At 28.4% G+C, this 115,343-nt stretch carries 104 protein-coding genes, 1 other RNA gene, 2 pseudogenes and 1 riboswitch (2 of these 108 cut by a window edge); of the genes and pseudogenes, 75 read left to right on the plus strand and 32 right to left on the minus strand.

The features are described 5' to 3' along the window. The 4 genes and pseudogenes from OW763_RS16965 to OW763_RS05590 form a co-directional block, all read left to right on the plus strand. Positions 1-52 (plus strand): annotated as a pseudogene (locus tag OW763_RS16965) (DUF6718 family protein); its annotated part reaches 113 nt to the left of the window's first position; the annotation flags it as partial. Positions 53-1,176: 1,124 nt separating this feature from the next. Then, a complete protein-coding gene (locus tag OW763_RS05580; RefSeq protein WP_268040093.1) occupies positions 1,177-2,073 on the plus strand; it encodes a hypothetical protein in 897 nt (298 codons plus the stop codon). 214 nt (positions 2,074-2,287) lie between these two features. Further along, a complete protein-coding gene (locus tag OW763_RS05585; RefSeq protein ID WP_268040094.1) occupies positions 2,288-4,720 on the plus strand; it encodes a YwqG family protein in 2,433 nt (810 codons plus the stop codon). Positions 4,721-4,960: 240 nt separating this feature from the next. Continuing rightward, positions 4,961-6,664: an oleate hydratase gene (locus OW763_RS05590; protein ID WP_268040095.1), complete on the plus strand. Its 1,704-nt coding sequence runs from the start codon at positions 4,961-4,963 to the stop codon at positions 6,662-6,664. Positions 6,665-6,702: 38 nt separating this feature from the next. Here OW763_RS05590 and OW763_RS05595 read toward each other — a convergent pair whose 3' ends face one another. Further along, on the minus strand, positions 6,703-7,272 hold the full coding sequence (locus tag OW763_RS05595) for a TetR/AcrR family transcriptional regulator C-terminal domain-containing protein (RefSeq protein ID WP_268040096.1): 570 nt from the start codon (positions 7,270-7,272) through the stop codon (positions 6,703-6,705). 392 nt (positions 7,273-7,664) lie between these two features. On the opposite strand from OW763_RS05595, the gene acrC reads away from it, so the two are divergent. The 10 genes from acrC to OW763_RS05645 all read left to right on the plus strand — a co-directional run bounded on the left by acrC (position 7,665) and on the right by OW763_RS05645 (position 16,027). Then, on the plus strand, positions 7,665-8,810 hold the full coding sequence (acrC, locus tag OW763_RS05600) for an acryloyl-CoA reductase (RefSeq protein ID WP_268040638.1): 1,146 nt from the start codon (positions 7,665-7,667) through the stop codon (positions 8,808-8,810). Between the two features lie 18 nt (positions 8,811-8,828). After that, the gene (gene acrB, locus OW763_RS05605; RefSeq protein ID WP_268040097.1) at positions 8,829-9,632 is read left to right on the plus strand and encodes an acryloyl-CoA reductase electron transfer subunit gamma; all 804 of its coding nucleotides are present in this window, start codon (positions 8,829-8,831) and stop codon (positions 9,630-9,632) included. Positions 9,633-9,653: 21 nt separating this feature from the next. Continuing rightward, positions 9,654-10,760: an acryloyl-CoA reductase electron transfer subunit beta gene (acrA, locus tag OW763_RS05610; RefSeq protein ID WP_268040098.1), complete on the plus strand. Its 1,107-nt coding sequence runs from the start codon at positions 9,654-9,656 to the stop codon at positions 10,758-10,760. 264 nt (positions 10,761-11,024) lie between these two features. Continuing rightward, a complete protein-coding gene (gene brnQ / locus OW763_RS05615) occupies positions 11,025-12,374 on the plus strand; it encodes a branched-chain amino acid transport system II carrier protein (RefSeq protein WP_268040099.1) in 1,350 nt (449 codons plus the stop codon). Positions 12,375-12,468: 94 nt separating this feature from the next. After that, positions 12,469-12,861 (plus strand): beta-alanyl-CoA:ammonia lyase, encoded by a 393-nt coding sequence (locus tag OW763_RS05620; protein WP_336296880.1) that lies wholly within the window; start codon positions 12,469-12,471, stop codon positions 12,859-12,861. A 58-nt stretch (positions 12,862-12,919) separates the two neighbouring features. After that, entirely contained in the window at positions 12,920-13,297 is a 378-nt protein-coding gene (locus tag OW763_RS05625) for a hotdog fold domain-containing protein (protein ID WP_268040101.1), read from the plus strand. A 29-nt stretch (positions 13,298-13,326) separates the two neighbouring features. Further along, positions 13,327-14,508, plus strand: coding sequence for a CaiB/BaiF CoA transferase family protein (locus OW763_RS05630; protein WP_268040102.1), 1,182 nt, complete (start codon positions 13,327-13,329; stop codon positions 14,506-14,508). 72 nt (positions 14,509-14,580) lie between these two features. Next, the gene (locus OW763_RS05635) at positions 14,581-15,039 is read left to right on the plus strand and encodes a beta-alanyl-CoA:ammonia lyase (protein WP_268040103.1); all 459 of its coding nucleotides are present in this window, start codon (positions 14,581-14,583) and stop codon (positions 15,037-15,039) included. Between the two features lie 59 nt (positions 15,040-15,098). Then, on the plus strand, positions 15,099-15,476 hold the full coding sequence (locus OW763_RS05640; protein WP_268040104.1) for a hotdog fold domain-containing protein: 378 nt from the start codon (positions 15,099-15,101) through the stop codon (positions 15,474-15,476). 14 nt (positions 15,477-15,490) lie between these two features. Continuing rightward, a complete protein-coding gene (locus tag OW763_RS05645; RefSeq protein ID WP_268040105.1) occupies positions 15,491-16,027 on the plus strand; it encodes a nitroreductase family protein in 537 nt (178 codons plus the stop codon). A 166-nt stretch (positions 16,028-16,193) separates the two neighbouring features. On the opposite strand, the gene OW763_RS05650 is transcribed toward OW763_RS05645, so the two are convergent. Next, positions 16,194-17,072: a MerR family transcriptional regulator gene (locus OW763_RS05650; protein ID WP_268040106.1), complete on the minus strand. Its 879-nt coding sequence runs from the start codon at positions 17,070-17,072 to the stop codon at positions 16,194-16,196. Between the two features lie 384 nt (positions 17,073-17,456). On the opposite strand from OW763_RS05650, the gene OW763_RS05655 reads away from it, so the two are divergent. From OW763_RS05655 to OW763_RS05695, 9 genes are all read left to right on the plus strand, one after another. Next, positions 17,457-18,188, plus strand: coding sequence for a DUF4184 family protein (locus tag OW763_RS05655; protein WP_268040107.1), 732 nt, complete (start codon positions 17,457-17,459; stop codon positions 18,186-18,188). A gap of 122 nt (positions 18,189-18,310) precedes the next feature. Next, the gene (locus tag OW763_RS05660) at positions 18,311-19,237 is read left to right on the plus strand and encodes a ribonuclease Z (RefSeq protein WP_268040108.1); all 927 of its coding nucleotides are present in this window, start codon (positions 18,311-18,313) and stop codon (positions 19,235-19,237) included. Positions 19,238-19,634: 397 nt separating this feature from the next. After that, the gene (thpR, locus tag OW763_RS05665) at positions 19,635-20,156 is read left to right on the plus strand and encodes an RNA 2',3'-cyclic phosphodiesterase (RefSeq protein WP_268040109.1); all 522 of its coding nucleotides are present in this window, start codon (positions 19,635-19,637) and stop codon (positions 20,154-20,156) included. Positions 20,157-20,203: 47 nt separating this feature from the next. Continuing rightward, a complete protein-coding gene (gene arsD / locus OW763_RS05670; protein ID WP_268040110.1) occupies positions 20,204-20,590 on the plus strand; it encodes an arsenite efflux transporter metallochaperone ArsD in 387 nt (128 codons plus the stop codon). Between the two features lie 21 nt (positions 20,591-20,611). Next, positions 20,612-22,357: an arsenical pump-driving ATPase gene (arsA, locus tag OW763_RS05675; protein WP_268040111.1), complete on the plus strand. Its 1,746-nt coding sequence runs from the start codon at positions 20,612-20,614 to the stop codon at positions 22,355-22,357. Between the two features lie 122 nt (positions 22,358-22,479). Next, positions 22,480-22,695, plus strand: a complete 216-nt coding sequence (locus OW763_RS05680) for an aspartyl-phosphate phosphatase Spo0E family protein (protein ID WP_268040112.1) — start codon at positions 22,480-22,482, stop codon at positions 22,693-22,695. Positions 22,696-22,766: 71 nt separating this feature from the next. After that, the gene (locus tag OW763_RS05685; protein WP_268040113.1) at positions 22,767-23,723 is read left to right on the plus strand and encodes an MYG1 family protein; all 957 of its coding nucleotides are present in this window, start codon (positions 22,767-22,769) and stop codon (positions 23,721-23,723) included. A 239-nt stretch (positions 23,724-23,962) separates the two neighbouring features. Beyond that, positions 23,963-24,382, plus strand: a complete 420-nt coding sequence (locus tag OW763_RS05690) for a hypothetical protein (RefSeq protein WP_268040114.1) — start codon at positions 23,963-23,965, stop codon at positions 24,380-24,382. A 435-nt stretch (positions 24,383-24,817) separates the two neighbouring features. Next, positions 24,818-26,872 carry a HelD family protein gene (locus OW763_RS05695; RefSeq protein ID WP_268040115.1) on the plus strand — a complete coding sequence of 685 codons (2,055 nt, stop codon included), beginning with the start codon at positions 24,818-24,820 and terminating at the stop codon, positions 26,870-26,872. Between the two features lie 154 nt (positions 26,873-27,026). Here the strand turns inward: OW763_RS05695 and OW763_RS05700 are convergent, their stop codons facing one another. Together OW763_RS05700 and OW763_RS05705 are read right to left on the minus strand one after the other, a co-directional pair. Then, positions 27,027-27,503: a GerW family sporulation protein gene (locus tag OW763_RS05700; RefSeq protein WP_268040116.1), complete on the minus strand. Its 477-nt coding sequence runs from the start codon at positions 27,501-27,503 to the stop codon at positions 27,027-27,029. Positions 27,504-27,555: 52 nt separating this feature from the next. Continuing rightward, entirely contained in the window at positions 27,556-28,089 is a 534-nt protein-coding gene (locus OW763_RS05705; protein ID WP_268040117.1) for a DUF2953 domain-containing protein, read from the minus strand. Positions 28,090-28,382: 293 nt separating this feature from the next. On the opposite strand from OW763_RS05705, the gene OW763_RS05710 reads away from it, so the two are divergent. Together OW763_RS05710 and OW763_RS05715 are read left to right on the plus strand one after the other, a co-directional pair. Beyond that, complete coding sequence (locus OW763_RS05710; protein WP_268040118.1) at positions 28,383-28,562, plus strand: hypothetical protein; 180 nt, start codon at positions 28,383-28,385, stop codon at positions 28,560-28,562. A gap of 261 nt (positions 28,563-28,823) precedes the next feature. Beyond that, on the plus strand, positions 28,824-29,123 hold the full coding sequence (locus OW763_RS05715; protein ID WP_268040119.1) for a DUF1653 domain-containing protein: 300 nt from the start codon (positions 28,824-28,826) through the stop codon (positions 29,121-29,123). A 79-nt stretch (positions 29,124-29,202) separates the two neighbouring features. Here the strand turns inward: OW763_RS05715 and OW763_RS05720 are convergent, their stop codons facing one another. Then, on the minus strand, positions 29,203-29,541 hold the full coding sequence (locus tag OW763_RS05720; RefSeq protein ID WP_268040120.1) for a ribosomal protein L7/L12: 339 nt from the start codon (positions 29,539-29,541) through the stop codon (positions 29,203-29,205). A 422-nt stretch (positions 29,542-29,963) separates the two neighbouring features. Between OW763_RS05720 and OW763_RS05725 the strand changes: the two genes are divergently transcribed. From OW763_RS05725 to OW763_RS05755, 7 genes are all read left to right on the plus strand, one after another. Continuing rightward, positions 29,964-30,401: an NUDIX domain-containing protein gene (locus OW763_RS05725; RefSeq protein ID WP_268040121.1), complete on the plus strand. Its 438-nt coding sequence runs from the start codon at positions 29,964-29,966 to the stop codon at positions 30,399-30,401. Between the two features lie 50 nt (positions 30,402-30,451). Continuing rightward, the gene (locus OW763_RS05730; RefSeq protein ID WP_268040122.1) at positions 30,452-31,357 is read left to right on the plus strand and encodes a helix-turn-helix transcriptional regulator; all 906 of its coding nucleotides are present in this window, start codon (positions 30,452-30,454) and stop codon (positions 31,355-31,357) included. 93 nt (positions 31,358-31,450) lie between these two features. Then, positions 31,451-31,909, plus strand: coding sequence for a GyrI-like domain-containing protein (locus OW763_RS05735; RefSeq protein ID WP_268040123.1), 459 nt, complete (start codon positions 31,451-31,453; stop codon positions 31,907-31,909). A 131-nt stretch (positions 31,910-32,040) separates the two neighbouring features. Next, a riboswitch (TPP riboswitch) is annotated at positions 32,041-32,147 on the plus strand. 311 nt (positions 32,148-32,458) lie between these two features. Beyond that, positions 32,459-33,028 (plus strand): energy coupling factor transporter S component ThiW, encoded by a 570-nt coding sequence (gene thiW / locus OW763_RS05740; RefSeq protein ID WP_268040124.1) that lies wholly within the window; start codon positions 32,459-32,461, stop codon positions 33,026-33,028. Further along, entirely contained in the window at positions 33,006-33,809 is an 804-nt protein-coding gene (thiM, locus tag OW763_RS05745; protein WP_268040639.1) for a hydroxyethylthiazole kinase, read from the plus strand. Before thiW ends, thiM begins: the two co-directional genes overlap by 23 nt. Positions 33,810-33,956: 147 nt before the next feature. Further along, positions 33,957-35,996 carry a sigma-54 interaction domain-containing protein gene (locus OW763_RS05750; protein WP_268040125.1) on the plus strand — a complete coding sequence of 680 codons (2,040 nt, stop codon included), beginning with the start codon at positions 33,957-33,959 and terminating at the stop codon, positions 35,994-35,996. Positions 35,997-36,255: 259 nt separating this feature from the next. Further along, positions 36,256-37,251, plus strand: coding sequence for a D-cysteine desulfhydrase family protein (locus OW763_RS05755; RefSeq protein WP_268040126.1), 996 nt, complete (start codon positions 36,256-36,258; stop codon positions 37,249-37,251). A gap of 573 nt (positions 37,252-37,824) precedes the next feature. On the opposite strand, the gene OW763_RS05760 is transcribed toward OW763_RS05755, so the two are convergent. Beyond that, positions 37,825-38,232 (minus strand): hypothetical protein, encoded by a 408-nt coding sequence (locus tag OW763_RS05760; RefSeq protein WP_268040127.1) that lies wholly within the window; start codon positions 38,230-38,232, stop codon positions 37,825-37,827. Positions 38,233-38,382: 150 nt separating this feature from the next. Here OW763_RS05760 and OW763_RS05765 point away from each other — a divergent pair, with 150 nt between their 5' ends. Beyond that, positions 38,383-40,755: a P-loop NTPase fold protein gene (locus OW763_RS05765; RefSeq protein WP_268040128.1), complete on the plus strand. Its 2,373-nt coding sequence runs from the start codon at positions 38,383-38,385 to the stop codon at positions 40,753-40,755. A gap of 87 nt (positions 40,756-40,842) precedes the next feature. On the opposite strand, the gene OW763_RS05770 is transcribed toward OW763_RS05765, so the two are convergent. Then, entirely contained in the window at positions 40,843-41,778 is a 936-nt protein-coding gene (locus tag OW763_RS05770; protein ID WP_268040129.1) for a tyrosine recombinase XerC, read from the minus strand. 193 nt (positions 41,779-41,971) lie between these two features. Here OW763_RS05770 and OW763_RS05775 point away from each other — a divergent pair, with 193 nt between their 5' ends. The 3 genes from OW763_RS05775 to OW763_RS05785 all read left to right on the plus strand — a co-directional run bounded on the left by OW763_RS05775 (position 41,972) and on the right by OW763_RS05785 (position 44,220). Next, on the plus strand, positions 41,972-43,057 hold the full coding sequence (locus tag OW763_RS05775; RefSeq protein WP_268040130.1) for a PD-(D/E)XK nuclease family protein: 1,086 nt from the start codon (positions 41,972-41,974) through the stop codon (positions 43,055-43,057). A gap of 21 nt (positions 43,058-43,078) precedes the next feature. Further along, positions 43,079-43,762: a hypothetical protein gene (locus tag OW763_RS05780; RefSeq protein WP_268040131.1), complete on the plus strand. Its 684-nt coding sequence runs from the start codon at positions 43,079-43,081 to the stop codon at positions 43,760-43,762. An 89-nt stretch (positions 43,763-43,851) separates the two neighbouring features. Then, the gene (locus OW763_RS05785) at positions 43,852-44,220 is read left to right on the plus strand and encodes a hypothetical protein (RefSeq protein ID WP_268040132.1); all 369 of its coding nucleotides are present in this window, start codon (positions 43,852-43,854) and stop codon (positions 44,218-44,220) included. Positions 44,221-44,255: 35 nt separating this feature from the next. Here OW763_RS05785 and OW763_RS05790 read toward each other — a convergent pair whose 3' ends face one another. Beyond that, positions 44,256-44,489 carry a hypothetical protein gene (locus OW763_RS05790; protein WP_268040133.1) on the minus strand — a complete coding sequence of 78 codons (234 nt, stop codon included), beginning with the start codon at positions 44,487-44,489 and terminating at the stop codon, positions 44,256-44,258. Positions 44,490-44,671: 182 nt separating this feature from the next. Between OW763_RS05790 and OW763_RS05795 the strand changes: the two genes are divergently transcribed. The 5 genes from OW763_RS05795 to OW763_RS05815 all read left to right on the plus strand — a co-directional run bounded on the left by OW763_RS05795 (position 44,672) and on the right by OW763_RS05815 (position 49,246). Beyond that, positions 44,672-44,917 carry a hypothetical protein gene (locus OW763_RS05795; RefSeq protein WP_268040135.1) on the plus strand — a complete coding sequence of 82 codons (246 nt, stop codon included), beginning with the start codon at positions 44,672-44,674 and terminating at the stop codon, positions 44,915-44,917. 11 nt (positions 44,918-44,928) lie between these two features. Next, positions 44,929-45,387 (plus strand): hypothetical protein, encoded by a 459-nt coding sequence (locus OW763_RS05800; protein ID WP_268040136.1) that lies wholly within the window; start codon positions 44,929-44,931, stop codon positions 45,385-45,387. 109 nt (positions 45,388-45,496) lie between these two features. Then, complete coding sequence (locus tag OW763_RS05805; protein ID WP_268040137.1) at positions 45,497-45,946, plus strand: GreA/GreB family elongation factor; 450 nt, start codon at positions 45,497-45,499, stop codon at positions 45,944-45,946. Between the two features lie 36 nt (positions 45,947-45,982). Further along, positions 45,983-47,710, plus strand: a complete 1,728-nt coding sequence (locus tag OW763_RS05810) for a diguanylate cyclase (protein ID WP_268040138.1) — start codon at positions 45,983-45,985, stop codon at positions 47,708-47,710. Between the two features lie 78 nt (positions 47,711-47,788). After that, on the plus strand, positions 47,789-49,246 hold the full coding sequence (locus OW763_RS05815) for a catalase (protein ID WP_268040139.1): 1,458 nt from the start codon (positions 47,789-47,791) through the stop codon (positions 49,244-49,246). Positions 49,247-49,290: 44 nt separating this feature from the next. On the opposite strand, the gene OW763_RS05820 is transcribed toward OW763_RS05815, so the two are convergent. Further along, positions 49,291-49,959, minus strand: coding sequence for a hypothetical protein (locus OW763_RS05820; protein WP_268040140.1), 669 nt, complete (start codon positions 49,957-49,959; stop codon positions 49,291-49,293). 450 nt (positions 49,960-50,409) lie between these two features. On the opposite strand from OW763_RS05820, the gene glgB reads away from it, so the two are divergent. From glgB to OW763_RS05860, 8 genes are all read left to right on the plus strand, one after another. Further along, a complete protein-coding gene (gene glgB, locus OW763_RS05825; RefSeq protein WP_268040141.1) occupies positions 50,410-52,311 on the plus strand; it encodes a 1,4-alpha-glucan branching protein GlgB in 1,902 nt (633 codons plus the stop codon). A gap of 24 nt (positions 52,312-52,335) precedes the next feature. Continuing rightward, entirely contained in the window at positions 52,336-53,481 is a 1,146-nt protein-coding gene (locus OW763_RS05830; RefSeq protein WP_268040142.1) for a glucose-1-phosphate adenylyltransferase, read from the plus strand. Positions 53,482-53,508: 27 nt separating this feature from the next. Beyond that, positions 53,509-54,627, plus strand: a complete 1,119-nt coding sequence (gene glgD / locus OW763_RS05835; RefSeq protein ID WP_268040143.1) for a glucose-1-phosphate adenylyltransferase subunit GlgD — start codon at positions 53,509-53,511, stop codon at positions 54,625-54,627. Between the two features lie 24 nt (positions 54,628-54,651). Beyond that, a complete protein-coding gene (glgA, locus tag OW763_RS05840) occupies positions 54,652-56,082 on the plus strand; it encodes a glycogen synthase GlgA (protein ID WP_268040144.1) in 1,431 nt (476 codons plus the stop codon). A gap of 40 nt (positions 56,083-56,122) precedes the next feature. Next, complete coding sequence (locus OW763_RS05845) at positions 56,123-58,555, plus strand: glycogen/starch/alpha-glucan phosphorylase (protein WP_268040145.1); 2,433 nt, start codon at positions 56,123-56,125, stop codon at positions 58,553-58,555. Positions 58,556-58,585: 30 nt separating this feature from the next. Continuing rightward, positions 58,586-60,562 carry a glycoside hydrolase family 13 protein gene (locus OW763_RS05850; protein ID WP_268040146.1) on the plus strand — a complete coding sequence of 659 codons (1,977 nt, stop codon included), beginning with the start codon at positions 58,586-58,588 and terminating at the stop codon, positions 60,560-60,562. Between the two features lie 298 nt (positions 60,563-60,860). Further along, entirely contained in the window at positions 60,861-61,412 is a 552-nt protein-coding gene (locus OW763_RS05855; protein ID WP_268040147.1) for an ECF transporter S component, read from the plus strand. Positions 61,413-61,446: 34 nt separating this feature from the next. Then, positions 61,447-62,436 carry a biotin synthase BioB gene (locus OW763_RS05860; RefSeq protein ID WP_268040148.1) on the plus strand — a complete coding sequence of 330 codons (990 nt, stop codon included), beginning with the start codon at positions 61,447-61,449 and terminating at the stop codon, positions 62,434-62,436. 79 nt (positions 62,437-62,515) lie between these two features. Here OW763_RS05860 and OW763_RS05865 read toward each other — a convergent pair whose 3' ends face one another. Then, positions 62,516-63,247, minus strand: coding sequence for a VCBS repeat-containing protein (locus OW763_RS05865; RefSeq protein ID WP_268040149.1), 732 nt, complete (start codon positions 63,245-63,247; stop codon positions 62,516-62,518). 233 nt (positions 63,248-63,480) lie between these two features. Here OW763_RS05865 and OW763_RS05870 point away from each other — a divergent pair, with 233 nt between their 5' ends. Continuing rightward, on the plus strand, positions 63,481-64,881 hold the full coding sequence (locus tag OW763_RS05870) for a DUF2812 domain-containing protein (protein ID WP_268040150.1): 1,401 nt from the start codon (positions 63,481-63,483) through the stop codon (positions 64,879-64,881). A gap of 132 nt (positions 64,882-65,013) precedes the next feature. Here OW763_RS05870 and ssrS read toward each other — a convergent pair. Further along, positions 65,014-65,200, minus strand: a non-coding RNA gene (gene ssrS, locus OW763_RS05875) — 6S RNA. Positions 65,201-65,701: 501 nt separating this feature from the next. Between ssrS and OW763_RS05880 the strand changes: the two genes are divergently transcribed. The 4 genes from OW763_RS05880 (at position 65,702) to OW763_RS05895 (ending at position 71,770) form a co-directional block, all read left to right on the plus strand. After that, complete coding sequence (locus tag OW763_RS05880; RefSeq protein ID WP_268040151.1) at positions 65,702-66,598, plus strand: efflux RND transporter periplasmic adaptor subunit; 897 nt, start codon at positions 65,702-65,704, stop codon at positions 66,596-66,598. Then, positions 66,598-67,287 (plus strand): ABC transporter ATP-binding protein, encoded by a 690-nt coding sequence (locus tag OW763_RS05885; RefSeq protein ID WP_272507319.1) that lies wholly within the window; start codon positions 66,598-66,600, stop codon positions 67,285-67,287. The genes OW763_RS05880 and OW763_RS05885 overlap by 1 nt, the downstream gene beginning before the upstream one ends. Continuing rightward, positions 67,280-68,452, plus strand: a complete 1,173-nt coding sequence (locus tag OW763_RS05890; RefSeq protein ID WP_268040152.1) for an ABC transporter permease — start codon at positions 67,280-67,282, stop codon at positions 68,450-68,452. Before OW763_RS05885 ends, OW763_RS05890 begins: the two co-directional genes overlap by 8 nt. 81 nt (positions 68,453-68,533) lie before the next feature. Further along, positions 68,534-71,770 (plus strand): DEAD/DEAH box helicase, encoded by a 3,237-nt coding sequence (locus OW763_RS05895; protein ID WP_268040153.1) that lies wholly within the window; start codon positions 68,534-68,536, stop codon positions 71,768-71,770. A gap of 76 nt (positions 71,771-71,846) precedes the next feature. On the opposite strand, the gene OW763_RS05900 is transcribed toward OW763_RS05895, so the two are convergent. Further along, positions 71,847-73,091 carry a DEAD/DEAH box helicase gene (locus OW763_RS05900; RefSeq protein ID WP_268040154.1) on the minus strand — a complete coding sequence of 415 codons (1,245 nt, stop codon included), beginning with the start codon at positions 73,089-73,091 and terminating at the stop codon, positions 71,847-71,849. 293 nt (positions 73,092-73,384) lie between these two features. Here OW763_RS05900 and OW763_RS05905 point away from each other — a divergent pair, with 293 nt between their 5' ends. Both OW763_RS05905 and OW763_RS05910 read left to right on the plus strand, forming a co-directional pair. After that, positions 73,385-73,606 carry a YdbC family protein gene (locus OW763_RS05905; protein ID WP_268040155.1) on the plus strand — a complete coding sequence of 74 codons (222 nt, stop codon included), beginning with the start codon at positions 73,385-73,387 and terminating at the stop codon, positions 73,604-73,606. Between the two features lie 72 nt (positions 73,607-73,678). Continuing rightward, a complete protein-coding gene (locus tag OW763_RS05910) occupies positions 73,679-73,870 on the plus strand; it encodes a YwbE family protein (RefSeq protein WP_268040156.1) in 192 nt (63 codons plus the stop codon). A 67-nt stretch (positions 73,871-73,937) separates the two neighbouring features. Here OW763_RS05910 and OW763_RS05915 read toward each other — a convergent pair whose 3' ends face one another. After that, positions 73,938-74,870: a coiled-coil domain-containing protein gene (locus OW763_RS05915; RefSeq protein WP_268040157.1), complete on the minus strand. Its 933-nt coding sequence runs from the start codon at positions 74,868-74,870 to the stop codon at positions 73,938-73,940. Positions 74,871-75,179: 309 nt separating this feature from the next. On the opposite strand from OW763_RS05915, the gene xerA reads away from it, so the two are divergent. Further along, positions 75,180-76,139: a site-specific tyrosine recombinase/integron integrase gene (gene xerA / locus OW763_RS05920; protein ID WP_418921795.1), complete on the plus strand. Its 960-nt coding sequence runs from the start codon at positions 75,180-75,182 to the stop codon at positions 76,137-76,139. Positions 76,140-76,473: 334 nt separating this feature from the next. Here xerA and OW763_RS05925 read toward each other — a convergent pair whose 3' ends face one another. Beyond that, entirely contained in the window at positions 76,474-76,659 is a 186-nt protein-coding gene (locus OW763_RS05925) for an alpha/beta-type small acid-soluble spore protein (RefSeq protein WP_268040159.1), read from the minus strand. A gap of 282 nt (positions 76,660-76,941) precedes the next feature. Here OW763_RS05925 and OW763_RS05930 point away from each other — a divergent pair, with 282 nt between their 5' ends. From OW763_RS05930 to OW763_RS05955, 5 genes and pseudogenes are all read left to right on the plus strand, one after another. Further along, positions 76,942-77,991, plus strand: coding sequence for an undecaprenyldiphospho-muramoylpentapeptide beta-N-acetylglucosaminyltransferase (locus OW763_RS05930; RefSeq protein ID WP_418921796.1), 1,050 nt, complete (start codon positions 76,942-76,944; stop codon positions 77,989-77,991). Between the two features lie 153 nt (positions 77,992-78,144). Continuing rightward, positions 78,145-79,668: an MBL fold metallo-hydrolase RNA specificity domain-containing protein gene (locus OW763_RS05935; RefSeq protein ID WP_268040161.1), complete on the plus strand. Its 1,524-nt coding sequence runs from the start codon at positions 78,145-78,147 to the stop codon at positions 79,666-79,668. A 109-nt stretch (positions 79,669-79,777) separates the two neighbouring features. Beyond that, positions 79,778-79,888 (plus strand): annotated as a pseudogene (locus tag OW763_RS05940) (ATP-binding protein); the annotation flags it as partial. A gap of 1,061 nt (positions 79,889-80,949) precedes the next feature. Further along, positions 80,950-82,023 (plus strand): nucleoid-associated protein, encoded by a 1,074-nt coding sequence (locus tag OW763_RS05950; RefSeq protein WP_268040162.1) that lies wholly within the window; start codon positions 80,950-80,952, stop codon positions 82,021-82,023. Further along, complete coding sequence (locus tag OW763_RS05955) at positions 82,023-83,027, plus strand: GTP pyrophosphokinase (protein WP_268040163.1); 1,005 nt, start codon at positions 82,023-82,025, stop codon at positions 83,025-83,027. Before OW763_RS05950 ends, OW763_RS05955 begins: the two co-directional genes overlap by 1 nt. A 40-nt stretch (positions 83,028-83,067) precedes the next feature. Here the strand turns inward: OW763_RS05955 and OW763_RS05960 are convergent, their stop codons facing one another. The 4 genes from OW763_RS05960 to OW763_RS05975 all read right to left on the minus strand — a co-directional run bounded on the left by OW763_RS05960 (position 83,068) and on the right by OW763_RS05975 (position 86,188). Further along, complete coding sequence (locus OW763_RS05960) at positions 83,068-83,685, minus strand: hypothetical protein (RefSeq protein WP_268040164.1); 618 nt, start codon at positions 83,683-83,685, stop codon at positions 83,068-83,070. Between the two features lie 223 nt (positions 83,686-83,908). Continuing rightward, a complete protein-coding gene (locus OW763_RS05965; RefSeq protein WP_268040165.1) occupies positions 83,909-84,331 on the minus strand; it encodes a GTP pyrophosphokinase in 423 nt (140 codons plus the stop codon). A gap of 198 nt (positions 84,332-84,529) precedes the next feature. Next, entirely contained in the window at positions 84,530-85,513 is a 984-nt protein-coding gene (locus tag OW763_RS05970; RefSeq protein WP_268040166.1) for a GTP pyrophosphokinase, read from the minus strand. A gap of 480 nt (positions 85,514-85,993) precedes the next feature. After that, positions 85,994-86,188 carry a DUF4250 domain-containing protein gene (locus OW763_RS05975; protein ID WP_268040167.1) on the minus strand — a complete coding sequence of 65 codons (195 nt, stop codon included), beginning with the start codon at positions 86,186-86,188 and terminating at the stop codon, positions 85,994-85,996. Between the two features lie 140 nt (positions 86,189-86,328). On the opposite strand from OW763_RS05975, the gene OW763_RS05980 reads away from it, so the two are divergent. Beyond that, positions 86,329-86,478, plus strand: coding sequence for a hypothetical protein (locus tag OW763_RS05980; protein WP_268040168.1), 150 nt, complete (start codon positions 86,329-86,331; stop codon positions 86,476-86,478). A 352-nt stretch (positions 86,479-86,830) separates the two neighbouring features. Here OW763_RS05980 and OW763_RS05985 read toward each other — a convergent pair whose 3' ends face one another. Next, on the minus strand, positions 86,831-87,985 hold the full coding sequence (locus OW763_RS05985; protein ID WP_268040169.1) for a potassium channel family protein: 1,155 nt from the start codon (positions 87,983-87,985) through the stop codon (positions 86,831-86,833). 216 nt (positions 87,986-88,201) lie between these two features. Here OW763_RS05985 and OW763_RS05990 point away from each other — a divergent pair, with 216 nt between their 5' ends. Beyond that, entirely contained in the window at positions 88,202-88,795 is a 594-nt protein-coding gene (locus OW763_RS05990; protein WP_268040170.1) for a hypothetical protein, read from the plus strand. Between the two features lie 387 nt (positions 88,796-89,182). Here OW763_RS05990 and OW763_RS05995 read toward each other — a convergent pair whose 3' ends face one another. Next, on the minus strand, positions 89,183-89,830 hold the full coding sequence (locus OW763_RS05995) for an HD domain-containing protein (protein WP_268040171.1): 648 nt from the start codon (positions 89,828-89,830) through the stop codon (positions 89,183-89,185). Between the two features lie 253 nt (positions 89,831-90,083). Further along, a complete protein-coding gene (locus OW763_RS06000; protein WP_268040172.1) occupies positions 90,084-90,545 on the minus strand; it encodes a class I SAM-dependent methyltransferase in 462 nt (153 codons plus the stop codon). A 287-nt stretch (positions 90,546-90,832) separates the two neighbouring features. On the opposite strand from OW763_RS06000, the gene OW763_RS06005 reads away from it, so the two are divergent. Both OW763_RS06005 and OW763_RS06010 read left to right on the plus strand, forming a co-directional pair. Further along, positions 90,833-91,471, plus strand: coding sequence for a CAP domain-containing protein (locus OW763_RS06005; RefSeq protein ID WP_268040173.1), 639 nt, complete (start codon positions 90,833-90,835; stop codon positions 91,469-91,471). Positions 91,472-91,605: 134 nt separating this feature from the next. Further along, positions 91,606-92,115, plus strand: coding sequence for a DUF2179 domain-containing protein (locus tag OW763_RS06010; RefSeq protein WP_268040174.1), 510 nt, complete (start codon positions 91,606-91,608; stop codon positions 92,113-92,115). Positions 92,116-92,262: 147 nt separating this feature from the next. Here OW763_RS06010 and OW763_RS06015 read toward each other — a convergent pair whose 3' ends face one another. After that, a complete protein-coding gene (locus OW763_RS06015) occupies positions 92,263-92,853 on the minus strand; it encodes a DUF1836 domain-containing protein (RefSeq protein ID WP_268040175.1) in 591 nt (196 codons plus the stop codon). A 296-nt stretch (positions 92,854-93,149) separates the two neighbouring features. Here OW763_RS06015 and trhA point away from each other — a divergent pair, with 296 nt between their 5' ends. The 7 genes from trhA to OW763_RS06050 all read left to right on the plus strand — a co-directional run bounded on the left by trhA (position 93,150) and on the right by OW763_RS06050 (position 102,617). Continuing rightward, a complete protein-coding gene (gene trhA, locus OW763_RS06020; protein ID WP_268040176.1) occupies positions 93,150-93,800 on the plus strand; it encodes a PAQR family membrane homeostasis protein TrhA in 651 nt (216 codons plus the stop codon). 183 nt (positions 93,801-93,983) lie between these two features. Continuing rightward, the gene (gene miaB / locus OW763_RS06025; protein WP_268040177.1) at positions 93,984-95,303 is read left to right on the plus strand and encodes a tRNA (N6-isopentenyl adenosine(37)-C2)-methylthiotransferase MiaB; all 1,320 of its coding nucleotides are present in this window, start codon (positions 93,984-93,986) and stop codon (positions 95,301-95,303) included. Positions 95,304-95,354: 51 nt separating this feature from the next. Further along, complete coding sequence (mutS, locus tag OW763_RS06030) at positions 95,355-98,000, plus strand: DNA mismatch repair protein MutS (RefSeq protein ID WP_268040178.1); 2,646 nt, start codon at positions 95,355-95,357, stop codon at positions 97,998-98,000. A 29-nt stretch (positions 98,001-98,029) separates the two neighbouring features. Further along, entirely contained in the window at positions 98,030-99,946 is a 1,917-nt protein-coding gene (gene mutL / locus OW763_RS06035) for a DNA mismatch repair endonuclease MutL (RefSeq protein ID WP_268040179.1), read from the plus strand. A gap of 39 nt (positions 99,947-99,985) precedes the next feature. Then, entirely contained in the window at positions 99,986-100,924 is a 939-nt protein-coding gene (miaA, locus tag OW763_RS06040; protein ID WP_268040180.1) for a tRNA (adenosine(37)-N6)-dimethylallyltransferase MiaA, read from the plus strand. 78 nt (positions 100,925-101,002) lie between these two features. Next, positions 101,003-101,239, plus strand: a complete 237-nt coding sequence (gene hfq, locus OW763_RS06045) for an RNA chaperone Hfq (RefSeq protein ID WP_268040181.1) — start codon at positions 101,003-101,005, stop codon at positions 101,237-101,239. A 94-nt stretch (positions 101,240-101,333) separates the two neighbouring features. After that, positions 101,334-102,617: a methionine gamma-lyase family protein gene (locus OW763_RS06050; protein WP_268040182.1), complete on the plus strand. Its 1,284-nt coding sequence runs from the start codon at positions 101,334-101,336 to the stop codon at positions 102,615-102,617. Positions 102,618-102,658: 41 nt separating this feature from the next. Here the strand turns inward: OW763_RS06050 and lexA are convergent, their stop codons facing one another. Next, positions 102,659-103,267, minus strand: coding sequence for a transcriptional repressor LexA (lexA, locus tag OW763_RS06055; protein ID WP_268040183.1), 609 nt, complete (start codon positions 103,265-103,267; stop codon positions 102,659-102,661). A 155-nt stretch (positions 103,268-103,422) separates the two neighbouring features. On the opposite strand from lexA, the gene OW763_RS06060 reads away from it, so the two are divergent. Next, on the plus strand, positions 103,423-103,815 hold the full coding sequence (locus tag OW763_RS06060) for a hypothetical protein (protein WP_268040184.1): 393 nt from the start codon (positions 103,423-103,425) through the stop codon (positions 103,813-103,815). A 49-nt stretch (positions 103,816-103,864) separates the two neighbouring features. Here the strand turns inward: OW763_RS06060 and OW763_RS06065 are convergent, their stop codons facing one another. Then, positions 103,865-104,851, minus strand: coding sequence for a tyrosine recombinase XerC (locus OW763_RS06065; protein ID WP_268040185.1), 987 nt, complete (start codon positions 104,849-104,851; stop codon positions 103,865-103,867). Between the two features lie 135 nt (positions 104,852-104,986). Beyond that, positions 104,987-106,420: an adenylosuccinate lyase gene (purB, locus tag OW763_RS06070; RefSeq protein WP_268040186.1), complete on the minus strand. Its 1,434-nt coding sequence runs from the start codon at positions 106,418-106,420 to the stop codon at positions 104,987-104,989. A 184-nt stretch (positions 106,421-106,604) separates the two neighbouring features. On the opposite strand from purB, the gene OW763_RS06075 reads away from it, so the two are divergent. After that, a complete protein-coding gene (locus OW763_RS06075; protein WP_268040187.1) occupies positions 106,605-106,814 on the plus strand; it encodes a DUF378 domain-containing protein in 210 nt (69 codons plus the stop codon). Positions 106,815-106,845: 31 nt separating this feature from the next. Here OW763_RS06075 and OW763_RS06080 read toward each other — a convergent pair whose 3' ends face one another. From OW763_RS06080 to OW763_RS06110, 7 genes are all read right to left on the minus strand, one after another. Beyond that, positions 106,846-107,106 (minus strand): HPr family phosphocarrier protein, encoded by a 261-nt coding sequence (locus OW763_RS06080; protein ID WP_268040188.1) that lies wholly within the window; start codon positions 107,104-107,106, stop codon positions 106,846-106,848. Between the two features lie 111 nt (positions 107,107-107,217). Beyond that, positions 107,218-108,411, minus strand: a complete 1,194-nt coding sequence (locus OW763_RS06085; protein ID WP_268040189.1) for a pyridoxal phosphate-dependent aminotransferase — start codon at positions 108,409-108,411, stop codon at positions 107,218-107,220. Positions 108,412-108,613: 202 nt separating this feature from the next. Then, positions 108,614-110,134 (minus strand): ribonuclease Y, encoded by a 1,521-nt coding sequence (rny, locus tag OW763_RS06090; protein ID WP_418921797.1) that lies wholly within the window; start codon positions 110,132-110,134, stop codon positions 108,614-108,616. Between the two features lie 301 nt (positions 110,135-110,435). Next, positions 110,436-111,476, minus strand: a complete 1,041-nt coding sequence (gene recA / locus OW763_RS06095; protein WP_268040191.1) for a recombinase RecA — start codon at positions 111,474-111,476, stop codon at positions 110,436-110,438. A gap of 161 nt (positions 111,477-111,637) precedes the next feature. Further along, positions 111,638-112,180 carry a CDP-diacylglycerol--glycerol-3-phosphate 3-phosphatidyltransferase gene (pgsA, locus tag OW763_RS06100; RefSeq protein WP_268040192.1) on the minus strand — a complete coding sequence of 181 codons (543 nt, stop codon included), beginning with the start codon at positions 112,178-112,180 and terminating at the stop codon, positions 111,638-111,640. Then, positions 112,167-113,498: a 30S ribosomal protein S12 methylthiotransferase RimO gene (gene rimO, locus OW763_RS06105; RefSeq protein WP_268040193.1), complete on the minus strand. Its 1,332-nt coding sequence runs from the start codon at positions 113,496-113,498 to the stop codon at positions 112,167-112,169. Before rimO ends, pgsA begins: the two co-directional genes overlap by 14 nt. A gap of 91 nt (positions 113,499-113,589) precedes the next feature. Continuing rightward, positions 113,590-115,343: the 3' portion of a DNA translocase FtsK gene (locus OW763_RS06110; protein ID WP_268040194.1), read on the minus strand. The gene runs 580 nt beyond the window's last position; 1,754 of the gene's 2,334 nt are visible here — the last part of the coding sequence; its start codon lies off the right edge, out of view; its stop codon occupies positions 113,590-113,592.

The following is a 115,343-nucleotide window of genomic DNA, read 5'->3' on the forward strand; positions in this document are numbered from 1 at the left end:
TATATTAATTAATGATGAAGTTGAATTTATATCTAAAGTTATAAAAATGTAAAAAATAAAGCAATCCTATCTTTACTATATGTAGAGACGGGTTTTTTTCTTGAAAAACTGTTGTAAAAAATTAGGGTTTTAAGCTACACATTCAATAGGAGTCGGCACTAATTAAATGGTGTATACAATATATAGTACAAAATAGTAAAAATAGTATATGTTTCTTGATACGGGGTTAGTAAACAGGAAGAAAAGAAAATATCAATGATTTAAAGTCCTTGAGTGTTGGTCATGCGCTTGAGGGCTTTTTAAGTATAGGAACATATTTTTGTCTGGAGTTATAATGAAGAATATTTTCAGTTTTAAAGTTAACATTTACAAAGTTTGCAATAGAAATCTACGAATTTATCTTTGCGACCGTAGGTCGTGGGTATTATGGTAAAGTTACTTATAAATGAAAAAGCATTAAAATCTTTTATATCAACAGATGTAAATCTCTCAATAAAAGAAATACTTTTTCCATTCAAGTGAATGAAAAGGTTGGGTGAATATGCCTATTAATTACATATTTCGGGAAAATATTCTATGAATATATTGTGAAACGAACGAATGTTTGATATAGTTTAATCGTTATATTTTAATTTTATTAAATTTAACAGAAAACAAAAGGAGATTATATTGAGGACACTGGATTTCTTTATCAGATTGAATGGTTGGACATGTGATGATCACTTACACATTTTTCTTGCGGAAAAAGAGATTATAAATATGCAGTGTTTTTTGAGGATGGATATTCAAATATAGTGAATAGATATCCTTTGAAGAAGAAAGACAGCGTTTATATACATATGTTAAATTACTGACAGCTTACTTACAATACGGTATAGGATTGGATTTTATAATTACAAACGAAGGCATTCTTCATAGCTATACTTTCCTTTGGTTGTTAATGAATGATCCTAAGGCACATTATCTTTTTACAGCTTATCAGCTTGCAGCACGTGAGTGGAGATCTCTTACAGAAGATGAACCAGGTGATCACCATGAGATGATTAAGGAATGTTTAAAAGATTGTAAAGAAGTTGCTCACACGATGATTAACCTCTTATCATATAGTGGGGCTTATATGATGGAGATTTATTAAGAGAATTAAAAGGATGATATTTAAGAAAGAGGAGAATAGAAATGGATCAATTTGAAAAACAAATAAAAATTATAGTAGATTTAAAATCAGAAGAATCAATGAAAAATGCATTAGATGTGTATATAGAACTCTTTGAGTCTGGAAAAGTAGGGGAAGATAAACAAATTGGAGACATTGAATTTGTAAAAAAAGAAGGTAATGAGATTAAAACATTGTTGTTAAAGGACTGTCCAACTAAAGAAGAAGTCATAGAATATTATATGTTTGTTCGTTTGATAGATGATAAAGAAGATGCACAACAAGAGTTGGAAAAGATGAAGGATTATTATGGACATCCAATATATTTTAGTGAAGCTTTATTCTTTAGCAGTGCATGTAGCTATTTCAATTTAAAGGATAAAGTTGTAAGGGCTTGTGAAATGATTGCAAAATATTCAAAAAAAGAAAATGATACTTGGTCATTATGGGTGGATGATGAGTATCTTGCTGGAATAGATGCACTCTATTTTTTAGCAAAACAAGATCCAACCTATCTATATCTTATTGCTGAATATATTATAGCAGATTGGGATGATGAACATGCACAATTTGTTATTGAAGAATATTTCAAAAAGCTTTTTGAAATTTACGGAATGAGAAAAGAGTTTATAAAGGCTTTTGTGATTTCAGATAATTCTTATGCTAGAGGGAACATGTTTCCAAATTGGGGATATTTAAAAGAGTATTTTGAAAAGAATCCTGATGATTATCTTTATTTTAAAGAATTAATAATAAAGAAATATGTAAAGGAAGAATCCCTTATGACAGAATACGGGGAAAGTCGTATAAAAGAATTATATACGGATATTTTAGGTAATGATTATGATGAAGATTTACCAGAATACTGGAATAATGAATATGAATCTATTTGTAAGCAAATTGATGAGAAGAGAAATTAAAAAATAATAGCTAGGAGAGTGACAAAATAATGGAACAATTTAAAAAACATAAACAGATTATAGTTGATATGCTTTACTGTATTGCAAATACTTATCCAGAATATACGTACCTAATATGACAGCTGTAATAACGAAGCAGCAGATTTATATGAGCAAGTTAAACCATATTTAGATAAATATACTGATAAAAGTGAATAAGGAGAGATTTTATAGCATGAACAATATTAATATTCCTGAACGATTTATGAAGACTGTATTGAAGAATAGTGATTATGGGAATGAAAGTTATAGGGAACCCCTTAAAAATATACTGAGAATATTTATGAAAGATAGGGTAGGTTGTACGGAGAAATTCAAAAATTATAAAAAGAAAAATAGTGGATTTAGTTTGTGTGCAGCTTATATATTGTCAGAAGATAAGGAACTTGAAAAAGAATGTATAGAAAGCTTTGATTATTTTAGTGGGTATTTGAAGAATACATTTGTAAATGAAGTTGCAAAAGATTTTAAATACGAATCAGGTTTAAAAAAAGAAGATATAAAATTATTTACAGACTATATGAATGCTGTTTCTGATGAAAAACCACTTGAACAACTAAAAAGGAGATTTAAACGGGGATATGGTGGTCGTATAAGTAGAAAACAAGAGAGGTATTTATATTTTGATGACTCTAGTCATATTCATAATATAGTTCAAACTGGATTTTTATGTGCTAAGTGTGAGAATTCTGCAATTGCTGAAATGGGTATTAGATTCATGCAGTTTTTTACCAAACTGGCACCTTTGAAAACATTAAGTATATGCTCTAAATTGTATAGAGTAAAAAACGGCTGTAAATTTCTAAAAGGAAGATTTGATAAATTTATAGATAATCTAAATCGTATAAAAGTGCAAAAAACTTATATAACAGCTTGGATGCTGCTTTATGGACAAAGTCATTATATATGCCATAATGAAGGAAAAGTTATATATGAAGATGTTCTCAAAACGGTTGGTGAAGGGAATATAGAAGATGATGCTGTAAATAGTGAAGCACTAGAATATATTGATATAAGAAAGCAGATGGCCATACATAGAACTTTGGTAGAAAAATACGATAGAGAAACGTCTGTAAAGGCTATGGATGAAATGTTTCTGGATGAATATATCCGATTTATAAGAGTGAATATGATTCACTCTAAAGATCAACAGATCATAGAAAAAATGGTTGAATATATTAAAGGTGAACTAGATTTTGAAGAAATAGAAGAAAATGTGCATAAAAAATTCAAACCTGCATTGCAAAACTGTGAGATTGGTTACATTTGTGGTGTTGGGTGCAAAGAGTATGCTTTAAGAGGTTTAAAATTATTTGCTGAACTTTGCGATATAAATAATCTGAAAGGTTTTTATAATGAATTTAAATATGATGTAAAACCAGGTGTACTTCAGCGTAAAAAACCTGATAGAAATATTTATGATTTTACTGAATTATTGGAAGCTGTTGGCGTAGCGGAATCATTTATTTATGAATTTTTATGTTCTTATACAAAAGAAGATTTAGAAAAACCATCTAAACAGCCAAAGGATGAATTTGCCCAAAGATTATATCGATATGCTAAAGAAGAGAAAGATGTATTAGGAAATTTACTTTTAGCAGGGGATAGGGAAAAGATTTTTGCAATCTATCAAACAGGACTTTTAAGAAGTCAGCTTAAATCTTTAGTAAAAATGCTAGAAGATTCTTCTGTTTATGTAGTTAAAGCAGCATTAGATACAATCAAATGGCTCAAGGATGAAGAGATTAGTCCATTTAAAGAAAATATAGATATTGCTGAAAAAAAGTTTGATGAAATGATTATGAATACACCTGTAGGAATATTTAAAAGAAGTCTAAAAAAATATTCAAAGGAAGCAGTACATCTTCAATTATCTAAAGAAGCTGTACCTAGATGGTCTACTAAACTGGGAGGAAAACCTTATTTACCATTAGGAGAAGAACATCCCGAAGAAGGTATGTATTTATTGGCACAAATTAACTTTGAAGAAATACCTAAGCTACAAGGGTATCCAGAAAAGGGATTATTACAGTTTTATATTAAAGAAGAAACTTGTGAACATACTACTCGATATTTCAATGAAATCATAAGAGATGAAAGCAAACTTCAAGAGGATTTACCAGAAATATCTAATGATGATTGCTGGGATGTTTTATGGTCTGAATTAAAAGTAACTTACAAAAAAATTGATGATACGCCTTCAGTAGAGGATTATTTGTTAGATAAGGAAATTGAGGATATTTTGAATGAAATGTTTACAGACCACGATGAAAAGTATGAAATGACTTCTCAATATGAACAAGAACGGTTAGGTAATAAAATCGGTGGATATCCATATTTCCCTGATTGGGGAGATCCTAGAAAAATTGATGAGGATCGTTTATGCCCAGATGACACAGCTCGTTTAGAAAGAGGAGAAACGGTGCTAAATGAGTACGGAGAGGTAAGCTTTGCAAATGAATGGATATGTTTGCTTTCACTTTATAATGAGGAAGTTGAAGGACTTGGAAATATACAAGAGGATGGCAGTATCTATTTCTTCATCAGAAAAGCGGACCTTGAAAAGGGAGATTTTAGTGATATAAAGTATCATAGATTCTCCTATTAGATAGGGTAAACAATAAAAAACAGAAGAAGAGTAAAATAATGACACTACAACAAAAGTTAAAAGATACTTGGAAGAATAAAAAAGAAGATATCAATCTCAAGATTATATATGTCTTCACATTATCATGATTTTGTTACATCTTTGCACAATAGCTTATATTTGGTAATTTATTCCTTTTGAAAATATTTGTATTATATATATATATATATTAAATTTACTTAGTTAAAGGGGAGAATAATTATGGGAAGTTATCAAAATATCAACACTTTAAAACCTGAAGGAATAGAAAATAAAAAAGCATATTTAATTGGTGGGGGTATCGCTTCATTAGCTGCTGCTGAATACTTAATACGTGATGGTCATATGAATGGTAAAAACATTATTATTCTAGAAGAAACTGATATTTTAGGCGGTGCCATGGACGGTTGTGGAAATGCAGAAGATGGGTATGTTGCACGTGGTGGAAGAGAAATGGAAGAACATTATGAATGTACTTGGGACTTATTTGGAGGAGTACCATCATTAGAAGAACCAGGAAGAACTGTTTTAGATGAATTTAGAGAACTAAATATTGACGATCCTAACTATTCTAATTGCCGTGCTATTGCTAATCGTGGAGAAAAACTTGATTTTTCAAGTTTGGGACTAGGTGAAATTCATGTTAAGCAACTTACTAAGTTATTTCTTGCGACAGAAGATGCTTTAGGTGCAACTACTGTTGAACAATTCTTCGAGCCTACATTTTTTGAAACTAATATGTGGTTATATTGGAGAAGTATGTTTGCATTTGAAACTTGGCACAGTGTTGTAGAAATGAAACATTATATGCATCGTTTTATACATCTAATGCCAGGAATGAGCAAAATGTCTGGGCTAGTATTTACTAAATATAATCAATATGACTCAATGATTCTTCCATTAAAGAAATTGTTAGAATCAAAAGGCGTAGTATTTGACTTAAATACACAAGTAACTAATTTAGATATAGATATAACTGAAGGTAAAAAAACAGTTACAGGAATTCATTTAACTCGTAATGGTGAAAAAGAAGAGATTATAAAAACTACTAAAGATGATTTAGTATTCTTCACTAATGGATCTATGACAGAAAATTCTACACTTGGAAGTATGGAGAAAGCACCTGTGATAGATAGAAGTGAAGGAGGATGCTGGAGGTTATGGAAAAACATATCTAAAAAGGATGCTTCATTCGGAAGACCAGAAGTATTCTGTGGTAATATTGATAAAACTAAATGGGAATCATATACAATAACTTCAAAAGGTCCTAAAATGATTAAACTTATTGAAAAATTTGCAGGCAGGAAAATACTTCCACATAAAACTATAACAGGGGGAATAATAACAATTAAAGATTCAAATTGGGTGTTAAGTGTTACGGCTAATAGACATCTTCAATTTACTGATCAACCTGATGATGTGGTAGTATTATGGGCATATGCTTTGTTGCTTGATAAGGAAGGCAATTTCATTAAGAAGAAAATGGGTGACTGTACTGGTAAAGAATTATTACAAGAACTTTTATATCATCTAGGTATTGATGAGAAAGATATGCAAGAATATATTGATACATCAATTGTAATTCCTGCTATGATGCCTTATGTTACAAGTCAATTCATGCCTCGTGTTAAAGGGGATAGACCACAAGTAGTACCAGAAGGTAGTACAAACCTTGCATTTTTAGGTCAATTTGCAGAAATTGAAAATGATTGTGTGTTTACTGTTGAATATTCAATTCGTTCTGCTATGATGGCTGTGTATACTTTACTTGGACTTGAGAAAAACCCACCTGAAGTATATCCTAGTCAATATGATGTACGTGTTATTGCTAATGCAACTAAAACACTATATAGTGGAAGACCATTACCAGCTGAAGCAATTATTAAAAAGTTATTAAAAGATACAACTTTAGAGGGTTTAATATAAATATATAGTGTAGTTAAAACTGTAAAAGGGAAGTCATTTTAATTTGACTTCCCTTTTTTTTCATATTTTAATAATGCTCTATAAATATCTCCGCCTATTATCTTATCAAGGTTATCGATGATTTTTTTAGGATCTTCAGTCATGTTATTTCGTATCCAATCGCTTATTGTACCTACAAGTGCAATTTCATAAAATTTCACTACATGTTTTTTATCTTCTTCTGACACATTTAAATCTTTAGCTAGCTCATTTACAACTTCTAAAATAAGATTAAATATTTCATTATGTAAATGATTTTCTAAACAATCTCTATCAATGGAATTATAGGTATTCAATACTTCTTTCCTATTTTTAGATAAATATATAAGAATTGCCAAAAAACCTTTTTGCCATGTGTCGTAAGTCTTATTTTTACCAAGAACTTTTTTAAGTTCAGTTTTAAAAATCCATTCTAAAAGATCATAAATATCACGAAAATAATAGTATAATGTACGTCGAGTTAATCCACATTCATTAACAATATCGTTAACAGTAATTTTTGCTAATGGTATTGTCTGTAATTGCTTTTTTAGTGATTCAGCTAAAGCTTTTTTAGTAATTTCGGACATATTCTTCACCTCTTTATGTCAATAATAAACTTCAAATATTTTTTTGATGATTTAACTTTTATTTCAATATATGAATTAATTATACAATTTATATTTTTACAATTCAACTAAAGTAAGTTAAAGCAAATCACCTTCAATTTTGGTAGTTTCTTTTGTGTTCTTTTCCCCCTTTCTCTACAGTGGAGGGAGTCCCTAATCAAAAAATAACATATATGTATGATTAAAGCTCCAAAAAGCTATTGACCTTCCATCAACTGTATAAGGTAATATTTTATATGTCACATAATCAAAAGAACATTACAAAATAAATTTGAAGCATGAAAACGCATGCGTTAAATATGCTCTCAAGAAATGTTTATACTTTTATATTAAAAGAAAGGATGGAAGAACATATGGATTTTTCATTAACCAGAGAACAGGAAATGATTAAAAAATTGGCGCAACAGTTTGCTGAAAATGAATTAGAACCAGTTGCAGCAGATGTTGACCTTGAGCATGTTTTCCCAGAAAAAAATTTTAAAAAAATGGCAGCATTAGGTTTTACAGGAATTGGTATTCCTAGTCAGTACGGAGGTTCTGACGGTGGTGCATTGGAAAAGGTTATAGCTGTTTCAGAGTTTGCAAAGAAATGTATGTCTTCGGGCGCAATTTTATCAATCCATTTAATTGCACCTCAAGCTATCTATAAATATGGGAATGAAGAACAGAAACAAAAATATCTTCATATGCTTACAAAAGGCGGATCTCTAGGAGCATTTGCACTTACTGAGCCAAATGCTGGTTCTGACGCAGGTTCCGCAAAGACAACAGCTATTTTTGATCCTGAAACAAACGAGTATATATTAAATGGGACAAAGTGCTTTATCTCTGGAGGTAGCCGTGCAGATGTACTTATAATATTTGCACTTACACAGCCTAATAAAGGATTAAAGGGAATGTCCGCAATTATAGTTGAAAAAGGTACACCAGGTTTTAGTATTGGTAAAATTGAGACAAAAATGGGTCTTTCCGGTTCTGAAACGGCTGAACTTGTGTTTGAAGATTGCCGTGTTCCAGCTGCTAACCTTCTTGGAAAGGAAGGACAAGGCTTCAAAATTGCAATGCAAGCACTTGACGGAGCACGTGTCGGGGTAGGAGCTCAAGCTGTGGGAGTTGCAGAAGGTGCTTTAGACCTTTCTATTAAATATTCAAAAGAACGTATACAGTTTGGTAAGCCAATTGCAAGTTTACAGGGGATACAGTGGTATATTGCTGATATGGCAACAAAGACAATGGCTGCAAAAACTCTTGTACAGTATGCTGCATATCTTGAGGATGCTGGAAAACCTTTCACAGTAGAGGCTGCTATGTGTAAGCTTAATGCTTCTGAAAATGCACGGTTTGTTACAAATTTGGCACTCCAAATCCATGGAGGCTATGGATATATGAAGGATTATCCGTTGGAGCGTATGTATCGTGATGCTAAGATTACAGAAATTTATGAAGGTACTTCCGAAATTCATAAAGTAGTTATCTCCAGAGCAGTGATGAGTAAATAAAAAGGAGTGTAGAGAATAATGAGAATTTACGTTTGTATTAAACAGGTTCCAGATACTTCAGGGAAGGTTGCAGTAAATCTAGATGGTACTCTAAATCGTGCTTCTATGTCGGCTATTATTAATCCGGATGATATGAGCGCAATAGAGCAGGCACTTATACTTAAGGATGCAACAGGTTGTCAGGTAACCGCAGTAACAATGGGACCTCCTCCAGCAGAGGGAATGCTTCGTGAGCTTGTTGCAATGGGGGCAGATGATGCTGTTTTAATTTCTTCACGTGAGTTTGGTGGTTCTGATACATTTGCAACATCTCAGATTATTGCAGCAGCAATTTCACATCTTGGAATCGGTAAAGATGACATCATTTTCTGTGGTCGTCAGGCAATTGACGGAGATACAGCTCAGGTTGGACCTCAGATTGCAGAAAAACTTGACATTCCTCAGGTTACTTATGCAACTGAAATTGATAAGAAAGATAATGTAGTAGTTGTAAAGCGTATGCTTGAAGATGGCTATATGATGATTGAGGTTCAGACACCTTGTCTTATAACATGTGTAAAAGAGAAGAATGTTTCTACTCGTTATATGACTATAAACGGTATTATGGATTGCTACAGCAAGCCACTTACCATTCTTGATTTTGAAGCACTTAAGGACGAGCCATTAATTGAGATTGACACAATTGGGCTTAAAGGTTCACCTACTAACATATTCAAGTCCTTCACGCCACCACAGAAGGGTGTTAGTGTAATGCTTGAAGGGGATGGCAGAGAAACAATAGCAGATTTAGTAGACAGATTACAGAAGAAACACGTTATATAATTTGAAAGGAGACATGAGAATATGGTTTTTAATAGTTCTGATATAGGTGCATTCAAGGATATTTGGGTATTTTGTGAACAACGCAATGGGAAATTAGTGGATACTGATTTTGAATTAATCTCAGAAGGTCGTAAACTGGCTGATGAGCGTGGCTCAAAGCTCATTGGTGTGCTTCTTGGACACAACGTAAAGGACATTGCTAAGGAACTTGGAGGATACGGTGCAGACAAGATAATTGTATGTGATAATCCTGCGTTAAATGTTTACACAACAGATGCATATACAAAGGTGCTTTGTGACATTGCAATTGACAAGAAGCCTGAGGTTATCTTAATCGGTGCATCTAACATTGGTCGCGATCTTGGTCCACGTTGTGCAGCTCGTTTACATACAGGCCTTACAGCAGACTGCACACACCTTGATATTGACATGGAGAAGTATGTTGATTTTCTTACAACATCTTCTACACTTGATTTATCCAAAACAACCTTCAAAATGGAGGATATGAACTTAAAGATGACACGACCTGCATTTGGAGGACATCTTATGGCAACAATTATCTGTCCACGTTTCCGACCATGTATGTCAACTGTACGTACAGGGGTTATGAAGAAGGCAGAGTTTAACCAGACAAAGGCTGATATATGTGAAATAGAGGTATATCCTGTTTCTATTTTTGAAGGCGACATAAAGACAAAGGTTCTTAAGGTTGTTAAGGAAGCAAAACAGCTAATTGACTTAATTGGTGCAGACGTTATCGTTTCTGTAGGTCGTGGTATCGGTAAGAATGTTGAGGACGGAATCGAGCTTGCACATAAGCTTGCAGAGGCTTTTGGTGGTGGAGTTGTAGGTGGAAGTCGTGCTGTTATTGACTCAGGGTGGCTTTCAGCAGATCATCAGGTTGGACAAACAGGTAAGACTGTACATCCAAAGGTTTATGTTGCCCTTGGTATCTCTGGTGCAATTCAGCACAAGGCAGGTATGCAAGATTCAGATTTAATAATTGCAGTAAACAAGGACGCAACAGCTCCAATCTTTGAATGTGCAGACTATGGTATCAATGGAGACTTATTTAAGGTTGTTCCGATGATGATTGACGAAATCACAAACGCAAGAAGCAATAACTAACTAACTTTACCCTAGGTGTACAGTTAAGGTGTTAATTTGACAATATATTTTAAAAAAATATCCAATATAGGGTTGACTGTCCAATAAATGTATAGAATATAATAAAAGTATCTTAACTAGTTTCAAGGATTTGGATATACAGAGGATATTTTGTAAATTGTATGTCATAAAAAGTAGATATCCCTAAATGTTAATAAGAAAAGTTTGAAGCCGTAAGTTAAGAGTTCAGTACTAGGATAAATATTGAATTTAGGGGGGCGATGTATGAAAAATAATTTGAATAAAAATGGAGATTTGAAATTACCAGCATTATTTTTAATGGGTGGTGCACTTTTCTCAATGCACTTTGGTGCATCGAGTATGGTGTGGCCAATGAACTGGGGTAAAGAAAGTGGTACATCTGTAATGATTGCATTCTGTGGAGCATTTATAACAGCTTTATTGCTTACATTGCTTGCATATGTTGCATTATCAAGGGGCAATGGTACTTATAATGAAATCACTACACGTGTACTTGGAAAAAAACTAGGCGTATCATATACAATCGTAACGATTGTTGTGCTTGGACCGCTGTATGCTATTCCACGTATGAGTGCAGCATCTTGGGACTCAATAGTACAAGCGTTTGGTTTAAATCCAGAATTAAGATTACCACTGATTATATTTACGATAATATTCTATCTGATAACTTATTGGTTCTTAATGAGTCCTGGAAAGACAATGGATCGTATTTCACAGATTCTTTTCCCAGTGCTTATTATCATTGTAATTATCGTTGTAGGTAAGGGGCTTATGATACCAATTGCAGAACCAGTTGCAAAGACATATGAAGGTTCAGCATTTGCTTACGGTTTCACAAATGGTTATGCAACAGCCGAAATTCTTTGCTCGTTAATATTCGGTATTGTTATCTTAAATGGTCTTAAAGCAAAAGGTGTTTCTGACGAACGTATAAGCAAGAATATTATCAGAGTAGGCATTATTGGTATAGCATTATTAAGCTGTACACATCTTTGCCACATGTTAATTGGTGCTTCTACAGGGGGGACAATCGATTTAAATTACACAGCGCTTTATACAGCAGTTTCTACTAAACTTCTTGGACGATTAGGTGGAATCTTATTCTCAATTGCACTATTCTTTGCAGCGCTTACAACAGCAATTGGTATGACTTCTGGATGTGCTGAATTTTTCGTGGATACAACAGAAGGAAAGGTTGATTACAAGAAGGCATCTATATCAGTTTTGGTTTTGAGTACACTCTTCGGATGTATGGGTCTTTCTTCAATCCTTACATTCCTTGGACCAATACTTGATGGTATCTATCCAGCAGCTATAGTACTTGTTATATATTATGCATTAATGCCAAACAATCAGAACAGAAGACACTTAAATGTATGTCGATATGCAATGATAACAGCATTAATATTTGGTATTTTTGATACCGTTTACGCTTATGGAATTAAATTAAACATAGATTTAGGTTACTTCAATACATTCTATGAGGGACTTCCGCTATCATCTGAAATGCTTGCATGGTTCCCGTGGACAGTAGTTGCCGCAATTATTGGATACTCAGTATTCCAGAAAAACAAAGTAGCAGTGACTAATTAATAATAAAAAATATTAGGAGGATGTCATAATGAGAAAAGTATCTTTTTTAAGCTATAACATGACAACAGCAGATGCTAACAATCCAGATGGATTAGTGCCAATTGGACGTCAGTTTGATTTTATTGGAGACGTTGAGACAGAAGAAATGATTTTAGTTGATGGTGATGAGTCACTTTGCCTTGGATACCATGATGTTAAATGTTACAAAGATATTTATGTAGGTGATATGGTTGACTTTAAAGCAACTCTTACGAAGGTAGGAAACACATCTCGTGACTGTAAAATTGAAGTTTTCAAGCTTGCTACACCTGCTTTCCGTGAGGGTAAAACAGATTGTAAACCAGGAGATATGGTTTGGTTTGACGAGCCGGTACTTTGTACAGAGGGAAATGTTCGCCTTGTAGTTAAGAAGCACTTACAACGTGGAGAGCAGCCAGATGGGTTAGTGATTAATCCATGGTGTCCACTTGAGGATTTTCCAGAATAAATATAAGCTTTAAAAAAAGAAGCTAAACTGAAAATATAGAATAAAGGAGAATTGTGTTATGAATGAACAACAGAAAGTAACATTTCGTTATAGAATGTCAAATCGTGATGTGTTTTATGGTGGCGGAGTTGTAAACGGTGCAAGAAACATCACACTTATGAATGATACAGCAAACCGTCTTATGGCAAAGGTATTTGGAAACACAGGTCATTGTGTTGAGGTAAAGAAGGTTCGTCTTTATAATCCTTCATTTGCAGGTGACTACATGGAGTATATTGCAAGAATTAAGAACATAGAGGGAAACCGTGCATTAATTGAGGTTCGTTCTTTCAAGATTATTGAAGTTCCTGAAAAGCCACCATTCCCAAGTTCTATCGATGTATTACCTGAACCACCATTATCAACAGTAGTTCAGTTTATTTACGAGACATATTAATAAATTACAAATACAGGAGGGGTTTATACATGAGAAAAGCACTTCAAGGTTTAAAAGTAGTTGATCTTACTTCTGCGTTAAATGGACCATTTTGTACAATGATATTAGCTGACTATGGTGCAGATGTTATAAAAATCGAACCAGTTAATGGTGAACAGTGCCGTGAATGGGGACCACTTGATGAAAAAAGCGGTGAAAGTGGTTTTTACTGCTACGTTAACCGTAACAAAAAGGGTGTCACTCTTAATCTTAAATCTGAAAAAGGGTTACAGATGTTCTACGAGCTTGTTAATGATGCTGATATTTTAGTTGAGAACTATAAGGGCGGTGTTACAAAGAAGCTTGGTATTGATTATGAATCTGTAAAGAAGGTTAACCCAACTATTATTTATGCTTCAGGCTCAGGATTTGGTCAGTATGGACCAAATACACACCGTCCTTGCTATGATATTGTAGCACAGGCTATGGGTGGTATGATTAACCTTACAGGTTTCAAGGATGCAAATCCAGTAAAGGTTGGTCCTTCTGTTGCAGACCACGTTGCAGGTATTTACTTAACAGTAGGGGTACTGATGGCTCTTTACAACCGTGAGAAGACAGGGGAAGGTCAGCTTGTTGACGTATCAATGGTAGATACAATCTTCAGTTTACTTGAAAATGCAATTGTAAACTACACAGTGGGTGGCTTTATTCCAGAACGTAATGGAAATGTAGACCCATCTATTGCTCCATTCGATATATACGATTGTAAAGATGGTTTTATTGCACTTGGAGTAGGTAATGACAGATTGTTCAAAAAATTCTGTGCTGCTATCTGTCATGAAGAACTTCTAGAAGATCCTTGCTATAAAACAAACGAATTGCGTTGCCAAAACTATATACCAAACTTACAAAATTTAATTCGTGATTGGTGCAAGGACTACACAAAGAGAGAAATAGAAAGCAGAATGGATGAGGTAGGGATTCCATGTGGTCCAGTATTGAATATTAAGGAAGCAATCGAGCATCCACATATTCAGGCACGTGAAATGATGGTGCATTGTGAGCACCCAACAGCAGGGGACCAGTACTTCCAAGGGTGTGTTGTAAAGCTTTCTGAAACTCCAGGTAGTGTAGAAACTCCAGCTCCATTGTTAGGACAACATAATGCAGAAGTTTTTGGACTTACAGAAGAAGAACTTAAAAAGCTGAATGCAGAAGGTGTAATATAAATTAAGTATATATACAATATAGAACGTGGCTGCTTTAACAGGCAGTCACGGCAAAAATAGGGGGATATCATAATGAGAAAAGTATCTTTTTTAAGCTATAACATGACAACAGCAGATGCCAACAATCCAGATGGATTAGTGCCAATTGGACGTCAGTTTGATTTTATCGGAGACGTTGAGACAGAAGAAATGATTTTAGTTGATGGTGATGAGTCACTTTGTCTTGGATACCATGATGTTAAATGTTACAAAGACATTTATGTAGGCGATATGGTTGACTTTAAAGCAACTCTTACGAAGGTAGGAAACACATCTCGTGACTGTAAAATTGAAGTTTTCAAGCTTGCTACACCTGCTTTCCGTGAGGGCAAAACAGATTGTAAACAAGGAGATATGGTTTGGTTTAACGAACCTGTACTTTGTACAGAGGGAAATGTTCGTCTTGTAGTTAAGAAGCACTTACAGCGTGGTGAGCAGCCAGACGGATTAGTAATTGATCCATGGTGTCCACTTGAGGATTTTCCAGAATAAATCCAAGCTTTAAAAAAAAGAAGCTAAACTGAAAATATAGAATAAAGGAGAATTGTGTTATGAATGAACAACAGACAGTAACATTTCGTTATAGAATGTCAAACCGTGACGTGTTTTATGGTGGCGGAGTTGTAAACGGGGCAAGAAACATCACACTTATGAATGATACAGCAAACCGTCTTATGGCAAAGGTATTTGGAAACACAGGTCATTGTGTTGAGGTAAAGAAGGTTCGTCTTTATAATCCTTCATTTGCAGGTGACTACATGGAGTATATTGCGAGAATTAAGAACATAGAAGGAAACCGTGCATTAATTGAGGTTCGTTCTTTCAAGATTATTGAAGTTCCTGAAAAGCCACCATTCCCAAGTTCTATCGATGTACTACCTGAACCACCATTATCAACAGTAGTTCAGTTTGTTTATGAGACATATTAATTTAGGATATTAATATGAATGTAATAGAATGTATTAAAAAAAGACGAAGCATCCGTAAATATAAAACATGTAAGGTGGAACATGAGGTGATAGAGCAACTTGTTGACTGTGCAAGATGGGCTCCATCATGGAATAATTGTAAAGCTGTTCGTTATACAGTTATTGAAAAAGACTATGAGATTCAAACAATTGCTAATACATTGGTAGCATCTGAAAATGTAAATATTGTTAAAAATGCACCAATGCTTCTGGCTCTTTCTATTGTAAAGAACCGTTCTGGTTATGAAAGAGATGGTTATACTTCTACCGCTAAGGGAGCAACATGGGAGATGTTTGACACTGGAGTTGCCTGCCAAAATATTTGTCTTGCAGCAGAAGAATTGGGACTTGGAACTGTAATTATGGCATCTTTTGACGAAGAAGGAGTTACAAAATTTATTGATTTGCCGGAAGACGAATTGATTATTGCATTGGTTGCATGTGGATATCCAGCAGAAGAGCCAAAAGCTCCAAGAAGAAAAGAAGTTTCACAAATTCTGCGTTATCATTGAAAAAAATACAGGGCGTGTTCTTAAGGGCTATTTTTAGAAGACTTTAGGGCATGCCTTGTATGCTTTGAAATCCAAAATATTTATAAATAATAACAAGAGACAATAAAAAAGGTAGTCATTTCAATTGGTGAATACACTACCTTTTGGTTATTACTTAAAATAAAGCCTATTTTTTCTTTACACGACCAATTTTTGTTACCGGAATTATTATTTTGGTAATATGTTCATCCACGTTGGTTACATCAAAAGGTGATATAATAAATTCTTCGGATATATTACCAGCAATTTTGTAACCATTTTTGTTAATCCACTGTATCATTTTTATATGAGTATTTATAATATTCGAATAATTCCCGATGTGAGTAGTAGTAGCAGCAGTAAATCCTCCAAATTTCCTACAATTATCGCATTTAGTAGGTGATTCTATGTACATTCCAAATTCAATGAGTGAATCCTTAAAGAAAAACTGCTCAAGAGGGTTTGAATGGTATGTAACAATAATTGATCCTTTGCTCTTTAGTTGTAGCTTATTGCATAAATCAATTATTTCGACCCATCGTTCTAAAGACACCTCTGAATTCGAATAATTTTTCATTACTTTTTTGGTAAATACTAAATCGGTTTCAGGAATTTCCTTAATCTCTATATTTTCAGTAATAATATCCTCTTTGTTGCAGTAGGAAATCATATCTACCCCTTCTTTTAGTCTTTGCAAAAAAGCATAGCCATCGGAATAGCTTTTTTGGAGATTATTTATTTCGTCGGAGATTTCCAAAAGTTTACGTTCTATACTTTTTTTTAGAGTTTCAGCTTTGTTATCATTTATAATTTGTTGAATTTTCTTTAAGGTAAATCCAAACATTCTTAGTTTACGAATTATACATATTGTTACCATTTGGTCCTTACTATAATATCTATATTTATTTTCTTCATTTCTAAATTTAGGGACAACCAATTTTATTTCATCATAATAACGTAATGTTTTCGTAGGAATATTACAAATTTCTTCCACTTGACCTATTGAATATTTATCTCCTCTTTTCATCCATACTCCCCCTTCAAAATAATTCCTGCTCTGTTAAATTATATATTACTATCAATGTGGAAGAAGTGCAATAGTTTAATAGTTAAAAATTACACATCTTTGCTACAATTACAGGTTCAATTGTCTTTGAGTGTTTATAATTTTAAACAAAATATAATATTAAATTATTATTTTTCATAGTCTATGTTACAAAATTGTAAGATTTAAACACAGCAATGTAAGCTAAAATAATGGAATGAATGATTGATATTATTTATAATAGATTTATAGAATAAAATAACTAAAGAATAATGTTTTTTATTAAATATATTAATACAGGAGCATATAAAAGTGGAGGAATAATAAAATAGGAAAAAGATAAATACAGGGTAAGGGAGAAGTTTAATGTCATTTACATTAGCACATCCAGCAGCAGTAGTTTTTATGAAAAATAAATACTTGAATTTGAGTGGATTGATATTAGGTTCTATGGCTCCAGATTTTATATATTTTATATTATTTAATCCAAGTAGCAATTTAGGACATACTATTTTAGGAGCTATAATAGTAAATTTACCATTATGCTTTCTATTAAATTTTATATATTATGAATATATAAAAGATACATTTATTATCAATTTGCCTAGTTGCATATCAAAATATTATACAGGCTTAATAGGTATAAAAAATAAAGTAACTAATGTGAAAGAGGTTATTATTTTTATATATTCTAGTATTATAGGAATGATGACACATGTATTTTGGGATTCTTTTACACATAAAACTGGATATTTTGTATTAAAACTAAATTTTCTTAGAAATACTATAGATTTACTAGGATATAAAATTTATGCATATAAAATAGCCCAACACGGAGGTACTTTGTTGGGATTTATAATAATATTAATTTTCCTTTATAAAATTAGAAATAAGGGGTTAAGTTTAAATGTACCTATAAAAAGCAAGATTATTTACCATATAACAGCTCTAATTATTGAATTTATTGTTATGCTTTTTATTTATATAGTTTTTAATGATAGTTTTGGAATGGGAAGAATGGTAGTTACTTTTATAAATGGATTGTTTTTAGGATATTTAAGTGCATCTATTATTTATAGGCATCATTTAAAGATATAATGGTTAAATATTATAGTCTTTTCCTACACGAGGTACTGAATGAAAATAAAATAAATGATAACTATATAATATAGTAATATTATATAGTTATATAAGCAATAAGATTGGAGTTGATATAATTTATGATTGATTTACTTTTACTAGGTTGTGGTGGTGGAATGCCAATGCCAAATAGATTTTTATCATCTTTATTGATAGGTTATAAAGGAAGAAAGATACTTATAGATTGTGGTGAAGGAACTCAAGTATCTATGAGAATGTCAAATACAGGTTTTAAAAGTATAGACGTTATTTGTATTACACATATTCATGGAGATCATATAGTAGGACTTCCAGGACTTCTTGGGACAATTGGAAATAGTGGTAGAAAAGAAATTCTTACAATAATAGGTCCTGAAGGAATAACGGAAGCTGTTAATGGCTTAAGAACAATTGCAAATTGGTTGCCTTATGAAATTAACATAATAGAAAATCCCAAAGAAACTTTAAGTATAGATAATGAATACATAAATGGAGATATAGAATTATTAACTTTAGAACTAGATCATTCATCACCATGTATAGGATATAGCTTTTATTTTAAAAGAAAACCCAAATTTGATGTAAAAAAAGCTCTTGAAAATAATGTACCTAAAATTTTATGGAGTAAACTACAAAAGAATAAAGGAAAGGTTGTTTTAGACGGAAAAGAATATACTAAAGAAATGGTTATGGGAGAAGAGAGAAAAGGAATAAAAATTACAATGATAACAGATACAAGGCCTAATAAGAGTATAGAAAAATTTATTAAAAAGAGTGATTATTTCATATGCGAAGGCACTTATGGAGACCAACAAGATCTAGAAAAAGCTATGAAAAATAAACATATGACATTTAAAGAAGCTGCTAAATTAGCAAAGAATGGAGAAGTTAAAAAGTTATTACTAACACACTTCGGTAATGCAATGAATGATCCAGCGCTTTATATTAATAATGCAAAAGAGATTTTTGAAAATACTATAATTGGATTTGATAGATATAGTACTAATTTAAAATTTGAGCAAGTATAAATTTTATAATGATGTATCCTTTAACCAAGAAACTACTCTTTCAGGAAAAAGCAAGGAAACACATTTTACATAGGAAAGAAAAACAATCAATATAGAAACAATCGGTATTTTTATGTTATCAATTTGGATTATATAAAAATACCGTTTTTTATTTTAAGGAGTATTGCAATTTATGAACAACTTTATTACAGATGACTCTAGTGTTAGGATTTTTTCATAAAGCCTTATAATTTGGGATACAATATTTTTGAAAGGAGGCTACATCTATGAATGTGTCCTCAAAATTGGATGAAAATATTAAAACCTTAAAAGAAAATTTAGCTGTTATAGGAAAATTGTAGAATATAATTTTGAATATTGTCCTTATTGTGGGACAAAGATAAAATAGGTGATAAAAATGAGAGTATTTTATGCAGTTACATTTAATCAGGAAACAAAAGAAAAATTATTAGAATATAGAAACATAGTTGCTAATCAGTCAATAAAAGGTAAATTTACAAACCCTAATAATTTTCATTTAACCTTGGAATTTATTGGTGAGGTTGATGAAAAACAATTAAAATTGTTAATTAATCTTTTATACCAGTTACAGGATTATCCTGAGCAACTTATTTTTTCTTGTATTGGTTCATTTAAAAGGAAGAATAAAGAAATTATTTGGCTTGGTATTGAAAAGAACAAGGAACTTATGAAATTACAAAGAGAATTAAGAGATTTATTAATTAAGAATGAATTTGAGGTTGATAATAGAAAATATAAACCCCATATTACAATAGGTAGACAAATAGTAAGGGTTGACTCAATGCATGAAATTGATGTTGAACCTATGCAAGTTCCAATAAAATCAATTGCTCTTATGGAAAGTAAGAGAGTTAATGGAGAATTGATTTATGAGCCATTAAAAGAAATAATACTATAAGTTATAGAATGGTACACTACACTAGATATAAAAAGGAGATAGAGTTTATGAAAAAGATAATTATATTTGATCCAGCTATGTGTTGTTCTACAGGAGTCTGTGGACCAGGGGTTGATCCAGAATTGTTAAGAGTGTCAACTATATTAAATAATCTGAAGAATAAGGGAATTATTGTTGAAAGATACAATCTAACAAGTAACCCTCAAGCCTTTGTAGATAATAAGGTAATTAATCAATTATTAAATAGTGACGGTATAGATATACTTCCAGTTGTTATTGTAAATGGTGAAATTGTTAAAACAAAAGCCTATCCAACAAATGAAGAATTTTGCAAACTTTTAGAAGTACCAGAGGACTACCTTAAAATAACAATTAAAAAAGCTATACCTAAAATTAAATCTAAAGGTTGTGGATGCAAGGATGGTTGTTGTTAACTAAGGGAAGGGTGTGTAAATATGTCAAAGTTATTTAATATTAATGATATAGAGTTAACCAAATATTTATTTTTTACTGGAAAAGGTGGAGTTGGTAAAACATCAACAGCATGTGCTACGGCCATGACATTAGCAGACCAAGGTAAGAAAATAATGCTTGTTAGTACAGATCCGGCATCGAACTTGCAAGATGTTTTTAATACAGAGCTTAATAACAAAGGTGTTGCAATAAAGGAAGTGCCAAATCTTGTTGTTGCAAATTTTAATCCAGAAGATGCTGCAAATGAATATAAAGAAAGTGTTGTAGGTCCGTATAGAGGGAAACTTCCTGAAGCAGTAATAAAAAATATGGAGGAGCAACTTTCAGGTTCATGTACTGTTGAAATAGCGGCCTTTAATGAATTTTCAAACTTTATTACAGATGAAAAAATCCAAAAAGAATTTGACTATGTAATATTTGATACAGCACCTACAGGTCATACACTTAGAATGTTACAACTACCATCAGCATGGAGCAATTTTATCAGTGAAAGCACTCATGGGGCATCATGTCTTGGTCAGTTAGCGGGTCTTGAAAGTAGAAAAGAAGTTTATAAAAATGCAGTAAAGGCATTAGCTGATAAGAATATGACTACACTAATTTTAGTTTCAAAGCCAGAAGTATCTCCATTAAAGGAAGCTGAAAGAGCATCTAAGGAGTTGCAGGATATAGGTGTAAAAAATCAGATTCTAGTTATTAATGGCGTTCTTCAAATCCATGATGACATATTATCAACTGCTTTATATGAAAAGCAACAAAAGGCTCTTGATGAGATACCAAAGTATTTAACTAATCTAGTAACATTTGAAATACCATTAAGACCTTATAATATAACAGGTCTTGAAAATGTAAGAGCATTTTTAAAAGAAGACAACATTAAATATAGTGATGAAAAGTTAACTATAAATGAAATTCCTAAATTAAAAACTGTTATAGAGGATCTATATAATACAGATAAGAAAGTTATTTTTACCATGGGAAAGGGTGGGGTAGGAAAAACTACTATTGCTGCTGCAATAGCCTTAGGGTTAGCAAGCAAAGGCAAAAAGGTTCATCTTACAACCACAGACCCAGCGGCTCATTTAAAGTTTGTTTTAGATGAAAATTTAGGAATTACGCTTAGTAGTATAGATGAGAAAGAAGAATTAGCAAAATATAGAGAAGAAGTACTTAGTAAAGCCAGCGAGACTATGAGTGAAGAAGATATTGAGTATATAGAAGAAGACTTGAGGTCACCATGTACTCAAGAAATAGCAGTATTTAGAGCTTTTGCAGAAATAGTTAAAAGATCAGAAAATGAAGTGGTGGTAATTGATACTGCTCCTACAGGTCATACTTTATTACTTTTAGATTCAACTCAAAGCTATAATAAAGAAATACAGCGTTCTCAAGGAGATATACCAGAGTCAGTTAAGAATCTATTACCTAAACTAAGAAATGAAGAACATACAGAGGTTATTATTGTAACTCTTGCAGAAACCACACCAGTTTATGAAGCCATGAGATTACAGGAAGATTTAAAAAGAGCAGGTATTCACAGCAAATGGTGGGTAATTAATTCTAGTATGTATGCTACTAATACAACTAATGAAATATTAAAAGCTAAGGCAAGCAATGAAATTCAGTGGATTAATAAGGTAAATGAAATATCTAATGGTAAGTTTGCAGTTATTGAATGGAAGGCAGAAGAAGTAAAAGGTGAAAAGCTTAGTGAACTATTAAGATAAAGATATATCTTATTAATGAAAATTTTTATTATTTGACAAAATAACACATATTTCTACATTGAAATATGATACAATTCATATAAAGAAAATTTAGTAAACATTTAATATAAGGATGTGGCATTATGAGTTTTTTATGCAGTAATTGTGATTTGAATTATAATATAGAAGAGGGTAAGGAGAAATTAAACAATATTATAGTTGAAAAAAAGCAAAATTTAGTAGATGATAAAGTAATTAAATTAAGTCAACTATTGGATGATTTAGTATATAAGTGTGTTGTGTGTAAAAACAATTTAAATGTTATATCAAATTTGAAATTAAGTTTAAAAGATATATAAAGACTTAGTTTTAGCGAGAATAAATTAATATCTTTATAAAAATTCATAGTAAAAAGGTAGTTGATATAGAAGTGGAAAAACAATTTAAGAGAATAGGAACGCATGATGGAAAATTTCATGCTGATGAAGTTATGGCAACAGCTATACTAAATGAGATTTTCATAACAGAATTGACAAGAACAAGAGATAAAAAAATACTAGATGGATTGGATATAGTATATGATGTCAATGGTGGAGAACTAGATCATCATGGTATTGACAAAGTACTTAGAGAAGATGGCATACCATATTCATCTTGTGGGCTTGTATGGAATAAGTTTGGAAGAGATGTAATAAGTTTTAAGGATCAAGCTTTAAATGAAGAGGAAATTGATGATGTTTTTAAATTTATTGATAGAAACTTAATTGAAGGAATAGATGCTTTAGATAATGGTATATGGATAGATAAATCAGAAGTTCCTTTGATGAATATTTCCTCGATTTTATCAGGATTTAATCCAGTATGGTATGAGAAAAATAATGAAAACAAGAATTTTAATAAAGCAGTTGAATTTGCAGCATCAATTTTAAATAATAAAATAAACTTTAAAATATCTGTACTTAAAGCTAAAGAGAAGGTAATAAAAGCTTATGAAACTAGGGAAATTCCGCAAGTTGTTATACTTGATACATATTGTCCATATATAGAAGCACTTAAGGAAACTGATAAAGATGAGGAAATATTGTTTGTAATTTTTAAAACAAAAACTAATTATCTTATACAGACTGTAAGAGGAAAAGATGGCGAAGATAGAAAGAAACTCCCTAAAGCGTGGCTAGGTAAAAGAGATGAAGAACTTGCAAAAGTGACAGGAGTTAGTGATGCAATATTCTGTCATACTGGAAGATTCATTGCAGCAGCTAGCTCATTAGAAGGAATTAAGAAATTAGCACAAATTGCAATAGATGAGTGTCATGAGCCTTATAAGCATGAAAATATAATAGCTAAAATTATAAAAAGTGTAAGAAAATTATTTGTAAGAAAATAAATTTCTTACACTTTTGATTAAAAACTAGAAATTTATTATTAAGATTTCTTGAAATTAAGGATTTTAAGGCTAAATTTGTGTATATTAGCTTAATTTGTAGATATATATTCACAATTAGTGTTATAATAAACAAATGGTCATTGTGCATATAATATAAAATATATTATTAGAGTGAATTGATGATTTCACATATAATTAAGCAATAATGATTAAATAAATATGTAAAGAGAGAAATGTAGATGGAATTTGAAAATTTAGAAAAAAAAATAAATAGGTTAGATAAGGATATTGAAGCTTTAAGAAGAGTTAAACGGTATTTGTCAAACAAAGATGAAATCAATGAAATAAGTGATGTGTTAAATAAGGAAAGACAAATATATGCGGATGAATTTTATTTAGGAGATGGAAAGGCCTATATAGAATGCATAGCAATTATAGAGGAATTAATCGATAAGGAATTAGGTAAGGAAGAGCAAATAGAATTATTAGATAAGATAAAAGAAATATACGGAAGAAAATCACCAAAAATAAATAAGAAAAGTTATGGCGTTAATGCGTGGCTTAAATTTCTAGATGTTGAGTGTGAGTGGATTGAAAACACAAATAGTGATTGGGCGAAACTAATTATAAAAGAGGTTACACCAAGAAGTCATAATTAAAGCATCTAGAGTTTTGAATATTTTAGAAGAGTTTAGAAAATATAATATGTAAATAAGATTTAAAAAGTATTGGTTTAGACTGATACTTTTTATTTTTTAGTCTTGAGTTTAGAGTTGAAAGAAGAACTTTATAAGTTGAATATAGTCTTTACAAAACTATATATTCAGAGTATAATTAAATTTTGTGTACAATTATAACAATCTTATCATATCTCATATAAATTATACAATAATTTTATCATAAAGATAGTAAGGATGTCAATGATTTTCACAAAAAAATTATAAGGAAGTGGTCAAATTAATACTTTTAATGGAATCCAAAAAGAAGAACTAGTTTATCTTGAAAAAGTTATATTTACCATTAAATCTGAACTTGAAAAAGAAAAAGAGGCTTTAAATACAAAACGAAGTAAGACTATAGCTTCAAGAAAAGAAATGTGGGAAGAAAGTGCGCATGCTTCCGAGGAATTTGCAAGAATATCAGAGATGAACCAATATTTAAGTGAAGTTAATACAAAAACAAGAGATTATATAAGTACAGAAAAAAGAATTGATAGATATAATAAGATGATTAAATCTCCTTACTTTGGAAGAGTTGATTTTGGTGAAAATGGTTTTAATATTGTAGATAAAATTTACATTGGAGTATATAATCTTATGGATACAAGAACTGATGATATTTTTGTATATGATTGGCGTTCACCTATAGCAAGTATATTTTATAGAAATGAATTAGGAAAAGGATCTTATAAATCACCAGCAGGTATAATTTATGGCAATGTTTTATTAAAAAGGCAGTATGAAATTGAAGACTCAAAGCTTAAGTACTTTTTTGATAGTAGTATAAAAATAAATGATGAAATACTTCAAGAAGTATTAAGTAGAAATGCTTCTTCGAAAATGAAAAGTATCATTCAAACAATTCAGAAAGAACAAGATATTATCATAAGAGATACTGAAAATGACCTTTTGATTGTTCAGGGTGTTGCGGGAAGCGGAAAAACATCTATTGCACTTCATAGAATAGCATTTTTGCTTTATGAAGGATTGAGTTCAAAGTTAAATATAAATGATATTATGATAATTTCTCCAAATTCTATATTTAGTAAATATATTTCTGATGTACTTCCAGAGCTTGGTGAGGAAAATGTAGAGCAGTTAATCTTTGATGATTTTGTTAAAGGTGAGAAAAGGCAAAAACAGATGGAAAACCTCATAACATTGCAAGGAAGTGATAAGTTTGAGATAAAGCTTGAAAGTATAAAATTCAAAGGGTCAAATGAATTTGTAAAAATACTAGATAGGTTGCTTAAATATTGTGAGAGAAAATTAATTCCATTTAAAGATGTGTACTATCATGGAAAAACAATTCAAACAGGACAGGAATTAAAAAACATATTTCTTAATAATAAAATTAATATTCCTATAGCTAAAAGGCTAACGAGAATAGAGAATATGATATTAAATAAGATTTATCCACTAAGAAAGAAAAGACTTGAAATGATTGAGAAGGTTGTGGAAAGAACTACAGAAAATCATATGCTTGAGATAAAATCTTTCAGCAGACTTATAGCTATTAAAGAAGCTGGTAAGTTTATGAAGTATATTCACAGATTTACTGAAGTAGATTATATGGAAGTATATAAATTGCTTTTTAAGGATAAAATTTTATTTTTAAAATTATCTAAAGGTATAAAATTACCAGAAAATATAGATGAAATTATATTTGAAACAAATAAAAAACTTAATAAAGGAAATGTATCCTATGAAGATGCTGCTGCACTTTTATATATTAAGATTAACATGGAAGGTGATGAGAAATTTAGGGAAATTAAACAAGTGGTAATAGATGAGGCTCAGGATTATTATCCAATACATTATCATATTTTTAAACTTTTATTTAAAAATGCAAGATATACTGTATTGGGCGATTTTAATCAAACTCTTGAAAAACATGGAGAGAAGAATTTATATGATTGTGTAGAAGAGATACTTCATAAAAAAAAGTCGGTAAAAATTACTTTAAACAAAGGGTATAGATCTTCTTTTGAAATTAATAATTTTAATCAAAGATTGCTTAGTAATAGTCAAGAGATTGTATCTTTTGAAAGACATGAGACAGCTCCAAAAGTTAAATACATAGATAATTTAACTGAGCTTAATAAAATGATTTATCAAGATATAGCTAAATTTTATGAAATGGGATATAAGTCTATAGCTATAATATGTAAAAATGAAAAAGAGGCAAAAAATATACAAGACAGACTAGGATGTAGTATTGATATAAAGATCTTAGTTACACCTTCTTATTTAGCAAAAGGTTTAGAATTTGATGTAGTACTTATATATAATGTTTCAAAAGAAAACTATAAAAGTGATTTTGATAAAAGGCTTCTTTATGTAGCTTGCACAAGAGCATTACATCAATTGGTTTTATACTATACGGGGGAGAAGAGTGAATTTATTAAGTTGAAAGATTTTCTTGGGTAAAGAATATAAAAAATCTGTTGATAAAGTATGTTTATCAACAGATTGACCTAAAGATGACTCTTTAGGTTCTTTTATTTACATAAAACCTTAATAAATCATATTTTCATAAAAATAAGTGTTAGAATAACTCTATTATATCCACATTACATATTAATTATTTATTTTGTTTTTGTTGATTTTGAGCCTTGTTTTGTGGTTGTTGAGCCATGTTTTGTTGTTGGTTTTGAGCTTGGTTTTGTTGTTGGTTTTGACCCATATTTTGTGGTTGAGCGCCTTGTTTAAAATTATTTATCATTTCAGGGACTTTATCCACTAAGGTAGTCATGATATTATTATCATTTGGTAAATTATTAACATTACCTTTTGCATTTACTGGAAGCATAGAAACAGAATCTTTATTTATAACTACAACAGCATTAGTTTTTATTTTAGCTCCTAAACCAAGTCCAGTTCCTTCATTTGTAGTAACAGGTGGTTTTTTACTTGTTCCACTTCCATAACCTACTGTAACTGAGATAACAGGAACTAAAGTTTTATCAGCTACGTTAACAGGAGCACCCATAAAAGACTCTGTTTTCATTAAGTTTTGTAAATCTGTAAATAGGGTATCAACATTTTGAATATCTTGCATAGTTAGTCCTCCTTAATTTTTTTATTATATTAATAAATTAATATAAGCATTTTTATTTTTGGTAAATAACTTTATGTGATTTTACATATGATGACAATAATTTTATAATTGTTGAAACAATGTGTAATTTTATAATGCCATTAACATTAAAATAATTATTTTCTGTAACAAAATTTGGATTATTACGTATATTTTTAAAATCTATTAACTTTGTAAATGAATTTATTATTCCATATATTATTCCTGTTGTTGATGGATCTTTAAACCCATAAGAAGTATCAATATTAAAATAATATGGTTTAACTTGTCGTAAATAATATAATTTATTTTTATTATTTAATTTTTTTGTCTTTTTGGCTTTTGCTTTTATAGGTTTTGCTAATACTTTTTTATTAAATAAATATAATGATAGAAAAATAATAGTGTTTTTATTTTGTATACTTGCTTTTAAAAAAGGGTTTAACCAAGTTACTAAAATATGAAAGTCGAGATTTTCATCTGAATTAAATATAATTTTAAGTGGAACTATAGTTATTAAAATTAATATTGTTAGAAAAATACATATTAAAAGCCAAACTAATATCACATTAAACATCTCCGTTTTGTATTTTCATATTAATAGTATTAGGTATTATTAATTTAAATATTTTATAAAACTAATGGTTAAAATCTTTATAATTTCTATAATAGTGAATAGATGGAATGTATGGTAGTAATACAAAAAACTGAATAAAAATTTTAATATCATATATAAAGCAAGGTAAGAAATATATATATTATATAGAGATTCAAAAATGGTATAGCAAAGTAACAAAAGACAAATAAAGCTCGATGTTTTTTATTTTTAGTAGCATATATTTATTCAGAGGAGGTAATCATATGGAGAAGAAAGATGTGCAAGAGATTATTCATAAAGAAATAGGAGAACCGCTACATGAATTAGCTAAAAGTTTTAGGAAAGAAAAAAAGAAACCAAATTATACAATAATTATTGTTTATATTATTTTGGGGATTTATTTAATATACACGTTTTATGGGTTAACAAAATCAATACATTAATTTAATATATTCTTAGTATACGGGCGAAAAATACATTCAGGCCTAGTTATATATTTTTAGACTTGAAACCTAAATTTTAATGTCTGGATCTTTTATTTTTTATAAGATTACTTCACCTAGATTTTTGACAGTGAGGTATTTTTTTGTACTAAAATATAGTAATTAAAGGAGTTTTGATATATTTATAGAATATATTATTTAATTCAAATTAATTTTTAAACGATTTAAATAAATCATTCAGCAAGAAAAGGAGGATTAGTAATGCAAGTTGACGAATCTTTTAATTTTGTATCAGAAGACTTAAATAGTATTAATTTAGAAAATTACATAGGAAAAATTTTTAGACATTTTAAAGGAAATTTTTATCTATTACTACATATAGTTCAGCATACTGAAACAGGTGAATATTTAGTTGTTTATAAAGCACTATATGGTGATTGTAAAGCATATGCAAGACCTAAAGATATGTTTTTAAGTAAAGTGGATAAAAATAAATATCCTAATGCTAATCAAGAATATAGGTTTGAACCAATAGAAGTTGAAAGGGTAAACGAGGTTTAATACATCAAAATAATCATAAACAAAAATAGAGCCAGCAGGCTCTATTTTTGTTTATGATTATTTTGAATACAATAGAAATTTAGATTTTTTCGCTCAATGAATCAACATGGTCATTGGCTTCTTTTAATCCAACTCCAGTAGCCATTCTATATTTTTTTATTGCTTTAATTTTTTTCCCGTCTGTAATTAGTTTTATTAATTCAATATCCATATTTTGCAATTCTGTGTCAGATAATTTAATTTCATTAGATTTATTGTTAGCTTTATAATTAGTTATACTTAAAATAAAATATAATGCTGCTAACGATATATATAGAATTCCCATATAATTTTTTTCTCCAATTAAGCTCATTATACCTGTAAATGAGAAACAAATGGCTGCAAAAAACCATAGTTTCCATACTTTTGATTTCAACATATAATTCCTCCCTTTTAAAGTTCAATAATTTCATAATATCTTATGATTACGTCATAGATTACTTTTGTATATTATATCATTTAATTTAGAAAAGGAGATAGGGGAAAGATATATATACAAAGAAGGGTATTCCTACTTTGGACTTTTAAACCTTTTTATGGTAGAATTTAAAAAATGATATAAAATATTTTTTATTGAACTGGGACTAGGTAGCTAGGGTTCCGCCTTAAAATATTAAGGGCTGAGACCAAGCGCTACATCTCTTGTTTTACAAGAGGCACCTATTGGAATAAAATGCCCGAGGGGGAAGGTTCAGCGTATTTCCTATACGCTGAATTCTTATCTTCTCGGGCTTGTTTTTTATTCTATAGGAATTTTTATGAATAAAATAAAAGAAGCTTTTTTATTAAGGAGGAGATATTATGGAAAAAGTTAAAGAAATTTGTCCAGGTGTAGCTGTTATAATTTTTGATAATGAAAACAATGTTTTATTACAAAAAAGAGCGGATGTTAATCTTTGGGGGATACCTTCAGGGCATGTAGAACCTGGTGAAACAGTAATTAATGCTGGAATAAGAGAAGTGTTTGAAGAAACAGGTCTGCATATTGAAATACTACGTTTAATAGGAGTGTATTCTGATCCAGAGTCTCAAATTTTTAAATATCCTGATGGACGAATAACACATTTTGTAACTTGTTGTTTTCAAGCTAAAATAATTGGAGGGAAAATCTCTACTACTTCTCCAGAAACTTTAGAAGTTAAATTTTTCCCTATAAACCAATTGCCTTCAAATATATTAAAAATGGATCCTAAATGGTTAAGTGATGCTTTGTCTAATAAAGGACCCTATGTTAGATAAAAACAAACTTCTTATATTTATCTGTTATAATATTTTGGGTGGTGATATTAATGCAAATTGATAGATTGTTTCAAATTGTATATATATTATTAGATAAAAAACGGGTAACTGCAAAGGAATTATCTGAAATATTTGAGGTGTCTAAAAGAACAATATATAGAGATATAGAAAAACTTTCTATGGCTGGAATACCGATTTATGCGAATAAAGGAAATGGTGGAGGGATAAGTCTACTAAATAATTTTGTAATGAATAAGTCTGTTTTATCAAATGAAGAACAGAATAATCTATTAATTGGATTAGAAATACTTAAAGCTACTGAATATGAAAATGTTGATGGTGCAATTTTAAAATTGAAGAACTTATTTAATAAAAATATTGATAATTGGATAGAAGTTGACTTTTCCAATTGGGGAAGTTCAAAAGCAGAAAAAACAAAATTTGAAATGTTAAAATTTGCACTAACTAATTGTAGAAGTATAAAATTTAATTATTATAATTTTTCTGGAGATAAAACAAATAGAATAGTAAATCCTATTAAATTAATATTTAAACATAAAGCATGGTATTTGCAAGCATTTTGTTTATTGAAAAACGATTTTCGCACTTTTAAGGTATATAGGATAAAGGATTTGATAGTAACTGAGGGTACATTTGATAGGAATTGTTATAATTCAGTTGAAACAAATTTTTCTTATCAACATACATCAAATGTAATTAATTTAAAAATTATACTTTCATCACAAGTTAAACATAGAGTTTATGATGAATTTGATGAAAAAGATATTACTAGGAATAAGGATGGCAGTTTCAGTATTAATATTATGGTAGCAGAAGATGAGTGGTTATATAATTATATAATATCCTTTGGTCAATATATTAATATTATTGAACCAAAATATATACGAGGCATTATTAAAAACAAACTAGAATTAACTTTGAAAAAGTATAAATAAATTTTCAAACATGACATACTGGTGTCATATTTACTTTGTTATTATATATTTAGGTCATAGAAAATGAATAAATAAAATAATGAGGTGAAAAATATGAAATATGAAGTAGTAACATTAGCTAAGAAAGTTGTTGTTGGAAAATCAATTAGGACAACGAATGAAAATGGACAATCAATGAAGGATATTGGAGCAATGTGGGAAAAGTTTATTGGTGAAGGTGTCTATGATACTATTAAAAATAAGGTTGATGGAAAAGGAATAGGATTATATACAGAGTATGAAGATGATGTAACCGCACCGTATACATTTATGTGCTGTTGTGAAGTGACAGAAACCACTAATAGTGATGGTCTTGACACAAAAATAATTAGTGAAGGAAAGTATGCAAAGTTTACTGTTAAAGGTAACATGGTTAAAGCAGTAGGTGAAGCGTGGTGTAAAATATGGGATATGGATTTGGATAGAAAATATGATAGTGATTTTGAATTGTATCACAATGATTCAGAAGATATGAACAACCAAACTATAGATATATTTATATCATTGAATTAATGTAGCGTTGTTTTATAATCTAAGAAAAAGATGCTATTTTTATTGAATCTGAAATATTTGAAATATAAAGGTAAGGAATACTTTAGTTCTATTGCACATTATGTTGTATTTAGGAAAATTATATGATATAATTTTTAAAAAAGGGGAGCTTGCACTGCAGGCTGAGAGGAAGTTTATGCTTCGACCCATAACTTGATTCGGATAATGCCGGCGTAAGGAAATATTTAATTTATACTATTTGTTTATATATTTTATGAGTATAAATGGGATGCGCCTTATTCGGAGTATCCCATTTTTTTATGTTTCAAGGATTATGTTTTCAATAAGCAAAGGGGGAGCGCCCTATGCTTTTATATAAAAAATACAACTAAATAGCGAGGGAACTTGTGTTTCAAGGTGAGAGGAAGCTTTTGAGCTTCGACCGACCAATATGTCTTATGTCATATGGGAAATTGCTATTTAGTTACGATAAAATTACACCTCTATAATGGTATTTATTTCCTGTATGACATATTGGGAAAACAAATATTATTAAGGAGGTATTTTATTATGGAAAAAAACTCAAAATTATTAAAAAAACTTATGTTGGCAATGCTAGTGGCAATGGGTGTTGTAATTTCACCAATTCTTCGTATTGAAGGAATGTGCCCTATGGCACATTTTATTAACATCGTATGTTCTGTTATTCTTGGACCTTGGTACTCACTGCTATGTGCTACATTGATTGGGGTGATACGAATGTTTTTCATGGGAATTCCACCTTTAGCTTTAAGTGGAGCAGTTTTTGGAGCCTTTTTGTCTGGGACTTTATACAGAATATCTAAGGGGAATTTAATTTGTGCGATTATAGGTGAGGTTATAGGAACTGGTATAATAGGAGCTATACTTTCATATCCTATTATGACATTTATTTGGGGTAGGACAGGACTTACATGGATGTTCTATGTTCCTTCATTTATTATGGGAACACTTATTGGAGGAACAATTGCATTTGTTTTTCTCAAGGCATTAAGCAAAACAGGTATGCTTGCAAAAATTCAGAGAAGTTTGGGGGCAAAATTTTATGACAAACCAAGAACTTACAATAAACAACCTATTGCAAATAAAACAGAGTGTTAAATTAAAGAAACCCCTTATCCACTGTATTACAAATCCCATTTCAATAAATGATTGTGCAAATATGGTTCTTGCTGTTGGTGCAAAACCAATTATGGCTGAACACCCTTTAGAGGTTTCTGAAATTACTGCTGTTTCTAAAGCACTTGGGGTTAACCTTGGTAATATAACGGATAATAGAATGAAATCTATGTTGATTTCAGGTAGAATAGCCTTTGAAAAGAAAATTCCACAAGTAATTGATCTTGTAGGTGTAGGGTGTAGTAAACTTCGCCTAGATTATGCAAAAAAATTCATTTCAGAATGTCATCCAAGTGTTATTAAGGGTAATATGTCTGAAATAAAAGCAATCTGTGGTATAAAAAGTAATTCAAAAGGAATTGATGTTGGAGCATGTGATATTGTAACAGAGCAAAATTCTGATGAAAGTATAGAAATGTTAAAGACATTATCTTTACAAACAGGTGCTGTTATTGCAGTAACAGGAGTGTTAGATATAATAACAAATGGTACTTATACATATTTAATAACAAATGGTTGTGAAATGCTTTCAATGATAACGGGGACAGGCTGTATGCTTACTTCTCTTATAGCGAGTTATATTTCTTCTGGAAATATACTGGATAGCACTGTTCTTGCAATAGCACTTATGGGAATATGCGGTGAACTTTCTCAAAATGTTAAAGGTACTGGAAGTTTCAGAACTGAACTTATAGATAATATGTTTAGTATTTCTGATGATATGTTAATAAAAAAAATAAGATATAAATCAAAACTCCAATAAAGTGTTTGTCTTGGAAATAGACAGGTTTAAAATAACACTAGCTTAGTATATTATTAATATTAGGCTAGTGTTTTATTTTTTGAAAAATTAAGATTTATTAAAAATAAAATATCAAGAAGAATCACTTTCTAAATTGTGGAGGAAATTATGAGAAAAAGGCTTGGAATTATTACATATAGTAAAAAAGTTGGAATTGAATATAAGAATCAAGTATCTAAAGTATTTAACGATACCATTGATATTTTTACATATTCTTTTGAAACAAATAATGTTCAGAAAATTAAAGAAGTAGATGCTGTTCTTATAAGTACATACTCTCAATATGAAGTATTAAAAAAATATATAGATAATAATGTAGAGGTTATCATACCAAAACTAACTCTTTCTAAAAATGCTTTTAATATGCTTAAAGATAGTAAAATTGATAAAACTGCAATGCTTGTAAATCAAAATTTTGAAATGTGTATAGAAACTATTGCAACCTTATATCAATTAGGATTTGATGAATATGAACTAATACCAGTGTATCCAAATATGAATAAAATTCTCAATTTAAAAACTGCTATTATTACTGGTGAAAGGAATCTTGTTCCTGATGGAGTAGATAAAATACTAGATTTGGGGTATAGAGTATTCGACAAAAATACTATTGTTGATATTGCTATTGGACTTAATTTAGAAGATGCACTTACTGAAAAGAGAATGTCAGATTATTTTGAACAAATAGTCTCATATGATAAAGGTGTTGAATTCCTAATAAGTAAATCTAAAACACAAAAAAATCAATTCAATACTCTATTATCAATAATGGAAAAGGGTGTAATTGGTGTTAATGAGAAATGTATAATTGAAAATTTTAATAAAAATGCTAGAAAGATAATTGGAAAAAGCATTAAATATATTGGTACTAATGTTAATGAGATATTACCAGAACTTGGGTTCAAAGAATTTTTTAAGACTAAAAAGCCCATACTGAACAAACTTATTAAGATAAATGGAAATAATATAACACTTTCCATATTTCCTGTGTCTGAATTAAGTACTAATAAAAAGGTAGAAGTTAATGATGGTGCCTATGCAATAATTGAGAGTTTTGAATCACAAGAAAACACTCAAAATATACTGAGATTACAACTTGCTAATAAGGGTCATGTTGCAAAATACAGTGTTGATAATATTATAGGTAAAAGTGGAGCTATTGAGGAAGTCAAAAAATTAGTACTTAGAATGGGAAATTCTAAATCATCAGTGTTGATAACAGGAGAAAGTGGAACTGGTAAGGAGCTAGTAGCTCAAGCACTTCATAATGCATCTCCTATCAAAGAAAAACAATTTGTAGCAATCAATTGCGCTGCACTATCATCAAACTTACTTGAAAGTGAATTATTTGGATATGAGAGTGGAGCTTTCACGGGAGCTTTAAAAGGGGGAAAGAGTGGAATATTCGAATTAGCTCATAAAGGAACTTTGTTTTTGGATGAAATTGGTGAGATGCCTCTTGAATCACAAGTGAAATTACTTAGAGTGATTCAAGAAGGGGAAGTAATGCGTGTAGGTGGAAACAAAGTGATAAAGGTTAATGTTAGGATTATTGCTGCAACTAATAGGAATTTATTTGAACAAGTGGAAAAAGGGCTTTTTAGAAAAGACTTATACTATAGATTAAATGTTCTTCCCATCAATATACCATCTCTCAGGGAAAGAGTTGAAGATATTAGTATATTATTTGAACATTTCAAAAGAGAAAATAACTTTAATTTTGAAATATCAAGTGAAGTTATGGAATTTTTAGAGAGTTATAATTGGCATGGCAATATTAGAGAACTTAAAAATTGCATTGAATACTTTGATAATATTGGGACTAATTTAATAACATTAGAACATCTTCCATTTCATATGAAGCAGTATTTAGACGTTATTAATTTTAAAAAAACATCGGAAACTATTTCAAAATTAAATAAAAGAGAAACTTTTGTTTTGAAACTTTTTTATGATTCATTTAAGAATAGAGTTAAATTGGGAAGACGAAGTATATCTGAAAAAGCATTTGAAAACAATATACATTTAAGCGAGTATGATGTTAGAAAAATTTTAAATGATCTTAAGAATTATGGGTATATTAATGTTGAAGTTGGTCGTGGTGGAAGTACTATTACTAAAGAAGGCATAAAACTTATAGAAGAATAACACTAAGCTAAATGGGTTAATGGGAGAGTATTTCGCCTGTTAACCCTATTAACTCAGTATTGTTTTATAGATATAAACGATTTGTATTATAAAAATAACCATTTAAAGGCTTTGAAATGATTTCGAAAAAGTTGGTATCATATTTGCTTATATAAAAAACAAGGAGATCAAAAAGTTAAAATCATTTCAGATAGTAGTCATTGTTTTTGGAGAAACTGTTTATTAGAGTAAATTGATATAATACAAGGAGGCGTTTTTAGTGTTTAATTATCCAAGGAGAGAAAAATTGGCTTTATTACCAACACCGATTCATAAATTAGAAAAATTAAGTAAATTATTAGGTGGTCCAGAAATTTATTTAAAAAGAGATGATGTTACTGGGAGTGTTGTTGGGGGCAATAAAATCAGAAAATTAGAATTTGTAATGGCTGATGCAATAGATAAGGGATATGATACTGTTATTACTTGTGGAGGTATTCAATCAAATCATTGTAGGGCTACTGCTTTTGTAGCCGCTAAGTTAGGCTTTGATTGCCATGTAGTATTAAAAAAATTTGATACTCCTATAATAGAAGCAAATTTGTTTTTGGATAAGTTAGCAGGGGCAGATATTCATTATATTGATCATGATAAATATGATAATAATCTTGAAGAAATATTGAAGGAGTTACAAGATAAGTTAGCGAAAGAAGGAAAGAAAGCATATATAATTCCTACAGGAGCTTCTTTTGGAATAGGTAACTTTGGATACTTAAAAGCTGCTGAGGAGATAAGTGAACAATGTAAACAAAAGGATATTACTTTTCATTATATAGTAACTCCCATTGGTTCAGGTGGAACATATACAGGTTTATCTTTAGGAAAAAAATTGTATTTGCCTGAAACTAAAATTGTGGGAGTAAATGTTTGTGATGATAGAGAATATTTTGTTAAAAAAATAAAGAAAATATGGAAAGAAAGTTTTGCATTTATGGATGTGGAAATTCCATTAGTTGATGAAGATATCAATATTATTGATGGGTATGGAGGCATAGGATATGCTAAAAGCACACAGGAAGAACTAAAATTTATTACAGATATAGCTAGATTAGAAGGAATTGTATTTGATCCTGTTTATACAGGAAAGGCTTTGTTTGGACTTGTAGATCAGATAAAAAAAGGGAATTTTAAAAAGGGAGAAAAAGTACTGTTTATTCATACTGGTGGTATTTTTGGAATATTTCCAAAGAAAGATATGTTTCAGTTTGAAAAATAAGCATGATATAGTTTAAGAGAATAATTGTTTAAAGTGGATAAGTTTTTGTGACAATGAATTATAACCAAAACTTATCTGCTTTTTATATCCTATAGAAATACAGCAGCAGAAACTACAGAGGAATATTACAGGGAAGAAATGCGTAAAAGGCGAGAGCTTTTGACGCATTTTTTTATGTTGAGTTAATTATATGATTAATATATAAATTTGTAGTAAAGGGCTACACAAGAGGATTTTTGCTCTTACAACTTAATTGTTTAGAATGTGTTGAAATGTTATAATATGTATTATATTGTATAAAGTTGAAAGTGATGTTTTGATAGGGAGGATATGATGATAGTCTGAAGTTTTAAGAATCTATTAAATGAAATTAATTATAACTATAACGGGAAGTAGAGATGGACATACAGTTTACACAGAACATAGTCTTTTTTGTTAAGATGCTATTATATTTAAATATAAAAATTACAAATCTACTGAAAATAATATATTTGCAGCTTTTAATAGTTACCTTAATGAGTGTGGTGAATCCACTTTATTCATTAAATTAAAAATATAAGCAATAATTGAAATCTATATATTGTGAAAAATAAAACCAATTTTTACTGAGCAATATTTATTATAAATATAATATTTATTAAATTTTCCAGGAACGGAGTGTTCATTATACCTAACTGTTGAACTACCTACATGGTCACAATCAAAACATATCAGAGAATTATCTTTCTTTAAGAAGATAATTTTAATGTTGACATCATTTATGCCACTTCCAATATTCAACTCAACATCCTTTATTTTACCTTTAATAACTTCTAATCCATAATTAGTATCAAAATGTAAATCAACAGACACCCGTTCTTTTATACTTTTATCAAATAAATTTAGCAAGAACGGAAACTCATTATCAGGAGTCATTGTTTGCATTTGTGTAGCTAAATACTTATTAAAGTGGTCATTATTTTTTCTTAATGAAATAATCATTGTTTGTTACCTCTCTTATTTTACAAAATATTTCATAATTGTAATAATAATTAAAACAATAAAGTTACATTATGTAAATTTATATCTATATGATATACTTTATTTGGTTAATTGTAAATATAAAAGAAAATAATGGAGGATAGTAATAGTATGTCAGCAGATAAAAGTATAGATAATATACAAATTGATATTTTAAAGAATGCTGAAGAAGAGAAAAATGATATAATGTTGAAGGACGAAAATATAAAATTAACTTTTAAATTAAAGAATAATGTCAAATGTTCAGTTGAAGGCTGTAATCATATTGCTGAATATGCTACATTTTTATTTAAAGAATACAAATATGGAGTTACAAGTTATTGTATAGATAATACATGCCCTTATCTTTGCTCAAGACATATGAAAGATAATGAGGAGAGTTGTATTGGAAATCGTGAACCTGAAATAACTGTAAAATATAAATATACAAATAAAAATAATATGGTGGGGTATACCAAGTATTTTAAGTTGGAGATTAAGTTTGGATTGAAAATACTCGAGGAACATTGCAAAGATGATTATTTAAATATATCAAAAGATATAGAGGCATTTGTAAATTTAATTGTTCACGAAGACTTAAGACTACCTTTAACTATAGGAATTTTTGGAGGTTGGGGAGCAGGAAAGACATTTTTTGCTGATTCCTTAGTTAAAATGATAAAAAGTAATTTAAATGATAAATGTGTGATAGTTCCATTTAATGCGTGGAATTATTATGATTCCAATATAGTTGTTAATTTAGTCTACAAAATATTTGATACTATAAACAATAAGATACGAGAAATAAAACACGATGATAACAATAATGAATTTTTAAAAGAATTAAATCATTATAAGGAATTTTTGAAAGAAGACAAATTCAATAATATTAAAGAACTTAATCATAAGATATCAATCCTAGAAGAAAATCTAAAAAACAACAAGAAAAAATTGATAGAGCATATTATTAATAATATAAGTTCTGTAGTAGGAGAAATAGATGAATTTAAGTCATTATTAAATCAGGCTAATGATATTAATGACAATATTAGGGAATTAGAACAGGAATTTAAAAAGGTTGTAAGTCTTATTTCAGTTATAAAAGAAAATTATAAAAGTGTCATTTGGATAGCTATTTTGGGAACAGTAATATCAGTAAGTTTACCTCTACTAAAATATAGTAAAATTCATAGCGGTATTTCTGAAATTCTTACCTTTATATTAGTTGGCGTTAAACTAACAGTCAAATATATTAGTAGAATCACCAATAATAAATTATTAAAAAAAGTATTATCTGAAGTAGGACCAAATATACAAAGAATTAACGATAGAGAGAGTTGTCTTACGATATTAAAAAGTAAAAGAAATAAAAGAGAATGTGAATTTAATCAATTGAATGATGATAATATAACAATTAGTTTTTTAAGAGATTATATTATGAAAAAATTAGCTACAAACGGTTATAGAGATAATATGGGATTTATTAATACTGTAAAAGAAGATATAGATAATTTAAATAGTATTATTAATACTAAAGTTATAAATGATAAAGAATTAAACTTAAATAAAATAATATTAGTTGTTGATGATTTAGACAGATGTCCAGAAGAAAAAGTTGTACAAGTATTACAAGCTATACAATTATTACTCTCAACAGATATGTTCATTGTCATTCTAGCAGTAGATTCAAAATGGATTGATAATTGCATTACAAGTATATATGATAAAATGATCAATAATAAGAAAAACAATAATGAAAATAAGAATTTTTTTGCTATTAATTATTTAGAAAAAATTATACATATTCCATTTTGGATAGAGCCATTAAGTATAAGAAATTCGTCATCTTTTATAAAAAAATTAGGTGAAGAAATAACTTTTAAAATAGATAATGATGCAAGTGATGATTTAACTGAAACAATCAGTGATGAAAAAGAAAATAAAACTAACATAAAAGAAAATAAATACAATGAAGATGTAAAATTCAGTATGGATGAAGTTGCCAGCGGTAAAAATGATGAGGATAGTGAAAAAAGAGGGGAAGATAATTTAATCACGATAAGTCTAACTGATAATGATATAAATTTAATTTCAAAAATAGATTTTCTTTTTGATAATACTAGCCCAAGAAAGATTAAAAGATTTTTCAATACAGTTCTTCTTATAAAGTACAAGCATTATTATGATGAAAATATGTATCGCCTATTATTAACGGGAGCTGCTAGTATAATATTAAAACCAAATATATTTTGTGAGTTTTATAAGGATATATTTGGGGATAGTATTGGGAAAGAAACAGAAAATGCATCAGATATTATTAACGAGCAAATTCAATCTGAAAAGTATAAAGCTATAAACATTAGAAATATCGTATTATCTAAATTTAGTAAATATGTGAAGCAGAATTTTAGTCAAGTTACGATGAAGAAATTCGAAGATATAGTTTATGAAGCTTCAAAATATACATATTATCATGGAGAAATATTTCAATATAAATTACAATAATAAATATCATAAACTTCCAATTATCCATACAATTGCACAGGTTATGTTTATTCTTCAAAGAGACACAATATTAGGTGTCTCTTTGGTTCAGTTAAACATCATTGCAAGGGGGTTAGAGTTTACAGCGGATTGTAGTTGATGCTCATCAATATGGGTATAGATTTCAGTTATTGCAACGCTTTCATGACCGAGAATTTGCTGTAGAGAGGGAATATCTACTTTACCGTATTTATACATAAGAGTAGCAGCTGTATGACGAAGTTTGTGAGTTGATATAGATTTTGGATCAAGTCCAGAAGAAATAACATATTCTTTGACAATATTTTGAATAGCTCTTGTAGTAATACGGTTATTGTTTCTAGATATAAATAAAGCATTGGTATTGACATCAATTGCATTTCTAATATGTAACCAATCATTAATAGTTTTTTTAGCAGCGGGCGTTAGAAAGATTTTACGTTCTTTATTGCCCTTTCCCACTACAGATAAAATATCATTATTTACTTGATCTATGTTTAAACTAGCAAGCTCAGATAATCTTAATGCGCAGTTAAGAAAAATAGTAATTATACAGTAATCTCTAGGAGATTTCTTACATTTAAGTAACAAGCGAACAGATTCTTCTAAGTTAAGATATTTAGGTATTCGTTTTGGTAATTTTGGGGTTTCTAATTCTTCAGCAATATTATTATCAATGAGATGAGCTTTAGTTTTAAGATATTTCCAGAATTGACGTATGGATACTATTTTTCTAGCTCTAGTTCCAGGTGAAGAATTTAATGATTTTTGGCAATAAGAAATAAAAGAATACATATCATGCAGAGTAATAGATTTTATAAATTCTAAATCTGCCTGAGCAAAGTTTTCATCAATAATAGGAATGTTACGTAAGTTCATAATAAAGTTGAAAAACATAAGTAAATCAGTACGATATTTTTTAACTGTATTATCAGCACGACCTTTAATCACAACAAGGTAACTTAAATATTGTTCAACTATTGGACAAATTGTGTTAGATTGCATATAATCACCTCTTGGCTATAGTTTTAACAGATTTTAGAAATTATAAACAAAGTAAAAATTTATGATTTGAAGAGAAGTAAATATTGGCCAACTTAGGTTCGCAAATAATTTAAATTTGAAGGTTATTTATGAATTTGAGTTCAACAAAAGATATGACATAAAATACTAATCAACATAAAGAGGAGTGAATTAAATGAGTTTTTTTGATTCCATAGGATTAGCGGATATGGAAAAGATTCATTCTCAAACTATAGCATGGTTATTCTCCAAAGATTGCGATGCTATGAGTGAAAAGGAGAAATTAGCAGCATTATCTGCAATAATATCTAGAAAAGAAATTGGAGAAATATTCAATGTATACACTGAATATAAGAATATTGATATAGTAATTGAAACAGATAATAAAGTAATTGCGATAGAAAATAAAGTAAAGTCAAATCAGCATTCAAATCAATTAGAAAGATATAAAGAAATATTAAATGAAGATTTTAAAACAAAAGATAAAGTATATATTTTTTTGACATTAATACCTGAAAAAGCAGAATCAAAAGGTTGGGAAAATACATCCTACGAGTTATTAGTGGAAGCTCTGGAAAATCAAATTATCAAAGAAATAGAAACAAAAACAGTAGATAGAGTTATAGCATCTGAATATATAATAACCGTCAAAAGAATGGTTGAAGTTGTAAAGTCTTTTGAAAGTGATCATAGAAAATTCAAAAATGTATTTACTGATGGTACATTAAAAAAATTTGAAAAAGAAAAAAAGAAGAAAGAAGAAAATTATTCAAAAAATCAAATTTATATACTAAATAATCAACTTGAAACCATTCTCCAAAAAAGATTTTTTAATAAGATATTATGTGAATTCAAAAAAAGAGAAATAATTCAAGGAAGTGTAAGCGAAACACGAGGAAATGCATTAATTCATATTTCTTTAGAAAAGAGATTGGAATATAATGGACATTTTTTTGAAGTAGGCTATCAAATACAAAATAATACGATTAAATTCATTTTTCAAGCTGAAACAGAGAGTTATTATAAGTCTAAAAAAGAGTGGTTAACAGAAGATGTGATAGATAAAATGGAAAAATTAAAGCAACATATGGAGTATAAAAAATTAAATAAACCTACTAAACATGCTTATATATCAATTTCAAAAAAACTTGATATAAATATATGGGAATATGATTTTAATGAATTAATAGATGCTCTTTACAGTGAATATAAAAAAGCAGGTATTCATAAAGAAAAATTAATAAGTAGCATAATTCAATAGCGTATATGAAGGAGAATTTTTATGTCATTTGAAAACATGGTATATTCAAGTTTATATAATTGGTTAGGTTATGGTCAATTGGATGGACGTATTTGGTTTGTTGGGACAGAAGAAGGTGGAGCAGAAATATGGCGCAATGAGACTAAGAGCTTAGAAGAAAGTCTTGCTTTGAGGAGTCAGTATAAGCTTTCGATGGATTTCAGATATGTTTGGGAAGAATTATATGATATACCATTAGAAAGTTTTAAGGGATCTTGTGTGTGGAGATTTATGGCTGCATTTTTATTAGCATTAGATGGGAAACAACCTAACAAAATCAATATAAATAATTATGTTTTTGAAAGAAAACTACTTGGAAGATATAATTCAGGACATTTTATGTGTGAACTGTTACCTTTACCTAAGAAGAGTAAGGATTCGATGTTACCTTATGATTCTATTTGGGATTCAACATCCGTGTATCACGAAGAAGTTTTATCAAGAAGATTTGAAATTATAAAGAATACAATAGCAAGCAAAAAAAGTATTGAATTAATTATTTCCTATGAAAAAATACTTACGGATAAAGTTTTAGATTATTTTAAGACTAAATTGATAGCAAATTGGATGTATAAAAAAAAAAAATATTCATTATATACAATAGAAATAAATGAAGATAGAAAAGTACACTTTCTTTCAACTCCGTTTTTGGTAATGGCCAAATAAGTTATGATGGGATTTATAAAGCAGTTAAAAACGTACTAGAAGAAATTTCAGATACTGATTTTAATTATTTTGATGAAAAATTAGAATTCATGTCTAGTAATATAGTAAAAGAAAACAAGAGTATATCAGCTGATAAAAGTAAAGATTATTATTTTGAAGATTATGCAGAAAAAATTATTAGTCAGATAGGTTCAATATTGGGCAACTCTTTTAAGCCTAAATATAATAAAACAGGAGTTACTTATAACGGACATAAAGGGAAAATTTTAAAGGTAGTGAAGAAACGAAAACATTTAGAAGTTGAATTTAATGTTCCTGTAACAAACTTACCTGGCTTAATAATTTTAAATGAAAAAGAGAGAATAGAAAAGAAAATGGGAAAATGTCAGTGGATTTACAAAGGTGATGATATATCAACAGTTTTGAAACTGGTTGAGGAAGCAGCTGAAAAATATTAATAATACGTATTTATAAAATATAATTCAGTTTCTTATTATCCATATACCCACAATTCCCAAAATAGTAAGTGTCTACCACCACACTTACTGCCTTTTCTATAATCATAAAAAAATCTAATAGCGGCATCTACAATATCCTGATACTTAATATAAGGATCATCATAAATAAAGCACTTAAGTTCATCCAGCATTTTAACTGTAGAAGGGCTTAGTTTATAACTGCTATTAACTGATATGGAATCATCTATAGTTTGTTTTGAATAAGACATCTGCGAATATTTATACTATTTCAATTGATTGCCATGAGAGCTAAATTTCAAAGTTAAAATAAGGAAGAAAAGCTATAATAAAGATTATTAATTAGAAATACAGACGTTATCAGATGAGTTGAAATTATTGCATAATATTGCTAATATAAATCTAAGAAAATAAATATTAGATTGGAGAAAAAATGAAGCAGAATTCAACAAATAGAAAACTAAACGTTGTAGCAATGATCTTAGGTATATTAGCGGCAATTCTCCTTGGAACGTTACCACTGGTTAGAATGGTGGTGTCGCCAGATACCTCTGTTATGATATTAACAGTAGGGGGAGTGTTCTTTGTATTAGCAATGACTGTGATGATTTTGTTATTGTTATTAAGCCCACAGCTTATTTTAAAACTTACTGCATACCTGTTACCTACGCTATTGTAATGATTGGCTATATGTTATATAAGCTAAATGTACATAACATTTTTAAAACGATGTTAGGCGTTAAAGTTGCAAATCCTGAACAAGTTTTTAGCTCGACAGCTTCTGTAGGGTCATTATCTATGATACTTCATGGTGGTGTATGGGTTTGTTCGATTCCCCTTATTGTAGCGGCTATTATAAAATCAGTGAAGTTAAATAAAAGGAATCATCAAGATTTTTCTGATTTTCATATGGAGAAGGGCATTATTGTAAAAGTAATAGATACTCATACGCGTATTAATAAAACAAAAGCATATAAAATTTCTTTAAATATCCCTTATTATCAAGGGGAAGAATATGAAGTAACCAAAGAATTTTTAGTACCAGCCCACATTTTACACACAATTGCCATTGGCAATGAAGTAAACTTAAAAATTAATCCAAAAAAAAGAGAAGATGTTTATATTCAAAGTGAATATGGAATTTTATAAAAAGGATAAATCATGAAAACAAAGGTAGTAAAATTCATTAGTTATTAGTTATTAGTTATTAGTTATTAGTTATTAGTTATTAGTTATTAGTTGTAGGAGGTTTAACTGTATGCGTAGGCACATGACCAAGGAAGAGTTTAATCTTATAGAGGAAGAATATGAATATAGGAATACAACGTTGCGTATGCAAATCGCCAAAGAAAAAATGATAGCTGCACAGTTTGGTGATAGATCTGAAAATGCAGAATATAAAGCTGCAAAGCAACGTTATTATCAAAACAATAAAAGGCTAGGTTTTTTAAGAAGGTTAATGAATTCAGCGATAATAGTAAGTAAAATAGTAGATAAAGATGTAATAGGTGTAGGCGATAGAGTTAAATTAAAATTGAATAATGAGTTAATGACTATAAGGTTAGTAACTACGGTAGGTTTAGATGTTCTTGAAGAAGATATGGTAAGTATAGATTCAGCAGTAGGAAAGTTAATAAGAGGAAAGCGTGTAAGTGATACAATTAATAGTACTGATTTTAAGATAGTCATAATAGGGTTAGAGAAGTAGCAGCTTAAATGGCAATTTGAAAGTCAGGTGAATTATATGAACAAACAACGTAACAGTTTAGTTTTGCTAATACTCCTTATGGCATTTATGTCATTAACATATATTTTTTTTATATCTGAAAGTAAAAATAGTGTTGCTAGTTTTGCAAGCAATGGTAATCTCAATCTTAAAAATTGGGATTGGAGTAAAGATGAAATTGTTGAGTTGAATGGTGAATGGAGTTTTTATCCTAATTTATTGAAAGAGGATATAGATGTAAATAGTGTCCCCAAAATTGAAAAAGTACCCGGTTCATGGGAAGATTATACAGATATACATCTTTCACCGTATGGATTCTGTACATACAAGCTGAAAGTCTATGGTCTGAAACCTTTAGAAATCTATGGTGTTGAATTGTCGGATGAAGCTACGGCATATAATTTGTTTGCCAATAACAAAAAAATTGCATCAAATGGTGTTGTCAGTAACAAATTTAAAACATACACGCCTCAGTGGAATCCGATAACAAGTGTATTTGAAACAGATGAAAACGGTGAAGTTGAATTGATTATGGAAATTGCTAATTTTGATTATTATACGGGTGGTTTTTGGAACAGTATAAAAATTGGTAAGGTTGAAGACATATTATCTTATTCAAATAAAAACAAAATGATAGATATGTTTATCTTCTCCACAGTATTTATTATAGGTTTATTTAGTTTGGGATTATTTTTTATATATCGAAAAGATAAAACAACATTATATTTTTCGGTTTTATGTTTTACTAACAGTTTCAGAACATTGCTGATAAATCAGCGACTTATTTCTGATATGCTTACCCAATTGGATTGGCATATGCTTACAAGATTAGAATTTCTTACAGCCTATATACTTTTACCTATTTGGGGGTTATTTATTGTTCATTTATTTGAAATTAAAAAATACTCAATATATATTAAACGTTTTTTTTATTCTTACATCCTCTTTTGTTTTTTTCTTACATTCATTACACCAAACAAGGTATATTCCTCTTTTATAGAACCTAACAAATGGTTGTCTATTATATTTACATTATATTTTTTATTTTGTGTTGTCAGAGCTAATATTAATAGGCAAGAGGGAGCAGAATTAATGCTTTACGGTGTATTTGGAATAATCGTATCGATGTTGCAAGAAATCTTCATAAGAGGTCCGGTGTCATGGTTACCTTTTGGTTCTCTTAACTTTGTTATTTGTTGCTTTCTTATTACACTTCAACAGTTTTTAAGTATCATTAGAAAAAATGATATTCTTGAAGCAAAAGTAATTATAGATCCATTAACTGGTTTATATAATCGAGCTTATATTAACAAAATAGAGAATGCTCTTTTTAGTAAACAGAAAAACCAAAATAAATATCTAATGTTTCTTGATCTTGATCGTTTTAAATATATCAATGATACCTTTGGCCATAAAATCGGAGATTTTGTCTTGCAAAAAATGGGTCAACGATTGAGAAATGTGTTAAAAACTACAGATATCATCTGTCGTTATGGCGGCGATGAATTTATTATAATTGTAACAGCTGAAAATAATGATGAAATCGCAAAAATTACATATAGAATTATTAACGAAGTCAAAAAACCTTTTGTAAAAGATGAAAATGTTTATTATGTCGGTATAAGTATAGGAATCACCAAGAGCAATGAAAAATTAAATAACATTGAATCTCTTATTAAGAGTAGTGATGAAGCAATGTATAAAGCTAAAAAAAACGGTGGCAATCAATACTATTTATGGGAGTAAATATAATGAAATCATTCTTGGAACACTTCCAATTCTCAAATAATATAATAATATTTAGAGATGTATTTGGAGGTTTTTATGAAAAATATAGATGAATCAAGCAACGATTATTTAACAACTGATCTTGGAGTTCCCGTAAGTAATAATCAAAACTCCTTAACTGTAGGAGAAAGGGGTCCGGTGCTTTTACAGGATATTCACTTGATAGAAAAGCTAGCTGATTTTAATAGAGAAAGAATACCTGAAAGAGTTGTACATGCTAAAGGTGCTGGTGCTCATGGATATTTTGAAGTCTATCAACCTATGGGTAAATATACAAAGGCTAAATTTCTTCAGCATACTAAGAAGAAGACACCTGTTTTTGTGCGATTTTCTACCGTTATAGGTTCAAAAGGTTCTGCAGATACAGCACGCGATCCTAGAGGGTTTGCAGTAAAATTCTATACAGAAGAAGGAAATTACGATTTAGTAGGAAATAATATTCCTGTATTTTTTATTAGGGATGCTATGAAATTTCCAGATCTTGTTCATGCTTTCAAACCTGCCCCAGATACTAATATACAATCATCTAGTAGAATTTGGGATTTCCTTTCTAATACTCCAGAAGCAACTCATATGATTACCTGGCTTTTTTCAGATAGCGGTACAATAAAGAGCTACAGAACAATGGAGGGTTTCGGTGTTAATACTTATATATGGGTAAATGACAAAGGGAACAGATGTTATATAAAATATCATTGGAAGCCTGTGCTTGGTGTTAGCAACATAACAAGACAAGAAGCTGAAATATTAGCTGGACTAGATCCTGATGTTGCCACAAGGGATTTATACGATACACTTAATAATGGGGAAGTAGTAGAGTATATATTATATGTACAAATGATGGACATTAAAGATGAGTTTAATCAGGATTTTGATCCATTAGATGCTACAAAAGTTTGGCCAGAAGATAAATTTCCTCTTATGAAAGTTGGAAAAATGACATTGAATAAAGCACCTAAAAATTTCTTTGCAGAAGTTGAACAATCAGCTTTCTGTACTGCTAATATTGTTCCAGGAGTTGAAATTTCCAATGACAAATTACTACAAGGAAGGGTTTTCGCATACAAAGATACTCAACGATATAGACTTGGAATAAATTTTACAGAACTTCCTATAAATAGACCTAAAGTCAAAGTAACGAACTTTAATCAAGACGGGTTTATGGACTATTATGCCAATGAAGGAACTGTTAATTATGAACCAAATACATTAAATCAAGGATATCCAAAGGAAGCGCCTAAATCTCCTTCACAACCTCAATATGTTGAAGGAGATATAGTAAGAAAAACAATACCTTTAACCAATGACTTTCAGCAGGCAGGAGAGAGATATAGATCCCTAAAAAAAGAAGAGCAGGACCATTTAATAGAAAATATTATAAATGATTTATGGACTGTAGATAAAAAAATTCAATTAAAGGCAATATGGAATTTAACCCAAGCTTGTAGAGAATTTGGTGAAAGAGTAGCTAAAGGGCTTAAGATAAAGTATTAAAAAAAATTAAGCAGGAAGACTAATTTTAAGTCACCTGCTATTTTTTATTCTTCACTTATGGATGGTTTTTTTAAATTACATTTCCTGTTATCTAAAGTATTTAGATTGATATGTTGAGTGATTTTATCCTTAGGGGTATCCATGATAAATGAGTCCAAGTAAATTCTTCCTTCTGGAGAATTTGCTACAGCATAAGAGAGTTTATTTGTTTTTAAAAGAACCCACGTATACCCACTATGCAGTACTTTATCTAAATCTTCTTTATCAATTAAAGTCTTTGATTTTTCTTTGCAATATTTATCTTTTAATAGAATTTCAATGGTTTCAGTATCGGATTCTTTATACTCATTAATACCATCGTTTTCATTGTAAACTTCTAAATTACACTTTCTGTTATCCAGTGTATCACCATTACAATGGCGAATTTGAATTTTAGGATGTGTACCAAGAATAAAAGAATGTAGAGTTTGTTTTTCATGTTTATTTTTACCATCTACATTACAATTACTTATGTTTTGAGCTAAATAATTGTTAAAATTTTTATCCCATTGTGGAAACCAAGCTCCTTTAGAGATTACGCGTTGTAAGTCTTCACTATCTATTTTAGTATGTATAATTGAACCATCTTTTTTAGTTAATGTTAAATAAGCAACGTTTTCTTTAATTTCATATTCATTTTCTTTAATTTCATATTTCTTTTTTATGATAAGCACCTCTTTCTTTTGATATATGACAAATTTGAAGTTGCTTTTTAGTATCTCTTAAAAATAAATTTTTTAATTTTAAGATGCATAGTATATCAAATTTTTCATAGTATCCTATATTATATCACATTTAGATAAGCTTTAAAATAAAACAAATATTTGGACTGATAAATTTAAAATCTAATAAATCTTAAATTTATATACGAGATAATATTATATTGCTTCAAATTTCGACAAAAGAGAATCTAAAGTCTGTTAACAAGTCATAATTATGCATATGCACTAAACATATTGACTTGACAGAATATTCAGAAACCTGTAGAATAAAATCCATAAAACGACACAATTCGTTCGAATATTTGCTATCATATTAAGTTATAATAATGCTAGAACGAAAAATTCTTCAATAATTGAATTATATAATATTTTTTTATAGAACGTTGTTATGGGAGGTGTTGCATGAAATCTCTACAGTTAGATGTTCCTTTTTATGATACATATTTATTTCATGAGGGTAAACATTTTAGAAGTTATGAATTCTTAGGAAGTAAACCAATAGAGTATGATAATACATATGGTGTTCAATTCAGAGTATGGGCACCTAATGCAGTAAATGTCAGAATTGTTGGAAATTTTAACAGGTGGGATGGTACAGATTATGAAATGTACAAAGAAGAATCTGGTTTCTGGGCTATCTTCATATCAGGAATAAGTGAAGGCGATATATATAAATATGAAATTTTCACGAAAAACAATGAAGTTATACTTAAAAGCGATCCATACGCTTTTTATTCAGAGATGAGACCCAATACAGCATCTGTTATTGTGAATATGAATAATTACATTTGGCATGATAAAGACTGGATTGAACAAAGGAGCAAAAAGAATATATTTGAAAATCCAGTTAATATATATGAAGTACATCTTGGTTCTTGGAAAAGAGATGAAAATAATAATTTCTATTCATATAGAGAAATAGCTGATGAACTTGTGGAGTATGTAAAAGACATGGGTTATACGCATATAGAAATATTACCTGTAACAGAACATCCTCTAGATGGGTCGTGGGGGTATCAAACAACAGGATATTATTCTATAACAAGCCGTTTTGGGAAACCAAATGATTTTAAATATTTTGTAGATAAGTTCCACGAAAATGGGATAGGAATAATATTAGACTGGGTACCAGGACATTTTTGTAAAGATGCACATGGTTTATATAAATTTGATGGAACACCTCTTTATGAATATGATAATTCTAAATTAAGTGAAAACTATGATTGGGGAACTGCCAATTTTGATTTAAGTAAACTTGAAGTTCATAGTTTTTTAATTTCAAATGCAGTATTCTGGTTTAAAGAATATCACATTGATGGTATTAGAGCTGATGCAGTAGCAAATATGCTCTATCTTACCTATGGAAAGAAGGAAAATTCTCCAATTAGAAATAAATATGGCGGTAATGAAAATCTTGAAGCAGTAGATTTTATAAAAAAACTGAATAAAGTTATATTTGAATATTTCACTAATTTGTTTATGATGGCTGAAGAATCTACTGCATGGCCAATGGTAACTGGGCCTACAGACTTAGGTGGATTAGGTTTTAACTATAAATGGAATATGGGATGGATGAACGATATGCTTAAATATATGGAGACGGATATTATCAACAGAAAAAGTTATCAAAAGCTTATTACATTCCCACTAATGTATGCTTTTTCAGAAAATTTTATTCTGCCTCTTTCTCACGATGAGGTGGTTCATGGGAAAAAATCTCTTCTTAATAAGATGCCAGGAAGTTATGAGCAGAAGTTTAAAGGAATAAGACTTTTCTATGGATATATGATGTCACATCCAGGGAAAAAGCTTTTATTTATGGGTGGAGAATTTGGTCAATTTATAGAATGGCGATATGATTGTCAATTAGATTGGGAGATATTAGATTATCCAAGCCATGATAGCTTAAAAAGGTATGTTAGAGATTTAAATCACTTTTATCTAAAGGAAAAAGCATTATGGCAGCAGGATCACACTAGTGAAGGTTTTTGCTGGATTGACCATCAAAATTATAGTCAGAGTATAGTATCCTTTATAAGAAAAAGCAAGGACAATGATGATTTTATAATTATTGTATGCAACTTTACTTCTATATTATATCAGGATTTTAAGGTTGGTGTACCAAGATTTACTAATTATATAGAGGTGTTAAATAGTGATAGGGACATTTATGGAGGAAACAACTATTTAAATACTGATGATATCCATCCTATTAGAGAAAAGTGGAATAATCAACCCTATCATATAAACATAAAAATACCACCCTTATCAACAATTTTCATAAAACCAATATTTTTAAAATAGTTTAACATTAAGGAGGCATAGGAAATGTATAAAAAAGAAATGATAGCAATGATATTAGCCGGTGGACAAGGAAGTAGACTTAAAAATTTGACTAAGAATATTGCTAAACCTGCTGTACCTTTTGGAGGAAAATACAGAATAATAGATTTTCCTCTTAGTAATTGCTCAAATTCAGGTATAGATACAGTAGGAGTTTTAACACAGTATCAGCCTCTTGTATTAAATGCTCACATAGGTTTAGGAAGTCCGTGGGATTTAGATAGGAATCACGGAGGAGTTACACTACTTCCTCCGTATATGAGTGCTTCAGGTGGAAATTGGTACAAAGGAACAGCAAACGCTATATATCAAAACATTAAATTTGTTGATTCTTATGATCCTGAGTATGTTGTTATATTATCTGGAGATCACATATATAAGATGGATTATTCAAAGATGCTTGAATACCACAAGGAAAAACAAGCAGATGCAACTATATCAGTTATTGAAGTTCCGTATGAAGAAGCAGGGCGTTTTGGAATAATGAATACTTATGAAGATAATTCTATTTATGAATTTGAAGAAAAACCTGAGAAACCTAAAAACAATATGGCCTCTATGGGAGTGTATATATTTACATGGAAAACACTAAAGACTTTTTTAAAGGAAGATGAAAAGGATCAAAGTTCTAGCAATGACTTTGGAAAAAATATAATTCCTAAAATGTTAAATGAAAATCAGAGACTTTTTGCATATCCATTTGATGGATACTGGAAAGATGTTGGTACAATAGAGAGCTTATGGGAAGCAAATATGGATTTGTTGGAAGAAGATAATACGCTAAATCTTTTTGATAGAAGTTGGAAAATATATTCTGTAAATCCCATAAAACCGCCTCAATATATTGGAAATAATGCAAAAATTGAAAATTCAATAATAACAGAGGGTTGTATTGTACTTGGAGAAGTTATCAATTCTATTCTGTTTCCTGGTGTTTATGTGAGTAAAAATACTAAAATAATGAATTCTGTAGTAATGCGCGGTACTCAAATTGGTACTAATGTTATTATTGACAAATCAATAATAGGAGAAAAAGTTATAATCAGAAGGAATAACGTTATAGGAAATTCAAAAGATATAGCAATTATAGAAAATAAAAGTAAAATAAAATCAAATTTTACATCTGAATAGAAATAATAAATAAGTAGAGGTGATATTATGCTTAATAATTATATGGGAGTAATAACTTTAAATGAAAATCAAGTTGATATAAGAGGACTAACAACTAACAGACCACTTGCTTCAGTTCCTATAGGAGGAAGATATAGAATAATAGATTTTGTTCTTTCTAATATGGTAAATTCAGGTATAGTAAATATAGGTATCTTTAACAAAAATGACTCAAGATCACTTATTGATCATTTAGGAAAGGGTAAACCTTGGGATTTAGATAGAAAAATTGATGGTTTATTTTTATTTAATTTTAATATAGCCAATTCTAATAATTCGGATATGAAGATTCTAGAAAATTATATGGAATATTTTCATAGAAGTAAGCAGAAGTATGTTATCTGGGCTTCTTCGTATATGCTATGTAATATAGATTTAGAAGAAGCTGCTAAAAAACATGAGGCTTCAGGAAAAGAAATAACAGTAATATATAAGACTGTTAACAATGCAGACAAGAGTTTTTATAATTGCGACATACTAAATATTAATCAAAATAATATAGTTCAAAGTGTTGGAAAAAACCTTTGTGTTGAAAAAAATGCTAATATCTCCATGGAAATTTTTATAATGAAGAAAGAAACTCTTATAAATCTTATATATAAATGTATTAAGACCGGAAAGTATGTAACACTAAAGGATTCAATATACAAAAATGTTAAAGATATTAATGTAAATGCATATGAATTTCAAGGATACTGTGAATGTATAAATTCAATTAAGCTGTATTATAAAGCAAACATGGATATGCTAAATCTAAGTGTAACTGAGGATCTATTTAATAAAAATCGACCAATTTATACAAAAATAAAAGATGAACCGCCAACAAAGTATACTAAAAATACCAAAACTTCAAATTCACTTATTGCAAATGGATGTATTATCCAAGGAACAGTTAATAATAGTATAATATCAAGAAATGTTCATATTCACAAAGATGCAGTCATTACAAATTGTATAATACTACAAAGCTGTAAAATTCATAGAGGAACAAAATTAAATAATGTTATCATAGATAAAAATGTTATAGTTGAGAAAAATACTGAGTTGAAGGGTACACCAGAATTTCCTTTGCTTATAGAAAAACAAAAAACTATTAACTCACACTAAAAAAATATAATTGGAGTGGTTTGTATGAAAATATTATATGCAGCTTCTGAAGCTTATCCATTTATTAAAACGGGAGGACTTGCAGATGTATCCTATGCGCTGCCTAAGGCATTAAGAAAACTTGGTATAGATATAAGAATTATACTTCCTAAGTATGGAAATATATCGTCAAATTTTAAAAATAAAATGAAGAATATGAATAGCTATAATGTACCTGTAGGATGGAGAAATCAATATTGTGGTCTTCAATATTTAGAATATGAAGGTATTCCTTTTTACTTTATAGATAATGAGTATTATTTTAAAAGAACAGAAGCGTATGGTTTCTACGATGATGGTGAACGATTTTCATATTTTTGCAGAGCAGTACTTGAGTCCATAGAACATATGGACAACTTTATTCCAGATATAATTCATTGTAATGATTGGCACACAGCAATGATTCCTTTATTACTTAAAGAACATTTTAAATCCAAGCAGCAATTTAGTGATATAAGAACTATATTTACTATTCATAATCTTAAATATCAAGGAGTTTTTTCAAAGAGTATATTAGGAGAGTTATTGGATTTAAGTGAAGAGTATTTTTCTGAGGATAGTATAAAATTTCATGATGGTGTTTCCTTTATGAAAGCTGGAATAAATTATTCAGATATAATAACAACTGTAAGTAAAAGTTATGCAGAAGAGATAAAATATGATTTTTATGGAGAAGGTCTTCAAGGAGTTATAAGAGAAAACGACTATAAGCTCCAAGGAATTGTTAATGGAATCGATTATGAACTGTTTAATCCTAAGACTGATAAAATCATTAAGTGCAAATATGATTTATATAGTATTAAAGACAAGGCAAAAAATAAAATAGATCTTCAAAAAATTCTTAATTTACCTGTTAACAAAAACACACCTGTAATTGGCATAGTATCAAGGCTTGTTAAGCAGAAGGGACTTGAGTTGATTGCTTTTATAATTGAAGAACTTCTTAGCATGGATGTTCAACTGGTACTTCTTGGTACTGGCGAAGAGGATTATGAAGATTTATTTAAATATTATTCTACAATATATCCTTCTAAATTATCATCAAATATATTTTTTGATAATGTTTTGGCAGAAAAAATTTACGCAGGAGCCGATATGTTTCTAATGCCTTCATTATTTGAACCTTGCGGAATAAGTCAGCTTATTTCCTTGAGATATGGAACTGTTCCAATAGTAAGAGAAACAGGTGGATTAAAGGATACAGTTATTCCGTACAATGAATATACAGATGAAGGTAATGGATTTTCATTTAAAAATTATAATGCACATGAGATGTTAGATGTTATAAGATATGCAATTGAAATATATAGAAATAAAAACAAATGGAAAAACCTTATGATAAATGGAATGAAAACAGATAGCAGCTGGGAAAATTCAGCTAAACGGTATAGTGAATTATACAGTTCTTTAAAATAATATTTCATTTACGTTTGGAACATATTTGGAGGTAATTGAGATGCTCTTAGATAAAGAAATTTTTAAAAAGGACTTTAAGAGAAAACTTATAACTATGTTTTCAGAGGAGATTGGTGAAGCTTCTTCACTTCATAAATATCTTGCGCTAGGTGGAGTAGTTAAAGAATATATGTCTGAAAAATGGATGAAGACAAACAAACAATATACTGAGGGAAATAATAAACAGATTTATTATTTTTCACTTGAATTTTTAATTGGAAAGCTTCTAGAAAGTAATTTAATAAATATGGGGATAAGAGATATATGTGATGAAGCTTTAAAAGAAATGAACATTGATTTGATTGATCTGGAAAATATCGAGAAGGATGCAGGACTTGGCAATGGTGGACTTGGAAGACTAGCTGCATGTTTTTTAGATTCTATGGCATCACTTGGTATACCAGGACATGGATGCGGTATACGCTATAAATTCGGACTTTTTGAACAGCAGATTGTAGATGGTTATCAAATAGAAGTACCAGATAATTGGTTGAAACATCAAAATATATGGGAAACAAGGAAAGAAGATAAAGCTGTAATAGTTAAATTTGGAGGAAATTCATATATTTCTGAAGATAATGGTAAATTAAGTGTTGTTCACCAAGATTATGAGCCTATTTTAGCTGTTCCTTATGATATCCCTATAGTAGGATATAACAAAAATAATGTTAATACTCTAAGATTATGGAGTGCTGAAACAGTAGATAAAGATTTGAATTTAGAATATTTTAATAGTGGAGAATACTTAAAGGCAGTTGAATATAAATATTCTGTTGAATCAATATCTCAGGTATTGTATCCAGACAATTCAAATAAAAATGGAAAAATATTGAGATTAAAGCAGCAATATTTTTTCGTAAGTGCAGGATTACAGAGTATTATAAAAAGATACAAAAAAATGAATGTGTCTCTTGAAAGGCTACATGAATATATTGCAGTACAAATAAATGATACGCATCCTGCTGTTGCAGTAGCTGAACTTATGAGAATATTGATTGATGAAGAGGGAATGAATTGGGATATTGCATGGAATGTAACAACAAATACTATGGCTTATACTAATCATACAATATTAGCTGAAGCACTTGAAAAGTGGCCAGTTGATATGTTTAAAAAGTTACTTCCAAGAATTTATATGATAGTTGAGGAAATAGACAGGCGTTTTTGTAGTGAACTTATGAGTAAATATCATGGTGATTGGAATAGAATAAATCAAATGTCAATAATTCATGATGGAAATATAAGAATGGCACATCTAGCTATAGTTGGAAGTCATTCTGTAAATGGAGTTGCTAAGCTGCACACAGAAATACTCAAGAATCAGGAACTTTCAAACTTTAATAACTTCTATCCTAAAAAAATAAATAATAAGACAAATGGAATAACTCATAGAAGATGGCTGATAAAATCAAATAAAAATCTTTCAGGACTTATAACAGAGACTATAGGTGAGAGTTGGATAGAAGAACCTATAAAACTTAAAGAACTTGAAAAATACTCAAAGGATACTGTTTTTCAGGAAAAAATTGCACAGGTAAAAGAAAATAACAAGATAAACTTTTCAAATTATATAAAACAAAATTATAACATTGATATAGATCCACATTCAATATTTGACGTGCAGGTCAAAAGACTTCATGCATATAAAAGGCAGATACTTAATGTTATGAATATAATGGATACTTATAATAGATTAAGAGAGAATCCTAATATGGATATTACGCCGAGAACATTCTTCTTTGGGGCAAAAGCTTTTCCTGGTTATCATTTTGCTAAACAAACAATAAAACTTATAAATAGTGTTGCAAGTAAGATAAATAATGATTCAACTATAAATGGAAAATTGAAAGTGGTTTTTCTAGAAAATTATGGTGTTTCCATTGCAGAAAAGATAATTCCTTGTGCAAATGTAAGCGAGCAAATATCTACTGCATCTAAGGAGGCTTCAGGCACAGGTAATATGAAATTCATGATGAATGGAGCAATTACAGTAGCCACTCTTGATGGTGCTAATGTTGAGATACTTGAATCAGTTGGAGAAGATAATATTGTTAAATTTGGACTTAATGCTGAAGAGGTAATTAACTATTATAAGCAGGGAGGATATATATCCACAGAGATTTTCAATAACGATCCAAGAGTAAATAGAATTCTTACCCAATTTACTGATGGATTCTTAAATGTGGCTAAGGATGAATTCAATGATATATATCATGATCTTATTTATAATAATGATGAATATTTTGTTTTAAAGGATTTTGATTCATATGTAAATGCACAGAATAAAATAGAGCAACTTTATAGAAATCATTCTAGATGGCAGGAAATGTGTATTGTTAATATTGCGAATTCTGGAATTTTCTCTAGTGATAATACAATTAGACAATATGCTGATAACATATGGAATGTTCATGGAGTACCTGTAAAACTATAAGGTGTTTCACTAAAAGAGAGGATTAATAAAATGATGGACTTTGTATTCTTCGATTCACAGGATTTGTTTTATAAACAGCCCTTTGGGGCTGTTTATAATGATGGTTCAATAACAATAAAAATTCAAATAGATTCTGAAAAAAATATTGATGGTGTAAATTTAGTTGTCATAAATGATAAGAGTACTTTCAAACACAATATGTATTTAGAAAACACTATAAACAATAAGGATATATATATATCAAATTTTAATACACCCTATGAACCTACAATATTGTTCTATTATTTTGAAATAATTACGTTCAACAATGTACTGTATTATGGAAATAATAAATCTTCATTAGGTGGAATTGGCGAGATATATGAAAGTAATCCTGTGCCTTATCAAATAACTGTATATGATAAAATATCAAAAACACCAAGTTGGTTTAAAAATGCTGTAATATATCAAATTTTTGTAGACAGATTTTTTAATGGAAATGAGAATGGCATCATATCAAATCCAAAGAAAAATTCTTTCATATATGCAAACTGGAATGATAAACCAATGTATATTAAAAATCATCATACAGGAGAAATTATACGGTGGGATTTTTATGGAGGAAATCTAAAGGGAATAATAAAAAAATTAGATTATTTAAAAGAGCTAGGCATAAATACATTATATTTAAACCCTGTTTTTGAAGCTGTAAGCAACCACAAATATGATACAGGTGACTATAAAAAAATTGATTCCATGTTAGGTGATTATATAATATTTAAAGAGTTAGTTGAAAAAGCGAGAAAGATAGGAATGTATATAATTTTAGACGGTGTATTTAGCCATACCGGTAGCGACAGCATATACTTCAATCAATATAATAGTTACGATAAAGTGGGGGCATATCAATCTAAATATTCACCATATTATAATTGGTATAACTTTAAAAAACACCCTCATGAATATGACTGCTGGTGGGGAGTAAAATCACTTCCTTGTGTTAATGAGATGGAATCTTCTTATTTAGACTATATAGTAAGAAACGATGACAGTGTTATAAATTACTGGATGGATTCAGGTATAAAAGGTTGGAGATTAGATGTAGCTGATGAACTTCCAGACAAATTTATTGAGGAAATCAAAAAGACATGTTTAAACAAAGATAATGAATCTATACTATTAGGAGAAGTATGGGAAGATGCATCTAATAAAATAAGCTATGGAAAAAGAAGAAAATATTTATTAGGGAGTGAATTAGATTCAGTAACAAATTATCCATTTAGAGAAAATCTTCTTAAATTTTTTGATTATAAAATATGTGCAGTATCATTGCATAAAGTATTTATGAGTTTATATGAGAACTATCCTATTCACAATTTCTATGCTAATACAAATGTTCTTGGAACCCATGATGTAGAAAGACTCTTCTCAACATTAAAAATGATTGAAGATAAACATTTAACTCAGAATACATACGTTGACAAGAGATATGAAAATCATTTACAGGAAAATAAAATAGAATCAATAACCATAAAATTATTGAAACTTATAACCCTTATTCAATTTACTTTTCCAGGAATACCTCTTATATATTATGGAGATGAAGTAGGCATAGAGGGGTTAAAGGATCCATACAATAGAGCAACATATCCATGGGGAAGTGAAAATAAAGAAATCCTAAATTGGTATAAAAAAATTATTAAATTCAGAAACAAAAATTCAGTATTTAGAACTGGTGCGTGGAAATCTATTTATTTTGGAGAAGATATTTATGGATATATACGTTCAATAAAAAATTCAAGAGATATTTATAATGATGTACAGCAAAACTCACTAGCATTAGTGTTGATTAATAGGAGTATTACTGAAACCTGGAATATATCTGTTGATTTAAATGACTATGAATATAGCTTATTAACAGACATATTCAATGATATATCAGTAGAAATTAAAAATGAAAAATTGGATGTAGTTTTGAACCCACTAGAAGGAAAATTATTTATGTCTAATAATTTAAAAAATAATTAAAAATTCAGGAATTTCAGAACACACTTTTCATTGACACTTTATACTAAAGAGGCATATAATTTATTTGGTAGTTATTAGTAAAAAATAAAAAGTTCAAATTTTTTGAGGGAATCCTTAGATAATTTGTTCATTACAAAGTATGACCTTACAAAAAAGAATTATCTGATTTGTGAAGGGAGTGGTGCATATAAGAGCGGATAAACTATGTTAACTTTCCTTTTGCTATGGAAAGTTTTTTGTAGTTGAAAATTTTAGTTTTACAATTAATTGTTGGCATATATTATAGGAGGGTATTTAAATGAGAAACAATAATAACGTAAAAAAATTAGTGCAATCATCAATACTTTTAGCTTTTGCAGTAATACTTCAACTTATTGGTAGAAATTTTGTTCAAATTAATCCATTGCTCATAGGTCCTCTGATTTCCACCATCATTTTGCTTACAACTTATATTTGCGGATTAAATTATGGAATATTAATAAGTATACTTATACCAATGTCTGCAATTCCTTTAGGAGCTTTAGCATCACCATTAATACCATTTGCTCCATTTATAGTTATCGGAAATATAGTTTTCGCAGCAGGTTTTGCAATTGTTATGAAAAAAGGAAGAAGTGGTTTATACCTAGGAGTATTGCTAGGTACTTTTGTGAAAGTTTTATTCTTAAGCTTTTCTGCTACGAAGTTAATATACATGTTTAAATTAGGTTTGTCACCACAAAGTGCAAAAATGATTGGAATGGCATTTACAACACCACAAATTATAATATCACTACTTGGGGGAGCTGTAGCTATTATTGTAATAGAATTATTAAAAAGAAGAAAAATTACTAATATAAATATAATCTAAATTTATCTAAATAAATGAAAAGGGGTAAGTATACATGAAAATACAAACAAAAGCAGAGGTACTAGAAATATTAAAAATGCCATATGAAGAATTTAATAATACTATAAAACAGAAAGCTAAAGAAGTACATGTAAATAATAACGAAAATAGTGTTAATGTTACAGCTTTATTTGGATATGATAATATATGTAAAAACCAATGCAAATATTGTGGCATGAGAGCTGGTAATTCCGGATTGAAAAGATACAGAATTGGTATTGATGATGCAAAAAAGACAGAAGAAGCTGTAAAAAAATTAGGTATTAAAAGGGTGTTTTTAATATCAGGAGAAGATCCTAAATATGATTTTAAAGATATAGTTTCAATGGTGGAGTACGGAAAAAAAATAGGGCTATTTGTGAGTTTGGCAGCAGGTGAATTTAGTATTGATCAATATAGAGCATTAGAAAATGTTGGTTTAGATGAGTATGTGTTAAAATTCGAAACTTCAAATAGAGATATGTTTACAAAAATAAAACCTTCTACGAACTTTGAAAAAAGAATGAAATGTATAGAGTATATAAAAAACAGTAAGATAGAATTGGCTTCCGGAAATATTATTGGATTACCACACCAAACACTAGAACAGGTTGCTGATGATATAATATTAATGAAGGAACTTAATATAAGTTGGGCACCAGTTATTCCATATATGCCAGTTCCAAATACTCCTCTTGCAAAGGAAGGTGGCAGAGGAAGTTTACAAACCACAATAAAAGAGATCTCAATATTGAGAATTATGATGCCTAAAGTTAATATTACTGCGCAACAGCCAGGTGAAGATGCAAAAAATGGATTAGCGGATATTCAAGGAAATTTGAATGCTTTAAGTGCAGGTGCTAATATGCTTTTTGTTGATATGTTACCTAAAAATCTTGTAAAAGATTTTAATGTGATAGATAATAGAATGATTGAAGGAATAGATAACGTAAATAAATTAGTTGAAATGTCTGGAATGAATTGGTTGAGGAATTTGAACTTTTGAAGAGCCATGTCATGGAAATCTCCACAGTCTGCTTCGGTGTGGAGGAGAGTCGCCAATTGGGCGACTTCCATTTACTCGATTACCCAAGTATTCCTACAGTTTGGAAAAAAGGAGCAAACTTTTCACCATTCCATTCTAATGATGTTTCAACATATCCTAAGCCATCAGCATTATACCTACCAGCTATTCTTTGGGATGCATATAATCCATAGGTTCCATTTCTCTGAAAATCTATAGGATATAATCCTCCTAGAGGATTCACCCATCCTTCAATAGCTTTTTTTAGTTTACCATTAACATCATATATTTCTGATAAATATTCTTCTCCTTTGTATTTAATATCTATGATATATTTTTTACCTTTGGGTCCATTTTTAACTTCAACTTCATAGTAATCTTTATATATGACATTATACTTATATTCTTGGTTAAATTTCTCATGGTCAAAAATCTTTTTGGGAGTATTGTTTATAAATGAATATATATAATGGAAAGCATATCCTCCGCTTCCACCTGAATCAATACTAATTAGAATATCATTTGCATTATCAAATGTAAAATTTCCTAAAAAAATTGTTGGATTATATCCAGCATTTTCTTTTAAGGGAATTCTAGTAAAAGTATTTGTTTTTCCATCCTGAATTATTAAGGTTATATTATTAATAAAAGGACTTTCTCCAAATATTCTTTCTCCAACTAAATACACATTATCTACAATAATATCGCCATTTACATCTCCTTGCTTGAAATCTAGTATATATATGTTCTTGTTCTGCATTTGTCTCCAAAAATAAGGTGGATAATAATACATTTTCAAATCTCCTTCTAAAAATTTATGTATTAGTATATTATGAATTATTTGGAGCTAAAGTTACAACATGATTTATATTTTGTTATAATAAGAGTAAAAGAGGATTTATTAACTGAAGTATTAACTAACTGGATATCTAAAAGGTTTAGTTGAATATTAAGATTTAAATACTTGTCTAGGAATTCATTAAATTTGCTACTAAAAATGAAAAACTATATTAACGGAGATTGTATATGAAGAATAAAACAAAAAGAATAATAAACTTCACTTCAATAACAGAGTATAAAATTCTTGAAGAATACTTTGAGAATATGGTTGCAAAAGGGTGGATGCTCAAAGAATTTAAAAAAGGAATGATGATATTCGAAGAAACAGAACCAAGAGAACTGAGTTTCACTGTTTCACTCTTTTATAATGATACTCCTTTTGATTACCCAGATTATGAAAAAGAACATGAATATAGAGAATTATGTAAAGAACGTGGATGGACATTTTGTGCATCTAATCAGGTATATCAGGTTTTTTACAAAGAAAAAAATGATGAAGCTATACCTATTTACACTGATAGTTATGAAGAATTTAATATAATCAAAAAGACCTATATGAAAACAGAATTTATCAGCCTTTTAGCATTCCTTCCATTACTAATTTTAGGTTTTTCTCATACATTTAATTTTGATTATAGGGATATATTGACTAATGCTGGGTTATTTAATATTATATCTCCATACTTTCTTGTAATCATCATTATAAGCATAAATGCATACCCTGTTTTTTGGATAATTAAAAATAAAATTAACATCTCTAAAGGTGAAAAATTGTGTTTTCCAACAAATAAGGGAAGAGTCAGAAGAAATATATTAACGTGGAGTTTAATTGGAATATATTTTATAATGATTGTTACTATGGTGTTTACCACTACATTTCACATTACCATACTATTACTAGTGGCTATACCTATTGTGATTTCAGTTTGTATAGCAAATTATTGTGTAAAAAGATTTAGAACAAAAAAGCATTCAAGGAGATATAACATCATATTTTTTATAGCAGGCGTTATGTTATCGTTGGCTTTGATGATGGTAGTATTAATAGGTGGTATGAATATGATAGCAAGTTTAGATATTATGAATAGAGAAAACAAAATACCACCCCCTGAGAATGTAAAAGTTTTGGAAGTTTCAGATTTTACTGAAATAGATTCAATAGAGAGAAGCACAATATACAAAAAATCAAGTGTTTTTGTTCCTATAAGTATTTCATATTATGAAATAGCTGAGAAAATTTCCAAAAAAGATAGGATAATCTTAGTAGATACGGAATATATCCAATGTATAAACAAAGATGTTGCAGACTTTGTTTTTGAAGGATATATGAAGAAAGAATTTGAAAGAAAAGAAAAACGAGCAAGAGATTATAGAGAATGGGACGATGAGCAGAGAGCAAAAGAAATTGAAAATGATATCAAAGAAGTAGACATCAATAATTGGGAAGTAGACAGGGGATATTATCTATATAGTAATAAGAGTAAAATTATTATTCAAAAGGATAATATCATATATATTTTAGATGGAGATATGTTCTTCTCTGAAAAACAAATAATAAATATCTGTAAAAATAAATTAAAACTATAGAAATATAAAAACTAAAAATCTTTTGAAATAAAACTATATTGTTAACTATAACCTAAATATTGGACACTAAAAAAAGAGAGGCATTTTTGCCTCTCTTAATAATATACGTATTTACTTTTTGAATAATAAATTTATAAATCCAAAATACCGCTACTCTAATTTTGACACCTATCTCTCGATAGGTGGGTGTTCTCATAAATGATTTACTGTTCTTGCCACTCATAGTTGGTCTTATAGAACTAATGCATATTTAGATCTTGAACTCCCGTATAAATGATGTAGGTTGAAAATAAGAGCTTTACAAATATTCCAGATCATTAACTTATTTATATTTCAAATTTGTAAGAACAACTTTGCCTTAAGATTATTATATAAAGAATCTCTATAAAATTCAATAACTTTTTAAAGGTAATATAAGGAATTTTACAAGTAAGTGTTTCCAATACAAAAAATATTTAAAAGTCAGGAAGTAGTATTACTCCCTGACAACAAGATTAGTGAATGTATGGAGACTTTGAAATTATTTTAGGTCTAACCTCAAATAACTATTTTTAAAAGTTGGATCCATTGCTAATCACCTCTCTATGTTTATATCATGTGCAGAGTAAAAGTTTAATATACTGGTAAATAAAAGAATAATTAAATTTCCTAAAATAAATAGTCTTTTACAAAGAGTACATTTTATTTAAAAAATGTGGCTTTATTTATAGTAATATATTCAAACGATTTATACATACTAATATTAGTTAATATTAAATCCAGATAGAAATATTACTATAACGGTGTAGATAAAAATACTATTTTTGAGGAGAGTTTTGAAATGGCAAATGTAAAAAAAGATAAAAAAAGAAAAAAACATGGAAAGATTATTATAGGAATCATAATAGCAGCGATAGCTATGAGTATAATTTTTATTTTGCCTAATCGTATGCGTAACAACATTGAAAATTCATATAAGACTGAAACAATGAAAAAAAGGGATATAGTCAATTATTATAGTTTTTCTGGAGTTGTAGAAAGCAAAAATCGTGAAAATATTATAGCAAAGGAAATGATGCAGATTAAAGAAATTGTTGTAAAGGAAGGAGATAAAGTAAAAAAAGACGATGTAGTTATTAAAGCTAGTAATAATATTAAAATAAAAGCAGATATAGATGGAGAAATTTCTAAAATATATCTTGATGAAAATGCTCAAGTTTTAGGTGGCACAAAATTAGTAGATATAGTGGATTATGATAATCTGCAAGTAAGCATAAAAGTTGATGAGTATGATATTTCTTCCATAAAGATAGCCCAAGAGGTAGATGTTTATATTGATAGTATAGGAAAGATGATAAAAGGAGTAATAACAAAAATTTCAAGAGAAGCTACAAATATTAATGGTGTATCCTATTTTACAGCAAACATTGATTTACAAAACGATAAAGACGTACGTGTAGGTATGAATGCAGAATCAAAAATGCTCAATGAGAAGGCTGAAAATGTTTTGACACTCTCAATTGAAGCGTTGCAATTTAACCAAGAAAATGAACCATATGTTTTTATAAAAGGAGATAAAGGCATTCCAACAGAAAGAGAAATTAAAGTCGGTATAAATGATGGATTATTCGTTGAAATTAAATCTGGCATATCTTCAGAGGAAATCGTAATGATACCTAAAAAAGCAACAAACTCTGGAGGTGAATTCAGACCGCCATTTGCAGGAGGTAATAAATAATGGGAAACCACATACTTGAGATGAAGAATATAGTGAAGATTTATTCAATGGGTGAAGAAAACCATAAAGTACTTCATGATGTTGAATTATATATTAATCCTGGAGAATTTTTATCAGTAGTTGGACCATCGGGATCAGGTAAATCAACCCTTATGAATATTATAGGCTGTCTTGATACCCCAACAAGCGGTCAATATATACTATCTGGTAATGAGGTTTCAGGACTTGATGAAGTTGAACTAGCAAGGATAAGAAACAAAGAAATAGGTTTTATATTTCAACAGTTTCAACTGCTTCCACGTCTCTCAGCACTTGATAATGTTATGCTTCCACTAGTATATGCAGGAGTTCCTGAAAAAAAGAGAAAAGAAAAAGCAAATGAGATGTTAATTAGAGTTGGGTTGGAAGATAAAATAAAAAATCGTCCAAATCAATTATCAGGAGGACAGCAACAAAGAGTGGCAATTGCAAGAGCTTTGGTAACAGAACCTACAATACTCCTTGCAGATGAACCAACGGGAGCTTTGGATCAGAAAACAGGATATCAGATAATGAAGCTTTTTAAGGAATTACATGCGGAAGGAAAGACTGTTATTATGATAACCCATGATATAGATATTGCTAAAAATGCTAGTAGGATAGTGCATATTTTAGATGGTAAACTAGGAGAAGGTGAAAAATATGTTTAAAGATAATTTGAAAATGGCTTGGGAAAATATTATCAACAACAAGATGAGATCATTCCTAACCATGCTAGGAATTGTCATAGGCGTTGCCTCAATTATAGCCTTAATAACAATTGTAAAAGGTGCAACAGATAGTATTACAGATCAAATCTCATCGTTTGGTGCAAATAAAATAATTGTGCACATACAGGGAACTCAATTAAAACCAGGACTCTTAGATAGGGATATAAAAAATCTAGAGAAAATTGATAATATAATTGGAGTATCTCAAACATTAAATGAAAAATCAAATATTGTATATAATAAAAAAGTTTATGAAAATGTTGTTGTTCAAGGAAAAAACGATGTCTATTTTTCACAAACTGAGGACCTAATTAAATTAGGAAGAGGAATAAATATACTGGACATAAATGGAGAAAATAGGGTTTGCTTGATTGGTACTGACATTGAAAAAGAACTTTTTTATGGTATTAATCCTATAAGTAAAAAAATGAAAATTGGTGGCGTAACATATACAGTTATTGGAACACTACAGGAATCGCAGGGATTTTCACTAAGTAATAATAACAAAGCAGTAATAATTCCATATACAACAGCCATGAATTATTTTGGTACTCGCTATATAAATAGTCTTGATGTATACATGGAAGATGGAGAAATGTCAGATATTACAACAAAAAACATAGAGTCTTTGCTAAAAGTTTCATTCAACAACAAAGATAATGCTTTTTCTGTATCTAATATGCAAAGTATGATTGACAGTATTGAGAATATGACGGGTATGATGAGTATGCTTCTTGGAGGAATAGCAGCAATCTCTCTTCTTGTAGGTGGCATAGGAATAATGAATATGATGTTGGTATCTGTTACAGAGAGAACAACGGAAATCGGACTTAGAAAAGCCCTTGGTGCAGAACCAAGAAGAATACAGGAACAATTTTTAATAGAATCAGTGGTACTATCCTTAGTAGGAGGTATAGTTGGTCTTGTAGTAGGAGCTATACTTGCATATTTAGTTAGCATTTTATTAAACAATCCATTTACATTATCATATTCAACTGTTCTATTAGCAATTGGCTTCTCTGGTGGTGTGGGGATTATATTTGGAATTACACCAGCAAGAAAAGCTTCAAGATTGAATCCAATTGATGCACTTAGAAGTGTTTAATTAAAAACACTTCTAACTTTTCATTAGACATTTCAATTTATGTTATAATTAAATGTAAATTCAAATTAATAGGGTGAGAATATGTTAAGTGAAAATATGTTATTACAAATATTTAATGAGGAGACTAGTGGTAAAAACCACTCCAAAGGACAAAGAGTTCTTAATAATGATCTGGTTTCTTCTTTGGATATTACCAGTGAAGACAATTTAATATGTATAGATGGCAATGTGATTTCGGAGAATCTATTTAATAAATATAACACAAAAATTGAGATGGATGGAGATACGAAGAGTATTTTTTCTACTTATTGCAGTTGTTTAGATTATGAAAAGAATGAGTTTAAAAAAAACAATTATTGTTGTAAGCATTTAGTTGCTACTTTTTATAAAGCATTGGGGCAATTAGTTAAGCATCCTCTTTTAAAAGAAACTGACATCTTATTTGAGAATAAAAGTAATATTTTATCTATGCTTCTAGACGATGAAAAACATAAGGATGAAATTAAAATAGAGGTTTATATAAATAAAAATCAATGGAGTGATAAGATATCAGCTGAATTTAAAATAGGACTCAAATCCATTAGTTCAAGTAGTTTATATATTTTAAAGGATATTGATAATTTTTTAGTATCGTATCATAATAAATTTGCTATAAAATATAGCAAAAACTTTACTTTCGATATAAAAAATCAAAGATTAAGTACAAAAGATAGAAGACTTATTGATTTTATTGAAATGCTAAAGGAAATGGATGGAATTCAAAAGTCATCCAATAGGAATAGAGATAAGTGTGTCCAAGGAAAGTATGTAAATATTCCTAAATATTTAGTTAGAGAATTTTTTCAGATTATAAATAAACATAGAGTGTATTTAAGTGAGGGATTTTTTTATAGAGATATTGATACTGAAATTTTAAATGAGATACCACCTATAAATTTTGATTTAAAAACCATAAAGGGAAATTATGTTCTGAAATCTCCAGAAGGGATGCCTATGGTTTTAGGTTCTAAAAATGATGTTTTCTTGTATGGTACAACAATATATATTCCAGAGTATGAGTTCTGTTACAAGATAAGCCCATATCTTAAAATATTTGATAAGGGAAATGTTATAACTATGGGTAGGAAAGAGGAAGAAACGATATTAAGAAAATTAATTCCAGATCTTAATATGTTGTCCACTAATGTTACTTTATCTAAATCTATAAAGAATAAAATAGTTATGGGTGAATGTGTATTTAATTTTTATTTTGATCAAAATGGGAAAAATATTACACTAATATTAAAGGTTAAGTATGAAAATTATGAATTTAATATATTTGATGATTGTCAGGAGAAAATTATATATAGGGACTCTAAGAAAGAAGCACATGTAATTAACCTTCTCAGCTCATTAGGTTTTCACGAGATAAAGGAGAAATTTTATTTTACAAATGGCGACGATTATATATTTAGATTTTTCAAAAGTGAAATAGGAAGACTTCAAGAAATAGGAGAGGTTTATTACTCAGAAAATTTCAAGGGGTTAAAGTCTTTAGGTACAAAGGGAATTAAGGGAGATATTAAAGCGGGGAAATATAACTACTTTGAAATGAATTTTAAAATAGGGGATATTCCATCACAGGAAACTACAGAGATATTAAGGGCATTTAGAAATAACCTTAAATATTATAAGCTTAAAAGTGGTGAGTATCTTGATTTAGAAGAATTAGAACTTAATAAGTTTTTGAAACTTTTAGATGTGGTTTCTACTAAGGATATAAATGAGAATCATATTGAAATAGCTAAGAACAAAGGGGCATTCATACATGGTTATTTAGAAGAAAATAATATCAGATATATAAAAGGAAAAAAAGAACTAAAAGAAATAAAGGATAAGTTCAAGAATATAGATAAGTTGAAATTTGAAGAACCAGTAGAGTTAAATGGAAAACTTAGAAAGTATCAAAAAGTGGGTTATAATTGGCTTAAGACATTAGATTATTTAGGGTTTGGTGGAATTTTAGGGGATGAGATGGGGCTTGGTAAAACCCTTCAAACCATTACCTTTTTACTATCCAATAAAGGGAGTAAATCCTTGATTGTAGCTCCAACATCATTAATATATAACTGGGTAAGCGAGTTTCAAAAATTTGCACCAACTTTAAGGGTAGTGGCTGCAAACGGGTCAAAAGAAGAGAGAAAAGTGCTAATAAAGAACATAGAAAATTATGATGTAATTGTAACAACTTATAACTTAGCAAAGAGGGATTTAGAAGGATATAAGAAGATAGATTTTGATTATTGTATATTGGATGAAGCCCAATATATAAAAAATCCTCACTCTCAAAATGCACAAGCCATGAAGGAGATAAAAGCAAGGAATAGATTTGCTTTATCAGGTACTCCTATAGAAAACTCTCTTATGGAATTATGGTCTATATTTGATTTTATAATGCAAGGATATTTATATGATGAGAAGCGATTTAGCGTAAGATATCATAAAAAACTTAAAGAGAGTCCAGAAGTATTAGTAGAGTTAAATAAACTTATAAAACCATTTATTCTTAGAAGAAGAAAAAAGGATGTTTTAAAGGAATTACCTGATAAGATAGAAAAAACACTTATGGTTACCATGGATGACGAACAGAAAAAAGTTTATGGAACCTATGCAAACCATGCATTAGATCTTATTGAGAAGAAGGTAAAGGAGCATGAGTTTAAAAGTAGCAAGATAGAAATTCTTGCTTATATAACTAAGTTAAGACAATTATGTCTAGATCCTTCTGTTTTAATGAATGAATATACTGGTGGAAGTGGAAAAATAGAAGCTTTAGTGGAACTTCTTCATAAGAGTATAGAAGAGGGTCATAGAATGCTTATTTTCTCTCAATTTACATCAGTTCTTAAAAATATAAATAGAAGACTCGATAAAGAAGGAATATCGTATAGCTATCTAGATGGTTCAATACCTTCATCAAAGAGAATGAAGATGGTAAAAGATTTCAATGAAGGGGAGAATTCTGCATTTTTAATAAGCTTAAAGGCTGGTGGAACAGGACTTAATCTAACATCTGCAGATGTAGTAGTCCACTTTGATCCTTGGTGGAACCCAGCTGTGGAAGAACAGGCTACAGACAGAGCACATAGAATAGGACAAAAGAATGTTGTACAAGTAATAAAAATTATAGCTAAGGGCACTATTGAGGAAAAAATCATAGCTCTACAAGAAGAAAAGAAAAAGCTTATATCAGAACTAATGGGAGATGAATTGTCTAGTGGTGAGAGTTTTGGAACTTTAAGTGATGAAGAAATTCTTGGGTTGTTTGATATGGAGTAATGAAAATATTTAATCTACTTATTAAAGCAAAAAATATCATGAGAAATTCTTCTCATGATATTTTTGATGTTTGTTTCTATTTTGGTAACTTATTTTTTCTTCTACTAGAATTTCGGTTTTTACTATATTTTTTTGTAGAAGTATTTTTAACAGTTTTTTTCTTTGCTATTGGTGTACTACCAGCAATTATTTTGTAAGGATGCTCTTCTATTAATGGTATGGTTTTACGTATAAGTTTTTCAATATCATTAAGATGTTCTTTTTCTTCCTCATCACAGAAAGAGATTGCAGCCCCTTTTAATCCAGCCCTTCCAGTACGCCCAATCCTATGAACATAGGTTTCAGGCACTTCAGGTAAGTCAAAATTAATTACATGAGATAATTCATGTACATCAATACCTCTTGCTGCTATATCCGTTGCTACCAAAACCCTTATTTTCCCTTCCTTGAAATTATTTAAGGCACGTTGTCTCGCGTTCTGTGATTTATTGCCATGAATAGCTTCAGCCTCTATTCCTGCTTTAATAAGATCGTTTGTAATTCCATTTGCACCACGTTTTGTTCTTGAAAACACCAAAACAGAATCTATAGACTCGTCTTTTAATAAATGCTTAAGTAAAGATTTTTTATGTTTTTTACGAACAAAATATACTTCTTGTGTAATTGTATCTACTGTAGATGAAACAGGTGTAACTTCTACTTTCACTGGATCTTTCACAATAGAATCTACTAATTTTGATATTTCTTTTGGCATAGTTGCAGAGAACAACATAGTTTGTCTGATTTTGGGTAGCTGTGCTATTATTCTTTTTACGTCATGAATCATACCCATATCCAACATACGATCAGCCTCGTCAAGCACAAAATACTTTACATTACATAAGTCAATATATTTCTGATTAAATAGGTCAAGCATTCTTCCAGGAGTTGCAATTAGTATATCTACTCCTGCTTTAAGTGCATTTGTTTGAGGTTTTTGTGATACTCCACCAAAAATAACTATATTTTTAAGATTTACGTATTTACCATAAGATGTAAAACTTTCTCCTATCTGAATAGCCAATTCTCTAGTAGGAGCTAATATCAAAGCTCTGATAGGTTTAGGACCTTTTTTAACTATTTTTTCATTAGAAAGATTTTGCAATAACGGAATAGCAAAAGCTGCTGTTTTTCCAGTACCAGTTTGTGCACAACCAATAAAATCCTTTCTGTTTAGTATAGTTGGAATAGACTTTTCTTGTATTGGAGTAGTTTTTATATACCCTTGTTCTTTTAAAGCTTTCTGAATAGGTTCGATTATGTCTAAATTCTCAAATAACATTTTTTCTCCTTTGTGATTTTAAATTTTAGTATCTATGGTATCAAAAATAAACTACCATTCCCTTATTCAGTATAATTGAATTACCACAAAACAACAACTAAGAACGGAATGTTTTCCATCTAATATTCTAAAAGTATTTAAAATTATTTTGTGAAATATTATAGTAATTTGGTACTTGTATCATATATAATACTATTATATTTAGAAAATGATGAAATTTTTACTAAATGATTAATTTCCTAAAATTGCATTACTAATGAATTTGGAATACAATAATTGAGAGGTGATGAAAAATGTCAGATATCAAATATGAAATAAAAGAAACAATAGGAGTAGTTTCAGAATCACCAAAAGGTTGGACTAAAGAGTTAAACATAATCAGCTGGAATGAAAGAATGCCTAAATTTGATTTAAGAGATTGGGCACCTAAACATGAAAAAATGGGAAAAGGTATAACTTTATCAGCTGATGAATTAAAAAAACTTAGAGATCTATTAAATGAGATGGAGTTATAAGAATTAAAGAATATAAAAATAAAAATTCCTAAAAATTTTGAAAGTTAGGAAGTTAAGAAGGAGAATAATAATATGAATGGAACTATACGAGAAAATATAAAACAAGGTACAAAAGTGAGGGTTGTTCAAAAACAAGATCAGCGTTCAGGGAAATTAACAGAGGGTGTGGTTGAAAAGATTCTTACAAACTCACGTAATCATCCTCGTGGTATTAAAGTTATGCTTGATACTGGTATTGTTGGAAGAGTTAAAGAAATATTATAATATTAGTTTGAAGCCCTGGTGGTTTTTACACTTAGGGCTTCTGTAACTAGTAATATATAAATTATTTCTAACTATCTTTTACTAACTTTAATATTTTATTTTCCAAATTTTTATTTTCCGTCATTAATACAAGCTTTTCTTTTTCAATTTCTAGGATTTTTTCAGAATTTTCTTTTAGCATATTATTTATTTCATTATTTAATTTTTCATTAAATTCTTTTTGTAATCCCACATTTTGTTTTTCAAAATCAATTAAGTTTTTAGAATTTTTTTCTTTTAAAGCATCTAATGTCTGTAAAATTGTTTTTAATTCAGAATTTAAGTTTTCATTTTTATCTAATAATTTTTCATTTTCTAATTTGAAATTTTTATTTTCTATTTCAAATTTAGTTACAGCTTTATCTAAATTTTTATTTTCACCAAGTATTTTATTAAAATCAGATAATTTACTTTTTGCTTCATCTACTTGATTATATAGATTTAAAGCTTCTTTTGTAGCTCTAGCATTTTGCTTTTCTAGTTCATTATTTTTTTTAATTAATTCTTTATTCTCTTTTGAAAATTTATCTAAGCTCTCTTTTAGCTCTTTTACTTTATCGCTTTCATTTAAAATTTTGGTTTTTAAAATTTTTATTTCCTCATTATACCCCATTGATTGTTTTTTAAAATTTTCTAATTCGTTTATATTTGAATTTTTAGTTTCTATTAAAGATATCTGAGTATTGGCCACAATTTTATTTATTATGGAAAAAACATTATCAAACAATGTTTTTAAGTCTTTTAGATCAGAAGAAACATCTAAAGTAGAATTGTCCTTATTTGCACTTCTATATGCGTCAATAAGTTTATTAAATACTTCGGATGTAGTTAAATCTTTGTCCTCCTTCAATTTAATAAAAAACTCTTTGTCTTTTGGTAATATTTTACCAGAAATTCTATCAGCATTCTTGTCTGTTTTAATAGTATTATCTGTATTTGAATTAATATTAGTATTATTCATACTAGTCCTCCTTTATGTAAACAAATATTATTATATCACAAAAATTCCAATGAGTGATAAATTTATTAACTAGTTATAACCTAAGTTATAACTAGTTAATAATAATGGTTATAACTAGTTATAACCATTATTATTTGTTATAAATAAATTATAACAAATAAACTATTAAAAGTAAAACATAAAATAATAATAACGTCGCGAAATATAGATTTCGCGACGTTATTTGTAAAACACTAGTTAGTGTGGTATAATTTATAAGAAAAATTGATATTTTTAGGGGAGATATACTTGATATACAAAATTAATGAAATGCAAGATAAAAACATGCCAAAAAGAGTGAGAGAGTTTTTGAGTTATATAATCTCAATAAAAGGTAAATCAGAAAACACAGCAAAAGCTTACAAATATGATTTGAAATTATTATTTAAATTTTTAAGATTATACAGAGAAGAGATAGTAGAAGAAACCGAAATAAATGATATAGATATAAAAAATATTGATGATGATTTTATAAAAAAAGTAGATCTTTCAGAATTATATAGTTTTATAACTTTTGTTGAAAAGTACAGAAATAATAGTAATTATTCAAAAGCTAGAAAAGTAGCTACAATGAAATCATTTTTTAAATACTTAAATGTAAAAATAAAACTAATTAATGAAAATCCAGCATTAGAATTAGAAACGCCCAAAATAGGTAAAAGAAATCCTATATATTTAAATTTTGAAGAAAGTAAAAGTTTGTTGAAGTGTATAGACGGTACTCATAAAGAAAGGGATTATTGTATTATAACTTTATTTTTAAATTGTGGTTTAAGATTGTCAGAGTTATGTGGAATAAAAATTTCAGATATTAAAGATAATAAATTAACTGTAATTGGTAAGGGGAATAAACAAAGAGTTATATATCTCAATTTAGCTTGTATTAAATCATTAGAAAGTTATTTAAAAGTCAGAAAAGAAAAGGAAAATAAAATACTAGATAAAGATATTCTTTTTATTAGTCAGAAAAATACAAAGATAAATAAACGAACAGTAGAAAGAATGGTAAAAAAATATATTGAAAAAGCAGGAATAGAAAAGGAGAAATTTTCACCACACAAACTTAGACATACAGCTGCAACGTTGATGTATAAAAATGGTGCAGATATAAGAGGTCTTCAAAAATTTCTAGGTCATGAAAATATTTCAACAACGCAAATTTATACTCATGTTGATGATGAGAGGATGAAAGAAATTGTTAATATTAATCCGTTAAGTAGCATAGAATGATACTTATAAACATTAACCTATTGTAAAAAACTAACAAAAATTCAATGGAAACTTAATGTATTATATATATAATTTTGTGATATAATAATATTATGAAAATTCTTAAAATTAAGAAAGACATATTTAGAGAATCTAGAGCAGTTACTTTGAACTGACTCATTGATAGGTTCTCTTTTATTTTGGATTAAAATATCTGATATTAATAATTATAGAAAAATTAATATAAATAAAATTCATATTAGATAGTATTAAAATATATATTATGCTAATTAAAAAATCAAGATGAATAAAATATTCATCTTGATTTTTTATAGTGTATATTTAAAGTGCTATATTATAGATTTCTTTCGTATTGTTCTACTATTTTTTTTACCATTTGACCTCCAACAGAGCCAGCTTGTTTGCTAGTTAAATCTCCATTGTAACCATCGTTTTTTAAATTCACTCCTACTTCATTAGCAGCTTCCATTTTAAATTTATTTAATCTTTCTTTAGCTTCTGGTACAAGATTTTTTGCCATTATATATTCCTCCTTAATTAATGATTGATTTTTATAATTGTTGTTTTATGTTACATTAATAGTGTGACCCTATTAAAAAATAATATATTAGTAGCTTACAGGTATAAGTTGAAGTTTGTACTTTTTTTAGAAAATCAAATATAAAGTGTCATTTTTTTAAAAATTTATTTGTATAATCCAATTGACAACATATAATGAATCGTGGACAATAAGTATGAAGTATGGAATAATTTTATTTATTAGTAGTTAGGAGATGGTAATTTGAAAAAGCTTAAAATTATTATGACTGGAGGAGGCTCAGCTGGGCATGTAACTCCTAATCTTGCACTCATACCCAAACTAAAAAAAATAGGATATGATATACAATATATAGGAACCCAAAATGGAATTGAAAGAAAAATTATTGAAAATGAAAATATAAAATATCATGTAATTTCAAGTGGAAAGTTAAGAAGATATTTTGATATAAAAAATTTTTCAGATCCTTTTAAAGTTATAAAAGGAATTTTTGAAGCAGCTAGTATAATAAGGAAGGAAAAACCCAATATAGTTTTTTCTAAGGGTGGCTTCGTATCGGTTCCTGTAGTTATAGGAGCATACTTAAATAAGGTTCCAGTAATTACACATGAGTCTGATATGACACCAGGACTTGCTAATAAACTGGCAGTTCCATTCTGTACTAAAATATGTGTTACTTTTCCAGAATCTATTAAATTTATTAAAAAGGATAAAGCTGTACTTACCGGTACACCTATCAGAACACAATTATTTAGTGGAAGCAAACTTAAGGGGCGTAAAATTTGTGGTTTTGAAGATAATAAACCTATTCTTATGGTAATAGGTGGAAGCTTGGGATCTAAAATAATAAATGATATTATAAGAACTAATTTAGACCAATTACTTGCTAAATATAATATTATTCATATTTGTGGTAAAGGAAATTTAGAAAATAAATTTTCTAATAAAAAAGCATATAAGCAATTTGATTATGTGCGAGAGGAATTAGCAGATTTAATGGCAGCATCAGACATATTTATATCTAGAGCAGGCGCAAATGTTATTTTTGAATTACTTGCCCTTAAAAAACCTAATTTACTTATACCTCTATCAGGTAAATCTAGTAGAGGAGATCAAATTTTAAATGCCGGGTCTTTTGAAAAAAGTGGATATAGCTTGGTAGTTCAGGAAGAAAAATTAACATCAGAATTACTTATTAAGAAATTAGAATATTTATATGAGCATAAAGATAAATTTATAATGAAAATGAATTCTAGTGTTTTGAATAATGGTGTGGACAGTATAATCGAATTAATAAAAAAATGTACTAAATAAGAATGTTTTTAACATTCTTATTTAGTACATTTTTTATTAACGATAAAAATAGATCTTTATAAAAATTTTCAGAATATTTTGTAAAAAACCCAAAAATATAATATAATATAGAGTATAAACATTAAGTACTATAAACATAAAGGAGATGATTGCATGAAAATAGAATTCTATGGTGCTGCTAAATGTGTTACCGGTTCTTGTCATATTTTAAAAGTTAATAATAAAAATATCCTTTTAGATTGTGGACTCTATCAAGGCAAAGATGAAAAAGAAAGAGGAAATGAAGATTTTAGTTTTCAACCCAAGAATATAGATTATGTAATTTTATCTCATGCTCATATAGATCACAGTGGAAGAATTCCACTGCTTTATAAAAAAGGTTTTAAAGGAGAAATTTTATGTACTAAGGCTACAAAAGAGTTATGTAGCATAATGCTTCCAGACAGCGGCTATATACAAGAAATGGAAGTTGAATGGAAAAACAGGAAAAGAGTAAGACAGGGACTGCATACTATAGAACCTTTATATACTTCTAAAATTGCAGAACTTTCAATGTACCTATTTAAAGAGTTTAATTATAATGAAATGATAGAAGTTTTTGAAGGATTTAAGATAAGATTTAGAGATGCAGGGCATTTATTAGGATCTTCAATAATTGAAATGTATATAAAAGAAGATTACGAAGAAGAAATAAAAGTTGTTTATACAGGAGATTTAGGCAATACTAATAAACCTATAATAAGAGATCCTGAATTTATTAATTATACAGATTATTTAATTATGGAATCAACTTACGGAGATAGAATTCATGGAAATATAGATTGGTCATTTAAGGAACTGGTTAATATTATAAAAACGACATTTGAAAAAGGGGGAAATGTCGTTATACCATCTTTCTCTATTGGAAGAACTCAAGAAGTGTTATATGCTTTAAATAAATATGTTAAAAATAATGAATTAGAAGATATAACAGTATTTGTAGATAGTCCTTTGGCTGTTAATGCTACTAAAATTTTTGAAAAAAGTAGTGATTATTTTGATGAAGAAACTAAAAATTTATTATATAAAGGAATAAGGCCATTAAGATTTGAAGGATTAGTTTTCACAGAATCTCCTCAAGAATCTATAAAAATTAATAAAATGCAAAAAGGTGCAGTAATTATTTCTGCTAGTGGTATGTGTGAGGCTGGTAGAATTAAACATCATCTTAAACATAATTTATGGCGAAAAGAATGTTCTATTGTTTTTGTGGGTTATCAAGCAGAAGGAACGTTAGGACGAGCAATTTTAGATGGAACTAAAAAAGTTAAGTTGTTTGGTGAAAATATAGCTGTAAATGCTCATATATACAACTTGGAAGGATTATCTGGTCATGCTGATAAGAATGGACTTATAAATTGGGTAGATAATTTTATGGAAAAACCAAAAGAAATATTATTAGTTCATGGAGATGATAAGTCACAGAAAAACTTAAAAGAATTATTAGATTTAAAGGGATATAAAACTAAAATAATGGGTATGGGAGAAACTTATTATATAAATGAACATTTTAAATTAAATGACCAAAATATAAAATATAGAATTATTAAATTATTGAATTCTATGGATAATATTGAAAATGTTAGCAAAGAGATATTACTTAAAGAAATAAAAAAGGTCGTTAATAAAGAAGATTAAAATGGACCCTATGTCAAGGACATTAAAAAAAAGGGGTTAAGCAGCATTTAAAAGATGATTTCTAAATTGTTTAGGAATCATCTTTCATATGTCCGAAGAAAGATAATCCGATAAAAAAGTTTTAGAGATTTTAAGGCAGCCGCTGGAAGATAGAATTATAAAAATTTCTAGAGCAAATGGAAGAGTAAAATATCCAGCGAATTTTATGCTGGTTGCAGCCTAGAATATGTATACTGTTTAAAGTTATTCGTGCTCTATTGTACCTCTTTCAGCTTGATCTTCGGAACTTACTCTTGTATATATAGCTACATTCATTTGCTTATCACCTCGTATTTATTGTATAGTACATTGATCTTATATATTTAAATACTTGTTGGTTTTGCTCTGTTCACAGATATGATTTTATTGGAAAACAACTTGTCCATTTATTATTACTACCTTTTTAGTAAATGTGAACGTAAGTTCCGCAATTAGTATAATGCTAATGGGTAAAATTTTAAATATATAGAAAAATATTTTGAAAAGTTGCTCCAGAGAAATATATAATAAAAGGGATTATGAGATAAAATAAAATTTAAAATCTCAAGAGTAGATGTAGAGTACTCTAATGACTAGACTAGGGATAGACAAATAAAAAAGAGAAGTATTTCTACCTCTCTTAACAACATACGTATTTACTTTTTAAATAATAAATTTGTAAATCCAAAATACCGATGCTCTGATTTTGACACCTATCTCTCGATAGATGGGTGTTCTCACAAATGTTTTCACTGCCCTTGCCACTCTTAGTTGGTCTTATATTACTAATCCACATTTATATATTGAACTCCCGTATAAATGATGTAGGTTTAAAATAAGAGCTCTACAAATATTTTAGATTATTAACTTATTTATATTTGAAATTTGTAAAAACAACTTTACCGGAAGACTATTATATACAGAATATATATAAAGTTCAATAACTTTTTAAAGAAAATATAAGAAAGTTTTACAAGTAAGTACTTGAAAATAAATAATCTAAGCAGAAAAAAGTGATGTTAGATAAATATATATACAATTTAATATTTTGATTATATGTATTTCTATTGCTAATAACCAGAATATTTAAGAATTTTACGACTATTTACAAAAAATAATTTAATTTAAAATATATACATAATATACATTTAATTGACGAACAGAAATACATCAAATATAATAATACTACTAGCTAAATTAATACTATAATGTAAATTATAACTAATAGATGGTATTCCTATACAAAAGAAAGGAGAAAAATTTATGAGTTTCATATATACTAAACTTAATATAAAGAGAATAGTTTTACATCAAATATTTAAAAGAGATAAGGACAAGCAGGTTAAACCTCTTAAATACAGCACGAGTTTAACAACATTAAATGAAGAAGGTATGAGAGAGTTACAAAATAGAATTGTTACTGCATTAGGTAATGATTCTCATAGCATTGAAATGAATATTGCGAATGTAGATGAAAATAGTACATTCCAAATTTTAACTAAGATTATGGAGTATTCAGATGAAGAATTTGTTAAGAAATCTAGAGAGATAGCATATAAATTAGCAGAAGCACAAAACAGAACCAATATTCCAGGGGGAATTGTAGTAATATTCGACGGCGAGGTTGGTATTGACAAAAAAAAGTTTATAAGTGTAATTAAAGCAGAAATTCATGGGGGATTTACTTTGAATGATAATAAAGAAAGAGGTATATTACTAAAATTCATAGCTAATCTAGTATTAACACCTCAGCAAAAACTTTACAAAATAGGAATGTTTACAGAAATGCAAAATACAGGTAAGCGTGATAATTTAAGAAGCCCAGATGATTTCAAAGCATTTATATATGATCAAAATATGAATAGTGCAGAAACTTCTAATGCAGCAGTTTATTTTTATAGCTCTTTTTTAGGATGTTCAGTTACTCCAACAAGTAAAAAATTAACTAGAGATTTTTACAATTATACAAAAGAATTTGTTAATACAGTTGATATTTCAGCTGAAAGAAAATTTGATTTAAATCAAGCTTTATATACATATTTAAATACTTCTAATCATACTATTGTAAGTGTTTCTCAATTTAAGGATGAATATCTTGATATAGAGGAACAAGATATGTATTGTGACTATATGGAAAATAATAAATTTCCAATGCATGCAGTATCTAAAGATTTATCATATATCAAATCTAAGTTAAAAAAAAGAAAAGTTAATTTCTCATCCAAAGTACAAATAAGTGCACCATCAGAAAAATTTAGTAAACTTGTAGAAATAAAAGGTCATGAGGGGAATAAAACTATTTTACATATTGAAGGACATATTCAAGGTGATGAATAGTGACTGAGCAGGAGTTTAAAGAAAAGTTTGAAAGTGATAAGATAAAATTTAATATATGGGGTAAATATGTAGAAAATTATATAAAGACTAAATTAGAAGAAAGAGTGGATAATATAAAAGAGTTTTTAAAAATCCCTTGTGAACCAAGAGTAAAAAAAACAGAGTCATTAATAGAAAAAGCATTCTATAGAGATAAAAATTATATAAATCCATATGATGAAATTACAGATAAAGTTGGAATTCGTTTTGTTGTTTTAATAGTAGAAAATATAAGAATAATTAAGGATATAATTGAAGAAAATAAACAATGGGAAGTATCAAAAGATAGAGATTTTGAAAAAGAGAGGGAGGAAAATCCTACAATATTTGACTATGAATCAGTTCATTATATAGTAAGAAATAAGGAACAACTAAATTTAAAAGATGCTATTATACAAGCTAGGACACCTTGTGAAATACAAATTAGAACGTTATTGCAACATGCATATTCGGAATTAACACATGATACGATATATAAGCCAAAAACGAAAGTGAATTCGTCTGTAAAAAGAATAGTTGCAAGAAGTATGGCTCTTATTGAAACTACAGATAGTTTATTTAAGGAGGTAAATAATATGATTTTTGAAGAAGAAAAAGAATATATTGATTTACTTCCTGAATTAAAAGCCATATATTCTGAAATTATAAATTTGGAATTTGAATATGAAAAAAAGTTAAATATATTTATACTTGATTCTTATAAAGAAATTTTAAAAGATATTAAAGCAAAGGATATAAGAAGTTTTGTTTATGATAATTGTAATATAAAAAAAAATTATAATATAAAAGAAATTATAAAAGAAAATTATCATACAAATTTAATTTATAGGCAACCTATAGTTATTTTAATTTATTATTTAATACGAAAGAAAAGAAATGTTTGTAGAAAATTTTGGCCTTTTCCACCAGATGAATTAGAATGTTTTTACACTGATTTAGGATATTCTTTTAATTATAAGTTTTAAATTTATATACAAAAGCTCCATTTCAATATGGAGCTTCTATTTAATTTGTTGGATCAGTAGGAGTTTTCATTAAAGTAGAAATAACAGAGGATGATTTTTTCTCCAGTGATGATAAAAATTCACCACAGGAAAATCCAGTGAAAAATGTTATGAACATACAAATACTCGGGAAACCATTATTAACTTCTAGTGTACCTTTAGTTATAGAAATCATTCCTGCTTTTAAGCCTAAAATGGTTAAGAACGCAAAAGCTAGTGAAAAAAGGGGTCTACATACAAAATAAAATAACATTCCTATATTTTGTATATTATCATTGATATTTCCTTTATTGGGAATAGTGATTTTATTTCCAATACATAATTTATAAACTTTTCTTATGTAAAAAACAGAACTTCCTAGAATAGATGTTGAAAGAGAGCCTATTAGTGCTAAATTAAAATAATTAATTTTATTTTCTTCATTAATAATAAAAAATGACCATATATGCTCTGGAGCTGAATTATCAAATATAATAATTACAATAGATAATATTAGACCTATTACAAATAATATAATATAATATGATAACAATAATATAATATTAATTTTAGATAGTTTCCTCCAATTATTGATTTCACTTGAACAAATTAATTGAGCTTCTGTTGTAGCTGTATCCATGCTTAAAAATCTCCTTACTATATATTTTACTTATAAGTTGTCCTAAATTTACTAACTAATTGTTATGCTATAATTATAACAATTTTGTAATTTGATGTATATAATTTGAGATTAAATTTCATATAAAAGTTTAGACGGCTCATCTGTATCTTAGCCTTAGCTTACACTTCTAGTACATAAAGCAACCCACCTATTTTTAGAAGGTAGGTTGTTAAGTGAAATTCTAAATTTTTAATAATTCATTTTTCGCTTGTTTATATTTTTCTAATCTATCATAATCTTTTTTTGAAGGATTAGGAATTCTTTTTATATTACTATTATCTTCTAAATCAGCTAATTTAACTATTCTCCCAATACGATTATTTTTGCAACGTTTAATAAATTGCATGTAATCTTCATCTCTTATTCTTGTAATAGAACTTAGTGCTTTTATTGTTTCCTCTGAAAATCCTTCTTTACTTAAATATTCTAATGTTATATCTGTATCTTCAATAGTATCGTGCAATATTGCTACAATTTGAGAGGTTTCATCATTCATTTTTAGCATTATTCGCAATGGATGTAATATATAAGGATTTCCTCCTTTATCTGTTTGTCCTTCATGTGCTTGTGTTGCTATAATTATAGCTTTACTCAATAAATCCACATTATCATTCCTTTCATAATATATGACATCAGAATATTATATAACAATTTATTTTTAAATTATACCATACAATATTTTTATGATATGTGGTATTGGTTAATGATTATTTATTTTAGAATTAATAAATGTGTGCAGTATTAATTGAGTGAAGAAGTATTTAGGAGCACAAAAGTGTTTATTATATATAAAATACAACTACTATTCTATTAATTTTCTATATTTAGTGAATCCTTCAATTGAAGATTTTGGTAACGTAGAGATACGACTTTTAATAAAATTATCGTCAGCAATTGATAGACAAATTCTCACTACTCCAACATCAGCATATTGTTTAGAATATGATGGAGGGTTATCTTTCTCATATTTAGCAAATACTTTTTTTGTTTTATTTAATGTTTGTTCTAATAAATTAAAAGTAGTATATTTAGAAGCCAATAATTCTTCTATTAATTTTGATAAACTTTTAGAATTAGAATGATTTCTATCTGGATATCGTTTCTTAAGATATGCAGATAATGTGTTGAGGTTAAGTTCCTCATTATTTAGAAATCCCGCTTGTTTTGCTTTTTCTTCAGCAAGTCTCTTTTGTTCCTGACTTGCATGGAAAAATAGTTCAAAATGTGAATCAACTACATAAAAAAGTGCACTTAAAGCATTGAAATCCTTTTTCAATGAAGAAGGTATAGCATTTGATGATTTATAATCGAGATAATGAGATATTGTTGCCCAAGCGTTCATAGCAATTGTACGAATTTGAATTTCAAATTTTAAGTTTTTGATATCATCATAACGAGGTCCATTAAAATGTGATGGTAAGGAACAGATATAGTGAACAGATAAATATCCAAAAGAGTCTTTTTGTGTATCATTAATTTTGTCATCTTTTTTATGTATATCGATTATTTTTTCAATAATTTGTCCAATTTTATAGACATCACTTAAAAATAAACATATAACTCTTACCCCACAAAGATCGAATATTTTTTCAAAAGGCTGTTTAATTTCTTTTCTGTTAATTTTATCTACAAACGAGTCATAGGTTTTAACCCTTCCTTCAATAGTATGGTAAGGAATATTTTGTTTTTCTAGTTCTTTTTTTAACATATAAATAATTTCATCCTTGAGGCATTCAAATTTCTTATACCTAAGTTGATATTGTTTCTTAATAATATCAATATCCATATAAATATCTCCTCCTAAGTTAATAATTTAGTTTTTTGAAAATAATAGTATATTAAATAATAGTATATTAAATAATAAATTGGATATATTTATCACTAACTTTTACTTAATTTGCAGTAACTAAGGGGCATCACTGTTTTAAGAACTTACAAAATTTTATTAACTTATCTTTTTTTATCAATTATATCCTCTTTAAATTTCTTCATAATAAAAACTACACACTATAAATTCTAAGCAATTATACCAAATAATACCTAGAAGTTCCAAACAATTATTGGAAATATAAAATATTTAAGGAATATTGTAGAAAATTAAAAGAGGTAATATAGTATAAGATTTTAGAAAGATAGGGTAGCGAAGTATATTTAAAATGTATAAAGGTATATATGTAAAAAGTGCTAATTTAGATTAGCACTTTTAGTGTTTAAATGTAATATTTTTCAATTATGTCTTAAATATATATTTCACCTCTTATTTTCTCTACACTCCTATAAATTGCTTAGTTTGATCATTATATTTATAATCTATCTTTTTTAATTTATCTTCAATCTCTTCACTTTTTATTTCATAATAGTCGCATAGATTTTTAAAACTGCTAAATTCATCTCTTAATTTCATATTAACAATGCTTAATAACATATATGGATCCATAGATAATAGCTGTTCTCTATCCATACTATTTTCACCTACCCTAATTCAAATTATGACGCCTTATAAAGAAAGTGTGTACTAATGGATATAAATTAATTAAATCATAATCGTAAAACAATATATAACAAAGAGAATTTATATAATCTTGGGAGGAAGCGATGAGCATGAAAAATAAACTTAAATGGACTATTCCTACTGCGTTAGGTATTCTGTTATGTGCTTATTTTTTTATGACACCAATAGGTGCATTGAGACTTGGCGTAGCATTGTCGTGTCACCCTATAAAGGCAGTAACATCTGTAATTGGAGTATGATTATGGTAAAACACACTATAATATTCTTTCGTAATTTTTTACGATTATGTTTTAATACATTTGAGCTTGTTACTACACAATTTTTTTATATTATGTAGCTATTAATCATACATAATTATACCAAAATAAACCAAAATATCATAAACATATAATGGTAATATATATCATTTAATAAGAAAATTGGAATATAGGAAAACAACAACTGAAAGCATAAAAACAAAAGTGCTTATAAGAGCACTTTTTAAGAAGAAAATATTTTATTTTGATTATATACTTATCTTCATACCTGTTTGATAGAAGGGGAGAGCAGTCTATTTTAAAGGTATATATGCTTGATAATAGTATTAATGTTTTAATCTACGTATCTCTTAAAAATGGTACCCGTAAAAATTCCAATATATGTAGCACCCAATAACATTTCTAAACTAGCAACAAATTCACCAAAACCCTTTGGTATAATATTTCCATATCCAACTGTTGAAAATGTTATTACTGATAAATATAATGATTTTAAATAATCCTCTAAAGTTAAATCGAATCCAATTTTAAAAGAATAATCAACTGTTCTAACATTAACTATTTCAAAACCAGAATACAGGTATAAAATTGACGAACACAAAATAATTAGTATACAATTTAATATTATTCTTTGAGGATTTATGAAATATCCAGTTGTATACCAGAAAAATTTTTTTGATAACTTGTCAGTTCCATGTGAAGAAAGCAAATCTAAGTAATTATATAATTCATAGTACAAAAATCTTTCTTCATCATTCTTTCCTTTCAAATATTGATAATATTGCTTAGTAGCAAGTACAAATGATTTAATTATTCCTTCCTTGAACTCTAAATTAAAATAAAACTTTTTGAAGTGTGAGGAATCTTCATCACGCAAGACGATGAGTTTATCATATGCTACAAAAATGCATTCAATATTTTCAGATTTTTGTATATTGAATCCAATTGGATTGGATAAATGATTTAATATTGTAATCATACATTGTGAACAATTAACTAAGCTTAATGTATGTGTATCACTGCTTGCACTATTAGGTAATTCATCACAATAGAAAAAACAAACCTTATGATAATTAATTAAGAATAGTCCTTTACAAAGAGAGTTTAAAATAAAAATTCGACTTTCATCATAAATGTTTTCATCTTCATCAAATTTCATTTTAAAGTTATTAAATTCACATTCAAAAAAATATATAACATCTACATTTTTTAATAAAACCTCTAATTTACTAAATTTACAATTTATAAAACATAATACCTTCCTTGAGTTGTCAACATTATTACATAATATTTTTTTAAACTTTAATTCACTTTCAATACTAAAATCTTCATTTCTAACTATATTGCAGTTCCATTTGCCAAGTTCTATTTTTTCTTGGCATTCTTGATTTGATTTTATAATCCTACAATACTCACTTAAAGTCTCATTACCTACACTAATTTCTTGTTGAAATTTTTCTTTATATTTTTTATTTTTACTAAATTTCAATCTTATTTTCTCCTTATAATTATTTTCTATTTTAATAATCATTCATATAATGCTTGTACAATTATACCAAATAATACCTAAAATTTCTAAACAGTTATTGGGAATATAAAATATTTAAGTAATATTATAGAAGGTAACATTAGCAGAAAATCTATAATAATTTTTGATATTAAATAATAATATATTTATGTATCAATTATTTTGAGGAGTAAGGGAGTGGAAGTAAGCTTATATAAATTTTTAAAAGCGTATAATAATGATTTAAAGACAAGTAATAATAAATATTACGGAAGGGCTATAGGTGAAACTTATAATGTCATTAGTAAAACTTTTTCAAAGGAAAGTATTGAACCCATAGATGATTATATACGGACGGTTGATACTAGTGGTTTTAGAAAAATATCATTTGATTTTTTACAAACTTTAAAAACAATTGCATCTAGTAAATATTATGACCCATTAAATCAAATACAATATTTAAAAACAAGAATCAATATAGGAAAAGAACTATTAAATGGAAGGAAAAAATTAGATGTAGTGTTGCAGTGTGGTATAGATATAAGTAAAAATAATCTAATGATTTTAGCATTTAGTTCAAATTATAATTTAGATTTAGAAGCAAGCATGCTAAAAGGATTATTAATAGAATTCCCGACAGAAGATAAACTATTTATAGACGTAAAAAGAATAGATAGATTAACTTGTTGGGAACTAAGTAAAGGTGAAGAGAATGTTATAGATTTTAGTATAGTTCAACCTACAAGTAGAAATCTATTAATTAAAACTGCAAACAGATTAACATGTCCATAAAGCTAAAGTTATAAATTATTATCTTTAAGTATAGGATCAAATATTAGTAGTCAAATAAGTATAAAGAGATTTAAGTATAAGAGCATTCAATTTTAAGTGTTGAGTGCTTTTATTATATTAAAAATATAGATGTATTAATTTTAAATTACAAAATGACAATGATTAAAGCAACTATTGTGTAGCAGGGGAGAAAAGTATATTTAAAATGTATAAAGGTATATATGTAAAAAGTGCTAATTTAGATTAGCACTTTTAGTGTTGATACATAATATTTCGCTATTATGTCTTAACTACTTTTAGGATTATTAATCTTTTAAATCATCATTTAACAAAATTATGAACTAAATTCTAGTAATATAAATTGAAATACAACATTACTTTTATATGCTATTTTAAATTCCACTCATAGTAAAACATTTCTAAGAAATCTTCCATAAACTTATGTTTCTTATTAGCAATCTCTTTTGCTGAGTCCGTGTTCATTAAGTCCTTTAATTTCAAAAGTTTTTCATAAAAATGATTTATAGTATGATTTTCTTGATTCTTAACTTGATCTAATGATGAAAACTCTATAGGTTTAATATCTGGATTATATATTTGTCGGTTTTTATATCCACCATAAGTGAAAGTTCTAGCTACTCCGATTGCACCGATTGCATCTAATCTATCAGCATCTTGAACTACCATTCCTTCTATAGTATCTTGCTTGGAGCTAATCACCCCACCTTTAAATGATATGGTCTTTATTATATGTGTTATTTTTATAATATCTTCTTCGTTTACTTCTAATGATTTAAGAAATTGTTCGGTTAATCTAGTTGATGTTTTATTTTTTTTCGAGAATTTCCAGTCTTCCATATCATGGAGTAAAGCTGATAATTCCACTATAAATCTGTCAGCACCTTCTTTCTCTGCTAAAAATTTCGCAAGGTTGTGTACTCTTTCTATATGCCACCAGTCATGACCACTACCTTCGTTATATAATTTTTCTTTTACAAATTCTATTGTTTTTTCTACTATAAATTTTTTATCCATGTTTACCCTCACATTTTATTGATTATATATATTTATAATTTAAATAGACTAAATATAATATAGTTTTATTTTATAATAAACTGAGTTCATTTACACCACAGAAAAGTAATTAGACTAGTTCGCAATATTTTGATATTACGTCTTAACTTTTTCTCTTACGAAAAATATAAGTAACAAAAAATCCTCTTTCATCTTCATTCTCAATATACCTAATTAATTCAAATGAATTTTTCACATCTTCAAAATCAGATGGTTAAATTAAATCCTCTTTTCTAATTTTAGAATCAACCTGATGCTTATATCCAAAACCACAAATAAATAAAATACCACCATCAGTAATGTGACTTTCAATTTTTTCAAGTTGTTCCTTATTTAATCTATAGTGATTAATTACAATATTATCAAATACCCTAATATTTTTTAAAGAATTTGGTATACTTAAATCAATTTGCATTGTATTCACTAAATAATTATTTCTTTGAGCAAACATATTCAGGCGTTCAAGTGCTTTAGTGCTAAAATCTACTCCTGTAACTCTAAAGCCTTTTTTAAGCAAAAATAAAGAATTCCTACCATCTCCACACGCTATATCAAGAATAGTACCTTTTTTAAAGTATACGACATTTTCAACTATTGATTTTTCAGGACTTAATGGATTATCATTTCTGTTAGCAAATTTATCATCCCAGTACTCTTTATTTCCCATGTACTCCATTTTATAACCTCCCGTTGATATGTTCCACAATATTTAACTATTTCGTTACAACTATTATACTTCTTTTATTACACACTTTCTTTAAAGTATATAGCTATTAATCATGCATAATTATACCAATGAAATTACAATCTTAGTTTCATTAGCTTTATCTACTATATCTTTGGCACAGCTCACTACCGTTGAAAATTCTTTTGAATCTTTTTTAATTTTTATATTAAATTATAAAAATTAAAATTTAGGAGAAAATATAATTTGAATAATATAATAAAAGTGAGGAAAAAAACATGAAAAAAACATCTAAAATACTATTTTCAATTATTACATTGTTTGTTTCATTAAGCTTTAAATGTATAGCGTTTGCACAACCTATGCAGTATACTACATTTGATTATGTAGTAAAACAAGGAGATAGTCTATGGAAAATTGCAGTGAAATATGAAGTGGGCGTATCAGAGCTTACAAGCTATAATCCACAAATAGTTGACCCAAGTTTGATTTATCCTAACCAAGTTATTAAAATTCCTAGCTTAGATGAAATAAAAAAATTAGAACACGAGGTAGTTAAACTAGTAAATGTAGAGAGATCTAAACAAGGATTAAAACCTTTAAAAGAAAATTGGCAGTTATCAAGAGTATCTAGATATAAATCTCAAGATATGGTAGATAAAAATTATTTTTCACATACTTCACCTACTTATGGTTCTCCTTTTAAAATGATTAAAGATTTTGGTGTTTCTTATAGAACAGCAGGAGAAAATATAGCCTATGGACAAACAACACCAACAGCGGTAATGAAGTCGTGGATGAATTCTACAGGTCATAGACAAAATATATTGAATCCTAATTTTTCTCAAATAGGAGTAGGTGTTGCACGAAATAAACAAGGACAATTATATTGGACACAAATGTTTATTGGTTGGTAATTAATTTTAATGATATAAGGCTTTAGCTTTATATCATTTTTATTTCAAAAAGTAGTTGAAAAAATCAGAAAATATTGTATTATAAGATTAATTGAAATTTAATTTAAATTAAGAAAAAGGAGGATAAGAGTATTATGTTAAGTTATTTATTTATATTTTTTGCAAAAATAATAGAGGTTTCACTTACTACTGTAAGAACTGTATTTATAACTAGAGGAGAAAAATTATATGCTGCAATAATAGGCTTTTTTGAAGTTTCATTATGGCTTTATGTTATTGGAAGTGTACTTACAGGTATACAGGAAGACCCTGCAAAGATGGTTGTTTATGCACTAGGTTTTGCTTGTGGAAATTATATAGGGTGTACTATTGAAGATAAACTCGCGATAGGAGTTTTAACTATCAATGTGATAGTAACAGAAGAACAAAGTACAGATATTGTTAAAATGCTTAGAGAACATAAAATTGGTGTTACGGTAGTTGCTGCAGAAGGTATAAATACAAAAAGAAAACTATTAATTATTCATGCAAAACGAAAAAGAAAAAATGAAATAATTAGACTTATTGAAAGTACAAATATATCTCCTGTAATATCCATAAATGATACAAAAACTGTTTATGGTGGCTACGGACTAAGAAAATAAATATAATAATGTAAGATTTGATTATATATTTTAAATTTTGTTTATTTAAAAGTACTGTCTCAAAATAGATTTTATATACAATATACTGATTTATAATATAAAAATCATATAGTGTATTGTGTTTTTTCTTTATTTTGAGACAGTTCTTTATATATTGTTTATAAAATATTCATCTATAATTTTTTCTGCAATTCTTTTTTTTGTGTTTGCTTCATTTATAAGAGTTAAAACTGTAATTAACATTTGTGATAAATCTATATGTTCTTTATTTAGGGTGTTTGTATTTTCTGTAATTAACTCTAATTTTTCTTTTAATTCTTTAGAAATATTATCAGTGTCTATTTTTTTTATTTTTGAAAATGATTCGTAAATTTTATCAATTTCAATATCATTTTTTTCATCTAAATTTTCTATTAAAACACTAAATAAAGAAGCTATATCATTTATAGATAAGCTTTGTTTTAGATTATATATAAGTATTAGTAGAATAATATGTTCTCTAGTGTATTTTTTCTTATTCGGACGCATAAGTATTTTAGCTTTAGTATAATTATTTATCATTGTTTTAGTTAAGATTTTGTCATTTTCAGTTCGTTTCAAATGAGCTAATTTATTATCAAAAAGAGTTATAACCTGATCCATATATAAATCAAGAGAGGGAATATCGGAAAGGTTAATATCTTTATCTAAAGAAAGTTGTTGAATAAGTGATACTATTTCATTTTCAGTAAATTCCATAAAAACACTCCTAATTTTTAAGTTATTTTAGATAAATATTATCATATGCATAAAAACATTTCAATATATAGTATTCAAAACCACGTGTTGTAATATGGATATTAATAGATATTGTAAGTAATATAAACTATAAGTAATATAAATTTGCTTTTTGAGGAAAAATAGGTATATATGGCAAGTATATTATATATAACTATGTGATAAAATAAGAATATAACAACACATAGTATTTAAAACCATGTGTTGTTGTGGTGATATTAGAATAATATGATTATAAAAAATGGGAGTGAGTATACATGAAAAACATATTTAGAGAACCCGTAAGTGGATTAACTCATTTATTTGGAGCCATAATTTCTTTGGTTGGTATGATATTAATTATACGTTATGAGTGCGCAATACCTAATTCATCAAAATTAGGGTTAATAGCGGTTATTATATTTGGATTAAGTCTTATATTTCTTTATACAGCAAGTTCTGTTTATCACTTAGTAAAATCTTCGGATAAAGTTATTAGTGTGTTAAGGAAACTAGATCACTCTATGATTTATGTGCTAATAGCAGGAACATATACGCCTATATGTCTCATTGCTTTAGAAGGAACATTAAGGTGGGTGGCTTTTTTAACTATATGGTCATTAGCGATAATTGGAGTATCATTTAAAATGGTTTGGTTTAACTGTCCAAGAAAGCTTTCAACATTTTTTTATGTATTAATGGGATGGTTAGCAGTATTTTTAATTTATCCACTTTCAAAGACAATTAGTATTAACGGACTTATGTGGTTATTACTTGGTGGAATACTATATACTCTAGGAGCGGTTATATATGCTGTGAAATGGCCAAGAATAAAATCTGAAATGTTTGGATTTCATGAAATATTTCATTTGTTTGTGCTTGGTGGAAGCTTTTGTCATTACCTTATGATTTTTAAATATGTTTTATAATAAAATATTGATAATCATATAAAAATATATTTAAGCAGCTTTTAAAGCTGCTTTTATTTTTAAATTGTAATTGAAAAATAAATGTTTCTATGAATATATACTCTAGTTATGCTATAATATTGTGTTGTATAATAATTAAGAAAATATACTTATAAATGTACTTATAAATGGAGGTTTTGGGAATTGAATAAACATTTTTATTTACAAACTTATGGCTGTCAAATGAATGAAGAAGATTCAGAAAAAATATCTGGATTATTAAAAGGAATAGGATACTCAGTAACTGATAAAAAAGATGAAGCTGATGTAATTATTTTTAATACTTGTTGTGTCCGAGAAAATGCAGAACAAAAAGTTTATGGAAATTTAGGTGCATTAAAAGCTTTAAAAAGGGAAAAACCTGAATTGATAATAGTTGTATGTGGATGTATGGTTCAACAAGAGGGCATGGCTGAAAAGATAATTAAAAAATATCCACAGGTAGATATTATTACTGGAAGTTATAACTCATATAAACTTCCTGAGTATATTGAAAGGGTAAAAAAAGGTGGAAATTCAATAATTGAGATTTGGGATAAAGAAGGAAAAATAGTTGAAGATTTACCAATCGATAGGAAAAGTGACATAAAAGGGTTTGTTACTATTATGTATGGATGTAATAATTTTTGTTCATATTGTATAGTTCCCTATGTAAGAGGAAGAGAGCGAAGTAGAAAATCTGAAAATATAATAAATGAAATCAAGGAATTAGTATCTAAGGGATATAAAGAAATTACTTTGCTTGGTCAAAATGTTAATTCTTATGGAAAAGGCTTAGATGAAGAAATTAATTTTGCGGGACTTTTAAGAAAAGTAAATGAAATCGAGGGCGTAGAAAGAATAAGATTTATGACTTCTCATCCTAAAGATTTATCTCAAGAATTAATTGATACAATAGCATCATGTGATAAAATATGTGAACATGTACATCTTCCTGTTCAATCTGGTTCAAGTAAAGTATTAAAAAAAATGAATAGAGTTTATGATAAAGAACATTATTTAGATATTGTTAGAAGAGTAAAAGAAGCTATTCCGAATGTAACTATTACGACAGATATTATTGTAGGTTTTCCAGGAGAAACAGAAGAAGATTTTGAAGAAACATTAGATTTAGTAAAAAAAGTTGAATATGATTCAGCATTTACATTTTTGTATTCTATAAGAACTGGAACACCAGCAGCTGAACATAAAGAGCAGGTTGCAGAAGATGTTAAGCATAAAAGATTTAATAGATTAGTAGCAGTTGTTAATGAAATCGTTGCAAGAAAGAATAAAGAGTATGACGGAAAAGTTGTTGAAGTTTTAGTTGAAGGGCCAAGTAAAAATGATGAAACTAAACTTATGGGTAGAACTAGAACTAATAAGCTAGTGAATTTTGAAGGAGACTTTGACAATATTGGTAAAATAGTTGATGTTAAAATAACTAAAGCTCAATCATTTTCATTAACAGGGAAAATAGTATAAAAAGCTCTTTTATAGAGCTTTTTATACTATTAAGAATAAGGAGGAATAGTAATGGGGTTAACTCCTATGATGATACAATATTTAGAAGTTAAAGAGAGAAATAACGATTGCATTTTGTTTTTCAGGTTAGGCGATTTCTATGAAATGTTTTTTGAAGATGCTGAGACTGCAGCAAGAGAGTTAGAATTAGTTTTAACAGGTAGAGAATGTGGATTGGATAAAAGAGCTCCTATGTGTGGAATACCTTATCATTCTGCAAGTTCGTATATAAATAGATTAGTTAATAAAGGATATAAAGTTGCAATTTGTGAACAATTAGAGGATCCTTCTAAAGCAAAAGGAATTGTAAAAAGAGATGTAATAAAAATAATTACCCCAGGTACTTGTTCTGATACAGCTTTTTTGGAAGATACAAAAAATAACTACATAATGAGTTTATACATAGAAGACGAAAAAGCAGCAATGAGTTTTGCTGATATTTCTACTGGAGAATTTAAGTGCACATATACAAAATATAATATTTCGTGTGTTCTTGATGAAATATCTAAGTTCATTCCTAGTGAAATAATTATTGAAAATGATATTGATATTAAAATAATAGATGCAATAAAAGAAAGATTTCAAATGTCATTTACTAAACGACCAAACATCTTTTTTTCTAAAAAAGGGATTGAAAATTTAAAAAATCAGTTTCCTAATTTTGATATTAATAAATTTAATGACGTGTTAATTAAGGGGTGTAATGGACTTCTAAATTATATTATAGATACTCAAAAAACAATACTTACACATATTGATACAATTGAATATTATGATACGGTTGATTATTTAAGTATAGATATTAATTCAAGAAGAAACCTAGAATTAACTGAAACTTTAAGCGAAAAATCTAAAAAAGGTTCATTGTTATGGGTTATAGATAAGACTAGTACTGCAATGGGCGCACGTATGCTTCGTAAATGGGTAGAACAACCTTTGATACAAAAAGAAAAAATTGTTAATCGTTTAGAGTCTGTTGAAGAAATAATGTCTAATCTTCCTTTATATGATGATTTAAAGGAACAACTAAGAGATATCTATGATATAGAAAGACTTGTTGGAAAGATTTCCACCAAAAGTGTTAATGCTAAGGAATTATTGTCATTAAAGAAATCTATAGAAAAACTACCCAAGATAAAAACTATTCTTGAGTCCTTTAATAGCGAGCTTTTAAAGAATATATGTTCTAAATTAGATTGTCTTGACGATATATATATTTTGTTGAATAAATCAATATTGGATAATCCTGCTCTATCAGTAAAAGAAGGTGGAATAATAAAGGAAGGATTCAGTAAAGAAGTTGATGAACTAAGAACTGCAAAAGCACATGGTAAAGAATGGATTGCTTCTCTTGAAAATGAAGAAAGAGAAGCAACGGGAATAAAGTCTTTAAAAGTAAAATACAATAGAATATTTGGATATTATATTGAAATAACTAAATCTAATTTGAGTTCAGTTCCACAAGATAGATATATTAGAAAGCAAACTTTAGCAAATTGTGAAAGATATGTTACTCCTGAGTTAAAAGAAGTAGAAGAAAAAATTTTGGGAGCACAAGAAAAGTTAATTGATATTGAATATGAGTTATTTGTTCAGATAAGAGAGAATATTGAAAAACATATTGATAGAATGAAAAAGAGTGCAAAATTAATATCTGAAATAGATTGTTTGAGTTCTCTTGCAATTGTAGCTCTTGAAAATAATTACTGTAAGCCTGAAATTAATGTAATAGGTGAACTTTATATTGAAGAAGGTAGGCATCCGGTTGTTGAAAAAATGATTACTAGAAATAGTTTTGTTGCAAATGATACTATTATGGATAATACTGATAAACAATTATTACTTATTACAGGACCTAATATGGCAGGTAAGTCTACTTATATGAGACAAGTTGCTTTAATAAATATTTTAGCTCAAATAGGAAGTTTTGTTCCAGCAAAAAAAGCCTCTATAGTTATTTGTGATAAGATTTTCACTAGAATTGGAGCATCTGATGATTTGGCGCGTGGCAAAAGTACTTTTATGGTTGAAATGTGGGAAGTATCAAACATTTTAAATAATGCAACTAACAAAAGCCTTATTATACTAGATGAAGTTGGAAGAGGAACTAGCACCTATGATGGATTGAGTATTGCATGGGCTGTGATAGAGTATCTATGCAATAACAATGATCTTAGATGCAAAACTTTATTTGCAACTCACTATCATGAATTAACTTCTTTAGAAGGTAAGATAAAAGGAGTTAAAAACTATTCAATAGCTGTAAAAAAAGTTGAAGATGATATAATTTTTCTAAGGAAGATAATTGAAGGAGGAGCTGATGAATCTTACGGTATTGAGGTTGCAAAGCTTGCAGGAATTCCTAATGAAGTTATAGATAGAGCTAGAGAAATACTAAACAATTTAGAAAATGAAAATATTCAAGTAAAAAATAGTACTAATCATAATGAACTAAAAGGTGAATACGTTAAAGAAACAGCTGTATCTATATTAGATAAACAAAAAAAAGAAAATAACGAAATCAAGCAAATAGGTTTTGAGGATATTGGTAAAGAAAAATTAATTGATGATATTGCTTCAATAGATATACTTAATATGACGCCTATGGAGGGATTTAATAAATTATATGATATAATTAAGAGGGTTAAAACATTATAAACTTTATAAGCTTTATAGAAGGTGATAAATTGAAAAGAATTAATCTGTTAAATAATGAAACTTCTAATAAAATAGCAGCAGGAGAAGTTGTTGAAAGACCTTCTTCTATTGTTAAAGAATTAATAGAGAATAGCATAGATGCTAATGCTAAAAATATTACTATAGAAATTGTTGAAGGTGGAAAAACTAAAATTAAAATAACTGATGATGGTGAAGGAATACATCCTGATGATATAGAAAAAGCATTTATGCCTCATGGAACTAGTAAAATATCTCGTATAGATGATATTTATTCAATAAGAACTTTTGGTTTTAGAGGAGAAGCCTTACCGAGTATTGCGGCTGTTTCTAATATAAGTTTAAAAAGTAGAACAACTGATATAGAATTTGGTAAGGAAATTCTTATATCTGGTGGAAAGATTGAATATATTAAAGATGTTGGTTGTAATATAGGTACAACTATTGAAGTGAACGATGTATTTTTTAACGTACCTGCGAGAAAAAAATTTTTAAAATCAACTCAAAGAGAATCAAGTTTGATTTCGAGTATAGTTAATAGACTCGCATTAGCCAACCATAACATCTCTTTTACATATTACAGTAATAATAAAAGATCACTTTCAACTTTTGAATCAAATGATGTAAAAGATACTATACGATCTGTATACGGTAAAAATGTATTTGAAAACATAATGAGTTTTGAAAAGCATGGAGATATTGCTTCTGCATATGGCTATATCGGGAATGCTGAAATAAGTAGAGGAAGTAGAAATAATCAAAGTATATTTGTTAATAAAAGATATATTAAGAGTCCTCTTATTACAGCAGCTGTAGAAAATGCATTCAAATCTTTTTTAACAGTTAATAAACATCCTTTTTTTGTCTTATTTTTAGAAATATACCCTGAATTTATTGATGTAAATGTTCATCCTACAAAATCTGAAATAAAATTTGAAGACGAAAGAATTATCTATAAATTAGTTTTTGATGCTGTACATAAAGCTATAGGTGAAAGTGTTAGAGATACTTTTGATATAGATACTGAGAGTATTGAATATAACTTTGAAGAAAAAAAAGTATCAACAGAAAATAACATTTCAGATTTGAAAGGTTCACAGTTAAATTCTGTTCAAATACCTATTGATTTGAAAGGTAGTATAAAAAATTTAAATAGTAATTTAGAATTTAAAAAAGATGTTGACTACGTTAATGATGTAAAAAATGTACATGAATTTACAAAACAAAAACCAGAAGAAAATTTGCAAGAAAATAATATAAATCAAGATAAACAGCCTGCTTTTGATATTATTGCTGAAGAGAAATCTTCAAATTTTCCCAACAAAAGTGAAGAGCAAAAGACAGCTAAATTTTCTATGCTTAATATAATTGGTCAATTTAACAATACATATATTTTAGCGCAATCATCAAATGAATTTTATATGATAGATCAGCATGCAGCACATGAAAAAGTATTGTTTGAGAAATATAAAAGTGAAATAGAGAATAGTGAAGTGGTTTCACAAATTTTAATTACTCCTGTTGTTTTGGAGTTGAGTTCTGATGATTATTCTTATTATGCAGAGCATGCAGAATTGTTTAAAGAAACTGGATTTAATATTGAAGACTTTGGTGAAGACACAATAAGTATACGTGAAGTGCCTATACTTTTAGGGAAAGCAGATGCAAAGAAGTTTTTCCTTGAGATTTTAGATAATATAAAAAATATGGGTACTGGCAAAACTACTGAGGTTAAATATAATACAATTGCATCGCTTTCTTGTAAAGCTGCTATTAAAGCGAATCATTCTTTATCTATTGAGGAAATGTTGACTTTAATTGAGCAATTAAGATATCTTGATGAACCTTTTAATTGTCCACATGGAAGACCTACGATAATAAAAATGTCTTTAAAGGATATTGAAAAAAAATTTAAAAGAATTCAATAATATCATTATAATTATAATAGACGTTTAAGGAGGATATAGATGAAGAAAAACTTATTTATTCTTGCCGGACCTACAGCTGTTGGGAAAACGGAGATTTCTATAAAATTAGCTCAAAAGCTAAATGGTGAAATAATATCTGCAGATTCAATGCAGATATACAAACATATGGATATCGGTTCTGCTAAAATTAGAGAAGATGAAAAACAGGGGATTTCTCATTATGTTATAGATTTTGTCGATCCCCATCAAGAATTTAGTGTTGTAGATTTTAAAAATGAAGCAACTAAAGCTATTGATAAAATTTGTACTAAAAATAAATTACCAATGATAGTTGGTGGAACAGGATTTTATATTGATTCATTAATATTTAATTATGATTATGCTAATAGTCACAAAGATGACTCATATAGAGAATATTTGAAAAGTTTAGCTGTGGAAAATGGAAGAGAATATATTCATGGATTACTTCGTGATATAGATCAAGAATCATTTGAAAAATTATATCCTAATGATTTAAAAAGGGTTATTAGAGCATTAGAAGTATATAAACTTACAGGAAAAACAATTAGTGAGTATAATGCTGAGCAAGATATTTATAATATCCCTTATAACGTTTATTATTTCGTTCTTAATATTGATAGAGCTAAATTATATGAAAGAATTAATAAAAGAGTAGATATAATGATGGAAAATGGATTGATAAACGAAGTTATAAAGTTAAAAGAAATGGGCTGTACTTCTGATATGCAATCTATGAAAGGAATAGGATATAAAGAAATACTTTATTACCTTGATGGAAAAATCACACTTGATGAAGCTGTAGAAATGATAAAAAAAGGAAGCAGAAATTATGCTAAACGTCAGCTTACATGGTTTAGAAAAGATAAACGAGTAATATGGATAGATAAAGATAAATATAAAAATGATGATGAAATTATAAATATGATTTTTAATAAGGTCAATACGTTAAATGGATAGCTTAATTGTTTAAAATAAATAGAGGATTTTATTTGTTTTTATAGAATAATATTATAAAAGAGTGGAGGGGAATTAAGCATGAATAAAACATTAAATAATTTACAAGATTTATTTTTAAATAATGCGAGAAAAAATAAGATACCTGTAACTATATATTTAACAAATGGTTTTCAAATTAAAGGGAATGTAAAAGGATTCGATAGTTTTACAGTTATTCTTGATAATGATGGAAAACAAATGATGATATATAAGCATGCCGTTTCTACAATAATGCCTGTAAAACCGATTTTATTTACAGGAGAAAATAATAACTAAAAATAGGCAATTAGTTGCCTATTTTTTTTTTATATGTTAAGATATTTAGTGGTTCTTAGAAATTTATTTTCCTATATTTTGGAGGTTTATGCACATGATTAAAGAAATGAGAGAACAATTAATTTATAAATATGGAATAAATGATAAAGTTTTAGATTTGTATGAAAAAGCTTTGAATGATGTCAAAAATCAATTTGAATTCTTAGATGAAATAAGGGAATTTAATCAGTTAAAAGTTTTAAATGCAATGCAAGAAGAAAGAATAAGTGAATCACATTTTACAAATTCTAGCGGTTATGGTTATGGGGATATAGGTAGAGATTCTTTAGATAAAGTATATGCTAGAATTTTTAATGCTGAAAGTGCATTAGTAAGACCACATTTTGTAAATGGTACTCACGCGTTAGGTGCAGCTTTATTTGGAGTTTTAAGACCAGGTGATACAATGTTATCTGTATGTGGAGAACCTTATGATACGCTTCATGGTGTAATTGGCATAAATAAAGAAGAACACATAGGTTCTCTTAAAGAATTTGGTGTGAATTATAAACAAATAGAATTTACACAAGATGGTAAGCCTGATTTAAAAAAAATAAAAGAAACATTAGAAAAAGATGAAACAATAAAATTAGTACATATACAAAGATCTACTGGATATGGGTGGAGAAGAGCTTTGTTTATATCTGATATTGAGGATATAATAAAATGTGTTAAGAATGTTAGAGAACATATAGTTTGTTTTGTTGATAATTGTTACGGTGAATTTATAGATAAGGTTGAACCAACAGATGTTGGAGCAGATTTAGTAGCAGGTTCATTAATAAAAAATATAGGTGGGGGAATAGCTCCTGCAGGTGGTTATATTGCTGGTAAAAAAGATTATGTTGAACAGGCTTCATATAGATTAACTATTCCTGGAATAGGAGGAGAATGTGGTGCTACTTTTGGAGTGATGCGTTCAATGTATCAAGGATTATTTTTTGCACCTCATGTATCTATGGAAGCTTTAAAGGGCGCTATTTTTTGTGCGAGAATTATGGAACTTTCTGGATTTGAAGTACTTCCTAAATATAATGAAAAAAGAAGCGATATAATTCAAGCTATCAAATTTAATGACAAAGAAAAGTTAATTGAATTTTGTAAGGGAATACAGATTGGTTCACCAGTAGATTCTTTTGTACAATGTGAACCCTGGGCTATGCCAGGATATGATGATAAAGTAATAATGGCAGCGGGTGCTTTTGTTCAGGGTGCATCAATTGAACTATCTGCTGACGCACCAATAAGAGATCCATATATTGCGTATTTACAAGGTGGACTTACTTTTGATCATGCTAAAATTGGAATTTTGGTTGCTTTAAGTAGAATATTAAAATAAGTTGTAAAAAGAGGATGAGCTTCATTTTATAAGCTCATCCTTTAATATTTTCTAAATAATCCAATTAATTTACCTATAACCTTGCAATCATCAACTATTATAGGTTCCATAGATTTGTTTTCAGGTTGTAACCTTATATGATCCTTTTCTTTAAAAAATCTTTTTATTGTGGCTTCGGTATCGATTAAAGCAACTATTATTTCACCATTTTCACAATAATTACTTTTTTCTATTATAGCTAAATCACCATCCATAATTCCTGCCTCAATCATGCTTTCACCAGAAACTTTTAATATAAATAAGTCTTTATTGCTTGGCATAAAATCTAAAGGAATAGGGAAAGAATCTTCTATGTTTTCTACAGCTAAAATTGGCTGTCCAGCAGTAACTTTACCAACTATAGGAACACTTATCATTTCTTTTTTAATAGGAGGGTCTTTTAGTACTTCTATAGTTCTAGGTTTAGTGGAATCGCGTTTTATCATTCCTTTTTTTTCCAATCGTGAAAGGTGACCATGAACAGTAGAAGTGGAACTTAAACCTACTCCTTTGCATATATCTCTAACTGATGGTGGATAACCTTTTTCTCTTATATATTGTTTTATATATTCATATACTTCTGTCTGTTTATCACTAGCTCTTGCACCCATTTTCAACACTCCTTATTCTATAGTATGCATTATATCATATATTTCCAAGAACATCAAACTAATGTTCTTATCCAATTTGATTAATTTTAATTCTTTTGTTATAATACATTAGTACAATATACTTTGTTAGTAATTTGATAAAAGGGGAAATAAAAATGTCAAAATTTTGTATAATACAAGCTAATAAAATATGTGATAACTGTGGAGAATGTAATAAATGTGATTTAGATCCAAAAAAAATATGTAATAATTGCGGAAAATGTTTAGAATTAGAAGGATATGATGTTCGTGCTATTAAAATTGCAGAAATAATGGATGAAGAAGAAAACGGTGAAAATATAGACAATGAAGAAATACATAAAGAAAAAGTTGATTTAGAAGATTATACAACATCAGATTCCAGTATTGAAGATGCAAATGTAAAAGTAGAGTACATTCAAGATGTAGATGGTCTAGATGAATTGCTCAAAGATCAAGAAAACGTTAAAAAAATAATGAATGAAGCTTTTCCAGGATTGTTATTGCTAAAAAGAAACAATACAAAATGATTTTAAAACGTTCCTCATTAAGCTAATTAACACTGCTGAGGAGCGTTTTTTATTCTTCATTTAAAGGATTCAATTGTACAGCTTGTCTTAAAATTTCATCATCAACATGAGTGTAAATTTGTGTGGTGGATACATTTTCGTGACCTAATATTTTTTGAAGACTTCTAATATCTACATTTCCATATTTGTACATTAATGTAGCTGCTGTATGTCTTAATTTATGTGGAGTATATTTTTGACTATCTAACCCTGATTTTTTTATGTGTTTTTTTACTAATAATTCAACAGTTCTTTTATTTATTCTTTTATTTTTTTTGCTTATAAATAAAGCGTCTTTATCTGATATGGCTAATTTATCTATTCTTTTATTTCTTACAGCAAGATAATTCTTAATAGCTTTTAAGCATGCGTTGTTTAAATATACAGTTCTTTCTTTATTTCCTTTACCTATTATAGTTAAAGTATCTTCTTTGACTTTAGAAATATTTATACTACATAGCTCTGAAAGACGTAAGCCACAATTTAAGAATAGTGTTATTATACAATAATCTCTTTCTTTGTTTGGACCATCGATAGACGATAGTAGTGCTTTGCTTTCCTCTAAGGTTAAGTATACTGGATTTCTTTTATTTATTTTTGGGGTTTCTAATTCAATAGTTGGATTTTTATCTAATATCTTTGCTTTGTTATGTAAATATTTAAAAAAAGATTTGAGTGATGCTACTTTTCTAGCGCGTGCATAATTACCATTGCTTCTATAATTCTCAGCAAAAGATATAAATGCATACAAATCTGAAAGGTTGATATCCCTTAAAAATTTTTTATCTATATCATCTATAGGTATTTGGGAAAATTCAATATCAATTTCTACATATCCCTTGTATAATTTTAAAAATCTAAAAAACATGGATAAATCCAGTTTATAACCATCTATGGTATTCTGAGATGTACCTTTAATTGTTCCTAAATAATTTAGAAATTCATTTAGATGTACTGGGCATAATGGGTCAAAAACAGTATTTAGTGTATAATTCATGACACCCTCCTTGTTTTCCAAGTCTAACTTCGCTAAATATGTATTTAGCGAAGTTAGGTTTGGGATATTTTATTATGAAATGTTTTTCCTTAAACTAATCTTACAATTACTATATTAATTATCAGCTTTTTACTATTATACATTTATAGATACATCTAATCCTAAAATATTTTTATTTTTTTCAAGTACAGGTTTTACATATTCATTAATAAAATCATCAACTTGACTATTAGCTCTTCCAATAAATTTATTTGGATCTATTATAGATAATATTTCTTCTTTAGTCATATAGAAAGACCCATCTTTTATTATTCTTTCTATAAGGTCATTATCTAACCCATCTTCTTTAACTCTTTTAGCAGCTTCCATAGAAAGAGTTCTTATTTTTTCATGAAGTTCTTGTCTATCTCCGCCTCTTTTTACTGCTTCCATTAAAATATTCTCAGTTGCCATAAAAGGAAGTTCTCTTTCAACATGAGATGCTATAACTTTTTTGTACACTACCATATTGCTTGATATATTTATATATAAATTTAATACTCCATCTAAAGCTAAGAATGCTTCGGAGATAGATAATCGTTTGTTAGCCGAATCATCCAACGTCCTTTCAAACCATTGTGTTCCAGCAGTTATTGCAGGGTTTAAAGAAGTGACAATTACGAACCTGCTTAATGCACTAATTCTTTCAGAACGCATAGGGTTTCTTTTATATGCCATAGCTGAGGAACCAACTTGTTTCTTTTCGAAAGGTTCTTCTATTTCCTTAATACTTTGCAAAATTCTCAAGTCATTACTAAATTTATAAGCACTTTGAGAAATTTCTGAAAGTGTATTTAAAATAATGGAATCGACTTTTCTAGGATATGTTTGACCAGTAACAGCATAAGTTTTTGCGAATCCTAATTTATTTGCTACAAGAACGTCGAGATTTTTAACTAATTTATCATCATTATCAAATAACTTCATAAAACTAGCTTGAGTACCTGTGGTTCCCTTTACACCTCTTAATTTTAGATTTTCAATTACATAATCTAAATTCTCTAAATCAAGTAATAAATCTTGAATCCATAAAGTTGCTCTTTTCCCTACGGTAGTTAATTGCGCAGGTTGTAAATGAGTAAAACCCAATGTAGGAATTTCTTTATATTGCTTTGCAAATTCAGATAAATTATTTATTGTATTTATTAGTTTCTTTTTTATAATTAGAAGAGCATCCTTCATAATTATGAGATCTGTATTATCACCTACAAAACAACTTGTAGCACCTAAATGGATAATCCCCTTAGCATTAGGACATTGAATTCCATATGCATACACATGACTCATAACATCGTGTCTTATTTCTTTTTCTTTTTTTTCTGCGATTTCATAATTTATATTCTCTATATTTGCTTTAAGTTCATTAATTTGCTCTTCTGAAATATCTAATCCCAATTCTCTTTCGCTTTCTGCTAAAGCAGTCCAAAGTTTTCTCCATGTTTTATATTTCATTTCTTCTGAAAATAAATAAGACATTTCAGAAGATGCATATCTATTTGTTAAAGGTGTTTGGTAAGTATTTCTTAACATGTTAAACCCTCCATACACATATGTTTTTGTGTTTTTAAATTTATTCATTCATATTATACCATATATTATCAGGTAAAGTAAAATATTTGTTCGTAAAAATAACTAAAAAAATGCGTTCTATTTTTTTATATAGTTTAATATACTCTACTGAGAAATATTAATTTTAATTTAGAGGGAGGAGAATATGTATAAATTAAGTTTTATAGACAAGATATCCTTTATACTTATTATTATTGGTGCTATTAACTGGGGGCTCATAGGATTATTTGATTTTAATTTAGTGAATGTAGTTTTAGGAATAATTCCATTACTTGAACGAATAGTTTATATTTTAGTTGGACTAGCTGGAGTAAACACTATATTGTTTATTAATAAAAGTATGATGTCAAGTTAATAAATAAATAAAAGGCTAAATAGCCTTTTATTTATTCTTCGATTGATTCAATTACTTTTACAATTTCTTCAGCTGCTAATGTTTCATCATCACCTGAAGCTGTAATAATAACCTTTGCTCCTTTAGTAACGCCTAAAGAAAGTACTCCTATTAAGCTTTTTATATTAGCTTTTTTTCCGTTAAATTCTAAGTATAATTCAGATTTAAATGAAGATGCTTTCTTTACTAATAAAGTAGCTGGTCTTGCATGTAGTCCAGTAGAACTTTTTATTGTAGCTTCTCTTGTTACCATGTTCTGTCACCTCACCTCATGATAGTTTCTTTTTTATGTACTTAATTAATATTATACCATTTTAAAAAAAATTCTCAACTAGCAATTAAAAAAACTGTTTGATAAGAAATTTTAATGTAGTTTTGATATAAAATATTCAATTCTATTTAATCCTTCTATAATGTTTTCCATAGATGTAGCATAAGAAACCCTAACATATTCATCTAATCCAAAAGCTACTCCCGGAATAACAGCTACTTTTTCTTCTTCTAATAATTGTTCAGCAAAATCCAAAGAATTATTAATTTTTTTGTTATCCAACATTTTACCATAGATATTTGAAATATCTATCATAATATAAAAAGCTCCTTTAGCTTCAATGCAAGATAAATTTTTTATATTTTTTATTTTTGAAATCATATGGTTTTTTCGATTTGAAAATTCATTTACCATATTGTATAATACATTTTGATTTTTTGTTAACGCCTCCAAAGCTGCATATTGAGCTATAGAGTTTGGATTTGAAGTTGTGTGGCTTTGTATATTAGACATTAATTTAATAATGTCTTTGTTCCCAGCAGCATACCCAATTCGCCAACCAGTCATTGCATATGATTTAGAAACTCCATTAATTACAATAGTTCTATTATATGCATCCTCAGATAAACTAGCTATACTTAAATGTTCGTTCCCATCGTATACTAATTTTTCATATATTTCATCTGAAATAATAATTAAATCATGTTTTTTAGCAAAATCTGCTATATTGATCAAATCATTTTTTGAATAAACAGCTCCAGTTGGGTTGTTAGGACTATTTATTATTATAGCCTTGGTACTTGGAGTGATAAATTTTTCTAAAGTATCTATTGTACATTTAAAGTTATTTTCTTTCTTAGTATCCACAAATATAGGAATTCCATCAGACAGCTTAACTAATTCAGGATAACTTACCCAATATGGCTTTGGTATCAAAACTTCATCTCCTGGATTCAAAATAGCTTGAAAAACATTTGATAAGCATTGTTTTGCACCTGTTGAAACAATTATTTGATTAATTTCATAAGATAGATTATTATCATTTTTAAATTTTTCTACAATAGCATTCTTTAATTCTATTATACCAGAAGCAGCGGTATATTTAGTAAAACCTGATTTGATTGCAGTTATTGCTGCATCTTGGATATGTTTAGGCGTATTAAAATCAGGTTCACCAGCTCCAAAACTTACTACATCTATGCCTTCATTTACCATAGCTTTTGCCTTGGCGGTTATAGCCAAAGTAAGTGATGGAGAAATTTGTTTTGCCTTGTTTGATAATATCATCATTTCACCCCCTAGATTAAGTATTAATATATTTATAACAAAAGTATATATATTATTTTTCATGTAATAATATATTTCATCTAATATATTATTACACTTATTATTAATATAATTCTATAAAAACAAAATCCCTTTAAACTTGTTGTAATTATAAAAATCAACAAGCTTAAAAAGGATTTATGTCTTATGAAAAACATTAAAACTATTTTGCGTATTCGATAGCTCTAGTCTCACGAATAATATTAACTTTAATTTGACCAGGATATTCTAATTCATTCTCAATAGTTTTAACTATATTTCTTGCTATTTCGATACATTCAGCATCATCAACATCTTCTGGTTTAACTATAATTCTAACTTCTCTTCCAGCTTGAATAGCATAAGACTTATCTACACCTTCATATGAATTAGCGATTTCTTCAAGCTTTTCTAACCTCTTAATATAAGCTTCTAAAGTTTCTCTTCTTGCTCCAGGTCTAGCTGCTGATATAGCATCTGCTGCTTGAACAAGTACTGCTTCGATTGAATCATATTCAACATCGCCATGATGTGCCCCAATAGCATTTACTATTATTGAAGACTCATGGTATTTTTTAGCTATTTCAGAACCTATAAGAGCATGTGGCCCTTCTATTTCGTGATCTACCGCTTTACCTATATCATGAAGTAAACCAGCTCGTTTTGCTAGAGTTGGATCAATACCTAATTCAGAAGCCATAAGTCCAGCTAAATAAGCAACTTCTATAGAATGTTTTAAAACATTTTGCCCATAACTAGTACGATATTTTAATCTTCCTAGAAGTCTAATTAATTCCTGATGAAGACCATGCACACCTGTTTCAAAAGTTGCTTGTTCTCCTTCTTCTTTAATATCATTTTCAACTTCTTTTTTAGCTTTTTCAACCATTTCTTCAATTCTAGCAGGATGGATTCTTCCATCGATTATAAGTTTTTCAAGTGCTATTCTAGCAACTTCTCTTCTTATAGGATCAAAACCTGATAAAATTACCGCTTCGGGAGTATCATCAATAATTAAATCTATACCAGTTAAAGTTTCTAACGTTCTTATATTTCTACCCTCTCTACCAATAATTCTACCTTTCATTTCGTCATTTGGCAATGAAACTACATGTACTGTGCTTTCAGCAACATGATCAGCTGCACATCTTTGAATTGCACAAGAAATAATTTCTTTAGCTTTTTTATCAGCTTCTTCTTTTGCCTTATTTTCAATGTCTTTGATCATTATTGCAGCATCATGTTTAACTTCTTTACGAATTTCATCTAACAATATTTGTCTAGCTTCCTCAGATGTTAAGCATGATAACCTTTCAAGTTCTTGCCTTTGTTTCTTATAAAGTTCTTCTATACTAGCTTCTTTTTGTTGAATTTGTTGAAGTTTTTTATTAAGAGAATCTTCTTTCTTTTCAATAACATCGCTTTTTTTGTCTAGCAATTCTTCTCGTTGAATATTTCTTCTTTCTACTCTTTGAAGTTCATTTCTTCTTTCTCTTGATTCTTTTTCAACATCATTTCTAAGTTTATGAACTTCTTCTTTTGCTTCTAAAATCGATTCCTTTTTTATAGATTCAGCATTTTTATTAGCTTCTTGTATAATATTTTTAGCTTTAATTTCTGCTTCTGAAATTTTAGCTTGAGAAATATTCTTTCTCACATATATTAAAACCAAAATACATAAAAGTACAATCGCTAAAATTGCCAATATATATAGGGTATTTGCCAAATCAACACCTCCTTGCGCTATGCTATCTTAAATTATGCAAAAATAAATACTATTAAAGGCTAGAAAAGGTGTTTTATTTGATTATATACATTAATTACACATGTTAAACCAGTATTTGTATTCATTTTATATTATTTTTAAATTTATGTCAAGTTTATGAAAAAAATACCACGATTTTTTTTAAAATCAGGTTTTCAGTAAAAACTTTATTCATTGTTAGACAACATATATAAAGAATTAGCACTCTTTTTATTTATTGTTAAAGAGTGCTCAAACTATTTTATTTATCTTGTTTTTCTAAATTTTCTTTTTTAGGTTGTGCAATATCTCTCTTTGGCAAATTATGTTTGTCCCTTACTTTTATTTCTACTTCGTGTAAGATTTCAACATTTTCTTTTAAAAATCGTTTAGCATTTTCTCTTCCTTGACCTAAACGTGTATCACCATAAGAAAACCAAGAACCACTTTTTTGTATTATATCTTCCTCTACGCCCATATCCAATACATTACCTTCAAATGAAATACCAGAACCATACATTATATCAAATTCTGCTTTTTTAAATGGAGGAGCAACTTTATTTTTTACAACTTTTACTCTAGTTCTGTTACCTAAAAATTCATCACCTTGTTTAATAGTCTCAATTCTTCTTACATCAAGTCTTATAGATGAATAGAATTTTAAAGCTCTACCGCCGGGTGTAGTTTCTGGATTTCCAAACATAATCCCTACTTTTTCTCTTAATTGATTAATAAAAATAGTTGAACATCTTGTTTTACTAACAGAACCTGTTAATTTTCTAAGAGCCTGAGACATTAATCTTGCTTGAAGACCAACATGAGAATCACCCATCTCACCTTCAATTTCTGCTTTTGGAACTAAAGCAGCAACTGAATCTATAACTATAACATCTATTGCTCCAGAACGGACTAAAGCTTCACAAATTTCTAGTGCTTGTTCTCCTGTATCAGGTTGAGAAACAATTAAGTTATCAATATCTACGCCTAATGCTTTAGCATATACGGGATCTAATGCGTGTTCAGCATCTATAAATGCTGCAACTCCACCGTTTTTTTGAGCTTCAGCAACGATATGTAATGCTACTGTAGTCTTTCCAGATGATTCTGGACCAAATATTTCTATAATTCTTCCTCTAGGTATTCCACCTATGCCTAAAGCTATATCTAATGATAAACTTCCTGTAGAAATTCCTTCTACATTAAGTATAGTGTCTTCACCTAATTTCATTACTGAACCTTTTCCAAATTGTTTTTCAATTTGAGTCATAGCCGCTTGTAAAGCTTTCAATTTTTCATTATTCATATTTATCCCTTAAGGGTTCACCATCCTTTCAAGTTCGAACATTTGTTCTGTTAAAATTATACATCATTTTATCGTTAAGGTCAATACTTATGAATAAAAGTTCCTACTTTTATTCATAGGAACTTTTATTCATAAGTATTGACCTTATTTTAAGTTAGTAATCAGTTCTGTGTAACTAATGCTTTTTTATTTTTTACAAAATAGTCTACTCCTGAAATTATTGTTATAATTACAGCTGCAGTTAATATTACATACGTAGCATATTTTATAAATATATAATTATATACTAACGTAATTAAGCCACAAATTATTGCACTCATTTGTGTTACTGTCTTAATCTTTCCCCACCAACTAGCTGCAATAATAATGCCTTCAGATGCAGCTATGGTTCTTAACCCTGTTACAGCAAATTCTCTACCGATAATTATCATAGATACCCATGCTGGAATTATGCCATATTCCACTAAAGATATTAAAGCGGATGTTACAAGTAATTTATCAGCAAGTGGATCCATGAATTTACCAAACTTAGTTATTTCGTTTCTTTTTCTTGCAATATATCCATCTAGTTTATCTGTTATTGATGCTAATATAAAAATAATAGTAGCAATAATTATTGTACTAGGCTTATTTACCACCATAAAAGCAAGAAAAACAGGAACTAAAATGATTCTAATCATAGTAAGTTTGTTAGCAAGATTCATGATATACAACTCCTATCAAATCATATTCTAAAGCATCAGTTGTTAAAATATTTATAAATTCCCCTATATTTAATATATTATCACATTTGAAGAAAATTAATCCATCTATTTCTGGAGCCATTTCATAACTACGTCCAAACCAATAGTCGTCTTTTTTTCCTTCAATAAGCACCTTATATTTTTTACCTATTCTATTACTATTATTTTCTTTAGAAATTTTTTGCTGAAGTAACATTAATTCTTGTTCTCTAAGTTCTTTTATATTTTCTTCTACTTGATTTTGCATTTTAGACGCAGGGGTACCTTCTTCTTGAGAATATTTAAATACACCGAGTTTATCAAATTTTATATCTGAAATAAATTGTTTGAGTTCATTAAATTCTTCATCAGTTTCACCTGGAAATCCTACTATTATTGATGTACGAATACATAAATCACTAATTTTATTTCTCATTTTCAAAATATTTTTTGTAATAAGCTCTTTACTACTTTTTCTATTCATTCTTTTTAATACAGTGTTACTTATATGTTGAATAGGTATATCTAAATAGTTACAAACTTTTTTATTATTTGAAATTTCATTTATTAGTTCATCAGTAATTTCTTCAGGATAGCTATAAAGTAGTCTAATCCATTCAATACCATCAATTTCAGAAAGTTTTCTAATTAATTCAGGTAGTTTGTTTTCTTGGTATAAGTCAATGCCATATATTGTAGTATCTTGACCTACTAAAATAATTTCTTTAACTCCATTATGTACTAAATTTTTAGCTTCTTCAATTATTAAATTCATGGCTCTACTTCTATATTTACCTCGTATTTGGGGAATAATACAGTAAGTACAGAAGTTATTACATCCTTCTGATATACGAATATACGCAGTATGCTTTGGCGTAGTTAATATTCTTTTTCCTTCATTTATTTTTGAATTACTATATTCACATATACATATTTTATCGTTACTATTAAAAAAATTATTAATATATTCTTCTATTTTGTCATAATCATTAACCCCAAGCATAACATCGATTTCAGGAATAAGTTTATGAAGTTCTTTTGAATATCTTTGTGAAAGACATCCTGTTACCATAAGCATTTTACAATTTTGTTTCTTATGTTTTGCCATTTCTAATATAGTATTTATTGATTCCTCTTTTGAACTTTCGATAAATCCACAAGTATTTACAATTAAGATATCTGCCTCCTCGGGATTATTAACTATTTTATACTTTGTATCTAATGTACCTAGAATGATTTCAGAATCAATTCTATTTTTATCACACCCTAAACTTATAAGGCCTATTTTATATTTATTCACTTGATTTCCTCCTTAATAATAATTGATATTACTATAAAAATTATTGTAAATGTATTATCGTATTTTAACAAGTATTATTTAAAATTATTTATTAATTATCACTTTCAGGGATTTTATCAATTAATATATTTCTAGGTTTACTTCCATTTTTACCTGAGACTATTCCCTTGTTTTCCAGTTCATCTATTATTCTTGCAGCTCTATTATATCCTATTCTAAGCTTTCTTTGTAATAATGATGTAGATGCTTGTCCAGCTTCAAATACAAATTTTATTGCTTCATCCATTAATTCATCACAATCAGAAGCTTTTTTTTCAACTGAATTTATTTCTTTAATTATTTTTTCTTCATATTTAATACTATTTTCTTGTGTTTTTATAAAATCAACTATTTTTTCAACTTCTTCTTCTGAAATAAATGCTCCCTGTATTCTAATAGGTTTTGATTCTCCTACCGGATAAAATAGCATATCTCCTTTTCCTAATAACTTTTCAGCTCCAGCTGAATCTAATATAGTTCTAGAATCTATTTGACTAGATACTGCAAAAGATATTCTTGAAGGAATATTTGCTTTAATTACTCCAGTTATAACATCAACAGATGGTCTTTGAGTAGCTATAACTAAATGCATTCCAGCTGCTCTTGCCATTTGAGCCAATCTCCCTATATATTCTTCCACTTCTCCTGGCGAAACAATCATAAGGTCAGCAAGCTCATCTATTATAATTATTATCCATGGTAGTTTCTCATTTATTTTACCTTTATTATGTAATTCATTATACCCTTCTACATTTCTAACATTATTATCTGCAAATAAATTATATCTCCGAGTCATTTCATTAACAGCCCAATTTAAAGCACCAGCAGCTTTTTTAGGTTTGGTGACTACTGGAATAAGCAAATGTGGAATATTATTATACACATTAAGTTCTACTACCTTAGGATCTATCAATAAAAGTTTTACATCATTAGGAGAATATTTATAAAGCAAACTAACTATTAAAGTATTTATACATACACTCTTACCGGAACCAGTAGCACCTGCAATTAACATATGAGGCATTTTTGATAAATCGGAAACTACACAATTTCCTCCAATATCCTTTCCTAATGCAAACGCTATATTTTTATTAGAATTTTGAAATTCTGAATCCTCAATAACTTCTCTTAAAAGCACAGGTGATATGGTTTTATTTGGTATTTCTATCCCTACAGCACTCTTACCAGGAATAGGCGCTTCTATTCTTATTGTAGACGCAGCTAAACTTAAAGCTATGTCATCTGATAAATGTGTTATTTTACTAACCTTAACCCCTGCATTAGGTTGAAGTTCAAACCTGGTTACAGAAGGGCCACGGGTTACTTGGAGCACTTTAGCGTCTACTCCAAAGCTATTTAAGGTATCTTCTAGCTTAGAAGCAATATTTATTAACTCTTTTTTATTACTTTTATTATGCTTTTCTAAAGAATAATAGTTTAATAAATTTAAAGGTGGAAATTTATATTCAATTTTATCATAAGAATAATTTTCAATTATTTTATCATTTAATTTTAATTCATTATTTGTTTCTTCATTAGAATATTGTTTGGTAGCATATGCATTTAGATTTTCATTATCATATTTTGTAAATTTATCTGAAGATGTTTCAGCTATAACTTTTGGTTCTATTATCTGTATTTCATCTTCATTGTTACTAGATTTTATAAAATCTAAAACTTTCATTTTATTATTTAGGTTTTTTATAAATGATTGATGACCATCATTATCCTTAATTAAAACATTTTTAGAATTAGTTTTAACTTCTTTTAAAGGTTCTTCTTCTTCCTCTTCCTCTTGATCCTCTT

Source organism: Clostridium aestuarii (assembly GCF_026735135.1).
Taxonomy (GTDB): Bacteria; Bacillota; Clostridia; order Clostridiales; family Clostridiaceae; genus Clostridium_H; species Clostridium_H aestuarii.

What these genes read in the sequence shown, in the direction of transcription:
- OW763_RS05880 (WP_268040151.1), top strand. Translation starts at nt 65,702, where the DNA reads ATGGCAAATGTAAAAAAAGATAAAAAAAGAAAAAAACATGGAAAGATT.
- OW763_RS05660 (WP_268040108.1), top strand. Translation starts at nt 18,311, where the DNA reads ATGATTGATTTACTTTTACTAGGTTGTGGTGGTGGAATGCCAATGCCA.
- OW763_RS05855 (WP_268040147.1), top strand. Translation starts at nt 60,861, where the DNA reads ATGAGAAACAATAATAACGTAAAAAAATTAGTGCAATCATCAATACTT.
- arsA (WP_268040111.1), top strand. Translation starts at nt 20,612, where the DNA reads ATGTCAAAGTTATTTAATATTAATGATATAGAGTTAACCAAATATTTA.
- purB (WP_268040186.1), bottom strand. Translation starts at nt 106,420, where the DNA reads ATGTTAAGAAATACTTACCAAACACCTTTAACAAATAGATATGCATCT.
- OW763_RS05595 (WP_268040096.1), bottom strand. Translation starts at nt 7,272, where the DNA reads ATGTCCGAAATTACTAAAAAAGCTTTAGCTGAATCACTAAAAAAGCAA.
- OW763_RS05935 (WP_268040161.1), top strand. Translation starts at nt 78,145, where the DNA reads ATGAAAATAGAATTCTATGGTGCTGCTAAATGTGTTACCGGTTCTTGT.
- OW763_RS06010 (WP_268040174.1), top strand. Translation starts at nt 91,606, where the DNA reads ATGTTAAGTTATTTATTTATATTTTTTGCAAAAATAATAGAGGTTTCA.
- OW763_RS05720 (WP_268040120.1), bottom strand. Translation starts at nt 29,541, where the DNA reads ATGTTGAAATCAAAAGTATGGAAACTATGGTTTTTTGCAGCCATTTGT.
- acrA (WP_268040098.1), top strand. Translation starts at nt 9,654, where the DNA reads ATGGTTTTTAATAGTTCTGATATAGGTGCATTCAAGGATATTTGGGTA.
- acrC (WP_268040638.1), top strand. Translation starts at nt 7,665, where the DNA reads ATGGATTTTTCATTAACCAGAGAACAGGAAATGATTAAAAAATTGGCG.
- OW763_RS05870 (WP_268040150.1), top strand. Translation starts at nt 63,481, where the DNA reads ATGAAGAATAAAACAAAAAGAATAATAAACTTCACTTCAATAACAGAG.
- OW763_RS05655 (WP_268040107.1), top strand. Translation starts at nt 17,457, where the DNA reads ATGTCATTTACATTAGCACATCCAGCAGCAGTAGTTTTTATGAAAAAT.
- OW763_RS05915 (WP_268040157.1), bottom strand. Translation starts at nt 74,870, where the DNA reads ATGAATAATACTAATATTAATTCAAATACAGATAATACTATTAAAACA.
- OW763_RS05700 (WP_268040116.1), bottom strand. Translation starts at nt 27,503, where the DNA reads ATGCAAGATATTCAAAATGTTGATACCCTATTTACAGATTTACAAAAC.
- acrB (WP_268040097.1), top strand. Translation starts at nt 8,829, where the DNA reads ATGAGAATTTACGTTTGTATTAAACAGGTTCCAGATACTTCAGGGAAG.
- glgD (WP_268040143.1), top strand. Translation starts at nt 53,509, where the DNA reads ATGCTTAATAATTATATGGGAGTAATAACTTTAAATGAAAATCAAGTT.
- miaA (WP_268040180.1), top strand. Translation starts at nt 99,986, where the DNA reads ATGAAGAAAAACTTATTTATTCTTGCCGGACCTACAGCTGTTGGGAAA.
- OW763_RS06050 (WP_268040182.1), top strand. Translation starts at nt 101,334, where the DNA reads ATGATTAAAGAAATGAGAGAACAATTAATTTATAAATATGGAATAAAT.
- OW763_RS05580 (WP_268040093.1), top strand. Translation starts at nt 1,177, where the DNA reads ATGGATCAATTTGAAAAACAAATAAAAATTATAGTAGATTTAAAATCA.
- OW763_RS05680 (WP_268040112.1), top strand. Translation starts at nt 22,480, where the DNA reads ATGAGTTTTTTATGCAGTAATTGTGATTTGAATTATAATATAGAAGAG.
- OW763_RS05715 (WP_268040119.1), top strand. Translation starts at nt 28,824, where the DNA reads ATGCAAGTTGACGAATCTTTTAATTTTGTATCAGAAGACTTAAATAGT.
- brnQ (WP_268040099.1), top strand. Translation starts at nt 11,025, where the DNA reads ATGAAAAATAATTTGAATAAAAATGGAGATTTGAAATTACCAGCATTA.
- OW763_RS05650 (WP_268040106.1), bottom strand. Translation starts at nt 17,072, where the DNA reads ATGAAAAGAGGAGATAAATATTCAATAGGTCAAGTGGAAGAAATTTGT.
- OW763_RS05780 (WP_268040131.1), top strand. Translation starts at nt 43,079, where the DNA reads ATGTCATTTGAAAACATGGTATATTCAAGTTTATATAATTGGTTAGGT.
- arsD (WP_268040110.1), top strand. Translation starts at nt 20,204, where the DNA reads ATGAAAAAGATAATTATATTTGATCCAGCTATGTGTTGTTCTACAGGA.
- OW763_RS05800 (WP_268040136.1), top strand. Translation starts at nt 44,929, where the DNA reads ATGTTATATAAGCTAAATGTACATAACATTTTTAAAACGATGTTAGGC.
- OW763_RS05645 (WP_268040105.1), top strand. Translation starts at nt 15,491, where the DNA reads ATGAATGTAATAGAATGTATTAAAAAAAGACGAAGCATCCGTAAATAT.
- OW763_RS06080 (WP_268040188.1), bottom strand. Translation starts at nt 107,106, where the DNA reads ATGGTAACAAGAGAAGCTACAATAAAAAGTTCTACTGGACTACATGCA.
- glgA (WP_268040144.1), top strand. Translation starts at nt 54,652, where the DNA reads ATGAAAATATTATATGCAGCTTCTGAAGCTTATCCATTTATTAAAACG.
- OW763_RS06085 (WP_268040189.1), bottom strand. Translation starts at nt 108,411, where the DNA reads ATGATATTATCAAACAAGGCAAAACAAATTTCTCCATCACTTACTTTG.
- lexA (WP_268040183.1), bottom strand. Translation starts at nt 103,267, where the DNA reads ATGGGTGCAAGAGCTAGTGATAAACAGACAGAAGTATATGAATATATA.
- OW763_RS05905 (WP_268040155.1), top strand. Translation starts at nt 73,385, where the DNA reads ATGTCAGATATCAAATATGAAATAAAAGAAACAATAGGAGTAGTTTCA.
- OW763_RS05730 (WP_268040122.1), top strand. Translation starts at nt 30,452, where the DNA reads ATGCAAATTGATAGATTGTTTCAAATTGTATATATATTATTAGATAAA.
- OW763_RS05925 (WP_268040159.1), bottom strand. Translation starts at nt 76,659, where the DNA reads ATGGCAAAAAATCTTGTACCAGAAGCTAAAGAAAGATTAAATAAATTT.
- OW763_RS05995 (WP_268040171.1), bottom strand. Translation starts at nt 89,830, where the DNA reads ATGGATAAAAAATTTATAGTAGAAAAAACAATAGAATTTGTAAAAGAA.
- OW763_RS05690 (WP_268040114.1), top strand. Translation starts at nt 23,963, where the DNA reads ATGGAATTTGAAAATTTAGAAAAAAAAATAAATAGGTTAGATAAGGAT.
- OW763_RS05710 (WP_268040118.1), top strand. Translation starts at nt 28,383, where the DNA reads ATGGAGAAGAAAGATGTGCAAGAGATTATTCATAAAGAAATAGGAGAA.
- OW763_RS05980 (WP_268040168.1), top strand. Translation starts at nt 86,329, where the DNA reads ATGAAAAATAAACTTAAATGGACTATTCCTACTGCGTTAGGTATTCTG.
- OW763_RS05765 (WP_268040128.1), top strand. Translation starts at nt 38,383, where the DNA reads ATGTCAGCAGATAAAAGTATAGATAATATACAAATTGATATTTTAAAG.
- OW763_RS05960 (WP_268040164.1), bottom strand. Translation starts at nt 83,685, where the DNA reads ATGGATACAGCTACAACAGAAGCTCAATTAATTTGTTCAAGTGAAATC.
- OW763_RS05910 (WP_268040156.1), top strand. Translation starts at nt 73,679, where the DNA reads ATGAATGGAACTATACGAGAAAATATAAAACAAGGTACAAAAGTGAGG.
- glgB (WP_268040141.1), top strand. Translation starts at nt 50,410, where the DNA reads ATGAAATCTCTACAGTTAGATGTTCCTTTTTATGATACATATTTATTT.
- OW763_RS05790 (WP_268040133.1), bottom strand. Translation starts at nt 44,489, where the DNA reads ATGTCTTATTCAAAACAAACTATAGATGATTCCATATCAGTTAATAGC.
- thpR (WP_268040109.1), top strand. Translation starts at nt 19,635, where the DNA reads ATGAGAGTATTTTATGCAGTTACATTTAATCAGGAAACAAAAGAAAAA.
- OW763_RS05590 (WP_268040095.1), top strand. Translation starts at nt 4,961, where the DNA reads ATGGGAAGTTATCAAAATATCAACACTTTAAAACCTGAAGGAATAGAA.
- OW763_RS05895 (WP_268040153.1), top strand. Translation starts at nt 68,534, where the DNA reads ATGTTAAGTGAAAATATGTTATTACAAATATTTAATGAGGAGACTAGT.
- OW763_RS05805 (WP_268040137.1), top strand. Translation starts at nt 45,497, where the DNA reads ATGCGTAGGCACATGACCAAGGAAGAGTTTAATCTTATAGAGGAAGAA.
- OW763_RS05810 (WP_268040138.1), top strand. Translation starts at nt 45,983, where the DNA reads ATGAACAAACAACGTAACAGTTTAGTTTTGCTAATACTCCTTATGGCA.
- OW763_RS06060 (WP_268040184.1), top strand. Translation starts at nt 103,423, where the DNA reads ATGTCAAAATTTTGTATAATACAAGCTAATAAAATATGTGATAACTGT.
- OW763_RS05860 (WP_268040148.1), top strand. Translation starts at nt 61,447, where the DNA reads ATGAAAATACAAACAAAAGCAGAGGTACTAGAAATATTAAAAATGCCA.
- OW763_RS06075 (WP_268040187.1), top strand. Translation starts at nt 106,605, where the DNA reads ATGTATAAATTAAGTTTTATAGACAAGATATCCTTTATACTTATTATT.
- OW763_RS06005 (WP_268040173.1), top strand. Translation starts at nt 90,833, where the DNA reads ATGAAAAAAACATCTAAAATACTATTTTCAATTATTACATTGTTTGTT.
- recA (WP_268040191.1), bottom strand. Translation starts at nt 111,476, where the DNA reads ATGAATAATGAAAAATTGAAAGCTTTACAAGCGGCTATGACTCAAATT.
- OW763_RS05795 (WP_268040135.1), top strand. Translation starts at nt 44,672, where the DNA reads ATGAAGCAGAATTCAACAAATAGAAAACTAAACGTTGTAGCAATGATC.
- OW763_RS05975 (WP_268040167.1), bottom strand. Translation starts at nt 86,188, where the DNA reads ATGGATAGAGAACAGCTATTATCTATGGATCCATATATGTTATTAAGC.
- OW763_RS05865 (WP_268040149.1), bottom strand. Translation starts at nt 63,247, where the DNA reads ATGTATTATTATCCACCTTATTTTTGGAGACAAATGCAGAACAAGAAC.
- OW763_RS05760 (WP_268040127.1), bottom strand. Translation starts at nt 38,232, where the DNA reads ATGATTATTTCATTAAGAAAAAATAATGACCACTTTAATAAGTATTTA.
- OW763_RS05845 (WP_268040145.1), top strand. Translation starts at nt 56,123, where the DNA reads ATGCTCTTAGATAAAGAAATTTTTAAAAAGGACTTTAAGAGAAAACTT.
- OW763_RS05885 (WP_272507319.1), top strand. Translation starts at nt 66,598, where the DNA reads ATGGGAAACCACATACTTGAGATGAAGAATATAGTGAAGATTTATTCA.
- xerA (WP_418921795.1), top strand. Translation starts at nt 75,180, where the DNA reads ATGCAAGATAAAAACATGCCAAAAAGAGTGAGAGAGTTTTTGAGTTAT.
- OW763_RS05890 (WP_268040152.1), top strand. Translation starts at nt 67,280, where the DNA reads ATGTTTAAAGATAATTTGAAAATGGCTTGGGAAAATATTATCAACAAC.
- OW763_RS05735 (WP_268040123.1), top strand. Translation starts at nt 31,451, where the DNA reads ATGAAATATGAAGTAGTAACATTAGCTAAGAAAGTTGTTGTTGGAAAA.
- OW763_RS05775 (WP_268040130.1), top strand. Translation starts at nt 41,972, where the DNA reads ATGAGTTTTTTTGATTCCATAGGATTAGCGGATATGGAAAAGATTCAT.
- OW763_RS05695 (WP_268040115.1), top strand. Translation starts at nt 24,818, where the DNA reads ATGTGGGAAGAAAGTGCGCATGCTTCCGAGGAATTTGCAAGAATATCA.
- OW763_RS05930 (WP_418921796.1), top strand. Translation starts at nt 76,942, where the DNA reads ATGACTGGAGGAGGCTCAGCTGGGCATGTAACTCCTAATCTTGCACTC.
- OW763_RS06015 (WP_268040175.1), bottom strand. Translation starts at nt 92,853, where the DNA reads ATGGAATTTACTGAAAATGAAATAGTATCACTTATTCAACAACTTTCT.
- OW763_RS05585 (WP_268040094.1), top strand. Translation starts at nt 2,288, where the DNA reads ATGAACAATATTAATATTCCTGAACGATTTATGAAGACTGTATTGAAG.
- OW763_RS05830 (WP_268040142.1), top strand. Translation starts at nt 52,336, where the DNA reads ATGTATAAAAAAGAAATGATAGCAATGATATTAGCCGGTGGACAAGGA.
- OW763_RS05850 (WP_268040146.1), top strand. Translation starts at nt 58,586, where the DNA reads ATGATGGACTTTGTATTCTTCGATTCACAGGATTTGTTTTATAAACAG.
- mutS (WP_268040178.1), top strand. Translation starts at nt 95,355, where the DNA reads ATGGGGTTAACTCCTATGATGATACAATATTTAGAAGTTAAAGAGAGA.
- OW763_RS05950 (WP_268040162.1), top strand. Translation starts at nt 80,950, where the DNA reads ATGAGTTTCATATATACTAAACTTAATATAAAGAGAATAGTTTTACAT.
- thiW (WP_268040124.1), top strand. Translation starts at nt 32,459, where the DNA reads ATGGAAAAAAACTCAAAATTATTAAAAAAACTTATGTTGGCAATGCTA.
- OW763_RS05725 (WP_268040121.1), top strand. Translation starts at nt 29,964, where the DNA reads ATGGAAAAAGTTAAAGAAATTTGTCCAGGTGTAGCTGTTATAATTTTT.
- hfq (WP_268040181.1), top strand. Translation starts at nt 101,003, where the DNA reads ATGAATAAAACATTAAATAATTTACAAGATTTATTTTTAAATAATGCG.
- OW763_RS06000 (WP_268040172.1), bottom strand. Translation starts at nt 90,545, where the DNA reads ATGGAGTACATGGGAAATAAAGAGTACTGGGATGATAAATTTGCTAAC.
- OW763_RS05770 (WP_268040129.1), bottom strand. Translation starts at nt 41,778, where the DNA reads ATGCAATCTAACACAATTTGTCCAATAGTTGAACAATATTTAAGTTAC.
- OW763_RS05640 (WP_268040104.1), top strand. Translation starts at nt 15,099, where the DNA reads ATGAATGAACAACAGACAGTAACATTTCGTTATAGAATGTCAAACCGT.
- OW763_RS05635 (WP_268040103.1), top strand. Translation starts at nt 14,581, where the DNA reads ATGAGAAAAGTATCTTTTTTAAGCTATAACATGACAACAGCAGATGCC.
- OW763_RS05625 (WP_268040101.1), top strand. Translation starts at nt 12,920, where the DNA reads ATGAATGAACAACAGAAAGTAACATTTCGTTATAGAATGTCAAATCGT.
- OW763_RS05900 (WP_268040154.1), bottom strand. Translation starts at nt 73,091, where the DNA reads ATGTTATTTGAGAATTTAGACATAATCGAACCTATTCAGAAAGCTTTA.
- pgsA (WP_268040192.1), bottom strand. Translation starts at nt 112,180, where the DNA reads ATGAATCTTGCTAACAAACTTACTATGATTAGAATCATTTTAGTTCCT.
- OW763_RS05785 (WP_268040132.1), top strand. Translation starts at nt 43,852, where the DNA reads ATGTCTAGTAATATAGTAAAAGAAAACAAGAGTATATCAGCTGATAAA.
- trhA (WP_268040176.1), top strand. Translation starts at nt 93,150, where the DNA reads ATGAAAAACATATTTAGAGAACCCGTAAGTGGATTAACTCATTTATTT.
- OW763_RS06065 (WP_268040185.1), bottom strand. Translation starts at nt 104,851, where the DNA reads ATGAATTATACACTAAATACTGTTTTTGACCCATTATGCCCAGTACAT.
- OW763_RS05750 (WP_268040125.1), top strand. Translation starts at nt 33,957, where the DNA reads ATGAGAAAAAGGCTTGGAATTATTACATATAGTAAAAAAGTTGGAATT.
- OW763_RS05970 (WP_268040166.1), bottom strand. Translation starts at nt 85,513, where the DNA reads ATGGATATTGATATTATTAAGAAACAATATCAACTTAGGTATAAGAAA.
- OW763_RS05630 (WP_268040102.1), top strand. Translation starts at nt 13,327, where the DNA reads ATGAGAAAAGCACTTCAAGGTTTAAAAGTAGTTGATCTTACTTCTGCG.
- OW763_RS05815 (WP_268040139.1), top strand. Translation starts at nt 47,789, where the DNA reads ATGAAAAATATAGATGAATCAAGCAACGATTATTTAACAACTGATCTT.